Source organism: Halomonas sp. I5-271120, from assembly GCF_030553075.1.
GTDB lineage: Bacteria > Pseudomonadota > Gammaproteobacteria > Pseudomonadales > Halomonadaceae > Onishia > Onishia taeanensis_A.
Window position 1 is genome coordinate 112489 of the sequence record NZ_CP130701.1, and the last position, 115343, is coordinate 227831.

Annotated in this window: 95 protein-coding genes, 2 tRNA genes and 3 rRNA genes (2 of these 100 only partly in view); 54 read left to right on the plus strand and 46 right to left on the minus strand. The window is 61.7% G+C overall.

Annotated features, from left to right (window positions below):
- The 4 genes from Q2K57_RS00550 to Q2K57_RS00565 all read right to left on the minus strand — a co-directional run.
- A protein-coding gene (locus Q2K57_RS00550) for a cold shock and DUF1294 domain-containing protein (protein WP_304525885.1) crosses the window boundary here: on the minus strand, positions 1–555 show its 5' portion. Its footprint begins 54 nt before the window's first position; only the first 555 of its 609 coding nucleotides appear in the window; it begins with the start codon at positions 553–555; the stop codon falls past the left edge of the window.
- Between the two features lie 63 nt (positions 556–618).
- Complete coding sequence (locus Q2K57_RS00555; RefSeq protein ID WP_304525886.1) at positions 619–1044, minus strand: hypothetical protein; 426 nt, start codon at positions 1042–1044, stop codon at positions 619–621.
- Positions 1045–1470: 426 nt separating this feature from the next.
- Positions 1471–3957, minus strand: coding sequence for a YbcC family protein (locus Q2K57_RS00560; RefSeq protein WP_304525887.1), 2487 nt, complete (start codon positions 3955–3957; stop codon positions 1471–1473).
- Positions 3954–5534: an NADH-quinone oxidoreductase subunit L gene (locus Q2K57_RS00565; protein ID WP_304525888.1), complete on the minus strand. Its 1581-nt coding sequence runs from the start codon at positions 5532–5534 to the stop codon at positions 3954–3956. Before Q2K57_RS00565 ends, Q2K57_RS00560 begins: the two co-directional genes overlap by 4 nt.
- Positions 5535–5634: 100 nt before the next feature.
- On the opposite strand from Q2K57_RS00565, the gene Q2K57_RS00570 reads away from it, so the two are divergent.
- Complete coding sequence (locus Q2K57_RS00570; RefSeq protein WP_304525889.1) at positions 5635–6555, plus strand: LysR family transcriptional regulator; 921 nt, start codon at positions 5635–5637, stop codon at positions 6553–6555.
- Between the two features lie 114 nt (positions 6556–6669).
- Here the strand turns inward: Q2K57_RS00570 and Q2K57_RS00575 are convergent, their stop codons facing one another.
- From Q2K57_RS00575 to Q2K57_RS00595, 5 genes are all read right to left on the minus strand, one after another.
- Positions 6670–8859, minus strand: coding sequence for an OsmC domain/YcaO domain-containing protein (locus tag Q2K57_RS00575; protein WP_304525890.1), 2190 nt, complete (start codon positions 8857–8859; stop codon positions 6670–6672).
- Between the two features lie 135 nt (positions 8860–8994).
- Positions 8995–10311: a diguanylate cyclase gene (locus tag Q2K57_RS00580; RefSeq protein ID WP_304525891.1), complete on the minus strand. Its 1317-nt coding sequence runs from the start codon at positions 10309–10311 to the stop codon at positions 8995–8997.
- Between the two features lie 308 nt (positions 10312–10619).
- Positions 10620–11999 carry an IS1380 family transposase gene (locus tag Q2K57_RS00585; RefSeq protein WP_304525661.1) on the minus strand — a complete coding sequence of 460 codons (1380 nt, stop codon included), beginning with the start codon at positions 11997–11999 and terminating at the stop codon, positions 10620–10622.
- A gap of 349 nt (positions 12000–12348) precedes the next feature.
- A complete protein-coding gene (locus tag Q2K57_RS00590; protein ID WP_304525892.1) occupies positions 12349–12795 on the minus strand; it encodes a hypothetical protein in 447 nt (148 codons plus the stop codon).
- Positions 12796–12828: 33 nt separating this feature from the next.
- Positions 12829–13839: an IS30 family transposase gene (locus tag Q2K57_RS00595; protein WP_369700280.1), complete on the minus strand. Its 1011-nt coding sequence runs from the start codon at positions 13837–13839 to the stop codon at positions 12829–12831.
- Positions 13840–14144: 305 nt separating this feature from the next.
- Here Q2K57_RS00595 and Q2K57_RS00600 point away from each other — a divergent pair, with 305 nt between their 5' ends.
- From Q2K57_RS00600 to arcC, 4 genes are read left to right on the plus strand one after another with little or no spacing between them, the layout of a single operon-like run.
- Positions 14145–15596 (plus strand): YfcC family protein, encoded by a 1452-nt coding sequence (locus tag Q2K57_RS00600; protein ID WP_304525893.1) that lies wholly within the window; start codon positions 14145–14147, stop codon positions 15594–15596.
- An 11-nt stretch (positions 15597–15607) separates the two neighbouring features.
- Entirely contained in the window at positions 15608–16837 is a 1230-nt protein-coding gene (locus Q2K57_RS00605; protein WP_304525894.1) for an arginine deiminase, read from the plus strand.
- 18 nt (positions 16838–16855) lie between these two features.
- Positions 16856–17857, plus strand: a complete 1002-nt coding sequence (gene argF, locus Q2K57_RS00610) for an ornithine carbamoyltransferase (protein WP_304525895.1) — start codon at positions 16856–16858, stop codon at positions 17855–17857.
- Position 17858: 1 nt separating this feature from the next.
- Positions 17859–18764 carry a carbamate kinase gene (arcC, locus tag Q2K57_RS00615; protein WP_112054928.1) on the plus strand — a complete coding sequence of 302 codons (906 nt, stop codon included), beginning with the start codon at positions 17859–17861 and terminating at the stop codon, positions 18762–18764.
- Here the strand turns inward: arcC and Q2K57_RS00620 are convergent.
- From Q2K57_RS00620 to Q2K57_RS00630, 3 genes are all read right to left on the minus strand, one after another.
- Positions 18756–19958, minus strand: coding sequence for a glycosyltransferase (locus Q2K57_RS00620; RefSeq protein ID WP_304525896.1), 1203 nt, complete (start codon positions 19956–19958; stop codon positions 18756–18758). The two genes, arcC and Q2K57_RS00620, sit on opposite strands and share 9 nt — an antisense overlap.
- A 96-nt stretch (positions 19959–20054) precedes the next feature.
- Positions 20055–20930: a DMT family transporter gene (locus tag Q2K57_RS00625; protein ID WP_304525897.1), complete on the minus strand. Its 876-nt coding sequence runs from the start codon at positions 20928–20930 to the stop codon at positions 20055–20057.
- 273 nt (positions 20931–21203) lie between these two features.
- Positions 21204–21467 (minus strand): hypothetical protein, encoded by a 264-nt coding sequence (locus Q2K57_RS00630; RefSeq protein WP_304525898.1) that lies wholly within the window; start codon positions 21465–21467, stop codon positions 21204–21206.
- 425 nt (positions 21468–21892) lie between these two features.
- Between Q2K57_RS00630 and Q2K57_RS00635 the strand changes: the two genes are divergently transcribed.
- From Q2K57_RS00635 to Q2K57_RS00665, 7 genes are all read left to right on the plus strand, one after another.
- The gene (locus Q2K57_RS00635) at positions 21893–23005 is read left to right on the plus strand and encodes a mandelate racemase/muconate lactonizing enzyme family protein (RefSeq protein ID WP_304525899.1); all 1113 of its coding nucleotides are present in this window, start codon (positions 21893–21895) and stop codon (positions 23003–23005) included.
- A gap of 252 nt (positions 23006–23257) precedes the next feature.
- Entirely contained in the window at positions 23258–24598 is a 1341-nt protein-coding gene (locus tag Q2K57_RS00640) for a permease (protein WP_112054930.1), read from the plus strand.
- Positions 24599–24621: 23 nt separating this feature from the next.
- Entirely contained in the window at positions 24622–24855 is a 234-nt protein-coding gene (locus tag Q2K57_RS00645; protein WP_112054931.1) for a thioredoxin family protein, read from the plus strand.
- Positions 24856–24974: 119 nt separating this feature from the next.
- A complete protein-coding gene (locus tag Q2K57_RS00650) occupies positions 24975–25739 on the plus strand; it encodes a TSUP family transporter (RefSeq protein ID WP_112054932.1) in 765 nt (254 codons plus the stop codon).
- A gap of 86 nt (positions 25740–25825) precedes the next feature.
- Positions 25826–26824 (plus strand): nucleoid-associated protein YejK, encoded by a 999-nt coding sequence (gene yejK / locus Q2K57_RS00655; RefSeq protein ID WP_112054933.1) that lies wholly within the window; start codon positions 25826–25828, stop codon positions 26822–26824.
- Between the two features lie 189 nt (positions 26825–27013).
- Positions 27014–27598: an NAD(P)H-dependent oxidoreductase gene (locus tag Q2K57_RS00660; RefSeq protein WP_304525900.1), complete on the plus strand. Its 585-nt coding sequence runs from the start codon at positions 27014–27016 to the stop codon at positions 27596–27598.
- 170 nt (positions 27599–27768) lie between these two features.
- Positions 27769–28563, plus strand: coding sequence for an SDR family oxidoreductase (locus Q2K57_RS00665; protein ID WP_304525901.1), 795 nt, complete (start codon positions 27769–27771; stop codon positions 28561–28563).
- Between the two features lie 167 nt (positions 28564–28730).
- Here the strand turns inward: Q2K57_RS00665 and Q2K57_RS00670 are convergent, their stop codons facing one another.
- Both Q2K57_RS00670 and trxC read right to left on the minus strand, forming a co-directional pair.
- Positions 28731–30608: a DUF3413 domain-containing protein gene (locus Q2K57_RS00670; RefSeq protein WP_304525902.1), complete on the minus strand. Its 1878-nt coding sequence runs from the start codon at positions 30606–30608 to the stop codon at positions 28731–28733.
- A gap of 270 nt (positions 30609–30878) precedes the next feature.
- On the minus strand, positions 30879–31337 hold the full coding sequence (gene trxC / locus Q2K57_RS00675; RefSeq protein ID WP_304525903.1) for a thioredoxin TrxC: 459 nt from the start codon (positions 31335–31337) through the stop codon (positions 30879–30881).
- A 198-nt stretch (positions 31338–31535) separates the two neighbouring features.
- Between trxC and Q2K57_RS00680 the strand changes: the two genes are divergently transcribed.
- From Q2K57_RS00680 to Q2K57_RS00690, 3 genes are all read left to right on the plus strand, one after another.
- Positions 31536–33323: an ABC transporter transmembrane domain-containing protein gene (locus Q2K57_RS00680; protein WP_304525904.1), complete on the plus strand. Its 1788-nt coding sequence runs from the start codon at positions 31536–31538 to the stop codon at positions 33321–33323.
- 124 nt (positions 33324–33447) lie between these two features.
- The gene (locus Q2K57_RS00685) at positions 33448–34227 is read left to right on the plus strand and encodes a GGDEF domain-containing protein (protein WP_304525905.1); all 780 of its coding nucleotides are present in this window, start codon (positions 33448–33450) and stop codon (positions 34225–34227) included.
- 333 nt (positions 34228–34560) lie between these two features.
- Complete coding sequence (locus tag Q2K57_RS00690; RefSeq protein WP_112054939.1) at positions 34561–35415, plus strand: N-acetylmuramoyl-L-alanine amidase; 855 nt, start codon at positions 34561–34563, stop codon at positions 35413–35415.
- Between the two features lie 12 nt (positions 35416–35427).
- Here Q2K57_RS00690 and Q2K57_RS00695 read toward each other — a convergent pair whose 3' ends face one another.
- Complete coding sequence (locus tag Q2K57_RS00695) at positions 35428–36966, minus strand: acetyl-CoA hydrolase/transferase family protein (RefSeq protein WP_258396214.1); 1539 nt, start codon at positions 36964–36966, stop codon at positions 35428–35430.
- A gap of 254 nt (positions 36967–37220) precedes the next feature.
- Here Q2K57_RS00695 and Q2K57_RS00700 point away from each other — a divergent pair, with 254 nt between their 5' ends.
- The 6 genes from Q2K57_RS00700 (at position 37221) to Q2K57_RS00725 (ending at position 44154) form a co-directional block, all read left to right on the plus strand.
- Positions 37221–38939, plus strand: a complete 1719-nt coding sequence (locus tag Q2K57_RS00700; protein WP_304525906.1) for a proline--tRNA ligase — start codon at positions 37221–37223, stop codon at positions 38937–38939.
- A gap of 71 nt (positions 38940–39010) precedes the next feature.
- A complete protein-coding gene (locus Q2K57_RS00705) occupies positions 39011–39547 on the plus strand; it encodes a lytic transglycosylase domain-containing protein (RefSeq protein ID WP_304525907.1) in 537 nt (178 codons plus the stop codon).
- 144 nt (positions 39548–39691) lie between these two features.
- On the plus strand, positions 39692–40363 hold the full coding sequence (locus tag Q2K57_RS00710) for a Cupredoxin (RefSeq protein ID WP_304525908.1): 672 nt from the start codon (positions 39692–39694) through the stop codon (positions 40361–40363).
- Between the two features lie 7 nt (positions 40364–40370).
- Complete coding sequence (locus Q2K57_RS00715) at positions 40371–42701, plus strand: bifunctional diguanylate cyclase/phosphodiesterase (RefSeq protein WP_304525909.1); 2331 nt, start codon at positions 40371–40373, stop codon at positions 42699–42701.
- A 2-nt stretch (positions 42702–42703) separates the two neighbouring features.
- A complete protein-coding gene (locus tag Q2K57_RS00720) occupies positions 42704–43555 on the plus strand; it encodes a DUF3034 family protein (protein WP_304525910.1) in 852 nt (283 codons plus the stop codon).
- Between the two features lie 272 nt (positions 43556–43827).
- Positions 43828–44154 carry a group 1 truncated hemoglobin gene (locus tag Q2K57_RS00725; RefSeq protein WP_304525911.1) on the plus strand — a complete coding sequence of 109 codons (327 nt, stop codon included), beginning with the start codon at positions 43828–43830 and terminating at the stop codon, positions 44152–44154.
- A gap of 216 nt (positions 44155–44370) precedes the next feature.
- On the opposite strand, the gene ccoM is transcribed toward Q2K57_RS00725, so the two are convergent.
- From ccoM to rfaH, 3 genes are all read right to left on the minus strand, one after another.
- The gene (ccoM, locus tag Q2K57_RS18310; RefSeq protein WP_369700317.1) at positions 44371–44517 is read right to left on the minus strand and encodes a cytochrome c oxidase subunit CcoM; all 147 of its coding nucleotides are present in this window, start codon (positions 44515–44517) and stop codon (positions 44371–44373) included.
- A gap of 114 nt (positions 44518–44631) precedes the next feature.
- Positions 44632–45138 carry a peptidylprolyl isomerase gene (locus Q2K57_RS00730; protein ID WP_112054946.1) on the minus strand — a complete coding sequence of 169 codons (507 nt, stop codon included), beginning with the start codon at positions 45136–45138 and terminating at the stop codon, positions 44632–44634.
- Positions 45139–45175: 37 nt separating this feature from the next.
- Positions 45176–45733, minus strand: a complete 558-nt coding sequence (rfaH, locus tag Q2K57_RS00735) for a transcription/translation regulatory transformer protein RfaH (protein WP_112054947.1) — start codon at positions 45731–45733, stop codon at positions 45176–45178.
- A gap of 253 nt (positions 45734–45986) precedes the next feature.
- Between rfaH and Q2K57_RS00740 the strand changes: the two genes are divergently transcribed.
- Positions 45987–47351 (plus strand): MFS transporter, encoded by a 1365-nt coding sequence (locus tag Q2K57_RS00740; protein ID WP_304525912.1) that lies wholly within the window; start codon positions 45987–45989, stop codon positions 47349–47351.
- A 123-nt stretch (positions 47352–47474) separates the two neighbouring features.
- Here Q2K57_RS00740 and Q2K57_RS00745 read toward each other — a convergent pair whose 3' ends face one another.
- On the minus strand, positions 47475–49301 hold the full coding sequence (locus Q2K57_RS00745; protein WP_304525913.1) for an SEC-C metal-binding domain-containing protein: 1827 nt from the start codon (positions 49299–49301) through the stop codon (positions 47475–47477).
- A gap of 180 nt (positions 49302–49481) precedes the next feature.
- The gene (locus tag Q2K57_RS00750) at positions 49482–50378 is read right to left on the minus strand and encodes a homocysteine S-methyltransferase family protein (RefSeq protein WP_304525914.1); all 897 of its coding nucleotides are present in this window, start codon (positions 50376–50378) and stop codon (positions 49482–49484) included.
- Between the two features lie 256 nt (positions 50379–50634).
- On the opposite strand from Q2K57_RS00750, the gene Q2K57_RS00755 reads away from it, so the two are divergent.
- Positions 50635–52572, plus strand: a complete 1938-nt coding sequence (locus tag Q2K57_RS00755; RefSeq protein ID WP_304525915.1) for a hypothetical protein — start codon at positions 50635–50637, stop codon at positions 52570–52572.
- A gap of 27 nt (positions 52573–52599) precedes the next feature.
- Here Q2K57_RS00755 and Q2K57_RS00760 read toward each other — a convergent pair whose 3' ends face one another.
- Positions 52600–53847 (minus strand): AarF/ABC1/UbiB kinase family protein, encoded by a 1248-nt coding sequence (locus tag Q2K57_RS00760; RefSeq protein WP_304525916.1) that lies wholly within the window; start codon positions 53845–53847, stop codon positions 52600–52602.
- A gap of 135 nt (positions 53848–53982) precedes the next feature.
- On the opposite strand from Q2K57_RS00760, the gene Q2K57_RS00765 reads away from it, so the two are divergent.
- The 10 genes from Q2K57_RS00765 (at position 53983) to Q2K57_RS00810 (ending at position 64842) form a co-directional block, all read left to right on the plus strand.
- Complete coding sequence (locus tag Q2K57_RS00765; protein WP_304525917.1) at positions 53983–56031, plus strand: DNA topoisomerase III; 2049 nt, start codon at positions 53983–53985, stop codon at positions 56029–56031.
- Positions 56028–56972, plus strand: coding sequence for a ketopantoate reductase family protein (locus Q2K57_RS00770; RefSeq protein WP_369700281.1), 945 nt, complete (start codon positions 56028–56030; stop codon positions 56970–56972). The genes Q2K57_RS00765 and Q2K57_RS00770 overlap by 4 nt, the downstream gene beginning before the upstream one ends.
- An 851-nt stretch (positions 56973–57823) precedes the next feature.
- Positions 57824–58558, plus strand: coding sequence for a cytochrome c (locus Q2K57_RS00775; RefSeq protein ID WP_304525918.1), 735 nt, complete (start codon positions 57824–57826; stop codon positions 58556–58558).
- A gap of 223 nt (positions 58559–58781) precedes the next feature.
- A complete protein-coding gene (locus Q2K57_RS00780; RefSeq protein WP_304525919.1) occupies positions 58782–58925 on the plus strand; it encodes a hypothetical protein in 144 nt (47 codons plus the stop codon).
- Positions 58922–59362 carry a DUF411 domain-containing protein gene (locus Q2K57_RS00785; RefSeq protein ID WP_258396691.1) on the plus strand — a complete coding sequence of 147 codons (441 nt, stop codon included), beginning with the start codon at positions 58922–58924 and terminating at the stop codon, positions 59360–59362. Before Q2K57_RS00780 ends, Q2K57_RS00785 begins: the two co-directional genes overlap by 4 nt.
- 250 nt (positions 59363–59612) lie before the next feature.
- Positions 59613–60083, plus strand: a complete 471-nt coding sequence (locus tag Q2K57_RS00790; RefSeq protein WP_112056397.1) for a plastocyanin/azurin family copper-binding protein — start codon at positions 59613–59615, stop codon at positions 60081–60083.
- A 4-nt stretch (positions 60084–60087) separates the two neighbouring features.
- The gene (locus Q2K57_RS00795; RefSeq protein WP_304525591.1) at positions 60088–60753 is read left to right on the plus strand and encodes a response regulator transcription factor; all 666 of its coding nucleotides are present in this window, start codon (positions 60088–60090) and stop codon (positions 60751–60753) included.
- Complete coding sequence (locus tag Q2K57_RS00800) at positions 60734–62101, plus strand: sensor histidine kinase (protein ID WP_304525590.1); 1368 nt, start codon at positions 60734–60736, stop codon at positions 62099–62101. The genes Q2K57_RS00795 and Q2K57_RS00800 overlap by 20 nt, the downstream gene beginning before the upstream one ends.
- Positions 62102–62157: 56 nt before the next feature.
- Complete coding sequence (locus Q2K57_RS00805) at positions 62158–64062, plus strand: copper resistance system multicopper oxidase (RefSeq protein WP_304525920.1); 1905 nt, start codon at positions 62158–62160, stop codon at positions 64060–64062.
- 9 nt (positions 64063–64071) lie between these two features.
- Entirely contained in the window at positions 64072–64842 is a 771-nt protein-coding gene (locus Q2K57_RS00810; RefSeq protein ID WP_304525921.1) for a copper resistance protein B, read from the plus strand.
- Between the two features lie 670 nt (positions 64843–65512).
- Here Q2K57_RS00810 and Q2K57_RS18315 read toward each other — a convergent pair.
- From Q2K57_RS18315 to Q2K57_RS00820, 3 genes are all read right to left on the minus strand, one after another.
- Complete coding sequence (locus Q2K57_RS18315) at positions 65513–65923, minus strand: DDE-type integrase/transposase/recombinase (protein WP_369700282.1); 411 nt, start codon at positions 65921–65923, stop codon at positions 65513–65515.
- A gap of 302 nt (positions 65924–66225) precedes the next feature.
- A complete protein-coding gene (locus Q2K57_RS00815; RefSeq protein ID WP_304525922.1) occupies positions 66226–66405 on the minus strand; it encodes a hypothetical protein in 180 nt (59 codons plus the stop codon).
- Between the two features lie 70 nt (positions 66406–66475).
- A complete protein-coding gene (locus tag Q2K57_RS00820; RefSeq protein ID WP_304525923.1) occupies positions 66476–68479 on the minus strand; it encodes an acyltransferase family protein in 2004 nt (667 codons plus the stop codon).
- 634 nt (positions 68480–69113) lie between these two features.
- Between Q2K57_RS00820 and Q2K57_RS00825 the strand changes: the two genes are divergently transcribed.
- From Q2K57_RS00825 to slyA, 10 genes are all read left to right on the plus strand, one after another.
- On the plus strand, positions 69114–69860 hold the full coding sequence (locus Q2K57_RS00825) for a TVP38/TMEM64 family protein (RefSeq protein WP_304525924.1): 747 nt from the start codon (positions 69114–69116) through the stop codon (positions 69858–69860).
- Between the two features lie 364 nt (positions 69861–70224).
- Positions 70225–72558, plus strand: a complete 2334-nt coding sequence (locus Q2K57_RS00830) for a copper-translocating P-type ATPase (RefSeq protein ID WP_304525925.1) — start codon at positions 70225–70227, stop codon at positions 72556–72558.
- Between the two features lie 79 nt (positions 72559–72637).
- The gene (locus tag Q2K57_RS00835; protein ID WP_304525926.1) at positions 72638–73078 is read left to right on the plus strand and encodes a DUF411 domain-containing protein; all 441 of its coding nucleotides are present in this window, start codon (positions 72638–72640) and stop codon (positions 73076–73078) included.
- A 72-nt stretch (positions 73079–73150) separates the two neighbouring features.
- Positions 73151–73999, plus strand: a complete 849-nt coding sequence (locus Q2K57_RS00840) for a phosphatase PAP2 family protein (protein WP_112054955.1) — start codon at positions 73151–73153, stop codon at positions 73997–73999.
- A complete protein-coding gene (locus Q2K57_RS00845; RefSeq protein WP_112054956.1) occupies positions 73992–75641 on the plus strand; it encodes a phosphoethanolamine transferase in 1650 nt (549 codons plus the stop codon). The genes Q2K57_RS00840 and Q2K57_RS00845 overlap by 8 nt, the downstream gene beginning before the upstream one ends.
- 145 nt (positions 75642–75786) lie before the next feature.
- Complete coding sequence (locus tag Q2K57_RS00850) at positions 75787–76395, plus strand: CBS domain-containing protein (RefSeq protein ID WP_181463069.1); 609 nt, start codon at positions 75787–75789, stop codon at positions 76393–76395.
- Between the two features lie 91 nt (positions 76396–76486).
- The gene (locus tag Q2K57_RS00855; RefSeq protein ID WP_112054958.1) at positions 76487–77449 is read left to right on the plus strand and encodes a cation diffusion facilitator family transporter; all 963 of its coding nucleotides are present in this window, start codon (positions 76487–76489) and stop codon (positions 77447–77449) included.
- 95 nt (positions 77450–77544) lie between these two features.
- Positions 77545–77943 carry a fluoride efflux transporter CrcB gene (gene crcB, locus Q2K57_RS00860; RefSeq protein ID WP_112054959.1) on the plus strand — a complete coding sequence of 133 codons (399 nt, stop codon included), beginning with the start codon at positions 77545–77547 and terminating at the stop codon, positions 77941–77943.
- A gap of 344 nt (positions 77944–78287) precedes the next feature.
- The gene (locus Q2K57_RS00865) at positions 78288–79361 is read left to right on the plus strand and encodes a DUF5924 family protein (protein WP_369700283.1); all 1074 of its coding nucleotides are present in this window, start codon (positions 78288–78290) and stop codon (positions 79359–79361) included.
- 105 nt (positions 79362–79466) lie between these two features.
- Entirely contained in the window at positions 79467–79913 is a 447-nt protein-coding gene (gene slyA, locus Q2K57_RS00870; protein WP_112054961.1) for a transcriptional regulator SlyA, read from the plus strand.
- A gap of 40 nt (positions 79914–79953) precedes the next feature.
- Here the strand turns inward: slyA and Q2K57_RS00875 are convergent, their stop codons facing one another.
- Positions 79954–80496: a preprotein translocase subunit YajC gene (locus Q2K57_RS00875; protein ID WP_112054962.1), complete on the minus strand. Its 543-nt coding sequence runs from the start codon at positions 80494–80496 to the stop codon at positions 79954–79956.
- Positions 80497–80699: 203 nt separating this feature from the next.
- Between Q2K57_RS00875 and Q2K57_RS00880 the strand changes: the two genes are divergently transcribed.
- The gene (locus tag Q2K57_RS00880) at positions 80700–81152 is read left to right on the plus strand and encodes a universal stress protein (protein ID WP_112054963.1); all 453 of its coding nucleotides are present in this window, start codon (positions 80700–80702) and stop codon (positions 81150–81152) included.
- 183 nt (positions 81153–81335) lie between these two features.
- Here Q2K57_RS00880 and Q2K57_RS00885 read toward each other — a convergent pair whose 3' ends face one another.
- Positions 81336–83285 carry an ATP-binding cassette domain-containing protein gene (locus Q2K57_RS00885; protein ID WP_304525927.1) on the minus strand — a complete coding sequence of 650 codons (1950 nt, stop codon included), beginning with the start codon at positions 83283–83285 and terminating at the stop codon, positions 81336–81338.
- A gap of 196 nt (positions 83286–83481) precedes the next feature.
- On the opposite strand from Q2K57_RS00885, the gene Q2K57_RS00890 reads away from it, so the two are divergent.
- Complete coding sequence (locus Q2K57_RS00890) at positions 83482–84345, plus strand: TatD family hydrolase (protein WP_112054965.1); 864 nt, start codon at positions 83482–83484, stop codon at positions 84343–84345.
- A 53-nt stretch (positions 84346–84398) separates the two neighbouring features.
- The gene (locus tag Q2K57_RS00895; RefSeq protein WP_112054966.1) at positions 84399–84929 is read left to right on the plus strand and encodes a hypothetical protein; all 531 of its coding nucleotides are present in this window, start codon (positions 84399–84401) and stop codon (positions 84927–84929) included.
- A gap of 53 nt (positions 84930–84982) precedes the next feature.
- Here the strand turns inward: Q2K57_RS00895 and Q2K57_RS00900 are convergent, their stop codons facing one another.
- Positions 84983–85549, minus strand: coding sequence for an elongation factor P hydroxylase (locus tag Q2K57_RS00900; protein WP_112054967.1), 567 nt, complete (start codon positions 85547–85549; stop codon positions 84983–84985).
- A gap of 194 nt (positions 85550–85743) precedes the next feature.
- Between Q2K57_RS00900 and Q2K57_RS00905 the strand changes: the two genes are divergently transcribed.
- The 3 genes from Q2K57_RS00905 to Q2K57_RS00915 all read left to right on the plus strand — a co-directional run bounded on the left by Q2K57_RS00905 (position 85744) and on the right by Q2K57_RS00915 (position 88990).
- The gene (locus Q2K57_RS00905; RefSeq protein WP_112054989.1) at positions 85744–87135 is read left to right on the plus strand and encodes an MATE family efflux transporter; all 1392 of its coding nucleotides are present in this window, start codon (positions 85744–85746) and stop codon (positions 87133–87135) included.
- A 64-nt stretch (positions 87136–87199) separates the two neighbouring features.
- On the plus strand, positions 87200–88213 hold the full coding sequence (locus tag Q2K57_RS00910) for a DUF3080 domain-containing protein (RefSeq protein WP_258396231.1): 1014 nt from the start codon (positions 87200–87202) through the stop codon (positions 88211–88213).
- Between the two features lie 87 nt (positions 88214–88300).
- Positions 88301–88990: a hypothetical protein gene (locus Q2K57_RS00915; RefSeq protein WP_112054969.1), complete on the plus strand. Its 690-nt coding sequence runs from the start codon at positions 88301–88303 to the stop codon at positions 88988–88990.
- 21 nt (positions 88991–89011) lie between these two features.
- On the opposite strand, the gene tusA is transcribed toward Q2K57_RS00915, so the two are convergent.
- Complete coding sequence (tusA, locus tag Q2K57_RS00920) at positions 89012–89263, minus strand: sulfurtransferase TusA (protein WP_112054970.1); 252 nt, start codon at positions 89261–89263, stop codon at positions 89012–89014.
- A gap of 87 nt (positions 89264–89350) precedes the next feature.
- Between tusA and Q2K57_RS00925 the strand changes: the two genes are divergently transcribed.
- Positions 89351–89635 carry an antibiotic biosynthesis monooxygenase gene (locus tag Q2K57_RS00925; RefSeq protein ID WP_112054971.1) on the plus strand — a complete coding sequence of 95 codons (285 nt, stop codon included), beginning with the start codon at positions 89351–89353 and terminating at the stop codon, positions 89633–89635.
- Between the two features lie 145 nt (positions 89636–89780).
- Here Q2K57_RS00925 and rlmM read toward each other — a convergent pair whose 3' ends face one another.
- From rlmM to Q2K57_RS01000, 15 genes are all read right to left on the minus strand, one after another.
- The gene (gene rlmM / locus Q2K57_RS00930; protein WP_112054972.1) at positions 89781–90848 is read right to left on the minus strand and encodes a 23S rRNA (cytidine(2498)-2'-O)-methyltransferase RlmM; all 1068 of its coding nucleotides are present in this window, start codon (positions 90846–90848) and stop codon (positions 89781–89783) included.
- A 322-nt stretch (positions 90849–91170) separates the two neighbouring features.
- On the minus strand, positions 91171–92700 hold the full coding sequence (locus Q2K57_RS00935) for an IS66 family transposase (RefSeq protein ID WP_304525928.1): 1530 nt from the start codon (positions 92698–92700) through the stop codon (positions 91171–91173).
- Between the two features lie 92 nt (positions 92701–92792).
- Entirely contained in the window at positions 92793–93128 is a 336-nt protein-coding gene (tnpB, locus tag Q2K57_RS00940; RefSeq protein ID WP_304524918.1) for an IS66 family insertion sequence element accessory protein TnpB, read from the minus strand.
- A complete protein-coding gene (locus Q2K57_RS00945) occupies positions 93125–93493 on the minus strand; it encodes a transposase (RefSeq protein ID WP_304525929.1) in 369 nt (122 codons plus the stop codon). The genes tnpB and Q2K57_RS00945 overlap by 4 nt, the downstream gene beginning before the upstream one ends.
- Before the next feature lie 179 nt (positions 93494–93672).
- Positions 93673–93788, minus strand: a 5S ribosomal RNA gene (gene rrf / locus Q2K57_RS00950).
- A 126-nt stretch (positions 93789–93914) separates the two neighbouring features.
- Positions 93915–96800 (minus strand): 23S ribosomal RNA (locus Q2K57_RS00955).
- Between the two features lie 215 nt (positions 96801–97015).
- Positions 97016–97091, minus strand: a tRNA-Ala gene (locus tag Q2K57_RS00960).
- Between the two features lie 107 nt (positions 97092–97198).
- Positions 97199–97275: transfer RNA gene (locus Q2K57_RS00965), tRNA-Ile, on the minus strand.
- Between the two features lie 198 nt (positions 97276–97473).
- Positions 97474–99014, minus strand: a 16S ribosomal RNA gene (locus Q2K57_RS00970).
- Together the 16S, 23S and 5S rRNA genes with 2 tRNA genes alongside form the textbook arrangement of a ribosomal RNA operon.
- 890 nt (positions 99015–99904) lie before the next feature.
- Complete coding sequence (gene prpD / locus Q2K57_RS00975; RefSeq protein WP_112054407.1) at positions 99905–101389, minus strand: 2-methylcitrate dehydratase; 1485 nt, start codon at positions 101387–101389, stop codon at positions 99905–99907.
- A 191-nt stretch (positions 101390–101580) separates the two neighbouring features.
- Positions 101581–102762 (minus strand): 2-methylaconitate cis-trans isomerase PrpF, encoded by a 1182-nt coding sequence (prpF, locus tag Q2K57_RS00980; protein ID WP_112054409.1) that lies wholly within the window; start codon positions 102760–102762, stop codon positions 101581–101583.
- Positions 102759–105377 carry a Fe/S-dependent 2-methylisocitrate dehydratase AcnD gene (gene acnD / locus Q2K57_RS00985; RefSeq protein WP_112054741.1) on the minus strand — a complete coding sequence of 873 codons (2619 nt, stop codon included), beginning with the start codon at positions 105375–105377 and terminating at the stop codon, positions 102759–102761. The genes prpF and acnD overlap by 4 nt, the downstream gene beginning before the upstream one ends.
- A gap of 123 nt (positions 105378–105500) precedes the next feature.
- Positions 105501–106628, minus strand: coding sequence for a 2-methylcitrate synthase (prpC, locus tag Q2K57_RS00990; RefSeq protein ID WP_112054411.1), 1128 nt, complete (start codon positions 106626–106628; stop codon positions 105501–105503).
- 111 nt (positions 106629–106739) lie between these two features.
- The gene (prpB, locus tag Q2K57_RS00995) at positions 106740–107627 is read right to left on the minus strand and encodes a methylisocitrate lyase (protein ID WP_112054413.1); all 888 of its coding nucleotides are present in this window, start codon (positions 107625–107627) and stop codon (positions 106740–106742) included.
- A 40-nt stretch (positions 107628–107667) separates the two neighbouring features.
- Positions 107668–108378 (minus strand): GntR family transcriptional regulator, encoded by a 711-nt coding sequence (locus Q2K57_RS01000; protein ID WP_112054415.1) that lies wholly within the window; start codon positions 108376–108378, stop codon positions 107668–107670.
- A 258-nt stretch (positions 108379–108636) separates the two neighbouring features.
- On the opposite strand from Q2K57_RS01000, the gene pabB reads away from it, so the two are divergent.
- Together pabB and Q2K57_RS01010 are read left to right on the plus strand one after the other, a co-directional pair.
- Positions 108637–109989: an aminodeoxychorismate synthase component I gene (gene pabB / locus Q2K57_RS01005; protein WP_112054417.1), complete on the plus strand. Its 1353-nt coding sequence runs from the start codon at positions 108637–108639 to the stop codon at positions 109987–109989.
- Between the two features lie 218 nt (positions 109990–110207).
- Entirely contained in the window at positions 110208–110828 is a 621-nt protein-coding gene (locus Q2K57_RS01010) for a phosphoadenosine phosphosulfate reductase family protein (protein ID WP_112054418.1), read from the plus strand.
- Between the two features lie 225 nt (positions 110829–111053).
- On the opposite strand, the gene cysB is transcribed toward Q2K57_RS01010, so the two are convergent.
- A complete protein-coding gene (cysB, locus tag Q2K57_RS01015) occupies positions 111054–112025 on the minus strand; it encodes an HTH-type transcriptional regulator CysB (protein ID WP_112054420.1) in 972 nt (323 codons plus the stop codon).
- 311 nt (positions 112026–112336) lie between these two features.
- Between cysB and trxA the strand changes: the two genes are divergently transcribed.
- A complete protein-coding gene (trxA, locus tag Q2K57_RS01020) occupies positions 112337–112660 on the plus strand; it encodes a thioredoxin (RefSeq protein ID WP_112054421.1) in 324 nt (107 codons plus the stop codon).
- A 98-nt stretch (positions 112661–112758) separates the two neighbouring features.
- On the opposite strand, the gene Q2K57_RS01025 is transcribed toward trxA, so the two are convergent.
- The gene (locus tag Q2K57_RS01025; RefSeq protein WP_112054423.1) at positions 112759–113856 is read right to left on the minus strand and encodes an AI-2E family transporter; all 1098 of its coding nucleotides are present in this window, start codon (positions 113854–113856) and stop codon (positions 112759–112761) included.
- Positions 113857–114047: 191 nt separating this feature from the next.
- On the opposite strand from Q2K57_RS01025, the gene Q2K57_RS01030 reads away from it, so the two are divergent.
- Entirely contained in the window at positions 114048–114818 is a 771-nt protein-coding gene (locus Q2K57_RS01030; protein WP_112054425.1) for an SIMPL domain-containing protein, read from the plus strand.
- A 185-nt stretch (positions 114819–115003) separates the two neighbouring features.
- Here the strand turns inward: Q2K57_RS01030 and serS are convergent, their stop codons facing one another.
- Positions 115004–115343, minus strand: partial view of a serine--tRNA ligase gene (gene serS, locus Q2K57_RS01035; RefSeq protein WP_112054427.1) — the 3' end only. The gene runs 938 nt beyond the window's last position; only the last 340 of its 1278 coding nucleotides appear in the window; its start codon lies off the right edge, out of view — the gene reads right to left on this strand; its stop codon occupies positions 115004–115006.

A 115343-nucleotide genomic window follows, 5' to 3' on the forward strand; every position in this document is an offset into this window, starting at 1 on the left:
CACCCCAAGAACACCGCAGTTGAGCACCACCGTAAACCAGAAAATAATTTGGAAAGGCCGCTTGCTTGATTTATGCCGAAACACCTGTTGCGCCAATAGCGCACCAGGCCAGCCACCTAACAATGCACAGAAATGAAGTGTATTTTCCGACGTCCGCTGAGCCTCGCGTTGCGCCGCCCATTTATCAAGGCCATACAAGACGAAGGTTAAAGCGCTCATTCCAGCGAAACCCGACAACGAGGATGCCGGCAACTTCCCCGTATCGACGAGCCTCCACAATACCGGGAAAGGCAAGAGGGCTGCGGCTGAAAAGAGCATGCGCTTTGACATCAGCATCCCAGAGACAGCACCTAGACCAGCGGGGCGCACATTCACAGCGCGCGCCTTGCCATCCGAGGCCGTGCTCATCTCATAGGAGACGCTATCACCGACTGAGGGTCGGGATGCACCACGCGCCATGCCGCTTACATGAAAGAATAGCCTGTCACCACCCGAGTCGGGGCTGATGAAGCCAAACCCTCTATCATCTTTCCAATCCGCAATGCGTCCTCGCATCAATTCTTACCTCACTTGGACAACATGCCTCTGTTCGCCGATGATTCACCACCCCTGAAGCCCTTATGAACTGGTGCGGCATACCGCCCGCCCTTCTTCCCGTAGATAGCAGCAAAAGCTCGCTACATCCTCATTACTGAAACGGCCCGAGATGAACTCACCCGGGATCAGCCCTTCGTCCCACCGCTCCGATAGCAGAATGTACTCCGCCGCCTTTTCATCACCCGGGGATATCTCCACGACGGCGGTGGTTTGATGGATATAGAGATCACGTAGTTCTTTCGTACAGTTAATAATGGGGAAGGTTTCGTCAGCAGTGCACTGATATCCAGCCTGGGCAAAAAAATCACTTGCGGTGGAGAACAGGACACTAGGTTCCAAGTGCGGAAGTGGTGTTGGTTCAATGTTTCTGACGATATCACTGGCCACATTGGTGCAGCCAGAAACGAGCACTGACATCAAGCTCAAAAGGAGGTATTGCTTCTTCATAGCAGTCGTAACTCTTCACAAAGTAACTCTTCACAAGAGCGGGAGAAGCAATAAACGAACCGGGCACGCTACCGCCCCTACCTGGGCATGAGGTGATGGCGTCTTGCCATCCATGCGGTAGTCCCTGCGTACAGCTATGGTGTGATTCGGCCTGATCGTCTCGGCGACCTTGAGCAGCCAGCGTATTCAAGAATGGTGATGGAAGCAAAATGGCGGTGAGTCGCGGAGGTGGCGCAACTCGGCGCCTGTGTCTGTAAGCCACCGAGCGATTCCCCTGCCTCACCGAGAGAAAAGCCCTGTCGGCGAAGTAAGTGATACACAAAAAAGCCCCGAAGGCTGGATTGGGTGTCCAACTTTCGGGGTGCAGTTCAGATCTGGCTCGGGGCTTTTTCTTATGAGACGTGTCTTTTGAGGCGAGTATTGCCTCTAGCTGGTGACCCACTGCCCGCCGCGGTAGGCGACAATCTCGCCGTTCTGGTCATTGAGCGCGAAGAGGTTGATCCAGTCGTTATCCACCAGTGACGCGAGCATCTCGTGGCGGCTGATGATGTCCTCGATGGCGAGAGTCGGCGCCGCCAGGTAAACGCTCAGGCGCAGGGGTTCGTGGCGCCATTGCTCGCCGTCGTGCAGCGACTGCATCGGCAGGCCGATGCGCAGGTCCCCGCCGTTGCCCTCGAACACGCCGATATGCCCGCCGACCACGTTGTGCAGCACCTTGTTGCCGCTGCCCAGCTTGCGGTTGTCCAGCACGGAGCTGTTGTACTGCATGTTGATCCAGTGGGCGACAACCATGGGCGCGGTCATGATCTGCTCAAGCCTCGAGAAGTCTGGATCGGTGCGCCAATCATAATCATGCAGAAAGCTGCGGCCGGCCAGATCGATGGGCGCCGTAACGTGGCGTGGTGCGGCGATGAAGCTGGCGTTGTTGGCAAGCCCCCACTCCGGGCGGGTCTGCGACCAGTCGGCGCCGCGGCGATCGAGGGTCTTGGCAAGATCCGATTCCTCCGCCGAGAGGCCGAGCCGCGGGGCACGCTCGCGCCGGGCCTGGGCGCTTGCCTGCTCGAGCCATTGCCGCTCGGCCTGGCTCAGCGGGTCATTATGATCCCCCCCGGCCTCCGGCAACTCGATCCGGTCGGTGATGGTGTGGTGCAGCGCGGGCACGAAGCGGGTCTGCTCCGGAATGATAAGGCCCATATCAGCCAGCTTCTCACGCTGCGCTGGGTCGTTGAGCAACCGGGCCAGAGCCCGCACCGAGACCTCGCCCGACTGCCCGCCACAGGCGCCGCACTCGAGCCCCGCCGCATGCGGGTTGTTGCTGCTCTGGCTGGTGTGGCCGACCAGCAGCACCCGGGGGGCGAACTGCTCGGTGAGCCCCATGGCGTTCAGGATGGTGTGGGCGAGCCCTGCCTTGTCATGGAGGCTCAGCGCCTCGCCGCTGTCCCGCCAGTGCCAGCTGAGCTGATCCATGGCGATGGGGGCGCGCTTGGCTTTGGGGTCCAACGAGCGGCGCAGCAGCTTGCCGGCGTACATGAGGCCCCCGGCCTCCACGGCGGTGAAGGTGGCGCTGGCCGCCTTGCTCCATTCCTGAAGACGCGCCTGCCAGTTGAGCCGCTGGGCGGAGCGGCGGTCGCCTTCGGCCGAGCCGCTGCAAAGGGTTACCTTCGGGGCCAGCAGGCCCGGCAGATGGGGCTGAGCTAGCGCGGCGCCGGACGGCCGATGTTCCAGCGGCAGGCCGAAGAAGCCGGCAAACCCCAGGGTCTGGATCGCCGGGCTCTGCTGCTCCAGCGCCCGGCGCAGGGGCTCGGAGCGCACATCGATGCAGAACGCCGCCTGAAGCTCGGGTGGGGTGGTCGGCAAGGTGGCCCGGACCGACTCGCCCAGCGCCCGATGCAACGGCTGCTGGTAAGCGAGTTCGCTGGCGATCTGCCACACCCACAGCGGCTGCTGTGCGCGGTGATGTCGATCGATCTGCTCCGGCAGTTCCACCAGCTCGCGGTGCCACAGGGCCATCAGCCGTTCGGCCTGATCGGGTCGCTCCTGGCGGATATAGCGCCACAGCACGAGCTCCCAGGCCAGGCGAATCGCCAGCAGGCTGCGCATGTCGGACGGCCGCTGTTTGGCCTCGCTTGAGGCAAGCGCACGCTGCCAATCCTGATAGGCGACCCAGGCCGCCCAGCCATTGATGTCCAGCAGCAGCGCCTGGGCATAGCCGTCGAGGCGCTTGGCATCGACATCCAGCTCGGCGATCGCGGCCTGGAACAGGCCGTCCTCGGTGTGCGGCAGGGTCTCGAAATAACGCCGCAGCTTCGGCTCGCCCATCAGGATGGCGATGCCGCGATCCTTGAGGGTCATGTCGCGCCAGTGCTGATACAGGCGCTTGTCGGCAGGCGCGGTCAAGCGTTCGGCGTTGAGAGGCCCGTCCTCTTGGAAGTAGGCGGCGCAGAACTGGCTGATCTGGTGGGTGATCTCGTCACGCCAGGCCATCTTGTGCTGCCGGTCACGGCGCGCATCCACCAGATCGCTGATGTTGTGCCAGTGCGGTAGCCGGGCCAGGTCCTCGACCACCTGCAGCAGGTTCTTGTAGCTCCCCTGGTAGCCGATCCGCTTGGCCGCCTGGGTCAGATGATCATCGCTGATCTCGCCGCGCTGCCAGGCTCCCAGATAGTGGCTTGGCGGCATCAGGCAGCGAATGTTGGCAAGCGCCGACAGCCGGGCGAAGACGTTGGCCGCGCTGTCCCCGCGCATGGCCCAGTATGGGCTGACCGCAATCTGGCGATCCAGCGGCCAGGTCGGGGCGACGCTTCCGCAGGCCCGATCCAGTGCCTGCTCGTGCGCGGGCGTCAACGGCGGATGGTCGTCCACGTTCACGGACTGGGGAGTCAATGCGATCTTGGCGTTTTCTTGAATCGTCATAGCGAACCCTCACGAGAATCGGTATGCAGCTGCTTGGCCTGGATGCGACTCGGCAACGCATGCGGCCAGAGTTTCAAGGTGTTTCGAGTGACCCACTCATCCAGATAAAAACCGGCGTAGCAGTAGAGGTTCAGCTTCTGCACCCAGCCAAGGTGCAGGCCATAGCGCTGCAGGCAGTAGCCCGCAAACAGCACCACGAAAAGCAGGCTGACCCAGAGATCCGCCCAGAGGGATGTCGTGTGCTCGAAAGTAGGCAGGAGCACGGCGAACAGCGACTTGAGCGTGAAATAGGCGAGCATCACCAGCGCGGCCAGGCCAAGGAAGCGGGCTCCGGTATCTGGCGCGCCCTGGCGGCGCCGTTCGGCTAGCAAGACGGTCAGGGCCAGGGTCAGCAGCACCCAGGGGCTCAGCATATCGAAGGCCGTGGATTCGGTCGTCGAGCGAACCACGACGCCCAGCGCCACCACCATCGCCGTGCTGATACCGCCCGCCGAGAACCACTGGGCAAGCGTCGGGTGGCTTCCAGGTGCCTGGCGACGCTGCAGATCCTCTTTGACCGCCTCGCCGGAACTCAAGAAGGCGTAGGCCTTGTAGCAGGAGTGCGCGATCAGGTGCAGCAGCGCCAGCTCCACGAGCCCCAGGGCAATCTCGACCAGCATCAGGCCCATCTGCGCGCTGGTCGACCAGGCCAGCCGCACCTTGATGCTGATGCGCGTCATCATGACCAGGGCCGCCAGAACGCTGCTGACCCCGGCCACCACCAGGATCAATGCCTGTGCAGGAACCGACGCCTGCAGCAGCGGATAGAACAGCAGCAACAGGTAGCCGCCAAGATTGATCACGCCGCCATGCAGCGCCGCTGAAACCGGGGTGGGTGCTTCGACTACCTGGATCAGCCAGCCATGCAGGGGCAGTTGGGCGCACTTGATCAGCGCCGCCAGGGCAAGCAAACAGGCCGCCGCCTGTTCGCTGAAGGAAAGCACTACGTCGGGCGCTGCATAGGCGCCGGTAATCACGCTGATGCGTGCGCTGTCGTGGTGCAGGTACAGCAGCAGAAAGGCCCCCAGGGCGCAGAGTTCGGCGCCGCGGGCAAAGAGAAACTTCTTGTGGGCGGCCAGGGCCGCGCGTGGGCGATCGGGATAGAACATCAGGAGCTGGTGCATGGACAGACCGATGGTCAGCCAGGCAAGCAGGAATACCACCAGATGGTCGCTCAGCACCGCCACGCTGACGGCCGCGAATACAGTCTGGGCCAGGGCGACGAAGCGCCGCTGGCGGGGTTCGCCCTGCAGATAGGTGGCGCTATAGCGGATCACCACGAAGCCGATGAAGTTGGCCAGCAGCAGCATGACCAGATGCAAGGGCGTGGTCAGCCAAGCGCCGCTCACCGCCGGCAGCAGCTGGAACACACCCAGCCCCAGCAGGACCACCGCGAGCAGCAGGCCGCTCGAGGTAGCGACCTTCGCCATGTGCCAGGCGCGCTCACGCGGCTGACGAGCGCTCGCCAAGGCCCCCAGCGCTAGCACGGTGGGCACCAGGGAGAGCAGGATAGTGGGCAACAGCTCGTTCCAGTGCATGAAAAAACTCCGATAATCCGTGGAGCGAGCAGTATCCTGTGACTCGTTTTTGAATAAAAATAGATATAAATTGACGCATTGTTCTATAAAAGAGAACGGTATGAGCCGCTTGAACTATCACCACCTCTACTATTTCTGGCGCGTGGCCGCCGAGGGCAACCTCACCCGAGTTGCCGAATCGCTGCACCTGTCGCAGAGCGCCCTGTCGGCACAGATACGCAAACTGGAAGACAGGATGGGCAAGCCGCTGTTCGAGCGACGTAACCGCCGCTTGCTGCTGACCGAGGCGGGCCGGCAGGTGTTCAACTATGCCGAGGTGATCTTTACCAAGGGCGAGGAGCTGGAGTCGCTGATCAACCGGGGCATCGAGCCTGAGCATCAGCACATACGCATCGGCACGCTCTCCAGCATGTCGCGCAATTTCATCGAGGGCTTCATCGCCCCGCTGCTGCACCGGGATGGGCCAAAAGTGCAGTTCAGCCTCTACGCCCGGAGCATGGCCGACCTGCTTGATGGCCTCGCCCGCCACGAGTTCGACCTGGTGCTGACCAACACGCAATTGCAGCCCTCTGACTCGCCACAGGCGGCCTGGCAAAGCCAGTTGCTGGCCCGCCAACCGCTCTCCATCATCGGCCCACCCGACTCAGAGCCACCCCTGCCCTTTCCCCAGGGCTACGATGGCCTGCGCTGGGTGCTGCCGGGCGAACATCATGAGGTACGGCGCGCCTTCGATGGCTATTGCAGCCTGCATCAGTACCGGCCAGACATTCTCGCCGAGGCCGATGACATGGCCATGCTGCGCCTGCTGGCCCGGGACAGCGGCGCCGTGAGCGTGCTGCCCGAGGTGGTGGTCAAGGATGAGCTTGAGCAGGGGCGCTTAACACGCTTCAAACGGCTGCCCAACGTGTACGAGAACTTCTACGCCATCACCCTGCCTCGGGAGTTCATGCCGGCCGTGGTATCGGAGCTGCTGGCCCGCCCCCAGATAGAGCTGTCCTCGGCGCATGGCGAGGGCGGCTAATGGCCTCCACCTGTGGCATCGCGTCCAAACGAAACGCCCCCGCGCCAGATGACCGGCGCGGGGGCGTTTCAGGGGGGCCGCTAAAGGCAGGCGCTAAGACAAAGCGCTAACGGCTTACTGCTGGCCGGCCAGGGCCGCACGGTGCGCGTGCAGCTTCTTGTAGCTCTCGATCAGTCGCTGGTGCTTCTCGAGCCCTTCCAGCTGCATGTTGGTCGGGGTCAAGCCGTGGAAGCGCATGTCACCGTTGATGGAATCGACTACGGCGCTGATGGTGTCCTCGCCAAACATACGCGTGAAGTTATAGAGATAGTCTTCCAGCTCCAGCTCGTCATCTAGGGCGATCTGCAGCACCGCGTTCATCGCCTGGTAGAAGAGCCCGCGTTCAACGCTGTTGTCGTTGAACTGCAGGAACATCTCGACCCGCTCAAGCGCGTCTTCGAGCTGGCCAAGCGCCAGGTTGATCAGAAGCTTCAGCTCGAGGATTGTGAGCTGACCCCAGACGGTATTCTCATCGAACTCGATGCCGATCAGGGTGATGATGTCTTCGTGATCATCGATCTGGGTTTCTTCCAGGCGTTCGAGCAGGCCGGCCAGTTGATCGTCATCCAGGGAGTGGATGTTGAGAATGTCCTCACGGAACAACAGCGCCTTGTTGGTGTTGTCCCACACCAGATCCTCGACCGGATAGACCTCGGAATAGCCCGGCACCAGGATGCGGCACACTGGCGCGCCCAGGTCTTCAAAGACAGCCACATAGACCTCTTTGCCCATCTCTTCGAGCATGCCAAACAGGCAGGCAGCCTCTTCCGAGGTAGTGCCCGAGAAGTCCCACTCGCAGAAGTCCACGTCCGCCTTCGAGCTGAAGAAACGCCAGGAGACCAGGCCCGAGGAGTCGATGAAGTGCTCGACGAAGTTGTTCGGCTCGGTGACGGCCAGCGAGTTGAAGGTCGGCGGCATGAAGTCGTTCAGACCCTCGAAGCTGCGGCCCTGCATCAGCTCGGTCAGGCTGCGCTCAAGGGCGACTTCGAAGCTCGGATGCGCGCCGAAGGAGGCAAAGACGCCACCGGTCTTGGGGTTCATTAGGGTGACACAGGCCACCGGGAAGCGCCCGCCCAGGGAAGCATCCTTGACCAGCACCGGGAAGCCTTGAGCCTCCAGCGCTTCAACGCCCTCGAGGATATCGGGATACTTCTTCAGCACATCCATCGGCACGTCCGGTAGCGCGATCTCTTGCTCGATAATCTCGCGCTTCACCGCCCGCTCGAAGATCTCCGACAGGCACTGCACCTCGGCTTCCTGCAGAGTGTTGCCGGCACTCATGCCGTTGCTGAGAAAGAGGTTCTCGATCAGGTTCGAGGGGAAATAAACCGTTTCGCCATCCGACTGGCGCACGAAGGGCAGCGAAACGATGCCGCGCTCCACCTTGCCGGAGTTGGTATCGATCAGGTTCGAGCCGCACAGCTCGTCGTCCGGGTTGTAGATCGCAAGGCAGTGCGCGTCCAGGATGCCCTCGGGCAGCTCGTCATTCGGGCCCGGCTGGAACCACTTCTCGTTCGGGTAATGAACAAACTCGCGGTTGGCAACCTCCTCGCCGAAGAACTGATCGTTGTAGAAGAAGTTGCAGCTCAGGCGTTCGATGAACTCACCCAGCGCCGAGGCCAGCGCACTTTCCTTGCTGGAGCCCTTGCCGTTGGTGAAACACATGGGGGAGGCGGCATCACGAATGTGCAGCGACCAGACATGCGGCACGATGTTTCGCCAGGAGGCGATCTCGACCTTCATGCCGAGGTTCTCGAAGATGCCGGTCATGTTGGCGATGGTCTGCTCGAGCGGCAGGTCCTTGCCCTCGATCCAGGTGCTCTGCCCTTCCGCCGGCTCGGCCATCAGCAGCGCCTGGGCGTCCTCGTCCAAGTTCTCGACCGTCTCGATCTTGAACTCGGGACCGGTCTGCACCACCTTCTTGACCGTGCAGCGCTCGATGGAGCGCAGGATGCCCTCGCGATCCTTGGCGGACAGATCTTCCGGCAGCTCGACCTGAATCTTGAAGATCTGGTTGTAGCGGTCTTCCGGGTCGACGATGTTGTTCTGCGACAGCCGAATGTTCTCGGTGGGAATGTTGCGCGCATTGCAGTACAGCCGCACGAAATAGGCCGCGCAGAGCGCCGAGGATGCCAGGAAATAGTCGAACGGACTCGGCGCCGACCCATCGCCCTTGTAGCGGATGGGCTGATCGGTGATGACGGTAAAATCGTCAAACTTGGCTTCAAGTCTGAGATTTTCGAGGAAGTTGACCTTGATTTCCATGAACGAAGCACCGGATATGTGTATGGGGGGCCCTAAGGCGTAACCCGCCATTATCCAGTTTTTGCCGCCATTCGTCTTGGGCGCTTACTAAAAAACACCGCCAAATGCGAGACGGACGAGCGAGCCAGGCCTGGCTCACACCGCTGTCATCACACGATTACGACCATGCCCCTTAGCCTGATACAGGGCCATATCGGCTCTCTTCAACAAGGTTTCGGGCGTATTGCCATTGCCGGGAGAAGTGGCAACGCCAAAGCTCATGGTCACTATTGCCGTGAGCTTTCCGTCAAGTTGGAAGACCTTCGACGCTATGGCGTCCCTCGCGCGCTCCGCGGCCTGGCGCGCGGCCTCAGCGTTACAGTCCGGCAGAATCACCACGAACTCCTCGCCACCAAAGCGACACGCCTTATCAACCTCTCGCAGATTGTCTGCCAGTGCTTGGCCAACAGCACACAAGACTTCGTCCCCCGTTTGGTGGCCATAGCGGTCATTGAAGGTCTTGAAATGATCGATGTCACCGATGATCAAGCTGAACGAGCCGCCGCTTCGTTCAGATCGCTTGACTTCGTCTGCCAGCAAGCGATCAAACTCTCGTCGATTATATAGGCCGGTCAAGCCATCGGTTATCGCCATGCTTCGAAGGCTGTTTTCTTGCTCACGAATTCGCTGCGTCATCTGGTTGAAGGCATTGGCTACATTAACCAGCTCGCATGGAATTTGAACTTCAATCTGGTGCTCGCGATCACCACTAGAAAAACGCATGGAGCCGTCTACCAGTTGATTCATGCTGTTAACGAGAGAGCGGTTGATTAACACGACCCCCATGACCGCACCAATGATAGAAACAACCAATCCTCCCAACGCGAGGTACTCCAACAGTGCCAGCCGAGACAAAACTTGTTCATGAGCTCGGTCGCTTCTGATGCTTACAGCGTCACGAATGGTTTCAAGCTGATGGGCGAGGCGGTCAATAAGCGATTCGAATTCATGGACTTGAGCTGAAACAGTCGCATTGCCGTGCAGACCTTCACCCGCCAGTATTGTGCCCGAAAGAGACGATAGCTCCTGCCACTGATTTCGCGCTTCGTCGAGATTGGCCACATTGAAACCTTGCCCATCCATGGCGGTGGCAAGATTTTCAAGGCTCGCGTTGATCTGACTAGCCTCTTCTTGATAGGCGGTCCTGAGCCGGGGCTCGCCATCAGTGACGAAATCGACAACTGACTCCGAGACATCCCAAAGTGACAGCTGAACACTCTGCAATGGATGCAGAATATTGCGCTGCGCCGAGGCAACCTCGAGCAGGGGCTGAATGATCGTGCCACGATACAAGAGGTAACCAGTCACCGCAGACAGGTAAATTGGCGCAAGGCTCATCAGCATGCCTGTTGCTAGCCAGAACTTCAGCGATCGACGCCGCCAGAATGCCGGTATATCCTGTATTCTTTTCATCCAACCTCTTTGACACTGGGACAGCCTATCTTTTCGCTAGCTCGACCTCAGTAAGCATACAGGACATTCACGTCATCCCGCCTCATTCATGAGGGCGCTGATCGAGAATCGTGAAGATCGGTGCTGCCGGCACTACCCATCCGGAGCAGCATTGGCGGCGTGAGAACCTGCCGTCATATGCTCAGGAAGAGCATTTTCTTCGCGCTTATATAGTCTTCAGGAATTGATTTCGGCCATCAGGGCAGCCGTAATCGCCAGCCACCATGGTGGCCGCCTTGCTCGTGAGTCAGTCGTCGTGTCGCCGGGCGTCAGCTCAGTGCGGTCAGCTTCGGTAACCCTTTCAGCAAGGTGGGCCACCATTTGTCGGCAGCATCACCGAGGTGAACGGTGATGCGCCTTGCGTGCAGTGACAATGTCGCGGCGATCTTGAGCACCTGTTCGCGCATCCTGCTCAGGCTCCAGCCTTGGCGGGTTTGCCGCTCCAGGAGGCAGCGCAGGCCATGCAGGACCTGATAGGCGTAGAGGCTCAGCAGCAGACTCACCTCGTTGCGGGCCATCACGTCCTGAACGGTGGAGGCGCCGCGATCGGTCGACGAGAGGTGCACGTCGAGTGCCGACTTCACCTCGCCCATGTGCGCCTCAGCGCTGCCGCGCTTGCGGTAGAGCGCCAGGACCTTCTCCGGCGGCCAGTCGAACTTGCCGAGGTTGGTGACCAGGAAGAAGGCATGTAGCAACAGATCATCGGGGCGTTCCTGCACCACCAACACCACGCGCCGTGGCGCCGCCCAGGAACCGGCTTGGTACTCCAGGTCATGGCACCATTCACGAGGCTGTTCGGGTGGCCGGCCTCGTGGCCGCTTCAGATGTGGCGCCGCCAGCGCCTGCAGGCCCGTGTGGCTGCGCAGCCGGCCCAGGTACTCGATGTCGCGATCTTCCAGGGCCTTCAGTGTGGCGTTGTCGGTGAACCCCGCATCGATGCGCACTCGAATCTGGGCCCCGGTGCTCTCGTTGAGTCGCCTGACCAAGTGCGGGATCCAGGTGTCGGCGTTCTCGGCCGGGCCGGCGTTGCCTTCCCGCAGCAGGCCGCCCACCATGTCGCCGGTCTCGGCCAGCGAGGCCACCAGCGGCGAGTAGATTCGTGCGCCGTAAAGACCATGAAACGCCGAGCCGCCCTGGTGACCGTGGACCTCGATCGGCAGGCCGTCGATGTCCAGCGTCAGCTGCTCGGGGCGTTCGCCATTCTTCAGCGAGGTCAGACGCCAGACCACCAGCCGCAGCAGGCCTTCGTGCACGGCATCAATGTTGTCGTTGCGCCCGAGACACGTCAGCAGCCGCGACAGCGTGGCTTGAGATGGTCGATCTTGGGCCAGTGGCGTCATTCCGCGAGCATCGCTGCAGGCCAACTGCCAGAGCGGGTCACGACGCAGCGTGTCGGTATCACTGAGGTCGATCCAGCCCATCGCGCGCTGCAGCACCAGGGTGCGCAGCTGGCTGGCCAGAGAATGACGGATTCGCAGCGGGTGGCGCCGATCGACCAGATTGTCTTCGAGCGCCTCGATCACGCCGCTGTTATCGAGGGCTTCACGCAGCAGCAAGGCGCCGCTGTCGCTGGTGGAGCGCTGGCCGTCGAGCTCAACGCGGATGGACCCGTTGCAGGACGGAATCCAGGGAGATACGCTTTCACCCATAGCGGATGGTCCTCTGGAATCAGGTTCTTGCCGGAACGTTCTGATTTCTCAAGAGAATACCATCCGCTATCTTCGTTTTCAGGCCTGCCTCATGAATAAGCCGGGGTCATAACTTCATGTGAGCGATGCCGATCAAATCGCTTCCTCTGGAGTGGAGCCTTGCTCAATGACCTCCCCCACTAAGGCCACCATGCTCGACACTTGGAGGTTTGCAAGCGACATGGCCGTCCCAATGAACAGTCCATTCACCAGCCTGGCTAAGCATCTCGGCGAACCACCGCGACCGGGGTGGTAGTGGCCAGCCTCGTCGCCCGTGACATATCAGGCATCGCTGATAAATTTCAATAATTCATTTGGCAGTCAAGTGTAAGAAAAAGGCCAGCGCTGCCAGAAGCAAAGCCGTACTGGCAATTATAGCCACCGGATAATATAAATTACCTGCCAACTCCAGCTGACTATACTTAATCACCATAATCAACCCCTCAAGCGCCAGCGCAATGCAAACTAGCCCTATAAACCGAGGTATGGTCCGTCTTAAGCTTGCGACTGCGCCTTCTTCCTCATCACTGCCCGAATGTTCTCTATTGACAACCAGCGCCAACTCGAAGAGCGCCAAGGCAATAATTGCCGTATTAACGCTGCTCAAAAAAATCTGCATAAACTCCGCGCCTTCCATAAACCCTTTAGCAACGGACATCAGCAGTGAAACAATAATCGCGATAGCCAACCCTAAAAAGATCAGGGCAAATAATTTCGCAAATACCGCCCGAACAAAATAAACCGTTTTATCATTCATCACACCCGGCGGTCTCAAGTTCCAAGCGCAACGCTATTGAAGGGTGCTCGGACCGCCGACGGATTTCTTGAGCACCTCGGCGTAGACTTCCAGTGGGGTTCGCCAGTCCAGTGTCTGGCGAGGCCGTGTGTTCAGTGAGTCGGCGATCTCGTCGAGCTCTTCCTGGCTGTAGACGGAGAGATCCGTGCCCTTTGGCAGATACTGCCGCAACAGCCCGTTGGTGTTCTCGTTCGAACCTCGCTGCCAGGGGCTATGCGGGTCAGCGAAGTAGATCGCCGTGCCGGTCTTCTGGGTGATCTCGGCATGTTTCACCATCTCTCTGCCTTGATCGTAGGTCATGGACAAGCGCAGCGATCGCGGCACCTCGTTTAGCTTGTCGCTGAAGCCAACGGCCGCTGCGGTGGCGGTGGTGCCATCCACTTTCGCCAGAATCACCAATCGCGTGGTGCGTTCCACCAGCGTACCGACGGCAGAGCGATTGTTGGCACCGATGATGAGATCGCCTTCCCAGTGGCCAGGCATCAAACGATCTTCGACCTCAGGCGGTCGCGCGTGGATGCTGACCAGATCGGGAATCTGGTTGCGCCGATCCGTGCCACGACTTCGTGGCCGGCGTTTGCCGTTGCCTTGTCGCAGGCAGGCGATGAGTTCCTTTTTGAGGCTACCGCGGGGCATCACATAGAGCGCGTTGTAGATGGCCTCGTGCGAGACCTGTCGACGTGAATCGTTGGGAGACATGCGCTTCAGTGTGCGGGCTATCTGTTGCGGTGACCAGTACGTGCGCAGCAGATGGACCACGACTTCAAACAACTCCCCGCCGGGGTGCAGCTTGGGACGCCGACGGGGCCGATGGCGTGTCAGGCGAGCCCGGTAGCCTGCGAGGCTGGCATCGTAGCCATTGATGGAGTGGCGAGCGATTTCTCGCGACACGGTACTCGGTGCACGGCCCAGATGATGGGCAATAGCTCGGATCGAGTGAGTCGCCCTCATCATCATGATGGCGGCTCGGTCTTCAGCAGAAAGATGGCGATAGTAGTGGTTCATGGCAACACCGTACCTGATGGGTCACGTGTTGCACTTGGTCATTGAGACCGCCCCCCCCCCTTTGAAAGACACTTCAGATATTTTGATAAAATACCCAACCCCAGTAATGATAGAGGACATTGTTTTTCACAAGCAATGAACAGCCTAGACCATGTACTACCAATAACACCACAGACCAATGAATGAGCTATGCTACTCTCAGAGAAATGCGCAGCGCTAGGGTAAAAATGGCACATATACTCATAAAACCATGAAGTATTTATGGCGTATTACTGAAGCAATAAGCCATGCAAAGGAGATGCGTCATGAACAACGATGACAGCCAACCAGATGTCGAAGGACATGACCTCGCCTCGAGATTCCCAACCGCCTATACCATTCTTTTCGGTCTCATTATTGTTATCGCTGCGCTGACCTGGATTATTCCTGCCGGTCAATATGATCGTGTCATGAATGAAGAGATCGGGCGTGAGGTGGCGGTGCCCGGCACCTACCAGATAGTCGAGCCACATCCACAAGGATTTGTGGACGTGATGTTGGCCCCCACCGCCGGCTTCTACGACCCGGAGAGCTACGCCGCCAACGCCATCGATGTGGCACTTTTTGTGCTGTTCCTGGGGGGATTTCTAGGTGTCATGAATGCGACAGGGGCCATTGACACCGGCATTCGCAGTGCTATGCGACACCTCAAGGGCCATGAAATATGGATGATTCCTATCCTGATGGTACTTTTTTCTCTGGGCGGCACGACCTATGGCATGGCGGAAGAGACGCTTGCCTTCTACGCCATCCTGATACCGGTGATACTGGCAGCTGGGTACGATGTCGTCACAGGCGTTGCCATTATCTTGATTGGTGCCGGTATCGGTGTTCTCGGCTCTACCATCAACCCGTTTGCCACGGTCATTGCGGCCAACGCGGCCAATATTCCATTCACCGATGGCATCGTGCTGCGGTTGATTCTGCTGATTGGCGGTCTTTTGATCTGTATCGCCTATGTGATGCGCTATGCCTCACGCATCAAGACCGACCCGTCCCGCTCTGTGGTGGCGAAGCAGTGGGATGCACACCGTAAGCTGTTCCTGAAGCCTCAGGATAGCGAGCTGCAAAGCGCGAAGCTCAGCACCAGCCAGATGATTTCGCTGTCGATCTTTGCGCTGACCTTTGCGGTGATGATCTGGGGCGTCGCCTCACAGGGCTGGTGGATGGCGCGAATGGGCGCGCTGTTCTTCGGTTCAGCCATCGTGATCGGCATCATCGCCCGGCTGGGCGAGAAGAAGTTGACCAGCAGTTTCGTCGACGGTGCACGAGACCTGCTGGGTGTGGCCCTGGTGGTCGGCCTGGCTCGCGGCATCGTGGTGATCATGGAACAGGGCATGATTGCCGACACCATCCTGCATAGTGCCGAAACCTCACTGGGCGGCCTGCCGGAACTCGCTTTCATCAATCTGATGTTCTGGATCGAAGTGGGCATGAGCTTCTTTGTGCCCTCTTCTTCCGGCCTGGCCGTGCTTTCCATGCCGATTCTTGCGCCGCTGGCGGATTTCGCGGATGTCGGCAGGGATCTGGTGGTCACCGCCTATCAGTCCGCCAATGGCCTGGTGAACCTGATCAACCCCACCTTCGCGGTGGTGGTCGGGGGCCTTGCCATCGGTCGGGTGTCCTATGATCGCTGGCTCGCCTTTATCTGGCCGCTTTTGCTGATACTGACCCTGTTCATCAGCGTGGTCATCAGTCTTGGCGCCCTGCTTTCATAAGGAGTTACCCCATGTCTGAGGCCACCCTAGGCGTACATTCCGAAACCGGCATCCTGCGCCAAGTCATCGTCTGCCGACCCGGTCTGGCCCATCGGCGGCTGACGCCCTCCAACTGCGATGCCCTACTGTTTGACGATGTGTTCTGGGTCAAGCAGGCCCAGAAGGACCATGACGTCTTTGCAAGCATCATGAGAACCCGAGGCATCGAGGTACTGGACGTCAACGATCTGCTCGCCGACATCCTCGATATCAAGGCAGGCCGCGCCTGGGTGCTGGATCATCGCATCACCTGGAACCACATCGGCGTGGGCATGGTGTCGGATCTGCGCGCCTGGATGGATGAACTGCCGAGCAAGACGCTGGCAGAGTTTCTGGTCGGCGGGCTGGAAGTGACGGACCTGCCCTTCGATCCGTCGGGGCTATTCGGCAATCATCTCGGACCTTTCGGCTTTGTACTGCCACCGCTGCCCAATCTCCTGTTCACCCGGGATAACAGCGCCTGGATCTATGGCGGCGTCACCCTCAACCCAATGTACTGGGCCGCCCGACGGCCCGAAACCCTGCTGATGGCGGCCATCTATACCTTCCACCCAAGGTTTGCCGGCAAGGTGAAAGTACATTGGGGAGATCCCTTGGTCGACCATGGCCTTGCCACTCTGGAAGGCGGCGACATCATGCCGGTGGGCAACGGCACGGTGCTGGTGGGCATGGGCGAGCGTTCATCCCCCCAGGCCATCGGCCAGTTGGCCAAGGCGCTGTTCGACGGTGATCAGGTACATCGGGTGATTGCCTGCCAGCTGCCCAAGTCCCGCTCGGCCATGCACCTGGATACGGTGTTCACCTGCTGCGGCGGCAATGTGGTGACTACCTTCAAGGAAGTCGCGGATGCTGTGGTCTGTTATGACCTGCGTCCCGGTGAAGGCGGCAAGACGTTGGCGTTCCATCAGGACCCGCGTCATATCTTTGACCTGGTCGCGGAAATCCTCGGCTACCCGACGCTAGAGATAGTGCCCACCGGCGGGGATAGCCCGGAAGAGCGGGAGCGGGAGCAGTGGAACGACGGCAATAACGTACTGGCGTTGAGCCCCGGCGTCGTCGTGGGCTATGACCGCAACGACGACACCAATGCCGCTCTGGAGGCCGCAGGAATCGAAGTATTGGCGATTCCGGGTGCCGAGCTGGGGCGCGGTCGCGGCGGCGGGCACTGCATGAGCTGCCCCACGTCCCGCGACCCTGTCTGATCCTCAAGGAGTACCCTCATGGCATTCAACCTCAAGAACCGACATGTGCTGACGCTGCGCGATTTTACGCCGCGGGAAATCACCTTTCTGCTCAAGCTGTCGGCGGACCTGAAAGCCGCCAAATATGCCGGCACCGAGGTACCGACACTCAAGGGCAAGGACATTGCCCTGATATTTGAGAAGGACTCCACCCGCACTCGGGTTGGCTTCGAGGTAGCGGCCTACGATCAGGGCGCCCGCGTCACCTACCTGGGGCCCACCGGCAACCACCTGGGACACAAGGAGTCGGTGAAAGACACCGCGCGAGTGTTGGGCCGAGTCTACGATGCCATTGAATATCGCGGCTTTGGGCAGGCCATTGTCGAGGAGCTGGCGGCCTATGCGGGCGTGCCCGTCTACAACGGGTTGACCAACGAGTTCCACCCCACCCAGATACTCGCGGATTTCCTGACCATGCAGGAGCACGTGGACAAACCGCTTCGCGAGGTGGCCTACATGTTCATCGGTGATGCCGCCAACAACATGGGCGACAGCCTGCTGATCGGCGGTGCCAAGATGGGGATGGATGTACGCCTGTGCGCCCCGCAAGCCTGCTGGCCGACTCAGGCCGTACAGGACGAGGCACAGGCGCTCGCAGCACTGACTGGCGCCCGAATCATGATCTGCGACGATATCGATACCGCCGTTGCCGGGGTGGATTTTGTCTACACCGATGTCTGGGTCTCCATGGGTGAGCCCAAGGAGAAATGGGCTGAGCGCATCAAGCTGCTGATGCCCTATCAGGTAAACGCCACTCTGATGGCCAAGGCCGGGAATCCCAGGGTGCGCTTCATGCACTGCCTGCCGGCGTTTCACAACATCGAGACCACCATCGGCCAGGAGATGCAGGAAAGCTTTGGTATCTCCGCCATGGAAGTGACCGAGGAGGTCTTCGAGAGCCCCGCCTCTATTGTCTTCGATCAGGCCGAGAACCGCCTGCACACCATCAAGGCGATTCTCGTCGCCACGCTGGGAGGCTAAAATGCTGGTCGTAGCGGCCTTGGGCGGCAATGCCCTCTTGAAGCGCGGCGAGCCGCTGACGGCAGCAGCTCAGCGTACTAACGTCACCGTTGCCGCCCGGGCACTTGCCGACATCGTGCAAGCCGGTCACCGCCTGGTGATCACCCATGGCAACGGCCCCCAGGTGGGCCTATTGGCGTTGCAGGGGGCCGCCTACAAGCCGGACGAGGCCTATCCGCTGGATGTGCTGGGCGCCGAGACCGAGGGCATGATCGGCTACATGATCGAGCAGGAACTGGAGAACGCGCTCGAGCACGACCGGCCGGTCGCTACCCTGCTGACCCAGGTGGTGGTCGATGCCCATGACCCGGCCTTTGCCCAGCCCACCAAGTTCGTCGGGCCGGTCTATGAGCAGGCCGAAGCAGAGCGCCGGGCGGCGGCGGCCGGCTGGCAGATTGCCAAGGACGGTGACCAATGGCGTCGCGTCGTCGCCTCCCCCAGGCCGCTGGAGATTCCGGATTTACGGGTACTGGAGCTGTTGCTCGCCCAGGATGTGGTGGTGATCTGCACCGGCGGCGGGGGGATACCGGTCGTGCGCCGAGAGGATGGTAGCCTTCTCGGGGTAGAGGCGGTGATCGACAAGGACGCCGCCAGCGCCCTGCTGGCGCGCCAGCTTGGTGCGGACGCCCTGCTGCTGCTGACCGATGTAGCGGCCGTCTACCGGGATTTTGGTACTGACGCTGCCGCCCCGCTGCAGGTACTGACGCTTCGCGAAGCCCAGGCCCTGACCGTACCCGCCGGCTCCATGGGCCCGAAGCTTGCGGCCGCCTGTGACTTCGCCGCCAGCGGAGGCATCAGCGGCATTGGCCGACTTGCCGATGCCGTCGCCATCCTGAAGGGCACGGCGGGCACTCGGGTGTCAGGGTGACCCGATCGACGGCAGTGCCACCTCTTCCTTAGGTGCCAGCTGCGACTGATAGCATTCGAGCAGCGCAGTGGCCTGGGCATCCTCATGCCACCGCCCGGCATAGACCACGGCACGCTGCGCGAGCTCCGAGCTGAGCGCAGGATCTTCCAGCAGTCGATTCACCGTCGCCGCGAACGCCGACTCGTCGTCCTCGGCGACCAGACAGCCCTCACCGTCGCAAAGCACATCTCGGGTGCCCATCACAGCGGTCGAGACCACCGGTGTGGCCAACGCCATCGCCTCCAGCAACACCAGGCCCTGTGTTTCGGTGCGCGAGGCGAACACGAAGACGTCGGCCGCCCGATACAACGCCTGCAGCTCGCCGTCACGCGCGAGATAGCCAACGAAGCGCACCGACGCTTCCACACCCGCGGCTCGAGCCTGGCGCGCCAGCGCCTGGCGAGCCGGCCCTTCTCCCGCGACTACCAGCGTGGCATGAGGATGGCAGGCCAGGACCCGGGGCAGCATCTCGATCAGGAAAGCGATGTTCTTCTCATGGGCCGCCCGGCCGACGAACAGCAAAAGCGGCGCTTCGGCATCAATGTCGAAGCCTCGGCGGGTATCGGCGGCGCTCACTTGACCCTCGCCACCAGCCGCGAACGCCTCCAGCGGCAGCCCGGTCGCTACCACCGAAATCGGCCGCGAGACGCCGTAGCGCACAAGCGCCTCGCGCATTGGCGTCGAGGGCGAAATCAGCGCCGCCACGGTCTGGCACTGCCGCACCGCCACTCGCCGCGCCGCGAAGCGCAGAAGGCTCGCGGGCAGCCAGGTGAGGTAGTGATGCAGGTATTCCTCGAACAGGGTATGACAGGTCTCGAAGACCGGCAGCCCAAGCCGAGCACCCAGCGCTCGGCCCGCATAGTGGGCCACGAAAGGCGTGTGTACATGGATCAGATCGAAGCCTTGCGCGGCTAACTCCGGGGCCAGGGCAAGGATGCGCCTGTAGTGCATCATCCGATCTTCGGGATCAGTGAGCACGCCTCGGGAATGGATGCGACGAATGCCCGGATCGTCTTCATGCCCTACTGGGTAGGCCGGGCAGATCAGCGTCACCGAATGGCCGAGGCGGGTCAGCGCCCGCCGAAAGCTCTCGATCGAGGTGGATACACCATTGACCCGCGGGAAGTACACATCCGAGATCATCAGAATTTTCATTCGGCGCCAGGCTCTTGTGGAATGCAATGAGGCAATGCGTCCCAACAGGCTAGCCAAGCGCAGTGACCGGGATGTGACGGCCAGGCGCGAGCAGACTCAAGACGCCGGCCGGCGCTTAAGGCTGGTACGGCGCTCGTGATAGGCGATCGCCAGGCCGCTGGCAATGATGATAAAGGTGCCGATATACACCCACAGATCGGGCATTTCACCCCAGAACCACCAGCCCAGGAGTACCGCCCAGACCATGCCGGTGTAGTCGAAGGGAGCGGCCAATGCCGCTGGCGCATGGCGAAAAGCCAGCGTAATGCAGGCCATGGCGCCGATGCCGAAGACACCGGCCCCCAGAAACCCCAGCCAGTGCAGCGGCCACGGCGCCTGCCATACCCAGGGCAGCATGGCGCCGGTGACCACCAACGGCACCAGCGTCACATAGAAGACCATCGCCCACAGGTATTCGCGTACCCCGTAGCGCCGCGCAGTGATCATCACCAGTGCATAGAAGAGCGCGGCGCCGACCACGACCAGGGCGCCGAGCTGGAACCCCTCTGCGCCTGGGCGCACCACCACCAGCACGCCACAGAAACCGACCACGGCGGCAATCAGCGGCAGTCGCTCGACCCGCTCGCCCAGCAGAGGCACCGAGAGCAGCGTCACGAACATCGGCGCGGCGAAAGCGATCGCCGTGGTTTCCGCCAGCGGCAGCACCGTCAGGCCGAACACGAAGCAAAGCATGGTGCCGGTCGCCAGCAGGCCACGCACCAGATGCACGCCGGGACGCTTGGTCGATAGCTTACGCAGACCGCCGTTAAAGTGCGCGATAAGGGCGATCAGCGGCAGCGACACCAGCGTCCGAAAGAAGATGATCTGGATCGGCGAATGCACGTCACCCAGCCACTTGGAAATCGCATCGCCTACCGAGAGGCAGAACACCCCGGCACACATCCACAGAATGCCTTTCTGCGATGACGACATGCCCTCTTCCCCTCGATCATCCGGCTGCACCAAGAACGGGCAGCATTAAAGCCCCCTAACATACATAAGCCAAGGGAGAAGAGCGATACAGTCAGGTGCCGAAGACCCGCTTTCCAGAAACGTTCTTCCATGCAAGATGGCCGAGGCGATAGGCCCCGGCCATTGCTCTTTGACGTTGGTTGGAAGTCAGCGTCTCCCCACGCTGGCGGTGGCGACCCGCCATGGCTCCTGGTAACTTCAAATGGTCATGTCAGAGCCAAGGCTGCCTTCACATCAACGCCACCAGGGGTTGGTTTCCCTGACCTGGCGCCGCTGCGTGTGCTTGAAGGTTTTCTTGCCGTTTGCCCGCTGCAGACGCGCAGAACGCTGCTCCAGGTAGGTGGAATCCGCAGCCAGCAGCATCGGACGCGCGCCGACCTGCTGTGTGCCGACATTACCCATCGGCATGTGACCCGCCGCTGGCTTCTCCATGGCCAGCGCCGCAGCGGAGGCCAGCAGACAAAGCGCCAGCGAGGTCGCAAGAATCTTGAGTTCCATGGCACACCTCTACTACTTAGCGAGGCGACACATAATCCCACGAATAGTCCGCCTCTCCATGGCTATTCACGGGCACAACCCTTGCCAGCCGCCACGTCCAGCCAGATAGGAAAAGAATATTAAATCAATGAGTTGAGTCATCTAGGGGTGAATCGCCCGGGTTCTTTTCACGTAGCCTTCCGGCCCTCTGGTGGGCAAACCGTTGGCCTCAATAGTGTAGTCCATGGCGATGCCTGGACGCCTAAAAAGCGATAGACAGGAAAGTGGCAAGTTCATGCGAAATCGGTATGTCAAACCGTCGATTATCAGCGAGTGCTCCGCCACTGGAAATCACGATCGAAACGTCGCCAGGCCAATTCTGGCCTTGACCACCCCATCGATCGGCTAGGCTTGGAAGGCGTCCTTCCACGGCTTGAGGAAACAACATGCGGATTACCGGCTTGGCGGCCTACAGCAGCGACTTGCACTACGACGGCACGGCCTATGCCTTTGCCGGCGGGCGCTCCTACCAGCACTTCACCAGTACCGTGGTGGTGCTGACCACCGATGAGGGCCTGACCGGTTTCGGGGAAGTGTGCCCCTGCGGGCCAAGCTACATGCCCGCCTTCGCCGGCGGCCTGCCCGCATGCCTGGAGGAGCTCGCTCCTCACGTGATTGGTGAGGACCCGCGCCACACGTCGCGCCTTCACCGCAAGATGGACCGGGCCCTAAACGGCCATGCCTATGCCAAGGCCGCCATCGATATCGCCTGCTGGGATCTGCTGGGCAAGGCCGCGGGGCTACCCGTGCACGTGCTGCTGGGTGGGCTGCTCACCGAGACGATGCCCTTGCATCGCATCGTGCCGCTTTCAGACCCTGCGGCGATGGCGGCTAGCCTTGATGCCTATCGGAAGGCCGGCTTTCGCCACTTTCAGGTCAAGCTCGGCCATGATGTGGACGAGGACATCGCCATGATGCGCTGCCTGGCCGACGGCTGGCAGCATGGCGAAGTCTGGGTCGGCGACATCAACGGCGCCTGGCGTCGCGACCAGGTGGCGCGCTTTTCCCGCTCGCTTCAGGATCTCGACCTGATCCTCGAGCAGCCCTGTGCAAGCTATGAGGAATGCCTATCATTTCGCCAACGCGCGCATCATCCCATCAAGCTGGACGAATGCCTGACCAGCGTGGCGGATGTGCAGCGGGCGCTCAAGGACGATGCCATGGACGCCATGGCGCTGAAGGTCAGCAAGTTCGGCGGCCTGACGCCCTCGCGCCTCATCCGCGATCTGTGCGTGGCCGCCGGCATCCCGATGACGATCGAGGATGCCTGGGGCAGCGGCATCGCCACCGCCGCCTATGCCCATCTGGCGGCCAGCACCCCGACGCCCTATCTGCTCAACACCACCGACCTGCATCGCTACAACACCACCCAGCTGGCCCATGGCGCGCCAGAGGTCACATGCGGCACTATGCGACTCAGCAACCGGCCCGGTTTGGGGGCCGAGCCAGATTTCTCGCTGCTGTCAGTGCCGCTGGTCACGGCCGGCTCGCTCAATTAGCCGTTGCTCACGGCTCAATCACCATAATCTCCGGTAAAAAAAGACCATGCCTGACGGGTGGGCATGATCTCCATACTGTTGGTGTTGATATGTAGCGGAAGAGAGGTGAGATAATTCTCGAGGCGCCGCTGCACATCGCCAACGCCATCTGCAACCGCTTCCCGACGACGACGAAACCCTGAGGCACATCAAGGCTGTTCCACCAGTCGCCTGCTAGCCTTGGCAATAGCCTTCCCCACTGAGCGCCACGTCATGCTAGACGCCTCATCGCCGGTCTCCCGTCTGCGCAACCTGGTACGCGACAACCCCACCCAAGTCCGCTGGCTGGGTGCCGTGGTGGGCATCTTCCTGCTGATCTACTTCCTCCCTGCCGGGTCCGCGAGGTTCGACAACGCGGTGCTGGAGGGCATCCGGCTGACGCACTGGTACGCTCAGGAGCATGTGATTCTCTGCCTGTTGCCGGCCTTTGTGATCGCCGGCGCCATGGCCGCCTACCTGAGCCAAAGCGCAGTGATGCGCTACCTGGGACCCGATGCGCCCATGCCGGTGGCGTTCGGCATGGCATCCGTCTCCGGCACCCTGCTCGCCGTCTGCTCCTGCACCGTGCTGCCGCTGTTCGGCGGCATTTATCGTCGTGGCGCAGGGCTGGGGCCGGCGGTGGCATTTCTCTACTCGGGGCCTGCCATCAACGTTATGGCCATCGTGGTTACCGCCAAGGTATTGGGCCTGGAACTTGGCTTGGCCCGGGCCATCGGTGCCATCGTCTTCGCCGTGGTGATCGGGGTAATCATGCATCTCATCTACCGCCGCGAGGAGCGGTCCCGGAGCAAGGCCAATGCCCGCGGCTTCGGCGATGACGATAGCGGTCGCCCATTGGGCCAGGTGGCGGCCTTTTTTGGGCTGATGGTGGGCATCCTGGTGTTCGCCAACTGGGCGGCCGCCGACAGCCCGGCATGGATGGCTATCTACGCCTGGAAATGGCCGATCACCGCGGCGCTCGCGCTGCTATTCGGTTGGCTGCTGTGGGCACGCTGGAGCTGGCCGGCTCGCTGGTTACTGGCGCTGGGCGGCGCCGTGGCACTGGCGGCGCTGGTCGCACCCGGCGCCCCCGAACTGGCCTTTGCGGTGGGGATCATCGGCCTGATGCTGATCGCCATGCTGCGCGAGGGCGACCGGGAGTGGGCCGGACAAAGCTGGGACTTCACCAAGCAAATCCTGCCACTGCTGCTGGCCGGGGTCTTCGTGGCAGGGCTCCTGCTGGGCCGCCCCGGCGAGGAAGGGCTGATCCCCTCGGAGTGGGTGATGATGGCCGTGGGTGACAATAGCCTGGGCTCCACCTTCCTGGCCTCTCTGCTGGGTGGCTTCATGTACTTCTCGACCCTCACCGAGGTCCCCATCGTTCAAGGCCTGCTGGGCAATGGCATGGGCAAGGGACCCGCGCTGGCGCTGCTGCTGGGCGGTCCCGCCCTGTCACTGCCGAACATGCTGGTGATCCGCACCATCCTTGGCACCCAGAAGACGCTGGTCTACTGCAGCCTAGTGGTGGTGATGGCAACGATCACCGGTTACCTCTACGGTCAGCTATGGCCGTAGCGACTTACTCAAGGGGCATGTCCATGAAACTGAGCATCTACGGCAAGGGCTGCAGGAAGTGCGAACAGCTGACCGATAACGCCAGGGCCGCTGCGGAGGCACTGGGCTTCAGCGTGGAGGTCGAGAAGATCACCGACATGAACGCCATCATCGATAAGGGCGTGATGCGCACCCCGGCCCTAGGCGTGGACGGCGAGGTGGTACTAGAGGGCAAGGTGGCCAGCGCCGAGGAAATACAGCGCCTGCTGAAGGCCTGATCAACCAATGATCAACACTGCAAGGCAGGCTGGCCAGCATCGGCATCCGCCTTGTCCCTACCCAGGGCAAGCCCGGACATGGACAATGGAGCGACTTGTCCTCGTCCGGAAATCACGTCATGCATCTCTGGCAATATGCCGCCATTTTCTTAAGCCTGGCCCTGGCAAGCTATGTCCAGACCCTCACTGGCTTTGCCTTCGGGCTGATCGTGATGGGACTCCTGGCAGCGATGGACGTGCTGCCCATCGAAAGCGCGGCGCTGCTGTGCACCCTGCTGAGCCTGTTCAACAACTCAATGGCCCTTCGAGGCCGCTGGCAACAGGTCGACATGGCTCTGATGCGCCGCCTGCTACTGTTTAGCCTGGCGATGCTGCCGGTGGGCTACTATCTGTCGATATGGCTGGGGGAGTCCCGTGCGCCTTTTCTCGGCCTGCTGCTGGGGGTGGTGATCCTGATCGCCTGCATCATCCTGATGCGCTCCCCGGCGCCCCGCCAGACACCCTCACCTAACTGGCAGTTTCATGTGGCCGGACTCTTCTCCGGGCTGATGGGCGGCCTTTTTTCCACCAACGGTCCGCCGCTGGTGGTGATGCTCTACCGTCAGCCGATGACGCTGATCGCCATCCGCTGCACCCTGCTGGGCGCCTTCCTCATCATGGGGCTGGCGCGCATGGGGCTCTCGCTGCTTTCCCCCGGGCGCGCCGGCGACCATCTCTCCGAGCTGATGATCCTGGGTGCCGTCGGCGCTGTCGTGGTGGCTGGCACGACTGAACTGGCGAGACGGCGGCCACCACCGATTAGTGATCACAACCTGCGCCGCGCCGCCTATGCCATCCTGCTATTGGCCAGTCTCAACCTGATCGGCAAGGGGCTAATGGCCTGAGTGTCGCTCCCGGCCATCACTGACGGGCGAGCCAAGCGCGATCATGCGGTATCATCGGCGCCCCATGCACGAGCCAAGGGTCCTTAATGCCGATTCTTAACAGCATCGTTCACACCATCGACAAGGCCGGCAGCGACGCGCCGGCGACCCTCACACCCGCCGCCGCGGCCATAAACGACTCGGCCACCATGAGCGAGCTGGTGGCCGGCCTCAACAAGGCCTATCACGGCAAGGCCAAGGCGTGGGGGCGCTTCGCCGAAGGCGATGAGGCCGGTGACTTCACCCCACGCCTCTCGGCTTACCTGGCGGATGATCAGGACTTCGTCACGTTCAGCCGCGAGCTCGCTGAAAAAATCACCGCGCTGGTCGACGACCACCTGCCGCTGGGCGGGCATCTGCTCATCGCCCATGAACGCCAAGGCGACACCGACTATCTCTCGCTGGCGCTGCTGCATATGCGCCAGGGCTTCGGTCTGGATGCCGAGCAGAACGTGATAGCGACCAGCCAGCTCAACCTGACCCAGCCCTCGCTTGCCGCACGTATCAACCTGACCCAGTGGCAGGACGATGCCTCGCCGTCACGCCAGTACCTGTCGTTCCTGCGCGATCGTGGCGGCAAGAAGCTCGCCGACGACTTCGCGACGCTGCTGGGCGCCCAGGAGGGCGTAGACGCCTCGAGCGAAACCCGCACCCTGCTCAAGGCCTTCAGTGACTATGTCGAGCAGGAGGATCTGCCAGAGGAGCAGAGCCGCGAGAAGACCGATGCGGTGATCGACTATGCCAGCGACCAGGCCAGCCGCGGCGAGCCCATCACCCTCGACGAGCTCTCCGAGTTGGTCGACGAACAGCAGCCCAAGGCCTTCTATGACTACATTCGTCAGCAGGACTACGGCCTGTCACCGGAGATCCCGCCCGACAAGCGCGCCCTCAATCAGTTCCGCCGCTTCACGGGGCGTGCCGGCGGCGTGTCGATCAGCTTCGACTCGCATCTCCTGGGCTCCAGCGTGGAATATGACGCGGATCAGGACCGACTGATTATCAAAAAGGTGCCAACGGGACTGCGCGACCAGCTCCAAAGGAGCTAGACGCCAGGCAACGTCTCAGCACCCACAACGGACGCATATTGCCCAGCATCCGCCCTCCCCTGCGCGAGGTTGACTACGCTTCATGCATGGCCTGTGCATTCGCGCAGGCTCGGGTTATAGAAAAACAAACGAGAAAAAACCCGGCACCAGGGTAGTCAGCACAGGGATAGCCAGCCAGGAGGGCAAGCTATGAGCCGTATTTTGATCGTCCAGGGCCACCCAGACACTACCCGGCCGCACCTTTGCCATGCGCTGGCCGGCCATTATCGGGAAGGCGCGGAGTCGGCGGAGCACGAGGTCCACCAGATCAGCATCGCCGCGCTTGATTTCCCCATACTGAAAAGCCAGCAGGAATGGCAGTACGGCGATCTGCCCGCCACGCTCGAAAGCGCCCAACGGGAGATTCTGTGGGCTCAGCATCTGGTGTTGATCTTCCCGCTGTGGCTTGGCGGTATGCCGGCGCTGGTCAAGGGGTTTCTGGAGCAGGTGGCGCGCCCTGGGTTTGCCTTCGAGTATCAGGACAACAACCCGCTTGGCAAAAAAGGACTGACGGGCCGCTCGGCGAGAATCCTGGTGACCATGGGCATGCCGGCATTGGTCTATCGTCACTTTTTCCGTGCCCACAGCGTCAAGGCACTGGAGCGCAACATCCTCGGCTTCGTTGGATTCATGCCGATTCGTGAAACCCTGATCGGCAGCGTCGAGACAATGAGCGACAAGACCCGCCTGGCCTGGTTCCGCAAGCTGCGGCGGTTGGGCAAACGCGCCGAGTAGCACGAGCATCATTGATGAGCCGACACCGGCCGGATCCGTGATCACCTGCCAGCGGAGCCGTATAAGACAACCCCGTGCATGCGGTCCCGCTCCCCGAGCTTGGCCATACGCTTGCGTTGCCGGCAGGCAAACCGCAGGGTATTGCCATGTGCACTTGATGAGAGCGGACGATGAGCGACGGCAAGGTGGTATATATCACAGGTGGCGCCCAGGGCATCGGCCGAGGCATGGCGCTTGGGCTGCTGTCGCGGGGTTACCGGGTGGTGATCGCCGATCTCGACCGGGAGGCAGGTGAGGCCTGCCTGGCTGAGCTTGGCGAATGCGTGAAGGGGCAAGCGGCCCCCGGCGATCCCGAGGCCCTGAGCTTCCAGCAGGTCGATGTGACCGATGAAGATCAGGTCAAGACCAGCCTTGCAGAGACCCTGACCCGCCACGGGCGGATCGATGGAGTGATCAACAATGCCGCCCTCGCCGATCCCTTCCTGGGGCCTATCGAATCCTTGACGCTTGAGAGCTGGCACAAGGTACTCGACACCAGCCTGACCAGCACGTTTCTGACCACCAAGCATGCGGCGCAGACCTTGCGTAAAAGCCAGGGCGCTATCATCAACATCGCCTCGACCCGGGCCCTGCAATCCGAACCCGACACCGAGGCTTATGCCGCTAGCAAGGGCGGCATCGTGGCGCTGACGCATGCCTTGGCGATGAGCCTTGGCCCAGCGGTGCGCGTCAATGCCATCAGCCCAGGATGGATAGAGGTCGGCGAATGGCAAAAGCCGTCGCGTCGCCAGACAGCCAAACTGAGTGTCGAAGACCACGCACAGCACCCGGCCGGGCGGGTCGGCGAGCCACGCGACATCGCTTCCATGGCGGCCTTTCTGCTCTCCGATGAGGCGGGTTTCATCACCGGCCAGAACTTCGTGGTCGACGGCGGCATGACGCGAAAGATGATCTATGCCGAGTAGGCATGGCCTCGACTGCCGCCCCTGACTCCCGCTCTCGTCAGTTGGCGAATGACTCCGCACTAACGCATCCGACGCCCTGCATCATCCGCTACGGGTTTCATCCATAAAGGGCGCTACATCGCAGCGCCCTGCTCTTTTCAATGACAAGAAGTCTGCGATAAAAGCACTCAGCGATAAAAGCGTGACAGCGCCTTGAGGACTTCCTGAGACGTCGACGCGTCAGGACGGGCCGCATTGAGCGGCTGCATCTGGTAGTCGTACACCTGGAAGCGGCCAGTCGGCTCGACGTCCACCTGGCGATCCGGCAGCAGAATGCCGTAGCCCATGTAGCTGCCAGAGAGCATCCAGTCCTTCGAAGAAGCCCCCTTGATCAGGTTATGTCCCAGCGTATAGCGCTGTGGGGCAGCCTCACAGCCCAGCACCTCTTCGAGCAACGTCGGCGCAATATCGGCATGCTGAGTACGGTAGTCGATCTCGCCCCCCGAATGCCCTGGCAGATGCATGACCAGGGGCACCTCGACCTGTTCACGGGAGTAGTTGCTGCCGTGTCCCCAGTAGTTCTTGCCATGCTCGTTGAAGGACTCGCCGTGATCGGCGGTGATAACCACCGCCGTGTTTTCGAGAAGACCGAGCGCCTTCAGGTCATCCAGCACTCTGCCGAGCTGCTGGTCCACATAGTGAGCCGCAGTGCGATAGCGATTGAAATAAGGCTCGGCATCGAAATCAGGGCCCAGCGCCAAATGGTTGACGGTCTCCCAGTAAGGAGTGAAACGCGGAAAATCTGGCGGGCTGCTATAGCCGTGGACGGCATCGAAGAACAGGAAGCCGAAGAATGGCCGTTGACCATTGCCTGGCTCGTCACGTTGGCCACCGCTCTGGCCATCGACCTTGTCATTGCGTGCGTTCCACGCCAGCCAGTCCTCGGTGATCTGTTGATCGCGCTCCCAGGGCTCGCCCTCAGCGGGCTTCAGGGAGACATCATCGAGCCCCGAGAATACGTTGCGATCAAAGGCAGGACTGACCAGGGTGGCCGACGACAGCACCTTGAAGCGGTAATCCTGGGACTCGAGGGTGTCCAGCAGCACCGGCGGCTGTTGGCTCGCCGTGAAGGCATCCCAGTAGTTCACCGGCAGCCCATAGAAGAGGCTGAACACGCCGGCTTTGGTGGAATTGCCACCGCTGAAATGCTCTGAGGCACTGATCCAGCCGGGGCTATGGGCGTAGCGGTACAGATTCGGCATCACTGTCGGGTTGAGCATGTCGTGACGCAGGGTGTCGATCACCACCAACATGACGTTGTCCGGTGATTCGCTGGCACGACACGCTAGAGGGGCAAGAGGATAATTGAGGCCATGGCTGGCCTTGGACGACGCGCCCAGCTCAACGTTATCGCGAACTGCCTGCACATCGACCCAGCCCTGCTCGATAAAGAACCGCTTGGCGGTTGCCGGATAGAACAGCGGAAAATGGCGGGTCATGGCCGTGATTTTCTGGTCATAGAAGGCATCCGCGCAGGCATGCCAGCCATGTACGCCCACCAGTGCCAGAAAGGTCAGCACAAACGCGAATCGGCTGGCGCCACCGGTGCTGCGCTTCTTGAGCACGCGCCCAAGAACGCCCTGCAGCACCAGCATGCCCAGAATCCCCGCCAAGGTGATCGAGATGGCCACCCATGAGAAGCTGAAGACGTCTCCGCCAGCGTTGACCAACAGATCGAGGATGAAGCCGCTCAGGTGGAAACGGTATTGATCGTAGACCAGCGTATCGAGCAGCAGCAGCAACTGCAGCGAACTGGCCCAGAGCGTTCCGAATAGCCACATCACCCGCCCACGCACCAGCGGTGCGAGCACGAAAAGCGGCAGTGCACCCAGCCATACCAGCAGCGAGATATGGCCTGCAAAAACCAGCCCCAGGTAGCCCCACTGAGCAAGCCCGCTGGGTTCGATGTAGTCGACATAGCGACTGGCGATCGACCAGGCCAACAGCATATTGGCCAGGGTCCAGGCGCCTATCCAGCGCCAGCGAAGAAAGAGAGTAGAACGCATGATGGGAAACCGGAAATGACAGTAGAAGCACGCCCGACAGTGACAACACGATTTGCTTGAGAATCACTGCGAGAAAAAATGTTAGCATGCTAATATTAACCGGGTTCCACCGCCAAGCCAACTCATGACGCCATCACCACCTTCGTATTCTATACAGCTTGCCATTTTTAGGTGATCAGAATGGCATGCTCATCAAGCAATCGCGCTCCCCACGCTGCGCTCCGTTATCAGCGCCAACGTCCACCGCCGAGATTCGTTGCCAGGCATGCGTTAAAGCAGGTGCGGGGCCAGCCACTGCTTCAGTTGTGGCCCCTGCATGACACCAGCCTGGCGGGCGACTTCCTGGCCGTGACGGAACACCGCCAGGGTGGGAATACTGCGGATGTTGAAGCGCCCGGCCAGTGCCTGTTCAGCATCGGTATCCAGCTTGGCGAAGCGCATCCGCGGCTCCAACTCACCGGCCAGTTGCGAGAAGATCGGTGCCATCGCTTTGCAGGGCCCACACCAGGCCGCCCAAAAATCCACGACCACCGGCAGATCGCTGCGATTGACCAGGGCATTGAAGTTGGCGCCGTTAAGTTCGACGGGGGCGCCGGTGAATAGCGCCTGCTTACACTTGCCACAGCGGCCCTGAGCCAGCCGAGCCTGTGCCACCCGGTTCAAGGCGGCACAATGCGGGCAGGCCAGTGTCAGACTGTCGGCGGTCGCGTCGTTTGATGAGTCAGTCATGATGATGTCTCCAAGAATTGATTCAGTCGTAAATTGTCAGAAAGCGGTCAGTCGCTCGTAATATGGCCAAGCGCCCCGCTGCCTTCAAGGCAGAGCGCCCTATCAAGTTGCCGCCGCTCTTGAGGCTTCTTCTCACTGTTTTTTTCATCGCTCTTTAACCGCTTTTTTGCAGTTCCACCGAGGCCCTGACATATCCCCATGACATCACGACCGCATCCACGCATCCTGCTTCGCCTGCTTTCGTTGCTAAACCCCTACCGCATCCGCCTGATACTGGCGGCAGTCGCGTTGCTGGTGGCTTCGGGTAGCGTGCTGCTGGTTGGTCAGGGACTCAAGATGGTCATCGACCAAGGCTTCATCGCTGAAGATGCCGCGCGCCTCAATCAGGCCTTGCTTGGCTTACTGGTTATCGTTGCTCTGCTTGCCGGGGCCTCGGCGCTTCGCTACTACCTGGTCACCTGGATCGGCGAGCGGCTGGCCGGCGACCTTCGTCGCCAGGTGTTCGATCATCTGCTGACCCTCGAGCCGGCCTTCTTCGAGCAGGAATCGGCCACCGCCGGCGGAGCCGGTCATGGCGGTGCCGGAGAGATCCAGTCGCGGTTGACCGCCGACACCAGCGTGCTGCAGAGCCTGTTTGGCTCGTCACTGTCCGTGGCGTTGCGCAATCTGCTCATGCTGATCGGCGCGGTGATCATGATGGTGGCCACCCAGCCCTGGCTCTCGGCGGTTGTCCTACTGGGCATTCCTGCGACGCTGTTACCCATCCTGTGGTACGGGCGCCGGGTCCGACGCCTGTCGCGCTCGAGCCAGGACCAGGTCGCCGAGCTTGGCCGCTACGCCGGCGAGGCACTGACCGGCATCCGCACGCTCCAGGCTTTCGGCCATGAGGATATCGACCGACGCGACTACGGTGCCCGGGTCGAGACCGCCTTCACCACGGCCATCAACCGGACTCGTCAGCGAGCCTGGTTGACCGGTATCGCCATGCTGGTGGTCTTCACGGCCGTCGGCCTGATGCTCTGGCAAGGGGGGCATGCGGTGCTGGCTGGCGACATGAGTGCCGGCGAGCTATCGGCGTTTGTTTTCTATGCGGTGCTGGCCGCCGGTGGCGTAGCGGCGCTGGCCGAGGTTGCCGGTGATGTACAGCGTGCCGCCGGCGCTGCCGAGCGCCTGCTGGAACTGCTCGACGCCCGCCCGACGATCACAGCCCCTGCCGTGCCGCGAACGCTGCCCGACCGGGTCGAGGGAGCAATCGGCATCGAGGCAGTGCGCTTCGCCTATCCTAACCGTCCAGGCACTCCAGCGCTTGATGGCATCAACCTGCATATCCGCCCCGGTGAACGGGTGGCGCTGGTCGGGCCTTCTGGCGCCGGCAAGAGCACACTCCTTCACTTGCTGTTGCGCTTCTATGACCCCCAGGCCGGACGCCTTACCCTGGATGGCATCGATCTTCGCGAGTTCGACCCGCACACCTTGAGGGCCCAGCTGGGGCTGGTTTCGCAGGAGCCAGTGCTATTCTCGGGCTCCGCGGCCGACAACATCCGCTACGGCAAGCCCGAAGCGAGCCTTCAGGAAGTCCGTGAGGCAGCCCGAGACGCCAATGCTCTGAGCTTCATCGAGGCCCTGCCGGATGGCTTCGAGACTCCCTTGGGGCCCGGTGGGGTGCAGCTTTCGGGCGGCCAGAGACAGCGGCTGGCCATCGCCCGAGCCCTGCTGCGAGACCCGCGAGTGCTGCTGCTGGACGAGGCCACCAGCGCGCTGGACGCGGAAAGCGAACGCGTCGTCCAGGAGGCACTGGACCGCCTGATGCAAGGGCGCACCAGCCTGGTGATCGCCCACCGTTTGGCGACAGTGATCGCCGCCGACCGCCTGCTGGTGTTCGACCAGGGAAGACTGATCGCATCGGGAAGCCACGCCAGCCTTTTGGAGTCCAGCGCACTCTATAGGCAGCTCGCGAGCCTGCAATTTAGCGCGAACATGTCGTAGCGTGTCGTTAAGTAAGCAAATGTGATTAAAGGTATGGGCATCCCGGCCGATGGTCTGCATATTAGAAAGATGCGCTAATTAGCCGACCTCGTCGTCACTCACGGTCATGGACGAGCCGATATTCATGTCTACCTTGCTACTCCTCATCATGCCTGCCAGCGTCGTAGTAATCGCCTGGTGGTCGCTCGAGCACCGCTACCGACGCCCCTTGAGGCAGATGATCGCGCGCATCGACACTCTGGACGGAGGCTCAAACCCAGAGCGCTTGCCACCCAGTCAGACCATGCATGGATCGCTGGCGGACCGGTTAGCACAGCGAGTCGACCACCTATGCGCGGCCAACTGCGAGCTGCAGGAACAGGCGATCAAGGACCCGCTCACGGGACTTGGCAACCGCCGGCTGCTGGAACAGCGTCTCGATATCGCCCTGCCTCTTAGCCGTCGCTGGTTACATGCGGTGTCAGCGCTGGTGATCGACGTCGATCATTTCAAGGAATATAACGATCTCTATGGTCATCAGGCAGGCGATGAGTGCCTGGTCGAGATCGCCAACGTGCTGCGCGATACCTTCCGGCGCGAGACCGATATCGTGGTACGTCTGGGCGGCGAGGAGTTCCTGGTGGTGCTGCTCGATGCCGATGAAGAGGAAGCCGTGCGCCTGGCCGAGGCCATGCGTGGCATGCTGCAAGCAGTAGGTATCGAGCACGAAGCCTCCAGTGTCACCGACGTGGTCACCGTCAGCATCGGCGTTGCCGTCACCCGTTCCGGCGAACCGGTCAGCCTCGACGATATCATTGCCACCGCCGATGCCGGCCTCTACGAATGCAAGGAGACCGGCCGCAACCGGGTGATAAGCCGAACGGTCACCCGGACCGATCGGGAGGAAACCAGCGCGATGGCCTGATCACTGCATGCATGACCAGCCACGTCCTGCATGTCGCGCGAAGCGGCTTACGTCGTCAGGCCCGTCAGCGTATCGAGCCTGACCTCAAGGAATCGAAGCAGGTTCCTTGCCGCTATCGACCCATGTCCAGGGTCGTTCCCCAGGCGAGCAAACCGACCTGCCACACTGATCGCCTGGCATGATAAAGGCCCCACCGTCGTGGCCTCTTAGGGCTATCATGGTGACTCAAGATTGACAGGTAAGGGGATCGCATCTGATGCGCCCTGTCTTACTCAAGCCCAACAGGTGACGTTATTCACTCCCCTGACCGTCAATGATCAAGGCCAATAGTTCATGGGCAGACTCTTCGTCATTTTACTGCTGGGACTGGGACTTGGTGCCTGCGCAGCCCCGGCAGTAGAAACTCGCGACGGCTATAGCGTCGATCATCGCCATACCGCAACGTCTCACTCGAGCCGGGTGCGCTACCTGGTGATCCACTACACCGATGCCGATGAGGCCGACTCGCTCAGCGCTCTTACCGGTCCGCGGGTCAGCAGCCATTATCTGATCCCCCCGCCGCGTAGCGGCAAGCCGCCCCCTGTCTACCAGCTGGTCGACGAGTCACGGCGGGCCTGGCATGCCGGTGCCAGCGGCTGGGCGGGGCGTGAGAATCTCAACGATACCTCCATTGGCATCGAGATCGTCAATGCGGGGCCGGATCGGCCCTTTGCAGACCTCAAGGACGGTGCGGACGTGACCTGGGCGCCCTTCCCCGACGCCCAGGTCACCGCGCAGATCGCGCTCGCCCGGGACATCATCGCCCGCCACGACATCGCCCCCACCGCAGTGCTGAGTCATGCCGAGATCGCCCCGACCCGCAAGATCGATCCCGGCCCGGCCTTTCCCTGGAAGCGGCTTCACGCGGCGGGCATTGGCCCCTGGCCGGATCCGGCAAGGGTCGCCCGCTATCATCGATACTTCACCCAAGCCCCACCCTCGCTTGGCGACCTGCAGCTGGGGCTTACAGCTTGGGGTTTCGCGCTGGAACAAAGCGAGGTCCTGGATGAAGCGACCCGAGGTGCGCTGCGCGCCTTCCAGATGCGTTTTCGCCCGGAGGACTACCGCGGGCTCCCCGATGCCGAGACCGCGGCGATCCTCTGGGCGCTGCTGGAAGGCTACCGGCCCGAAGCAATGCCCCACCGCTGAGGCAAGCGGCCGTCAGGCGGTGACCTTCATCTCCTCATCGGCCCGGAAGCTGCGCATATGCCCGTCTCGCTCCACGGCCACGTGCCAGATGAGTGCCTGCTCCAGGCAGTGGGGCGTATGGCCGCCACGCTCCCTGGCCTGCTCGAAGTAGCGCCGCAACGCTGGACGGTAAAGCGGATCGGCACAGTGCTCGATCACCCGCTCTGCCCGCTCCCGGGGAGCCAGGCCGCGCAGGTCGGCCAGACCATGCTCGGTGACCAGGATGTCCACGTCGTGCTCGGTATGATCCACATGGCTGACGAAGGGCACCACGCTCGAGACGTCTCCCCCCTTGGCCAGTGACTTGGTGACGAAGATCGACAGCTGGGCGTTACGGGCGAAGTCACCTGAGCCCCCGATGCCGTTCATCATCCGAGTGCCACAGACATGGGTGGAGTTGACGTTGCCGTAGATGTCGAACTCCAGCGCGGTGTTGATGGCAATGATGCCCAGTCGACGCACGATGCCAGGATGGTTGGAGAGCTCCTGGGGCCTCAGGATCAGGCGGTCACGGTAGTCGTCCAGACGCGGCCATACCCGCTTGCCGCACGCCTCGGAAAGGGTGATCGAACAGCCCGAGGCAAACTCCAGCTTGCCGGCGTCCAGCAGATCGAAGGTGGAGTCCTGCAGCACCTCAGAGTACATGGTCAAGTGCTCGAAGGGGCCCTCGGCCAGCCCGCTCATCACCGCATTGGCCATGCTGCCGATCCCTGCCTGGAGCGGCAGCAGCGAGGCTGCCAGGCGCCCGGCCTCCACCTCGGCGGTGAAAAAGCCGATCAGCTGATCGGCGATACTCCGGGTATCCACATCCGGTGGCAATACCGTGGAGGGGCTGTCGTGGCCATGGGTGACGACGATGGCGGCGATCTTCGCGGGATCGATGGGGATGTAGGGGGTGCCGATGCGCGAGTCCGGCGCCACCACGGGGATCGGCGGGCGAGTAGGGCGCATCTGCGGGATATAGATATCGTGGAGCCCCTCCAGCTCGGCGGGAGAATCGAGGTTGAGCTCGATGATCACCTTGTCGGCCAGGATCGCATAGCTGGCCGAATTGCCCACCGAATTAGTGGGCACGATACCGCCCTCCTCGGTAATGGCACAGGCCTCAACCACCGCCACGTCGAGATCGGCGAGCTGACGGTTGCGCAGCAGCTCAACGGTCTCGGAGAGATGCTGGTCGATGAACATGACCTCGCCGGCATTGATGGCGCGACGCAGGGTGGTATCCACCTGGAAGGGCATGCGTCGCGACAGCACCTTGGCCTCGGTCAGCCGCTGATCCAGGTCGTTGCCCAACGAGGCGCCCGTCATCAGCGTGATGGAGAGAGGCGTGCGGGCCGCACGCTCGGCTAGCGCCAGCGGCACTGCCTTGGCCTCACCGGCGCGGGTAAAGCCGCTCATGCCCACCGTCATGCCGTCGGTGATCAGCGCGGCGGCCTCGTCGGCGCTGCACAGCCGATCACGCCAATGGGGCCAGCGGCAACGTTCCTGAATGGTGGTCTCGTCATGCACGCCCGGGGTCCTCCGTCGCTCAGGGTTGATAATTCGGAAGCTCAATGATTGCACGTAAATCATAACTCCACTATCGATATCCGGATTTTATCGGCAATTGTCTAATACATCGACATTTTTAACACGGACCACGCGGCACCCACCCAACAGGCTTTTGCCGCCACCCGGGCTTCACCGTACAATACGTGTAACTCTGCCCGCCGGCCATCAGGCCGGCCGGTGCCCGTTCAAGATTCGAAGGAAACGCCGGACCCATGCGCGCCAGCCAATTGTTGCTCTCCACCCTCAAGGAAACGCCCGCCGACGCCGAAGTGATCAGCCATCAGCTGATGCTGCGCGCGGGCATGATTCGCCGTCTGACCTCGGGGCTCTACACCTGGCTGCCGATGGGCCTGCGCACTCTGCGCAAGGTCGAGCGGGTGGTCCGCGAGGAAATGGATCGCGCTGGAGCCCAGGAAGTGCTGATGCCGGCCGTGCAGCCCGCCGAACTGTGGCAGGAATCCGGCCGCTGGGAGCAGTATGGCCCGGAACTGCTGCGCCTCAAGGATCGCCATGACCGCGACTATTGCGTGGGGCCGACCCACGAGGAAGTGATCACCGACCTGGTGCGCAAGGAGATCTCGAGCTACAAGCAGCTGCCGTCGAACTTCTACCAGATCCAGACCAAGTTCCGCGACGAGATCCGCCCGCGCTTCGGGGTGATGCGCTCGCGTGAGTTCATCATGAAGGACGCCTACTCCTTCCATATCGATGAAGACTCCCTGAAAGAGACCTATCAGGCGATGTATGACGCCTACGTGCGCATCTTCACCCGTCTGGGGCTGGATTTCCGGCCGGTGATTGCCGACAACGGCTCCATCGGCGGCACCGGCTCCCACGAGTTCCACGTGCTGGCCGACTCGGGTGAGGACGATATCGTCTTCTCCACCGCGTCCGACTATGCCGCCAACATCGAGAAGGCAGAAGCCCTGCCAGCACCGCTGGGCAGTCAGGTCACTGCTGCTGCCGCGAGCGAAGAACTGCGCCTGGTCGATACCCCCGAGACCAAGACCATCGCCGCGCTGGTCGACAAGCATGGCCTCGCCATCGAGAAGACCATCAAGACGCTGATGGTTCATGCCGACGCCGGTGGCCTGATCGCCCTGCTGGTGCGTGGCGATCATGAGCTCAACGAGATCAAGGCCGAGAACCTGCCCGAGGTCAAGGCGCCGCTGACCATGGCGACAGAGGACGAAATCCGTGCCGCCGTGGGCGCGGGCCCCGGCTCGCTGGGCCCGGTCAACCTGGACATGCCGGTGATCGTCGACCGCAGCGTGGCGCTGATGAGCGACTTTGGCGCCGGCGCCAACATCGATGACAAGCACTACTTCGGCATCAACTGGGAGCGTGACCTGGCACTGCCCAAGGTCGCCGACATCCGCAACGTGGTCGAAGGCGACCCCTCGCCGGACGGTCAGGGCGAACTGGCGATCAAGCGTGGCATCGAGGTCGGCCACGTCTTCCAGCTGGGCACCAAATACTCCCAGGCCATGAATGCCACCGTGCTTGGCGACGACGGCAAGGCGGTGCACCCGTGGATGGGCTGCTACGGCATCGGCGTGACCCGGGTGGTGGCCTCTGCCATCGAGCAGAACCATGACGACGCCGGCATCATCTGGCCGGATGCGCTGGCGCCTTTCGAAGTGGCCATGGTGCCCATGAACGCCCACAAGTCGGAACGGGTCCGCGAGACCGCCGAACGCCTGTACCACGAGCTGAAGGCTCAGGGCATCGATGTGCTGCTCGACGACCGGGATATCCGCCCCGGGGTCAAGTTCGCCGACCAGGAGCTGATCGGCATCCCCCATCGCCTAGTGATCGGCGACCGCAGCCTCGACAAGGGTGAACTCGAGTACAAGGGACGTCGCGATGAAGAGGCCACCATGGTGCCTGCCGACACCATCGTCGACTTCCTGCGCTCTCGCATCGGCTGATGCCTGTCGCCGGGCCCCGCCTGCCACGCACAGCGCTGCTGAGCCTGGCCATACTGGGCTCGGCTTTGCTGATGACCGACTCCCTGGCCCAGGCTGATACTGGCCCGGGCTATTCCGCGCCCCTTCACCAGACGCTGGAAAGCGTACTCGACACGCCAAGGCCCGCCATCGACCTCTGGGCGGACCTCCAGTGGCGCTCGACCATGGCGACACAACTTTCCCGTTACATCGAAGACCCCGCACGCCGCTCACGCCTGCTGGACAACATCCAACAGGAAGCGCGGCTGGCGGGGCTAGCCCCCGGCATTGTGATGGCATTGATTCAGGTCGAGAGCGCTTTTCGGTCCAATGCCGTCTCCAGTGCTGGCGCTCAGGGTCTGATGCAAGTGATGCCGTTCTGGGTCGAAGCTCTGGGGCGCCCCGAGGATGACCTCTTCGACCCTCTGCTCAACCTTCGCTATGGCTGTACCATCCTCGCCCACTACCTGGACGTGGAGGACGGTGATCTGACTCGCGCTCTGGCCCGCTACAACGGCAGCCGGGGCGAGACTTGGTACCCTGAGCGGGTGATGAGGGCCTGGCACCAGCACTGGTGGCAGCCCCCTTGATCTGCCCGGTTATCACCGGTATTGATGCACTCACGCTTTATCAGAAAAACAGTTTGTGCTGCTTATAGCACCGATGATGCAGGTGACACGATGCTCTGGCTGCCTCGAAATCCCTGTGAAACGCCTGTGAGAAAAGGAACCCATGTGACCAGAGCCCCTCACGTACTGCTGAGCTCCTTGCTGTTGGCCACAGGCCTCTTGAGCAGCCTGGCCGCACAGGCCGCCCGCATCACCGTAACCGATGCCGCAACCGGCAAACCGCTTCCAGAAGCGGTGGTCGAGGTAGATATTGAGGGCGCTTCCAAGGCGGCCCCTTCATCGGTGGACGTCTATCAACGCAATGCCGCCTTTCATCCCCATGTCAGTGCCGTAAGCGTAGGCAGCCGCGTCAGCTTTCCCAATCGCGACACCACTCGCCACCATGTCTATTCCTTTTCCCCCACCGGTGTCTTCGACCTGAACCTCTACCGACAGGAGACGCCGCCGCCCGTGCCATTCGATACTGCCGGGGTGGCGGTACTCGGCTGCAACATCCACGACCATATGCAGGCCTTCATCGTGGTCAGCGATGCCGCGAAATTCGCCATCACCGACGAGAATGGGCAAGTCAATCTGGAGGACCTGCCACCTGGCGAGCACCGACTGCGGGTATGGCACCCTCGCCTTGAAGAAACCCATCAGCAGTGGTGGGAGGCACCCAGACCGGTCAGCGCCAGCGACCTGCGCAGCGTCTCCCTATCGCTTTCGGTCGCAGCGAAACCAGCGGCTGAGCAGTCTTCGCTGCAACAGCGCTTCAATCGGGCCTTGAGCCAGTGAGGCCCGCATGACGTTCCGCTCCCGCCTGCTGATTACCATGCTCTCGGTGGTGATACTGGCTCAGGTCGTCACCGCGGCCGCCACCCTGAGCGCCATCCGCGCCGATATCATGGCATCCGGCCAGCGCGACCTGGACGTCGGCCTGAGCGTGCTGCGCGAGGTGCTCGATGCGCGCGGCCAGCGGCTGCGTGATACGGTCGACATCCTCACCGACGACTTCGGTTTCAAGAGTGCCGTGGCCACCAAGGACACCTCCACGCTCGAATCGGTGCTGATCAATCATGGCAGCCGCGCCGAGGCAGATATGGTGCTGCTCACCGACCCCAGCGGGCGCTTGCTGGCAAGCAGCCATCACGAGACCGGCAGCCAGCTGCCTTTCAAGGGGCTGTGGCGCGCGGCTCAGGAAGGCCAGGGCAGCGTCGAGGTGGTGCTGCAAGACGGGATTCCCTACCAGTTCGTCCTGTTACCCGTGCGTGCGCCCAACCTGATCGGCTGGGCAGGTATGGGCTTTCGGCTAGATGCCGAACTCGCCAAAGAGATCGATGCCCTCACCCAGCTGCCGGTCAGCTTCATTGGCCACCACCTCGGTCAGGACCAGGCAAGCTATACGGCGACGTCTCGCGCTGACCTGCCGCCCGAAGAGCTGACTCAACTGCTTAGCGCACTTGATGGCATGGGTTCCGTCGCGGAACTGGATGCAAACGCCGACTATCTGACCCGCGCCCGCTTGCTGCGCCGCGCCGGTGAGGATGAAGCCTTCGCCCTGATCCAGGCCTCACGCACGAGCCTGCTGGCGCCCTATCGTAATATTCAATGGCAGTTGCTGGCGCTGTTCGCCGCCACCCTGACGCTGACCGCCTTGGTCGCGGCGTTCAGCGCCAAAGGCATCAGCCGCCCGCTGCGCCGACTCGCCGATGCCGCCAGGCGTATCGGCCAGGGCGAGCGTATAGCCGACCTCAAGTCTGGTCAGCATGGCGAAATGCGTGTGCTCGCGGACACACTCATGACCATGCAGGAAGACATCGCACAGCGGGAGGCAAGCCTCCTGCACCAGTCTCGGCATGATATTCTGACTGATCTTCCCAACCGCACGTCTGCGCAGCACGACGTTCAGGACGATATCGAAAAAGGCAGTGGTTTCACCCTTCTGCGTATGGCGATCGGTGACTTTCGCCGCATCAACGACACCTTCGGCTACGCCCTCGGCGACCGAGTACTGATCACGCTGTCACGCCGGCTCGATCGGTTGCCGGCACCAACCGTGCAGGCCTACCGCATCGGCGGGGACGAGTTCCTGCTGCGCCTGGATGCCCCGTCCTGCCCGCCCGGGTGGTTCGAGGCGCTCCAGGATGAGCTCGCCGAGCCAATCGATCTGGAGGGATCACCCATCCGTCCACGACTGTCGTTCGGCGAGGTGCGATTTCCCGAGGATGGCGACACTCCGCACCTGTTGATGCGACGCGCCGACGTGGCTTTGGACATCGCCCGCCATCATCACCATGCCCACCAGCGCTACATTGCCGGCCAGGACGAACGGCACCTGCGTCAGTTGACCCTGATCCGCGACCTGCATGACGCGGTAGAACAGCACCAGCTGACCATGGTCTACCAGCCCAAGGTACTGGCAACGAACGGCGATATCGTCCAGTTCGAGGCACTGATGCGCTGGGAGCACCCGACGCTCGGCTTCATTCCACCCGACGAGTTCATCACCCTGGCCGAGCGCTCCGGCAATATCCGCATGCTCAGTAGCTGGATGATCGAAACCGTCTGCGCCCAGCTTCATCAGTGGCAGACACAGGGCCACGGTCTGCGCGTGGCCATCAATCTGTCGGCCGAAGACATCATGGACGAGACCCTGACAGCGCGACTGAAAGAGGTGCTTGAGAGGAACGGCCTAGTGCCCGACCAGTTGGGGCTGGAAGTGACCGAGAGCGCCATCATCAAGGACCCTGCACTCGCCACGCGTCATCTGGAGGAGCTGCGCGGCGCCGGCATGACGCTGGCGATCGACGACTTCGGCACCGGTTATTCGTCCCTCGCCCAACTGAAGCGGCTGCCGGTGCAGGAGCTCAAGATCGACAAGTCGTTCATCCTGCGCCTGGATGACTCCCCCGACGATGAGGTGATCGTGCGCTCGACCATAGAGCTCGGCCAGAACCTCGGCCTCAAGGTCGTGGCAGAGGGCGTCGAGACCGAGGCAAGCCGCACCATCTTGAAAGGCTTCGGCTGCCACTACCTGCAGGGCTATCTGATTGCCCGGCCACTACCCGCAGACGAGGTCACTTTATGGGTCGAGCGTTATCAAGCCCAGCAACCCCCGACACAAGGAGCCTGAGGATGAGGCGATCCGGGTTCTCTTTTGCCCCCATCATGCTGGCCATTCTTGCCCTGCTGAGTTCCCCTGCCACCCAGGCGGGCAGCCGCCTGCTGGCCACCGGCGGCGTCACCCAGGTCGAGGGCGCGGCAGGGGGCGGGATATCGCCCTGGGGGGTGCTGGCCGGCACCGCGAGCGAAGGCGAGTTCGCCGCCACGGCCAGCGTCAGCCAGGCGCGAGTCGATGATTACACCCTGGGGGTAGCCGGTATCGCCGGCAACATCCAGGACCGCCTTGAGCTATCGCTGGCCCGACAACGTTTCGATCTGAACACCCTGGGCGGTCGCCTCGAGCAGGACATCCTCGGCGCCAAGCTGCGCCTCTACGGCGACCCTTTGTATGACACCTGGGGCACCTGGAGTCTGGGGGTGCAGCACAAGCGCATGGTCGATGGCGAACTGGCCAAGGCGCTTGGCGCCAAGGATACGGCAGGCACCGACATCTATCTCGCGACGAGCAAGCTCTGGTTCGCGGCGGTTGGCGGGCGGAACCTCTTGACCAACCTGACCCTGCGCTCGACCCGCGCCAACCAGGGCGGGCTGCTGGGATTCGGCGGCGATCAGAAGGCAAGTCGGTCACTGGTCGTGGAGGGCTCGCTGGGGCTGATGCTGGCGCCGGACTGGGTCGTCGGCGTCGAGTATCGCCAGAAACCCGACAACCTGGGGGTCGCCGCCGAAAACGACTGGCGCGACGTCTATGTGGCACATTTCTTCAACAAGCACGTCTCGCTGACCGGAGCCTGGCTCGATCTTGGCGATATCGCCGGCCTGGCCGATCAGCAAGGCGGCTATCTCTCGCTGCAGGTGGCGCTATGATCGGCTGTTTTCACACTCCAACGGGCGGCGCTTCTCGGAGCCGCGCTTATCGAGACGATGCCTCTGGCGGCGATGCTTTTCGAGTCAGTGCTTTCCAAGCAGCATGGAGGCCGGCCCTGCTGATCGTCGGCCTTGTGATGCTGGGCGGCTGCGCTCATTCCCCTCCCGCCCCCAGTGCAGAGGAGTATCAGGCGAGCACCGACGACGCCGGCTCACGCGCTGTGGCAAACGCCAGTGACGACAGCCTGTATGCCGCTCTTGGCGGAAAGCCTGTGATCGACGCCGTGGTCAATGACTTTCTCTATCGCATTGCCGGGGACGAGCGCATCGTCGACTTTTTCGCCAATACCAACATCGATCACTTCGCCGAGGCCTTCGCCACCCAGCTATGCGATATCAGCGACGGCCCCTGTGACTACGCGGGTCCCTCGATGGCTCGTGCCCACCAGCAGATGGGCATCACCAACGCGCACTTCAATGCCGTAGTCGATCACCTGCGTGCCGCACTAGTCGACCAGGACGTGCCCGCCGGCCCGCGCAACCGCTTACTGGGGCGCCTGGCTCGCCTTCACGATGCGGTGATGCTACGCCAGCCCTAAGCCCCTCACGTCATCCTTCACGTCAGCTCTCTTCAGCCCTCACGTCAACGCTCAGGCCAGGGAAGTGCCCACACTGCGCGAGGGAGAAAAGTGAACCGCCACAAAACGTATAGCCATAAAAAAGCCGACCCGAAGGCCGGCCACAGGAGGCAATGCCCCCTTCCCCTGACGACTCATGTCGCGCGACTTGGACTCCCCTGCGGGCGTCTTCGCCGTTCAGTGCCGATGTTTCCCCTTGCGCCGATGATCACGCCTCACGAAGCCTAACAAGCCGATCATGAAGGCGATCACCAAGCCCAGGGTGCCCAGTCCGAAAACCACGCTTTCATCCCAGTACAGGCACTGCTCCTGCCGCGACGTGATGGCGTCACTCTAACGGGCGGCGACAGGAAGGGGGGTGATCTGGATCAATTTTCTCAAGCCTCGGCCACATAGCACTCCAAGGGCTTGATGTGGATCAGTTTTTGCGCGCCGCCGTCACAGCACCTTGCGATCTTCGACCTTGGCATGATCGGTGCCTTCCGGCAGCGGATGGCCCTTGGCCAGCTCCGCCCGAGTCGCTTCACGCACCGACAAAACCTCAAGATCGTAGGTGAGGGTCTCGCCTGCCAACGGATGATTGGTGTCGACGGTGACCTGGGTGGCCCCGACCTCAAGCACCGTTACAACCTGAGGGCCATCCTCACCGGGGGTCTGAAAGCGCATGCCGGGGGTCAACTCGGCGACCGGAAACGAGCCTCGACCCACTTCCTGCACCTTGGCTTCGTCTCGCTGACCATAGGCGTCATCAGGGCCCAGGGTGGCACTCAGGGTAGCGCCGGGAGCCTGGCCCTCTAGGGCGCTCTCCAGGCCAGCCACAATATTGACGTGGCCGTGTAGATACTCGAGGGGAGTCTCACGGGCGCGGGAGTCATCGAGCAGGGTGCCGTCGGCATCCGTCAAGCGATAGTGCAGGTTGACGACCCGATGAGGGGCGATTTGCATGTAGAACACTCCTAATACTGGACGCGCAGCCCTACGTTCACTGGGTGCGGCGTAGCTGGGCGATGGGCATTTCCAAGCGCTGCTGCTTGTGCAGCATGTTGAGCAGCACGATGGCACGCTCCTCGCCTTTCTGGGATTCAAAGACCGCCTTGAGATCCTGGAAGGGACCCTCGATGATCTCGACGCTCTCGCCGGCGCGGAAATAGACGTTGGCCGTCTCGTTCTCCGGCGATGTACTGGCATTGCGCCTCAGGGTCTCGATCAGGCTATCGGCTACCGCCACCGGCTCGTCGCCGAAGGTCAGCAGTTTGAGCACTCCGCGAGTCGAGCGGATCGGCCGCCAGTTGCTGGCGATGCGATCCAGGCGAATGAACAGATAATAGGGAAACAGCGGCTCTGCAATCCAGGCAAGTTTGCCACGGCGCTTCTTCTGCACCTCAAGTACCGGATGAAAGACATCAAAGCCCTGATTGGCGAGATGCTCGGCGGCACGAAACGACTCACTTCCCTTGCACTGGATCACATACCAGCGCGCAATGGCATCGCTCTCGACGCCATCGGCATCATGCCCCTGGCCATCAATGGCATCACTCATAAGTCTCCCTTCTCCTCGCGCGCATCCTTGGCAGCGACTGCAGCGATTGTCACACTTAGCGTATTCGTCGCTCTTGGCGCACGTACATCGTGGACTTCATAAACGGCCATCTGGCGACTAACGGCCTGTCGCCGCCGTCCATGAACAGCGATAGGTATTTGATTTTCCATAGCGTCATGCGACGCGGTCAGACATCATTCTAGCATTGCCCCACCGACCACGTGTAAGCCCCACCCTTTTCCGGAGTGTTTTGATGCCCTCGTTATCCCCACGCCGAAGCTGGCGCGACGCCCTGGCGGTCTACCTGCGCGCACCGGTCATCACCATGCTGTTCCTGGGGTTTTCCGCCGGCCTGCCGTTTTTGCTGGTCTTCTCCACCCTCTCGGCCTGGTTGCGCAGCGACGGCGTCGAGGTGGCGGCCATCGGCTTCTTCTCCTGGATCGGCATCCTCTATTCGATCAAGTTCTTCTGGGCGCCGGTGGTCGACCGTCTGTCGCTGCCCTGGCTGACACCGCTGCTCGGCCAGCGACGCAGCTGGATGCTGCTCGCTCAGGCAATGATCGCCGCGGGGCTGGTAGGCCTTTCCAGCCTCGACCCTCAGGGCCACCTGCCCGTGGTAGCGGCATTCGCTCTGCTGGTGGCCTTCGGCTCGGCCACCCAGGACATCGCCATCGATGCCTTTCGTATCGAGTCCGCTGCCGAGGAAGTCCAGGCCGCCATGTCTTCGACCTACATCATCGGCTATCGGGGCGGTCTGATCGCCGCCGGCGCTGGCGCGCTATACATTGCCTCGCTGGTCTCGTGGCAGGCCGCCTACCTCGCCATGGCCGCGCTGGTGAGTGTCGGCATGCTGACGGTATTGCTGCGCCCGGAGCCCAAGCGGTCGCCGCTGTCGGTACAGTTGATCCACGAGCCCCGGGTGCGTGCCTTCCTGCGGGCGACCCGCGGTCGCCACCGGGGGCTGCGTCGTCTCGGTGCCTGGGCCATTGGCGCGGTGGTCTGCCCTTTCACGGATTTCTTCGCCCGTCATGGCGTCAAGGCCCTGTGGCTGCTGGTCTTCGTCGGGGTCTTTCGCATCAGCGATCTGGCGATGGCCTCGATGGCCAACCCGCTATATATCGACCTGGGCTTTTCGCTGGCCACCATTGCCAACGTCACCAACGTCTTCGGCATCGCCATGAGTATCGGGGGCGGGATTCTTGGCGGGCTGCTGGTGGTGCGCTACGGAATCGGACCGATCCTGGTGCTGGGTGCCATGGCGGCGGCGTTGACCAACCTGCTGTTCGCCTCGCTGGCCCTGGCCGGCGACAGCCTGCCGATGCTGGTGGCAACCATCACCGCCGATAACCTGGCCAATGGCTTGGCAAGTGCCGTCTTCATCGCCTTCCTGTCGAGCCTGACCTCGCGAGCCTACACCGCGACCCAATATGCGCTGTTCTCGTCGCTGATGACCTTACCCGGCAAGTTTCTAAGCGGTTTCGGCGGCATGGTGGTCGCCGCCCAGGGCTACCCCACCTTCTTCGTGGCAGCATCGGCCCTCGGCCTGCCGGCGATCCTGCTGGCCCTGTGGATCCACCGTCGTTCCGCGCTGCTGGCCCAGCCGACACCCAGCAACTGATGCAGATCGGGCCGCGATATGCATCGCGGCCCGATCTGTGATCGCCCGAAACCGGACGATGGGTAACGCTAGCCCAGGCCGACTAGGGCTTAGGCTTATTCGGCGTAGACGTGACCAACGCCATCAGGACTTGAGGCTATGGCGCTGCGCATCCAGCCAGCCAAGAGCACCCTGGGTATTGGACCACTGATCACGCATCAGGGTGCGATACTGCCAGGCTTCGGCGCGGCTGCCGGGCTCGGGGGCATCTGCCTGGCGGCCGCGCACCTCGCGACCACGTGGGTCGCAGAGCATCGCCATCACGTGAGGGTTGATCCGGCGAACCTCCTCGAGCGCCTCGCGGGCCTCATCGAGGCGCTCGAGACGATACAGCGCCAGCACCCGGCCCATCAGCACACCCAGCAGAGGCGGTGTCTCGCTGGCCTGCAGGCTGACCTCGAGGGCCCGGTGGTTGCGGCTCTCGCGCAGCAGTTGGTCGAGCACCAGCTCACGCAGCCCCAGCGAGTCCTGGGCGTCCAGCGTCAGCAGCCGCTCGGCGAGCTCCCGGGAGCGCTCACGGGCGCCACGTTCCATGCCCACCACCAGCGCCAGGCCGGTGCGCAGCAGAACGGCATTATCGGCGGCGTCCCATTCGAAGTCGCCTCCCCCTTCGCTCTCGAGCTGGGTCAACCAGCGCTCCAGACGGACTGCCAGTGGCTCGAAGAGACTCGGCGCCATCCACGGCAGACTACCAAAGCGGCTGGTCAGGGCCAGCGTCAGCGACTGCACGACCTGGGGCGAATCGAGCCACTCGGGATGCGCGCACAGCTCGCCAAGCCAGTCGCTGGCATGGGGCCAGGGGTCATCGACGAAGCCCAGTGCCGCCTCTTCATCGACCAGCACCTGGAAGTGCTTTTGCCAGGCGGCAAACAGCGTGTCCTGACGGGCGGTCGTATGGAATTCGAGGCTGCCCTCGGCGGTGCGCGTGAACTCGAGAAGTGGCGCGGTCGGCAGCGACTCGAGCAGCGCCTGCAGGGCCGCCAGGGGGTCGGCCAGATCTTCTTCGGAACTGACCATCTGCTCGGCTAGGGTGGCGCCTGGGTTCTCGGCCAGGTCGGCCAGGAACTCGAGCTGCTCTGGATCAAGATCGCCGCGGCGCGACAGCCGACGGAACCAGAACCGCGCCCGCTCGGCGGCCTCTTCGACGTTGCCTTCGTGAAGCAACAGCATGGCCTCGATATAGGCCAGGGTCGGCGAGTCAGGCAGCGCCTGCTGCGCGCGCACGAAGGCCTCACGGGCGCTTGCCAGGTCATCGTCGTCGAGATACATCAGGCACAGTCGCTCGAGCGCCACGCCGCGCAGGAAGAGCGGGCCTCGATCGAGCACATCATCAAGCAGTGCGGTGCGCTTTTTATGAAAGCCGCGTTCCTGATAGAGATCGATCAAGAGCTCGAAGGCCGGTTCGGCCTGCTCCGGAAGACGTTCCCAATCGGAGGTATTGAACAGCGCCTCGAGAATCTGCTGGGCCCGGCCTCGCTGGCCGCCCTCGGCGGCAATCAGCCCTGCCTCGAGCAGCGCCTGGGCCGGCGCCCGACCGCTATCCAGCGCCGCCTTGAGGGTGTCGCCCTTCCATTCGCGCAGCGACAGCATCCACATAAGGTGACCGGGTATAGGCCCCGGGAAGCGCTCGGCCCCGCAACATTGCTTGGTCTTGAGCCCGGAATCACACCAGCAGGGCTCGTTGCGCCCCGGACGCGCCAACGGCTCGCAGGCAAAATCCAGTCGCTCGAGCGGCGTCTGCGACCACAGCTCCGGGCCCAGCGCCTGTGCCAGCGAGAGCTTGCCACCGACCAGCGCCGGGCCGTCTTCGCGCACCCAGGCCATAAAGGACGGGTAATGCTCGTTGTTTCGAATCGCCGTCAGTGCGCCGGAGGCGAAGCCCAGCAACTGTTCTACCCATACCGCCAGCATGTCTTCTCCCTTCACCGAGGCTTTGCGCAGGCCGAACCTGCACCGAAGGGCAGCATGCTACCATGCCGCCCTTGGCCCCTCACTATTGTCGACCCGACTCGCTTGCCCTGTATCAGACTCGCCTTCGTTCCATTGGCCATTATCACCCGGTTCGGGTATCGCGGCCTGAAGAAGCTGGCCTCAGGGCCGCACCAGCGCATGCCCGCGCTCGCCAAGCGCCTTGGCCAGTCGCGCGATATGCGAAGGCCCCACCTCACAGCAGCCACCGATGATCTCGATGCCGTGATCGATCCAGCGCGTTGCCGTGCGCGTAAAGGCCTCGGGGTCAAGGTCATGGCGTGCCTCAAGCGCGCTGACGGTGCCGCCGGGGGCCAACGCCTCGACGGAGGTGAACCCATTGGGATAAGCGCCGGTCGCCCCGGAGAAACCGGTCAGCACGTCGAGACTGGCCTCGATGGTTTCAGGTTGACTGCAGTTGAGCAGCAGCGCCTGCACGCCGAGCGATTCCGCGAGCGCCACCGCGTCGGCCAGCGGCTCATGGCTGCGCAGCCGGTCGGGATGCGCATCATCGAGCGTTACTGCGACCCAGACCGGCAGGCCCGTCTCCGATGCCGCCGTTACCGCCGAGCGCATCTCGTCAAGGGAAGCCATCGCCTCGCACAGCCACAGATCAACGCCTTCGCCGGCAGCCACCATACGCCGATAGCTGGGCACGGCTACTTCGCCAGCGGGTGACTGATCGGGCCGGTAGCTGGCGACCAGCGGGGGCAGGCAGCCGGCAATCGCCACGTCCTCGCCGCAGGCGGCGACCGCTTTTTGCGCCCGCTCCAGCGCCCGTTGATGCAGCACCTCGAGAGTCTCGGCCTGTCCGGCAAGGGAGAGGCGCTCCGGCGTGGCGGTATAGGTCGCCAGGGTAATCACTCGAGCGCCGGCCCGAATGAAGTCTTCATGAAGGCCCTGCACCAGATCGGGGTGCTGCTTGAGGATATGGGTGGACCAGAGCGGGGTGGGCGGCTCGCCAGCACGACGGACGAGCTCCTGGCCCATGCCGCCGTCCAGCAGCACGATCGATGACATACACTGACTCCTGACTCGCATAACGATTCGAATAGCGTCTCGCATCACGACTTCACATTCGACAGACGGGCCGCACACTCGTGAGCAGCGACCTCCAGACTCAGGCGCATGAGCCCATCGACGCATGATTCGGATACCCGACAGGTGGAGAATTTTAGCATGCTCATGATAGGGCTGTTGCCCTCGAATGAGGGGTGCTAATGTGTCGCCCGCCGACGGCTGTCGGCTTCCCCGTTTGATGCTGATGAAGGCTACCGTGCTCGTACCCATTCCCTTTCGCCGCCGTGGCAAGGACACTTCACACGAGACATCTCAGGTCCGCCTCGAACGCGAAGGCCGCGACGAGATTGATCGCATCACCCGCGCCGTGGAGAAGGTCCCCTGGTCGGTCAGCCTGCTGCAGATCCTGTGGACCGCCGGTCCCGTCACCCTGCTGGGCGCCTGGGGCGGCTACCTGCTGGGCTACGGGCGCGCGCCCACCGCCGATAACTACATCTTCTTTATCAGCTACACAGTGATTACCGGCGCGACCGGCATCATCGCCAACCTGGTGCATCAGTTCACTGGGGCGCGACACGCTGAGAAGACCACCGCCAAGATAGAGCGCGTCATCAAGGCACTGCCGGATCTGCTGCTGACCACGCGCGACCTGATCGTCGAAAGCCTCGAGGGCGACGCCCGGCGTCGCGAGGCCGCCGCCATGCTGCTGCGCAAGCAGGACCTGTCACCCGAGGGTGTTGAGCTTGCCGCCCTTGAGCTGCTCGATGATCGCGACAGCGCCCGGATCATCAGCCAGATCGACATCTACCGTCGAGTCGGCCTGCATGCCCGTATCCGCGACATGATCGCGCTCTACGGCGAGACACTGGAACCGCAGTTCCAGGAACTCGCCGCGCTGGCCCCGGAGGCCACCGACCTGTTGCGGGCGCGCTTCACTGGCCAGGCGCCAGCGCTGCAGCACGGGGTCTCGCGAGATGACAACTTCATCGAGCGCGTGCTGGCGGCCATCGAGCAGGACGACGAGCTCCTGATGACGCTGCAGGACGTGGAAGAGATGCTGATCCTGGCCTTCGAGCTGATCAGCGGCCGACAGATCCCCATGCTGACCTTCGAGTACAAGGGCCGCTGGAAGCTGGCGCAGGCCTTCGATGCCCTGGAACAGGCCCGCGCCCGGCACCGTATCGCTCAGGCCACCGGCCTTTCGCGCCTCAAGGCCCTGATGGCCTATCTCGCCGAGCAGTCGGGCACCCTGGTCGAGGATTCCGCCTCGGGGCTGCGCGCCGAGGTACTGGTCGAGCGCTCGCGCAACGCTATGGATGCACTCGCCGAGCAGATCCAGCATCTGGCCAAGGCGGTGCGCAGCGGCCAGAGCCAGCATCGCCGTGCCCTGGATCACAAGGCCGAGCTCTTGGCCAACGCCGTGCGTCTGCACAAGCAGGTATCGGAAGCCTACGAGCAAGTGGGTCGCCATCATGCCCAGCTGCTCAAGATGGTCGAGCGCTGGGAGCGCATCAGCCATGCCCAGGACAGCGACGGGGCCCGCCTGCAGCTGAGCCCAGGCCGGCGCGGCCTGCGCATCCGCGAGCACGTCATCGAACTCGATGACGAAGCCAAGGCCAAGGTCTGCAAGCGGCTCGTCAAGCACCTGGGCAGCAGCGAATTCGATCAGCATCGCCGAACCACGCTGGGCATCGAACGCGAGCGGCGACTGTCGGTCGGCGGCGGGGTGTCCAAGCGCCTGGCGGTCGAGATCGCCCTGGCGCTTGAGCCGCATATCCATCTTTCTCGGCCGGCGGTGCAGCGCGCCATCAACAGCACCAACGCCGCGGATTTTGGCCAGCTCGAGCCTAACCTGTCGGCGGCTGCCAAGGCGGCGATGGGGGCCGCCATGGTCAAGGAGATCGAGGTCGACCTGTCGCGCCCCGCCGAGCAGCTCGCCCTGGCGCTGGTGCGCCACTATCACGTGGAGCTCGAACCCGAGGCCATCGACTTCCTGGTCCAGCACTATGGGGCTCGGGAAGCCACCCTGACCATGCTCTCCAACTACCATGCCAGTCATGCCGGCACTGACACGCCCAACATAAGCTATCTGAGCCAGCGTCCGCCGATGGTCGGCAAGCCCCACCGGGACTGGTACCGCGCTCTGGTCAAGGCGCGCCGGGCACTGGGCCTGAAAGGCGGCGAACGCCGCTGAGGCGGGCCCTGGGATGTCCAAGGCGCCTCAATCCTGCCGTGCCCACTCAAGCAGCGGCCGAGCCCGCCCGGCCATGTCCAGCCGGGCCTGCAGGCGCACCAGGTTCCAATAGTGGCCGTTGAGCGTACGTGACAGCAGCAACGTATCCGCCGGCGGCTGCAGGCGATCCATCGCCGCCCACACTCGCGGGCTCAGCTCGCGGAGGCGCCGGTGCACCCGCACATCGCCAAGATCCTGCTCGCCGGGCGCGAACAGCGGCGCGACGGCCGCGGCGCTGTCACGGTACAGACTCAGCGGCGCCCCTTCGCCCTGACGCCCGCCCATCTCCAGCAGAGCCGCATCCATGGCCATGGGGTCTTCCTCCAGGGTGGCCTCGAGCAGCCTGAGCATCTGCCGCAGCCGCGCCTCGGGCACCGCAATCACTGCGCCAAGATCATAGATGATCAAGCGCCCCTCGGCGTCGGCGGCAAAGTTGCCGGCATGCGGGTCGGCATGCAGCTCACCGAAGGTAAAGAGCTCATCGGTCATCCAGTCGGCGAGGCGAACCGCCACGGCCTGGCGCAGGGCATCATTCGCCTGATCCATCTCACGCAGCGGCATGCCCGGCACGTATGACATGGCCAGCACCCGAGAGGTGCACAGCGCCTCGATCGGCGCCGGGATGACGACATCATCGTTTTGCGCGTAGCGCTGCCGATAGCGCGACAGGGCTGCAGCCTCGGCCCGGTAGTCGAGCTCACCGCGCAGGCTCTCGGCGAGTTCCTCGAAGAGCGCATCCAGGCGCGCCTGGGGCACCTTGAACCAACGTCCCAGCCGCATCATCCGGCGCACCTGGGAAAGATCGCTCTCCAGGACATCGACAAGTCCCGGATACTGCACCTTGAGCACCAGGGTCTCGCCATCGAGAGTCGTGGCGAGATGTACCTGACCCATGGAGGCGCTGGCAAAGGGGCGCTCCTCGATCTGTGCGAAACGCGCGTCGAGATCGCCGTATTCGGCCTCGAGGGTGGTGCGGATCTTCGCCCAGGGCATCGGCTGTGCCTGGCGCTGCAGCCGGGCGAGCTCGTCGGCAAGCTCCTGCGGCAGCAGGTCATCCCACTGCGACATGACCTGGGCGAGCTTCATGGCCGGCCCCTTGAGTTCCGAGAGCCCTTCGAACAGCGCCTCGCCCAACGAGCGCCAGTCGGCTTCGCCCCCCAGGCGGATCTTGAGCATTGCGCCGCCGGTTCTTGCCCCCAGTCCCAGCAGCCGTCGCGTTCTGCCGCGTTCACGCATAGTGATACAAACCTTGTACGATTTTGGCTTCAGGTTACACCTGGCGAGCCGGGCAAGATACTGGAAGAATGTCCATTACTTTGACAAGGTGGCGAGCTCGCCCTGCATCCCGTTATTCACTCTCATGAGGCTCCCATGCGCCTGATTATCGCCGAGAAACCGAGCCTTGCCCGCGCCATCGCCGATGCCCTGCCCGGTCAGGCCAAGCGCAGTGACGGCGCCCTGACGGTCGGCGATACCACCGTGACCTGGTGCCTGGGTCACCTGCTCGAGCAGGCGCCGCCGGATGCCTATGACCCGGCCCTCAAGCAATGGCGCCTCGATCATCTGCCGATCCTTCCCGACCCCTGGCGCCTGATGCCAAGGCCCAAGGCGCGCGGCCAGCTGGCGGTGATTCGTCGGCTGCTCAAGGAGGCCAGCAGCGTGGTGCACGCCGGCGACCCGGATCGTGAAGGCCAACTATTGGTGCAGGAAGTACTCGACTACCTGAAGTGGCGCGGGCCGGTGGCGCGCCTCCTGGTCAACGATCTCAACCGCCCGGCGGTGGTCAAGGCACTCGGGCAGCTTGCCGACAACGCCGAGTTTCAGGCGCTGTATCGGGCCGCCGAGACCCGCTCCCGGGCCGACTGGCTGTATGGCATCAACCTGACCCGCGCCTGGACCCTGACCGGTCGCCAGGCGGGGCACGACGGCGTGCTCTCGGTGGGCCGGGTCCAGACGCCGGTGCTTGGGCTGGTGGTGCGCCGCGACGCCGAGATTGCCGCCTTCACGCCACGCCCCTTTCATGTGCTGTGGGTCGATCTGGCCGTCGAGCACGGCAACCTCAGGGCCTGGTGGCAGCCTGGCGAGCATCACCCGCTGGATGACCAGGGTCGCCTGCTCGAGCGCGCCCCCGCCGAGGCGCTGGCCGCACGCTTGCCGGGCAGCCAGGGTAAGCTCACCTCGCTCACTGCCAAGAAGAGCCGCCAGGCCGCTCCACTGCCCTACTCCCTGTCGGCGCTGCAGGTCGACGCGGCCCGTCGCTACAAGCTGTCGGCCAAGGCGGTGCTCGATACCTGCCAGAGCCTCTACGAGCGCCACAAGCTGATCACCTATCCGCGCTCGGACTGTCGCTATCTGCCCGCCGCTCACCATGGCCCATCGAGGCAGTCGCTGACCAACGCCTGTCAGGGCGATGCCACCCTGGGCCCCTGGCTTTCAGGCGCCGACTTCTCGTTGCGCTCCAAGGCCTTCAACGATGCCAAGGTCAGCGCCCACCACGCCCTTTCGCCCACCGGCACCCGACCGGACTTCTCGCGACTGTCGGCCACCGAGGCCAACGTCTTCCGGCTGATTGCCCGCAACGTGCTGGCGCAGTTCTATCCGCCGCTTGCGACCCGCGAGGTCAAGGCCGAGTTCACCATCCTCGAGGAGCGCTTTCGCGCCCAGGGCCGGGAGATTCTCGCCCCGGGCTGGAAACCGCTGTTCACCACCCGCGACGAGGCACCGCCGCTGCCGCCCTTGCGAGAGGGCGAGCCGGCAAGCGTCCAGGAGGTCGGCGTCGAGGATCGCGAGACCCGGCCGCCGGAACCCTTCAACGATGCCAGCCTGATCAAGGCGATGATGAACATCGCCCGCTATGTTCAGGATCCGGCGGTCAAGCGCACCCTGAAGGACTCCGATGGCCTGGGCACCGAGGCGACCCGCGCCGGCATCATCGAGACGCTGCTCGATCGCGGCTATCTGGTGCGCCAGCAGCAGGCCCTGCGCGCCACCCAGATCGGCCATGCGCTGATCAACGCCCTGCCCGAGGCGGTCGGCCGCGCCGAGCGCACCGCGCTCTGGGAGCAGCGCCTGACCGACATCGCCGAGACCGGCAGCGACCCGTCGCCCTTCCTCTCAGGCCTGGTCGAGGACCTGCGAAGCCTGCTGGGCGCTGCCGATGCCGGGCGCATGCGCAGCGCCCTGAGTGACGCACGCGGTGTCGCCCCGGCCGCGCCGAGTGCCGCCACGTCGCGGCGCAAGACGCGCCGGCAGGGCACGGGAAAAGGGGCGCGCGCCTCTTCCAAGCGCACCTCTGCCAAGGGCGCATCGACCAATAGCTCATCGACCAAGAGCACTGCCGGCAAGACGACCGGCAGCACAGGCACGCGACGCAAGGCCGGCGGTTCGGGCCGGCGCGGCAAGAAGACGGACGACGCATGAACACGACGACGGACAGCACCACGCACGCTCGCCCCGCTCACCAGGCGCAACCCGAGCGGCCCAGCCACTGGATCCTCGGCCCCGGGGCCGTGGGACGACTGCTTGCCATGCAGCTGGCGGCCCAGGTGCCGGTGACACTGATTGGGCGTCGCGAGCCGCCAAGCCGGCTGACCCTGACCACGCCCGAGGGCGAGCACCTCGCGCGCGCACTGCCCGGCGCCACGCTTGAGACCCTGCCGGCGACGCCCCCGGCGATGATCCACCTGACCACTAAGGCGCATGGTGCCGAGGCGGCCATCGAAGCCCTGACCGGTCGAGTGCCTGCCACCACACCGCTGGTGCTGTGGCAGAACGGCTTTAGCGTTCAGGAGGCCATGACCCGGTCCTGGCCCGGCCCGGTGCTCTGCGCCAGCACCACCGAGGGCGCCTTCGTGGACGACACGCCACAGCGTCAGGCCGTGGTGCACGCCGGCCATGGTCGCACCGTGATCGGCCACCTCGACGGCGCCTACCCTGAGCTTGCCGAGTCGCTGGCCAGCACCCTGAGTGCAGCGGGCCTGCCCTGTCAGGCAGTCGATAACATCCGCGTCAGGCTGTGGCACAAGCTCGCGGTCAATGCCGCCATTAATCCGCTGGTGGCGCGCTTTCGGATCCGCAACGGCCAGCTCAGGGATCGTCCCTTCCGGCCGATGGTCGAGGCGCTGGTGACAGAACTCGCCTTGATCATGGCCGTCGAAGGCATCCCCGCCCCGCCCGACGGCTGGTCGGCGCCGGTGTGGAGTGTGGTCGCGGGCACCGCCAACAATCGCGCCTCAATGCTCCAGGACGTGCTGGCGGGCCGACCCACCGAGATTGATGCCATCCTCGGGCCGCTCCTCCAAACGGCCCGCCGGCACGCGATGCCCTGCCCGCATCTCGAGGCCCTGCAGGCCGGAGGTTGAAGCACCGACGCTGCGCCCGCCCCCAACCAAGACGCGCCGACCCGCAAGGCCGAGCATGCCAAGCGGCAGCGCGATACCAACGCCACGCACGACAGGTTCCGGCTCGGGAAGTAGGGCCGCGAGGCAAGCAACTTCGGCGATATGACATCTTGGCCCTCTGGTGGCCAGGCGGTATGTTCAGCTGTGATTCAGCCCCCCCTTACCATGGGAACTCCCTTCGCCAGACGACGAGGCCTGATCAAGCGCAAGACAATCTGGCAATGCCTCTGAGCCTCGCCACTACCGCGGCCCTGGCCAGTGGCGAACCCGGCGGTAAGGATGATGATCGCGGGGGCCGCCAGATCGTATTGCCGACCGCCGCGGCGCGCACAAATTCCTCCAGCGGTTCAGACTGAATTCAGTTTACCCCGGCATGATCGACTCCTCTCCCTTCACTCATCGCGAAGGGAGCGACCATGGCCGCCGCGAAGCTCCCTCGCTTCTCCTATCACGTCGCCAGCGACTCACGTCGGGTGCCGCCCTGGGCCTGCTCCCGGCCCAGACCAATCCTTGCGGCCCGGTCGCTATGGCAGCGGCGACATGGCGTGACGGGTCGAATCAAGATCGAGAGAAGCCGCTGACATGGTAGCCTTGGCCGTATCGCCACGCGTTGCAGCAAGCGCTTCCCCTCCAGCCACCTATAGCTACGATGGCAGACTGGCAGGAAAAAAGGCCCAAGCGACTTGAAAGCCGGGAAGACAACCATTCGAGACCCTATCCCCATACAAAAAAGGACTACGTCAAAGATGTTCAAACTTGCTCTAGGTGGGCTCATTACCCTCCTCTTCCTTGCCATCGGAGGAATGGCCTTTATGCATAGCGGTATGTATAACGTCGCCGCGACTGATCCCCACCTGCCGTTTGTCGAATCAATGATGCACTCGACCCTGCATGCTTCGGTCGAGGCCGGTGCCGAGGAGCTCGAGGTTCCCGACCTGAACAGGGACCGCATGATTCGAGAAGGCGCCTCTGCCTACGATCAGCTCTGCGCCGCATGTCACCTCAAGCCTGGGCTCGAGAGCACGGTTTTGCGCGCCGGTCTCAACCCCATGCCACCGACCTTGTCGAGACCGACTCACCAGAGTCCGGCTCAGCAATTCTGGATCATCAAGAACGGCATCAAGATGACCGGTATGCCAGCCTGGGGCGTGACTCACGAGGATCAGGAACTCTGGGAGATCGTGGCCTTCCTGCGGCAGCTGCCGGAGCTGTCTCAACCCGAGTACCTGGCCATGGTCACGCCGAGCGGGCCTGAAGCCGGTCACTCGGCGCATGAGGGTCACGACCATGAGCACGGCGACACCAGTGCAATGGCTACACCGGAGCCGGCACCTTCTCAGCCACAAGATGATGGCCACGATCATGATCATGGCGACATGAGTGCCTTGAGCGAGCAGGAGACAACGCCTGATCCCGCCGCGGCAAAGGTAACTGCGACCACAGAGCTCCAGTTGGCCACCTCGAGCAAAGACGGCACTCCGGAGCAGGATACTTCGCCTTCCTCGCCGTCCGGTGACGATCACTATGCGGATGGGCATAGCCACTGAGCCCCCTGCTGTTTTCCGTAATCTTGCCGTCACGCAAGCATGCTCCGTTCGGGGTAAGGCGTGCATCACGGCCCCGAACGGTAAGGCACCAATCAAGGTATTGATGGCCTGAGCATTGGAGTGACTCTATGTTTCCTGCCCTGGCCATTCGTCACGCTCTCCGGTCTGCTGCCGACTTCTTCCCGTTAGCCGCTCACCAAATCAACTCTTCGGGAGTCGCATCATGTTCACCGATTGTTTCACCACCATGGGGCACATGGGCTGGCTGGGTTGGATGATGCCGCTCGCCGTCCTGCTGCTTCTCAGTCTCGGCATTGCCGCCCTCATCAAGTATCTGTGCACCTCCAACAAGGGAGATCGCTCATGAAACTCACCATGCCTCACCTACTGCTGGCGACCGGCCTGCTGCTGGGCGCCACCACCGCCCATGCCGCCCTGCCGGACGAGGCCACTCTGTACAAGAATCCCCAGTGCGGCTGCTGCGATGGTTATGCCCGCCACCTGGAACGAACGGGTATCGACGTCACCATCGTCGATGACAAGGACTTAAGCGCGGTCAAGAAGGCGGCGGGCGTCCCCTTCGGAATGGGTGCCTGCCACACCATCATCATGGGCGACTATGTGATCGAGGGGCATGTCCCCCTGGCAGCAGTAGAAGCGCTCTTCGAACAACAGCCCGATGCCAATGGCATCGGACTGGCCGGCATGCCGAGTGGCACGCCAGGCATGCCGGGGCCACAGACGGAGCCTTATGAGGTCTACCAGTTCCAAGATCACCAGGACGCACCCTTCATGACGCTTTAGCGAGACCCGCCTGATGCCCCGCCGGACTCCTATCGAGCGACAGCCGGCGGGCGTCCGGCATCCTCCGTCCAGGGACCGGAGTGACCTCGCTCTAGTCCCTGACGACCCTGTGATGAGAAGGTGCCTCGCCGCTTGGAAGATGAGGTCGGATGCTCACTGTTTCCTTGCTAAGCCCCTTTCGGCATTCAGCCCAAATTCAGCTTGATGACTTATAAACGGACCTGCCGATTGACCCAATGGAGCTATCCATATGCGCAAGACAATCCTAGCAATGACCCTGGGCCTCGCCTCTACCGCGGTCCTGGCCAGCGGCGAACATGGCAGTGAGAATCACGCTCAGGTGGACCGCACCATCAGCTTCGAGGCCGGTGACATGTGGTTCACCCCTGGCAAGCTCGATATCGAGCCAGGCAAGACGGTAAAGTTCGAGATCACCAACACCGGCAACCTCAAGCACGAGTTCGTGATCGGCAACGCCGCCGCTCAGGAGCAACACCGCGAAATGATGCGCGAGATGGCATCGAGCGGCGGCCACAACATGTCCGGTGGACATGGTGACGGCGGGCACGGCGGCGGCATGCCCTCCGTGACCATCGCCCCGGGTGAGACCGCGACCCTGGTATGGACCGCCCCGCAGGACACCGATACGCTAGAATTCGCCTGCAACATTCCCGGCCACTACGAGTCAGGCATGAACGGAGAGATCCACTTCCAGGGATGAACGCATGAAGCTGTTGCTAGTCGAGGACGATGACCTACTGGCCGAGAGCCTGGCGGAGACCTTGCAGGACGAGGGCTACAGCGTCGATACGGCCACACGCATGCGTGTGGCCGACGCGTTGATGGCCACGGAAGCCTATTCCCTCGCCATCCTCGATATCGGCCTTCCCGACGGTTCTGGCCTGGAGCTGCTGCAACGCTGGCGGGAGCAGGGCCATCGTTTGCCCATCCTGGCACTGACCGCACGAGACACCTGGGAAGACAAGGTCGTGGGGTTGCGGCGAGGAGCCGACGATTACATGACCAAGCCCTTTCACGAGGCCGAGCTGCTGGCCCGCTTGCATGCCCTGTTACGACGACAGTCCGGCGGCTTGGCCCAGCGATTGACCGTCAACGGGGTGCAACTGGACGAGCAGACTCAAGAAGTCAGCACCGACGGGGCGACCTGGCACTCCCTTACGGCCACCGAATTTCGGCTACTGCGCTACCTGATGCATCATCCGGATCACGTGCACTCCAAGGTGCGCCTGCTCGACCAGCTCTACACCCTGGACCAGGATGCCCCCGCCCCGAACCTGGTCGAGGTCTATATCGGGCGGCTGCGCCGCCGCCTGGGCAAGCACATCATCCAGACGCGTCGCGGCCAGGGGTATGTCTTTGCTTCGCGCTGATCGTCGTAGCCTGCGCTTTCGCCTGTTCCTCTGGCTGGGTGGCGTGGCTCTGATTGCCGTCGCTATCACCTGGCTACTGCATGGCATCCTGCTGCGTGAGCTGGCCCGCGACTTCCTGGGCGATCGACTGCGCCAGGAGGCGCACTACACGCTGCAACGGCTGCATCAGGAACAGTCCCAGGTGAAACCCTGGCTGGACTCCGCCAGCTTGACCTCGCAGATGTTTCATCACCTCTACGTGTTGCGGCTGGATGACACGGTCAGCACCTCCCACCCCGACTGGCTGAGCACTCTCACCCCCTACCTGGAAGGCGTTGACGATACCCTGCTCGAGGTGCGGGGGCAGGATGAGCGGCACCTGCTGGTCTATCGTGAGATCTTTACCCTGGAAGACGGCACCTCCGGCACCCTGTTGATTGGCGAGGACTTCGCCGAGGTGGAAGCCGGCCTGGCCACCCTGCACTGGTGGGTCGGTGGCATCGCGGGCCTGGTACTGCTCCTGCTAATTACGCTCAACCTGGTCGCCGTGAATGCAGGACTGTCACCCCTGGTTCGGCTTCAGCGGCAACTCGATGAACTGCGTGCGGGGTATCGCGAGCGCCTGCAGTTGGACACGCCATCAGAACTGGATGGCCTGGTCGGTCAGCTCAACCGCTTCATGGACGAGCAGGACAAGCGACTCAAGCGTTCGCGGGACGCCGTCGCCAACCTCTCTCATGCGCTGAAGACGCCCCTAGCGGCCGTCACGCAGGTGCTTCGCGGCTCCCGCCCCATCGACGGCGATCGCCGCCTAAAGCTATTGACCCGCCTGGAGGACATGCAGGCTCAGCTTGACGCGGAGCTGCGTCGTTCACGCATCGCTGGCCCCTATGCCGGCCAGTTCACCCGCGTCCGGCAGGAGGCCGAGCGACTGATCGAGATGTTCGCCACCCTGCACCCCGACAAGCGCTTTCACCTTGATGGACCGCAGGATGGTCGGGCCACGGTCAGCGTCGAGCGCCAGGACTTCACCGAGATGCTGGGGATCGTCCTCGACAATGCCGGGAAATGGGCGCAGCGCGACGTTCACTGTCGCCTGAGCGTGACGACGACGCTGACGCTGACGCTGGTCATCGAGGATGACGGTCCCGGCGTGGCAAAGGCGGATCTCGCCCAACTGGGCCGACGCGGGCTCCGCCTCGACGAAGGGCGCCCGGGTCATGGCCTGGGGCTGTCGATCCTTCGGCAGCTGGTCGAGCAGTATGAGGGGCGCGTGACCTTCGCCGCGACGGTCGCGGGGGGCCTGGCCGTCACCATCGTGCTGCCAACCGCCACAGCACGCGTAAATTCCTCCAGCGACTCAGGCTAGATTCAGTTTACCCCGGCATGATCGATTCCTCTCACCTCATCGCGAAGGAATCGTCCATGGTCGCCGCGAAGCAATCCAGGCTTCCCCTATCACGCCGCCAGCTGCTCAAGCGTGGTGCCGCCCTGGGTCTCGGTACCGCCGCCCTGAGCCTGCGCCCAGCCTGGGCCAATCCCTGGGGTCAAGCCGCTGGCTATCCGCAAGGCGTCGAAACTGGGCCCGACCTGGCCCTAGCGATACGCCGAGATACTCTGCCCATCGCCGGCAAGACAGCTCGCCTGATCAGCATCAACGGCACCAGCCCCGGCCCGCTGATCCGCCTCAAGGAGGGCCAGGATGCCGTGCTTCGAGTCACTAACCTGCTCGAGGAACCGACCTCCATTCATTGGCATGGGCTGATCCTGCCACCCGGCATGGATGGCGTACCTGGCCTCAGCTTCGCCGGTATCGCGCCCGGTGAAACCTTCACCTACCGTTTCCCGGTTCGCCAGAGCGGCACCTACTGGTATCACAGCCACTCGGGGCTGCAGGAACAGCTCGGCCATGCCGGTCCCCTGGTCATCGATGCCGCCGAGCGGGAGCCCTTTCGGTATGACCGCGAGCACGTGCTGCTGCTGACCGACTGGACCTTCGAGGATCCGGCCAGTGTCTTTCGCAACCTGAAGCTCGGTGAAGGCTACTACAACTTCCAGGAGCGCACCGTCGCCGACTTCTTCGCCGACGTGGAGAAAAACGGCTTCGCCGATACCGCGGCCCAACGAGCCATGTGGGCCCAGATGCGCATGAGCTCGCGGGATATCGCCGACGTTACCGGCAGCACCTATACCTACCTGCTCAACGGCCACGCCCCGAGCGATAACTGGACCGCCCTGTTCAAGCCCGGCGAGACGCTACGACTGCGCATTATCAATGGCTCGGCAATGAGCTACTTCGACATGCGTATCCCGGGCCTCAAGATGACGGTGGTGGCCGCCGATGGCCAACCGGTACAGCCCGTCCCAGTAGACGAGTTCCGCATCGGCGTGGCGGAAACCTATGATGTTCTCGTCACGCCCAAGGATGACGGCGCCTACTCGCTGTTCGCCGAATCCATGGATCGCAGCGGCTTCGCCCTGGGCACCCTGGCGCCGCGCCTGGGCATGACCGCCGCCGTGCCGGCGCGGCGCCAGATCGCCGACCGTGGCATGGAGGCCATGGGCGCTCATGGCGACATGGACATGTCTGGCATGGATCACACCCAGATGGCTGGCATAGATCACCCCGGCATGCAGGGCATGGACCATTCCAAGATGCAGGGCTCGGACCACTCCGGCATGCAGGGCATGGATCATTCCAAGACGCAGGGCTCGGGCCACTCCGGCATGCAGAGCATGGATCATTCCAAGACCCAGGGCTCGGACCACTCCGACATGCAAAGCATGGATCATGCCCAGATGGCCGGCATGGATGGCATGGCCTCCCCCGAGGCCGGAACGATGCTCCCCGTGGGGGTGGCCCAGCCCGGCTCCCGCTACGATCAGGCCGGTGTCGGCATCGACCCGAGCGAACGCCGCGTGCTGGTCTATCGCGACCTCAAGGCCTTCACACCCTGGCCGGACCGGCGCCCTCCCGGTCGTGAACTGGAGCTGCACTTGACCGGCAACATGGAACGCTACATGTGGTCCTTCGACGGCAAGAAATTCAGCGAGGTCAATGGCCCCATCCACTTTGAGAAGGATGAGCGGCTGCGCCTGATCCTGGTCAACGACACCATGATGGAGCATCCCATTCACCTGCATGGCATGTGGATGGAGTTGGAGAATGGCGCCGGTGAACTTATTCCGCGCAAGCACACCCTGAACGTCAAGCCCGGTGAGCGGGTATCTGCCCTGATCACCGCCGATGCCGAGGGGAGCTGGGGTTTTCACTGTCACCTGCTCTATCACATGGATGCCGGCATGTTCCGGGTCGTCAAGGTCACATAAGGAATGTTCATGAAGTCCAAGTCTGTCGTTATCGGTACCGGTTCGACCCTCGCCATGCTGGTGGCCGCCGGCGCTCAAGCCAGCGATGGCTACGATGCCCCGGCGAACTGGCCATCGCCGATGGCTGAACACTCACGGGGCTCGATACTCGTCGATCGCTTGGAATATGCTTCCCCCGACAAGGGCGAGGATGCCCTGGTGTGGGATTTCCAGGCCTGGTACGGCGGCGACGTCAATCGGGTCTACCTGAAGGGGGAAGGCGAGAATACTCAGGGTGACGGCGAGGATGCGGAATTCGAAAACCTCGATCTGCTCTACAGCCGTCTGATCGCCGATTTCTGGGAGCTCCAGGGCGGTATCGGCTATCAGGGTGGCATCGCTTCGAACGATCATCCCGAACGCTACTTCGGCGTCATCAATCTCCAGGGGCTCGTGCCTTATCGCGTCGAGACCGATCTCGACCTGAGGGTCAGCGAGGACGGCGATGTCTCGGCCAGCCTGGAAAGCGAATACGACCTGCGGATCACCCAGCGGACCTACCTGCAACCGCGCCTAGAAGTCGCCGCGGCGGCCGATGAGGTGCCGGAATTTGGCGTCGGTGAGGGCCTCAACTCGGTTCGCACCGGGCTTCGGTTGCGATATGAAATCACCCGAAAGTTCGCCCCCTATATCGGCGGCTACTGGGAAAAGTCCTATGGTGACACGGCTGACTTGGCCCGCGCCTCGGGGGATGCCACCGAAGATACCGGCGTCGTCGCCGGCGTGAGGATATGGTATTAACCTCATTTTGCATATCTCGATATTTCTTCTGCGCCACATATTAATGTGGCGTTTTTTTATCTATTTTTAGCACATTTCAGTTTTTATTTTCATAATTACAACGTCAACCAATCAAGGAGGTGGTCCATGAAACGTCAACTCATTTCCACGGTGCCGCGATGTTGCGCCTGGTCTCTGCCTCATCCTTCGCCATCACTGGCGATAAGCCAAGTGGTTCTGTGATCATTGAAAAAGGGGGTGACCAACTCCCAGATCCTGAGCCCCGCCAAGCTCTATCAGGTCAATGTGGAGCAGGCCCAGATGATCCAGATCAGAAACGAACACCTTGCTAGCGACTCCTGCGCTTTTATCGTAATAGCAGGGGGGCTGTACGATAGCTCTGGCAAGCTCGTATACAAGGATTCCAACCCACGTATTCACTTCCAGAACTCCGAGCATGTTCAGCCTAGGACCCACAACTACTGCATTCCTGGCAGCGGAACTTGTGTACTGAGCCGTAGGGCTGCAAGGACCTCGTAGAGAATGGTTGAGCCCGCCCGCCAGGATGTTATGAGCCTCTGTTAAGCCCTTTCGAGCCGAATCCGGTAGCTCAGGTCTCCTGTCACTATGGTGAGCCACTGATCCGGATATGGCGGACTGCCAAGAATGATCTCTTTTGCTTAGGTCTAAGTTATGCTGACATCTGCAGGGATTTTTTTGTCCATGATGCCACTTTAACCTTAGGTGGCCCGTAGTCGGAGCGCAGTGTCAGTGGTGGCTGAACACGACCCAGAGCCCCTAGTCGATAAATCAGCGCTTCCTCCAAGGCAGCCTCCGCTATTTTGCTGCTGCCTTTGTCCGACAATCGCCAGCCATGGAACTCACGCGTAAAGCAGTCGATGATTACCGCCAGTCTGGCCCGCCGATCTTTACAACACCACACATGGGTGAGATCCGTGGCCCAGCGCTCATCTTGTCGTGAGGCCACGGACGAAAGACTCCTGACGCGAGGGCAGAAGCCCTGTGGTCGCTTGCGCGCCAGCCAGCCCTTCAACTGCAGGATGCGCTGTATCAGCTTGTGGTTCTCTCCCAGGACACACACCAGGCGGCGATAGCTGTAGGTGGGGACCGCTCCAGGGCCAGCTTTACCCGGGCTGCCAGATCAGTATTGATGACACGCCGCCGCGCCTTGGACTGGTAATACAGGCTTCGCAGTAGCAGCTCCAACCAGCGACAGAGCTTGGTTAGGGATACTACATAGCCCTCCAGGGCCAGTTCCGCCTGCAGCGACCTTACAAGTTCCCGTCCTCTTCGAGCAGGCGGCGAAACTTTTTTAATGCATAGATCTGCAGATGGGCCTCGCCCAGCGCTTCCTTGGTTTCCCGGAGCTCGGACTCGAACTGCTCACGGATATCCTTGGCACGGGCCTTGAGCCCGTTTCCATGCTGCGCTGGGCTTCTTCGATCCAGCCGAAATCGTGCTGGAGGCCACTTCAGCGACCGTGGTCTTGCCCTTTAAGGTGTCCATGACCACCGCGGCCTTGCGCTTGGCGGTCCAGCGTTTGACGGTAGGTTCGTTGCTCATCGCATCCTCCTCATCGCTGCACTATAGCCTATGCAGCCATGGAGGGGATCACTTCACACACCTAACAATCTTACCAATCGGAGAGTCTAAAAATTTCATCAACAACGATATCGGCCCCCTTCTTGGATAAATGATCGTCATCATAATAAAACGGGACGCTATTCCGCTGAACTACACACCTGCCTTGCACATAGTTGTTACAAAACAGGTCACTAACGACTACCCGCTTAATACCGGGAGCCGGCATACTATCAAAAGCATCTATGACGAATTTATTTCTTGAATAAAAGTCTTCATAAGGGAATGTCACCTGCTCAAGAACTTGATTATTTTCCGAGTAATAAAACCGATTCATCTTTTCAATATCAATGCCAGTCTCAGGAACTGGATAAACGAGATAAAGAGACCTAGCGACTTTCGCCATTTCTTCAATATACTTTATCAAGTATTCTCTCTTGGTTTTCGCGTCGCGATAAAACTCACCAGAAACCAGCACGTCATATTCTCTGTAGTTGGCATCCCTCTCGGAAAATCCTTCGCTGTTTCGATACGGCATTTTATCAATCACGCCCTCAATAGGAAAAAGCTTGAAGCTCCAACGACTAGCAAGTATCACCTCTGCATCTTGTCGCTTTATGATACTCGTAAATTCTTCGAATCTTTCCTCACAGTCTTCAACCGATCTATTCTTGTTTCTTCTTATAAAGGGCACGGTCTCACAGCCGTCCAAATTGAAAACTCTTCCCTTGATGTTCTGTCTTTTAAACACCTGGTCAAGTGAGTAACTGATCGCTTGAGCATGTGAATCACCGATCAAGATTACGACTTCACTGGAATCCTTGTCCCCAAAGGTACACTCAGATACCCAATGTGAACCCTCGGTCCTTTGTGGCACACAAACATCGCCGATGGTTTCTACTTTTTCACCAAAAGATCGAAACTCAACGTTTGGAGACATTATAAAATCACCGTTAATATATCCATTTTCTTCGTGTCCGTATAAACCTATAGATACAAACATTACCAACCCGGCCGAAGAGAAGAAAAACAATCTCCTGCTGTCAATTTTCTCCTTCCTTCGAAACGGCTGCTCAATAATTTTCCAACTGACGACAGCTAGTGCTACTGAAAAACAGCTCAAAAATAGCATTAGCATGGGGCTTGGCTCCGATAGACTTTGTATCCGCGCAAAGGCAAATAGTGGCTGATGCCACAAGTAGGCGCTATAGCTAATAAAGCCTATACCTACGAGCAGGCGAGTGTTGAGAAGTCTTGCGGCGAATGTTTCCTTGTCCGCAAAAATCACCAAGAGTACGGCGCCTAAAACTGGTGCAAGCGCATATGCACTTGGAAAAGGGGTGGCTTCATCGTAAACGAACACAGATACTAAAATTGCGGCCAAACCGACTAATGCAAGCGAATCATTCTTGACCACTCCACGCCGCTGCACGACAAAAGCCGCCATAGTTCCTGCAAGCAACTCCCACGCTCGTGTTGGTGCTAAATAGAAGTTAGGAGTTGATTTATTTCGCCATCCCCATTCGCTCAGTAAAAAGCTGATTGCGGAAAACAATACGATCATCCAAAAGACGCGATTTTTTCCATATCGCCAAGCTAGAAAGAGAAAAATTGGGAATAAAACGTAGTATTGTTCTTCGACAGCTAAGCTCCATGTGTGTAACAGAGGTTTTTCTTCGGCAGCCGCGTCAAAATAACCACTTTCCTGCCAGAATAGCACATTGGACGAAAACAAGCTGACTGCGACAAGGCTGTGAGAAAAATCATCCAATTGGCTTGGCAGCATCCACATCCATGAAAACAAGGTGCTGCAAAGCATTACAAAGAAGAGTGCTGGCAAGATTCGCCGTGCACGACGCTCATAGAAACCTAAGAAGCTGAATCGCTTATTATCAATATCTTCAATTAAGATGGTCGTAATGAGGTAGCCGCTGATGACAAAGAAAACATCTACGCCGACAAATCCTCCGCTAAAAATCGCAAATCCGGCGTGGAACAATATCACTGAAACAACAGCAAGTGCTCTCAAGCCATCAATTTCGGAACGATATTTCAAGGCAACTACCCTTAGTTAAAAAAGCGGCCTCGATAACAATTCTAACAACTGCCCCGTCATGCACCTTGTTGCCATAACTCATTGTTATCGCCATTCTTCCTGCTCGCTCGTCTTACTGCTGACTTAGAACGCCGCGAGCGTGGCATCTGTGCGCCCCATCAGCGGCGTAGCGCGCCGTAAGGAGCTAGGCCCCAATGCACAGAGCCAAGTTCATACGGCATGCCCTTCCATATAGCCAGCATAGCCAACATGTGTGACTCCAACACCCAAGAAGGCGACCATTTTATCCTGTACCTTGATGACCTAATTGCTCGACATGTGTATGGAACTGGAGAACGGCGCCAGAGAGGGCCTCAATCCGGTTCGCACAGGGCTGCGGTTGCGATATGAAGCCACCCGATAGTTCGCCCCCTATGTCGGCGATTACTGGGAAATCTTATGCCGACATGGCTGACTTGGCTCGCGCCTCGTGGGATGCCACCGGGGATACTGGCGTCGTCACCGGCGTGAAGATGTGGCTCTTATCCAGCCCTAACGTCATAATGGTTCGCGCTGAGCCCTCATAAAATATGCGAAAAATCAGGATCTCTCGGTCCTGACCCTGCGATGCGCTCTAGGTCAGAGAAAGGGAGACATGGTTAGCCCGCACAAGATCGATACTGGCGCCCCGAAACGCCTTTCCCGTGCTTCATGGCGACGCATCATGTTGGGCATGGCGGTACTTACCGTTTTTCTCGCCACCGCTCTGGTGCTGTGGCGAACCGGCATGCTGGATGCCTTGCTGGCCGGCGACACCCTCGAACAGGCAGTGATACGGCTTGGCCCATTCGGTCCAGCACTGGTCGTTGGCCTAATGATGATCGCCATCGTCATGAGCCCGATCCCCAGTGCCCCGATCGCGCTCGCTGCCGGCGCGGCCTTTGGTCATGTCTGGGGCACGCTTTACGTGGCCATCGGCTCCGAGGCCGGTGCGCTTATCGCCTTCGCCATTTCCCGCCTGCTAGGGCATGACGCGCTGAGGGCCTGGTTGGGCATGCGGCCCTCCAGCGGTCTACTCTATCGTTTCATCGCCTCCCAGAACGCCCTGATGGCCGTCGTTTTCGTGACCCGGCTGATGCCGTTCCTGTCTTTCGACGTCGTCAGCTACGCGGCCGGCCTCTCGCCTCTCAAGGCCTGGCGCTTTGCCATCGCCACACTGCTAGGCGTCATGCCAGCGAGCTTCCTGCTGGCGCATTTCGGCGACGAGCTCGCCTCCAACGATCTGCGCCTCGCGGGCCTCACCGTGCTCGCACTCGGCACCATCACCCTACTTCCTCTCGCTTGGAAAGCGACTCCAGCGCGCTATCGCGCAGCCCTGCGCCGTAAGCTAAACCTGAAGTAGCGAGCCAGTGCCTCACCAAGCGCCGCCGGAGTCGGCTATGACTTGTAACCGGTAAATGCCGCACTGACGTGTCTGTGACGCCACTAAACGACTCTCCCCCATCCGGCCCTGATTCAGCCGTGTCGCCCGGGCTGTGGCGGGTGCCCTGGAGAAATGAACTGCATGACGTCGATCACAATTGGGGGATGCCCCGAACCTTGTGTCACCCCTCGGCTTGACCATTGGGTTACACAAGGGTCTTAAGCTGTCGATATATGCATGATCAACGTACAGCCTTTGTCTTCCAGGCGGCTTTATTCCTGAAGTCCGGCGCGGCACGACCAGCAGGTCCACGCCTCGGCAGGGAAATGATGGAGAGGATGTGATGAAGCAACATCAGCACGATCATGGTCACGAACACACTTCGCCAGATGCTGCGCCGACTCAGGAGCGCAAAACGACAAACACAAGGACGAACGGCCAGCAGACCGGCGCCCAATACACTTGCCCCATGCACCCGGAAATCATCAGAAACGCCCCCGGTGACTGCCCCAAGTGCGGCATGGCACTCGAGCCGATGGCGCCGGCGGCTGCGTCGCAGAAAACCGAGTGGATCTGCCCCATGCACCCGGAGATCGTCCGTGACGAATCCGGCGAGTGTCCCAAGTGCGGCATGGCACTCGAGCCGCGGCAAGTGAGCGCCGATGCCGAGGAGAACCCCGAGCTCATCGACATGACCCGCCGCTTCTGGGTTGGCGTCGCGCTCACCGTGCCGCTGTTCCTGCTGGCCATGGGCGGGATGGTGCCCGGCGTCGACATGGGGGCTCTGGTGCCTCACGGCATCCGGGTGTGGCTGGAGCTGACACTGGCCACGCCGGTGGTGCTGTGGAGCGGCTGGCCCTTCTTCGTGCGCGGCTATCGCTCGGTGATCAACACAAGCCCCAACATGTTCACCCTGATCGCGCTGGGCACGGGCGTCGCCTACCTGTATAGCCTGATCGCCGCGGTGTTTCCGCACATCTTCCCGCTTTCCTTCCGCGACGAGGCCGGCCAGGTCAGCGTCTACTTCGAAGCCGCCGCGATGATCGTCACCCTGGTGTTGCTCGGCCAGGTCATGGAGCTGCGGGCGCGAAGCCAGACCAACTCCGCGATCAAGGCGCTGCTGGGGATGGCGCCCAAGACCGCCCGCCGGATCAGCGACGACGGCAGCGAAGAGGATGTAGCGCTGGAGCAGGTGCAAATCGGCGACCGTCTGCGGGTCCATCCCGGTGAGAAGGTACCGGTGGACGGCGTCGTCATCGAGGGCAACTCTTCGCTGGACGAATCAATGATCACCGGGGAACCGATTCCCGTCGAGAAGAAGACCCACGATAAGGTCATCGGCGCCACCATCAACGGCACCGGCGCGCTGATCATCGAGGCGCAGCGGGTGGGCAGCGACACCCTTCTCGCCCAGATCGTGCAGATGGTCGCCGAAGCCAGCCGAAGCCGCGCCCCGATCCAGAACCTGGTGGACGTGGTGGCCGCCTACTTCGTGCCGGCAGTGGTGCTTGCATCCGTCACTACCTTCATCATCTGGAGCCTGTTCGGGCCCGAGCCGGCGATGGCCTACGCGCTGATCAACGCCGTGGCGGTGCTGATCATCGCCTGCCCCTGTGCGCTGGGCCTGGCCACCCCGATGTCGATCATGGTCGCCAGTGGCAAGGGCGCGTCGATGGGCGTGCTGTTCAAGAACGCCGAGGCGATCCAAACGCTGCGCGATGTCGACACCTTGGTTGTCGACAAGACCGGCACCCTCACCGAGGGGCACCCCAGGTTGCAGGACGTGGTGGCCGCCGAAGGCTTCTCGGAAGCGCAGGTGCTGGGCCTGGCGGCAACGCTGGAGCGTGGCAGCGAGCATCCGCTCGCCGCTGCCATCGTCCAGGGCGCCGAGACGCGCGAGGTAACCCTAGAGCGCTATACCGACTTCGCGTCCGTCACCGGTAAAGGCGTCACCGGCCGGGTCGGCAAACAGCAGGTGGCGCTGGGCAATCGCGTCCTGATGGAAAGCCTGGATATCGAAGCCTCGGCGCTCGCGGAGCGTGCCGAATCCCTACGGGCCGAGGGCAAGACGGCGATGTTCGTGGCGGTGGATGGTAAAGCTGCGGGGCTCGTCACTGTCGCCGATCCGATCAAGGACACTACGGCTGAAGCTATCCGCGCCCTGCATGAGGAAGGCATCCGCATCGTCATGCTCACCGGTGACAGCCAGACCACGGCGGAGGCCGTAGCGAAGGAATTAGGGATCGACGAGATCATCGCCGGGGTATTGCCGGAGCAGAAGGCCGAGAAGGTCAAGGCACTACAGGCCGAGGGGCGCTTCGTCGCCATGGCCGGCGACGGCATCAACGACGCCCCGGCGCTCGCCCAGGCCCAGGTGGGCATCGCCATGGGCACCGGCACCGATGTCGCCATGGAAAGTGCCGGCGTCACCCTGATCAAGGGCGATCTGATGGGCATCGTGCGCGCACGCAAGCTGAGTCGCGCCACCATGCGCAATATCAAGCAGAACCTGTTCTTTGCCTTCGCCTACAATAGCCTCGGTGTGCCTATTGCCGCCGGGGTGCTGTACCCCGCCTTTGGCCTGTTGCTGTCGCCGATCTTCGCCGCCGCGGCCATGTCATTGAGCTCGGTGTCGGTGGTGGGCAATGCCCTGCGACTGCGCCGAACAAACATCTGATCCTACATCTTGTGATCGAAGCGCACGCTGGCGCTCAAGCCAGCGTTGCCCAACAGCACTCTCGAGAGGTCATCTCACCATGCAAAATCAAGTCACGGCACTGTGTCTGGCCGGCGGCCTGTTGCTCGGCGCCAGCACAGCCCACGCCGCGCTGCCGGACAGCGCCCGCCTCTACAAGAACCCGTCCTGCGGTTGCTGCGAGACCTATGCCCGTCATCTCGAGTCCAGCGGCATCGACGTCGAAGTGATCGACAGCCAGCCCATGGGACAGATAAAGGAGGCGGCCGGCATCCCCTACGGCCAGGGGTCCTGCCATACCGTCATGATGGATGGCTATGTCATCGAGGGGCATGTGCCCGTCGCCGCCCTGGAGATGCTCTTTGAGCAGCGCCCTGAGATCGACGGCATCGGACTGGCCGGCATGCCCCAGGGCACTCCGGGTATGCCCGGACAGCAGCTCGCACCCTATGAGGTCTATCAATTCACTGACGGGCAGGCTACGCCGTTCATGACCCTTTGACTGGCTTGACTTAAGCAACGCTTAAGCCAACGGCACCACACTGGTGAGACATTCTTCCAGACCCGTCTCGCCATGCCGCCTTCACGACTCTCCTCTCGCCGGCAAGCCTCGTCTTCCGGCGCCACTACCGGCACCCGCTCTTCGGTTGCCGACGCTTGCCCACAAGCGGCCCTGCGGCGGGAGAGCGGACGCCCGGCCTCAGGCTGGCTCAGCTGGCTGCTGGTCGGCTGGGTCCTGTTTCTGACCATGATGCTCGTCGGGCGGGCCGCCGGCCTGGACTTCAAGCTCGCCGATACGCTTTATCATCTTCAGGGCGACGCTTGGTCACTGCACCATGCCTTTCTTACCGAGCAGGTACTGCATGGCGGTGGACGCATGCTCAGCCAGAGCATGGGCGTAGCAGCCATCCTTGCGCTGATCGCCAGCTGGCTGCGCCCCGCCTGGCGGGACTGGCGCCGCCCATTGGGCTATCTGGTGCTGGCCGTGGCAGCGTCGACCCTCGGCGTCTCGATACTCAAGCAGCTGATCAGCATGGACTGCCCCTGGGACCTTAGCCGCTATGGGGGCGCTCGTGCCTATATCGGCCTGCTGGCGACACGGCCCGCCGACTACCCGGACACGGCCTGCTTCCCCGCCGGGCATGCCAGTGCCGGCTATGCCTGGATCGCGCTTTACTTCTTCTGCAACGCCATCCGCCCCCGTTGGCGCTGGGCCGGCCTCTGCCTGGCGCTGGCCCTGGGCCTTGCATTCGGCATCGCCCAACAGCTTCGCGGTGCGCATTTCCTCTCACACGATCTGTGGACGCTAATGCTTTGCGCGACGCTGAGCCTGTTACTGGCCCGTTGGCTACTCCCCTCGTCCGTCAGCCTGGCCGCTTCCCCATCATCCTCAATCTCTCTCGAGGAAGACTCGCATGCATGAACGCTTTCGCATGGCCACCACCTGGCTGGCCAGCCTGGCGCGCCCGTCGCTGACCCTGTCACCAGAGCGCCTGACGCTGTTGGTCTGCCTGGTTTTCACGCTCTTCTACCAGCAGGCCTTCTGGCAGCAGGTCATGGCCGCTGAACCGGCCCTCACCGCCTGGCAGTTGCTCGCTTACGGGCTAGTGCTGACGGGGCTGCAGTTCATCGTCTTCGTGCTGTTCGTCACCCGCCATACGGCCAAACCCCTACTTTCGGCCTTGATCCTGCTGGCGGCCACGGTGAGCTACTACACCGGTCATTACGGCACCTACTTCGATACCCATATGATCGATAACGTGTTGCAGACCGACACCAAGGAAGCGGGTGAACTGCTTACCCCGGGCTTCGCGGGCTACCTGCTGCTGTACGCGGGGCTGCCGATGGCGCTGCTGTGGCGAGTCAGGCTCTCGGCAAGCACCTGGCCACGGGCGCTGGGGCGCCGCTTCGCCTACCTGGCCGGGGGGGTGGCGATGCTGGCAGTGGCGCTGATGGTGTCCTATCAGAGCCTGTCATCACTGATGCGCAACCATACCGAGCTGCGTTACCTGGTCACTCCGGGCAATGCCCTGATTTCCTCCGGCCGGGTGCTGGCGGCAAGTGACCCGCTGCCCGAGCAACGCCTGCCGATCGGCGAAGACGCCACTCGCCTGCCGCGTGCCGGCGACAAGCCGCTGCTGATGGTGTTGGTGGTGGGGGAAACCGTCCGTGCCGCCAACTGGGGGCTGAATGGCTATGCGCGCCAGACCACGCCTCAGTTGACGAAGCGTGGTGTGATCAACTTCACCGATGTGAGTACCTGCGGCACCAGCACCGCCGTTTCGCTGCCCTGCATGTTCGCGCCTATCGGCAAGGACGACTACGACGAGCGCTATATCAAGAGTCATGAGTCGCTGCTGGATGTGCTCGATCATGCGGGCTTTAACGTGCTATGGCTGGATAATCAGGCCGGGTGCAAGGGCGTCTGTGATGGCGTGAGTCAGCAGTCGATCCAACCCGATGATCACCCCAAGCAGTGCCAGGATGGCCGCTGCCTGGACGAGGCGCTGGATGAGGAACTGCGCGCCCGTCTCGACAACCTCGAAGGCGATACCGTCATCGTTCTCCATCAGCTCGGCAACCACGGCCCCAGCTACTATCAGCGCTATCCGGAAACGTTTCGTCGCTTCACGCCGACCTGCGACAGCGCCGACCTGAACAGCTGCTCGCAGCAGGCCATCACCAACAGCTACGACAACGCCATCCTCTATACTGATAGCGTGCTGGATCATGTGATTGGCGCCCTGGCGGAACAGTCGCATCATGCCGCTTCGCTGCTGTATCTCTCGGATCATGGCGAATCGCTGGGTGAACACGGCCTATACCTGCATGGACTACCCTACGCAATCGCCCCGAAGGAGCAGACCCAGGTACCTATGGTGTGGTGGTCATCGGCGGCCTTTGACGCGGCAGTAGGGCTCGACAAGGATTGCCTGGCAACAACCCGCGACGCCCCTCTTGGCCATGCCAACCTCTTTCACAGTGTGTTGGGAGCACTCAGGGTCGAGAGTCGCATTCTGAACCCGCAGCAAGACATGACGCGGGTCTGTAGAAGTGACGCCTAGTCATTCAACTTTGATACTTTAGTCGACATTTTCAGTTGACAGCAGGACTTAATGAAGCAGTAAGATAGATATTCTGAGCTTGCTAACTTTCAAGCCCCCGATGCTCGGTCACTCGCGCACCGGAATCGACACGAGGAGTACCATCATGCCAGATATGTCGCATCCCACCCTGTCGCTCGAGTCGCTGGCCGGTGACCTGCCGATCGCCGACCCCGCCGCGTCGCTTTCGCATCTGACGGTGGATAGCCCGGCGAGCTCACTGCTCACCGATTTCACCAAGGTGAGAGCACGCACTATCGGCACGGAGACACCCGCCGAAGAAGCCCGTCTGATCATGCAGGCCAGCGGCGTGCGTCTTCTGCTGGTGGCCGATGCCGATGGACACTGCCAGGGCATCGTCACAGCCAAGGAACTGCTCGGTGGACGCCGGACGACCCAAGCCATGCAGACTCATCAGATTGCCCGCGCCGACGTAACCGTGGGCATGGTGCAGTCTTCATGCTCAACGCTGCATGCGCTGCCGCTATCGCGCCTGTCGCACCTGACTATCGGCACGCTAGTCAAGGCACTGCAGGCCCATGGCGACCAGCATTTGCTGATCGTCGACCATGACGAACAGCAGCAGCCCCGGCTGCGCGGCCTAGTCTCGGCCTCCGATGCCGGGCGCGCGCTGGGCGTCGAGCTGGGTCAACTGCTCCGGGAACCACATAGCTTCGCCGATATCTGTCGCGTCATGCTCGGCCACGAGCTATGAAACCCCGCCACTGACGGGGTTCGTGATAGCCTGATAGACATTGACCCGTGCCGGCCTCGTGCCGGCATACCAACATCACACAAGGCGCTTCATGGCACACGATCACGCGCATCACAGTGACAGCGAAGCCAGGCTCCTGTGGGCCTTGGTACTCACCGGCGCCTTCATGATCGCCGAGGTGGTCGGTGGGCTACTTTCCGGCTCGCTGGCGCTGCTGGCCGATGCCGCTCACATGCTCACCGACAGCGCCGCCCTGGCGCTGGCCTGGTTCGCCGCCCGCTTGAGCAGACGCCCCTCCGACCGACGTCGCACCTTTGGCTATCACCGCGTGCAGATACTGGCCGCCTTCGTCAACGGCCTGACGCTGATCGGCCTGGTCGTGTGGATTTGCGTCGAGGCCATCGGACGACTGCTGAACCCGGTCGATATCCAGGCCAATACCATGATGGTGATCGCGACCCTGGGGCTGGCGGTAAATATCGTAGTATTCGCCATCCTGCACCTGGGTGATCGCGATAACCTCAATATCCGCGGCGCGGCTCTGCATGTGCTGGGAGACCTGCTTGGCTCGGTGGCGGCCATCGTCGCCGGCGCGGTCATCTTCGCCACTGGCTGGATGCCGATCGACCCTCTGCTATCGCTGCTGATTGCCGCGCTTATTCTGCACAGCGCTTGGAAACTGACCCGCGAATCTGCACACATCCTGCTCGAAGGCGCCCCGGATGGCCTCGACGTGGATCAGATCGAACACAGTATCCCGCAGCAGATTGCCGCCGTCTCGGAGGTGCACCACGTGCATGCCTGGTCGCTGACGCCGGCCCGGCCGATGGTGTCACTGCATGCCACCCTGGTCGACGGCATGGATCGCCACGAGGCGCTGGTGGCTATCAAGGCGTTGCTGGATGAACGTTTTGGTATCAGCCATGCCACCATCCAGCTCGAGGCGCGCGACTACTGCCTGGATTCGCCGGAATCGGATAGCTGCAGGGAGACTGAAGCGTCGGCGCCACACGCGCATGCTCACTCTCACGAACACTCTCATTCGCACGGATAGCGCAAGCTGGCGCTATTCGAACGGCATTATTCAAAGAGCACTACTCAAAGAGTGCTATTCAAACAACGTCATGAAAACAAAGCACTAGGATCACCATGTGGCTTTCAATTCTCGCCGTCAGCGGCGGTGCAGCCATCGGCGCCAACGCCCGCTGGTTGCTGGGACTATGGCTTAATCACTATTACCCGGCCATTCCGCTCGGCACACTGTTCGCCAATACGCTCGGCGGCTATCTGATCGGCCTCTTCGTGGCCCTGTTCAGCGAACACCCCCATATTTCACCGGAATGGCGACTGTTTCTCGTCACCGGCCTGTTCGGTGCTTTGACGACATTTTCTTCCTTCACCGCTGAAATTCTCGCTAACCTTCAGGCCGGTCGCCCGGGTCTGGCGCTGACCGGCATCGGCCTGCATCTTGGCGGCTCGCTGCTGTTCGCCTGGCTGGGTATGCTCAGCGTGAGCCTGGTACGCGACTTGATCGGGACCATGCCCTGATGAGGCGCCGATGAAATACAGCGCGTGAACTATCCCCTAACCCCTTATATCCCCCTTAACGACGGTGCCGGCAGCATCCAGCCGGGCCTGTCGCTTGATCGCGACTCCCTGACACCGGTCACGACTGATAGGATTGCATTCCTTGTCCCGACTGAATCGACCCCCTTATGAGCTCCGACCGGTCTTCAATAGATAGCCCTTCTACTGAGCCCTCATCCGAGCCGCTCTCTTCACAAGAGCCTTCGCAAGCGCCGCCTCCGAACGCTGGCGAAGCTGAAAGATCGCACATCAACAGCTCACGGCTGGTAGGCCTGCAGGCAAGTATCGCGAGCCTCAGCCAACGCTTGAAACCTTATGCCTGGCTATGGCCCCCGGTCGCTTTCAGTGCCGGGGTCGCGAGTTTCTTCCTGGTCGATCGCCAGCAGTGGCTGGGAGGCGCTCTTGCTCTGGCGATGCTGCTGGCATGGCTGCTGCTGCTCTCGGAAAGCCTGATTCAACGATGGCTTTCCAACCGCGGCTATCCCCACCTGTCACGGGGCGTGACCACCTTCATCGCCCAGATGATCCACCAGGAGACCCTGTTCTTCAGCCTGCCCTTTCTGCTTGCGACCACCGTGTGGTCGAGCGGTCAGGCGGTCTTCACGGTGCTCTTCGTGGGGCTTGCTCTGCTGTCGATTCTCGATCCGCTGTATTTCCGCCTGGCCGAACGCCATCGCTGGGTGTATTTCGCTTTCCACGCCCTGTGTGTGTTCGTGGTGGTATTGGTCACGCTGCCAATCATGCTGTACCTGACCACCGGCGAGAGCCTGGCCATCGCGCTGGCCGTGATGGTGGTATTTACGGTGCCCAGTCTGGTCAACCTGCTGCGCCCCAAACGCGCAAGCAGCTGGCTAGCGATGATCGGCCTGGCCTTGCTATTGGCAGGTGCTGGTTGGGCCAGTCGCGGCTGGGTGCCGCCCGCCAATCTTTGGCTCAGCGGTTATGCCCTGTCGCCAGGGTTAGAAGTCTCGAGCCGCAGCCCAAGCGGCCAAATGGCCTTGACCAGCGAGGCGGTCGCCTCCCGCGGCCTCTTCGTCTTCACGGCAATCCGTGCGCCGCGTGGCCTGAGCGAGACGGTTTATCATGAGTGGCGCCACAATGGCATTCTGATCGACCGCATTCCATTGGAGATTCGCGGTGGACGCGCTCAGGGATACAGAGCCTGGACCCACAAGCAGAATTTCCCGGAGAACCCCGACGGCGCCTGGCGGGTGGATGTGATGACGCCGTCAGGCCAGCGGATCGGCGTGGTGCGCTTCACCGTGCAGGAGGATGCTAAGGATGCGCAGGTTGTCAATGGCGACATCCAGACACCGTGGGGCCTGCCCGGGCTCAACTGGCGCCAACTGATTCCCGCCAAGGAAAACGACGCGACATGATCGCTGCTCGACCGGCCAGTGATCATTTCTTCGCCAAATGTGGGGTTGCATTGCCCAGGGCGAGTTCGCACAATGCAACTATTAGCTGGCGAACATAGGGCTACCATGCAAAAGAATATCGGCTTCAAGCTGGCCCGCCTGCCAAGACTCTGGCGAGCCATCATCGATCAGCGCCTAGCACCGCTGGGACTAACACAGACCCGCTGGGTCACCCTCTACCACCTGTGGCGGCTCGGCGATGGTCAGCCGCAGTGCGATCTGGCGAGGGCGATTGGCGTCGAGGCTCCATCGCTGGTGCGCACCTTGGATCAGCTTGCTCAGCAAGGCCTGATCGAACGCTGCCCCTGCGACCATGACCGCCGCGCCAAGCGTATCTTCCTGACGGAAGAAGCCGCGCCTCTGCTCGAGCAGATCGATAGCGTGGTGGAGCATGCCCGGGAAGAAATGCTCGACGGGCTGAGCGATGAGGACATCGAACGACTCGATGTCCTGCTCTCTCGCATCGAGGATAACGGCCTCAAGATCCAGACCCGGGACGACGTCAAGGCCTAGGCTTGAACTGCAAACGTGTCCTGCAGAGCGGCGGCGGGAGTCACCGCCGCGCCTGATCTCGCATTTCTCGAAATCCCAGCTTGCGGGGCGCCGGTTCATCCGGTCGCCCCGCAAGCTGCTGATGAAGGTCCAGGATATTGCTCCGATGCCGTTCAAAAGCATCGACCCCGAGCGACTCCTCCCACCATAGCGTCAGCGCCTCACGGCTTGATTCCACTACCTTCGCATCCATCGGCAGCTCTGCCAGCACTGTCTCGAGCCTTGCTCTGGCCTCGCCGGGCAGTGGGCGCAGCGGTTCGACGCGCCAACGCCAGCCGTCCATGAACGGCTTGAGCGCATCGCTTGCCACCGCCTCGCGAACCAGCACGAAACGTGGCCCCGGATACTCGCCGGGATACGCCCATCGGTAGCTTGCCATCTGCCCGCCCTCATGCAACGGCGAATCGCCCAGTTTGACCCTAATCCCTGACTTTCTCGCCGCCTCACGCAGCTGCCCCATGCGCTGCTGCTGGAGGCTGGGCCGGAGCCACATCATTGGCGAGAGCATCAGCCCCATCACCAGCACAATGATCAACCAAACCATGTTCACCTCTACCTGCAGAAGATCGACCGAGCCCGCACGACGGAGCGCCGGAGAACGGGGCGAAAGATCGCCAACCTGGCACACCTCGGTCGACCAAAAAGGATTACTAAAATATGCTAAAAGATTGATATAAATCGTTGTCGCGAGCTAGTGGCAAGCCTAAAGTTGAGTCAGGCCCATTCACTTTCTACCGGGAGACTCTCATGAGCAACGAGTATGGTCACATCCTGGTCGCCGTCGACCTGACCAAGGATTCCCACAAGGTGCTGGAACGCGCGCTGCCGATTGCTGACCGCAACCACGCCAAGCTATCCATCATGCATACCCTGGAACCGCTGGGCTTCGCCTACGGCGGTGACATTCCGATGGATCTGACCAGCATTCAGGACCAGTTGGACGAGCACGCCAAGCAGCGTCTGGCCGAAATTGCCGATCCACATCAGGTCGCCAAGGAAGATCAGCACGTGGTGGTCGGCATGCCTGACACCGAGATTCATCGCTTCGCCGAGGAGCATGACGTCGACCTGATCGTAGTCGGCTCGCACGGCCGTCATGGCTTTGCGCTGCTGCTGGGTTCCACGTCCACAGGCGTGCTGCACGGAGCCAAGTGCGATGTGCTGGCGGTGCGGGTTGGTGATGAAGACAGCAAGGAATAGAGCAACCTTGAGCACTACCGCCAAGCCAATACCATCGCTTGGTTAATGCCTCACCCGCACGATGGCATCACTGGTGTCATGGCATCATTTGCCTCATGACAGCATGTGCCTCATGACAATAGCGCGTGTCACAGCAACGGCGGCGCCCATCTGGGCGCCGCCGTTGTGTCGTTACGAGCGCGCTCAGGCCTCGCCGGCGGCCATCGCCTCGAGCTCCATCCAGCGCTCCATGGCCTCATCGAGCTCGCCCTGCTTGGCGGAGAGCGCCTCCAGAGTGGCGGTGACGTCCGCTGCTTCCTGCTGATAGAAACTCGGGTCCCCGGTCTTGGCCTCGAAGTCGGCAACCTCACTTTCCAGGCGCTCGATCAGCGCCGGCAGTTGATCCAGCTCCCGCTGCAGCTTGTAGGAAAGCTTGACCCGTTTCTTTTCCGCCGCCGCGTCCATGGCGGCCGGCTCTGGCTCGCCACGAGACGCCTTGGCTTCGCTGGGCGACTCCGTCTTGGCCTGCCCTGCCGCCTGGGCGGCGTTGAAGTCCCAGGGGGCCGGCGGCAGCTTGCCGCCCTGGCGTATCCAGTCGCTGTAGCCGCCGACATACTCGCGCACGATGCCGTCGCCTTCGAAGGCCAGCACCCCGGTCACCACGTTGTCCATGAAGGACCGGTCGTGAGACACCAGCAACAGGGTGCCGTCGAAGTCGAGCAGCAGCTCTTCAAGGAGCTCCAGGGTTTCGACGTCAAGGTCGTTGGTCGGCTCATCGAGTACCAGTACGTTGGCGGGCTGGGTGAACAGCTTGGCCAGCAGTAGGCGGTTCGACTCGCCGCCGGAGAGCGCCTTGACCGGCTGGCGGGCGCGCTCCGGAGTGAACAGGAAGTCCTGCAGATAGCTGATCACGTGGCGGTCCTTGCCCCCCACGGTCACCCGGTCGCTGCCCTGGGCCACGTTGTCGTAGACGGTCTTCTCCGGTTCGAGACCGGCCCTCAACTGGTCGAAGTAAGCCACCTGCATCTTGGTGCCCAGCTTGACCTTGCCTTCCTGGGGCTCGAGCTCGCCGAGCAGGATCTTCAGCAGGGTGGTTTTGCCGGCGCCGTTGCGGCCGATCAGGCCGATTCGGTCACCACGCTGAATATCGAGGCTCAGGTCGCGGATCACATAATCGCTGCCGAAGGACTGGCTGACATGCTTGAGCTCCACCACCTGCTTGCCGCTGCGCTCGCCGGTGTCAACCGACAGGTTGGCATTGCCCTGGCGTTCGCGGCGCTGGCCGCGTTCGCGACGCATCTGCTCCAAGGCACGCACGCGGCCTTCGTTACGGGTCCGGCGAGCCTTGATGCCCTGCCGGATCCAGGACTCCTCCTGGGCGAGCTTCTTGTCGAATTCGGCGTTCTCGCGCGCCTCGATTTCCAGCTCGTGAGTCTTCTGTTCCTGATACTTGGCGTAGTCGCCGGGATAGCGGCCCAGGCGACCGCGATCCAGTTCCAGAATGGCGGTGGCAAGGCGCGACAGAAAGGTACGGTCGTGGGTGATGAACAACACGGCGCCATTGAAGGCGGCGAGCTGGTCTTCGAGCCAGCCGATGGTATCCAGGTCCAGATGGTTGGTGGGCTCGTCGAGCAGCAGCAGGTCAGGCTCGGCGACCAGCGCCCTGGCCAGGGCCACACGCCGCCGCCAACCGCCGGACAGTGCATCCATGGCGTCGTCGGCGGGCAGGCCGAGTCGTGTCAGCACCGTGTCGATACGCTGATGGAAGGACCAGCCGTCGATGGCCTCGAGCTGGGTCTGCAGGCGCTCCATGCGCGCCATGTCAGGGTCCGGGTCCTGAATCAGATGATGATACTCGGCGAGCAGCGAACCGGCTTCGGGCAGCCCCTGGGCGACGACATCGAAGATGGTCTCGCCGGAGGCCTCGGGCAAGTCCTGCTCGAGCACGCCGATCTTGAGCCCGGGGGCTCTCCACAGGCTACCGCCATCGGCCTGGATCTCCCCCGACACCAGCTTGAGCAGGGTCGACTTGCCGGTACCATTGCGGCCCACCAGCGCCAGGCGCTCGCCGCGCTCCAGCACCAGGTCGGCCCCATTGAGCAGCACCTGAGGGCCATAGGCCAGTTGCAGCTGTTCCAGACGTAGCAGGGTCACGCGTTTACCTCTTGGTGTTCAGCATTAGGCGCGCCACGCAGGCACGCGCAAGTGCGCCTAGTGTAACGCGGACGATGCCTCGCCGTCGGCCCTTGTCGAGCCTTAGCGGCCACCGTCGTGGCCACAACGGTCGCGCGTGACCCTGCTGCTGCCGGGCGGGTACAATACTTGGCCATTTTTCGAAAGGAAATGCACCTTGGCCGAACCAACCGCCACCTTCGACGATGTACTGCCCGAGGCGCTGCGCTTTCGCTCCCCGGCCCCGCTGGTGGACATCGGCGCCAACCTCACCCACGAGAGCTTCGGTCGCGACCTCGAGGCGGTGATTCATCGCGCACGTGCCGCCCATGTCGACACCCTGATTCTTACCGGCACCGACCGCGAGCATGCCGAACAGGCAGTAGCGATGGCCCGTCAACATCCGGGGCTTTACGCCACCGCCGGCGTGCACCCCCATGATGCCAGCGGCTGGAACCCGGAGCTTGCTCGCGCCATGGCAGCGCTTCACCGAGAGCCTGAGGTGGTCGCCGTCGGCGAGTGTGGGCTCGACTTCAACCGCAATTTCTCCACGCCCACCGAGCAGGAGCGCGCCTTCGAGGCACAGCTGGGGCTTGCCGCCGAGTCCGGCCTGCCCGTCTTTATCCACGAGCGCGATGCGGGTCGGCGCATGCTGGAGATACTGCACGCCTGGCGCGATGACGTGAGCCAGGCAGTGGTGCACTGCTTCACCGGCGAGCGCGAAACGCTGTATGGCTATCGCGACCTGGACCTGCACATCGGCCTCACCGGCTGGCTTTGCGACGAGCGCCGCGGCCATCATCTGCGCGATCTGGTCAGCGAGATCCCCCTCGACCGGCTAATGGTCGAGACCGACTGCCCCTATCTCTTGCCGCGCAACCTGCCGGCCAAGCTCAAGGGGCGTCGACACGAACCGGCCCTCTTGCCATGGATCGTGCGCGAGATCGCCCACTGGCGCGACCTCGACGAACAGGCACTGGCCGAGGCGACAACCGCCACGGCGCGCGCTTTCTTCCGCTTGCCTGACGGCACGGCCGACTGACGCCAACGACACATACTGACTGCAGACACCACCTTCAGAAGAGGATTCCTGACATGGCCGATGTTCCCGGCTTCATTGCCGTTGAGACCGGTGAAGAAGGCGGCTTGCCGCTGGCGATCGCCTGGTCGCTGAACGATGGGCGCATCAAGCACACCCTGATCCAGCCCGATACTGACTGGCTGGACGATGACATGGTCGCGCTGGGCGACTACAGCCAGGAAGAGCTGGAAAGCCTGGGCATCAGCCCGCTGGACGTGATCCGGGAGCTCGAGACCGATCACTTCAACGCCACCCTGTATACGGCTGGCGTCAGCGATGACGAGGCGGCGCTATCGCGGCTGTTCGAGACGTTCGGCCTCGACCCCTTCGTCGAGATGGCCCCCGCCGAGTCGCTCTATCCGGACCTGGACGCTGGCGAATGGTCACGGGAGCGCGGCATGCTGTTTGCCGAACAGGGCCTGGAGCCCATGCGCCCGGAACAGGAAGTCGAAGTCATGCTGATGCTGCATCGCCGGCTTGTACTCGGTGAGGACACCGAATTCGGCCATGACGGCAGTCACGACATCGACCTAGAAGAAGATTAAGGCAAGCGTAAGTCGGCAAAGCACACGCCGACCGCAATGTTAGGCCAACACTGCTAGGCCGGGACGGGCGCACAGGGCGCCGCGAGCCTACGCCGCCCAAGACTGACCGCCGCCGAGAGCGGCTGCCCTTCCCGGTAGAAAGCCTGCAGGGCGTCACGAAAAGCCTGGGCGCGCTCGGGCAGGCCATCGGCCTCGACCCGAGCCGCACGGGCTTCTACCCGAGCGCGAAACCCTTCCCGATCGACCTCCACCTCGCCCAGATTATCGACGCTGACATTGAAGGGCAGCCCACAGGCTCTGGAGAACAATAGCTCCAAGGACTGGGGGGCGACCTCCACGGCCTCGAAGGATGCCTGCTGTTCAGCATCCCGACCGTCGGGCAGGTACCAGTAACCGTAATCCTCGAGCGTGCGACGTCGCGCCCCGGCGATGCACCAGTGACTGACTTCGTGCAGCACGCTTGCAAAGAACCCGCGCGCGAAGATCACGCGATGATGATCGCAGTCGGCATCCGCAGGCAGGTAGAGCGGCTCGTCACCGCCCCGCACCAGGCGGGTCTGATAGGTGGAGTGAAACAGGCCATCGAACAGGGCGATGACGTCCTCGAGACGATGGGTCACGGCATCTCCGGGTAGCGAAATGACGGGACGGAGTATAAGGGCATCGCAGCCAAGCGAAAACCATCTCCGCTTGCTAGACTACGGCTCCGGTCTGCCCCTGGAAGGGCCAGCCTTGCCGCGTTCGAAAGGAGTCTTCGTTGTCGTCGTCATCCCTCTCCCCGCTGTCCCAGTGGTACAAGCAGACTCGCCTGTTGATGGGCCTGGCCTTGCCGATCTGTGGCGCCCAGCTCGCTCAGGCCGGCATGAGCACCGTCGATGTGATCATGACCGGTCGGCTCAGTGCGACCGACCTGGCCGCCGTGTCGGTGGGCTCGAGTCTGTGGCTGCCGCTGATGCTGTTCATGGCCGGCACGCTGATGGGACTGACGCCGATCGTCGCCCAGCTGCTCGGCGCCGAACGCACGGTGACGATCCGCTCCCGCGTCCATCAGGCGCTGTGGGTCGCCCTGGTAATGGGGGTGATTGTCGCTGTGCTGCTGCATCAGGCGGTGATGCCTATCTTCACTTGGATGAGTGTTCCTCCTGCTGTCGCCGAGCGCTCGTCGGCCTACCTGGCCGCCGTGGCCTTCGGCATGCCCGGCTCGGCGCTTTTCATGGCACTGCGGGCCTTTTCCGATGGCATGAACCATACTCGCCCGGCGCTCTGGATCAGCCTCTTAGGCCTCGCCGTGAACATCCCCTTCAACTATCTGCTGATCCATGGCGGCCCAGGCCTGGTCGGGCTGTTCGGTGAGCAACTGCCAGCGACCATCAAGGCACTGCCGGCGCTGGGTGCCCTCGGGTGCGGCATCGCCACGGCGATCTCGATGTGGGCCATGGCGCTGGCCATGCTGCTTTATACCCGCCAGAGCCGCGCCTATGGCTCGGTCGCCCTGTGGCAGTCGCTCACCAGACCGCACATCGAGCAAATCCGTGAACTGCTGGTCGTCGGCGTACCGATCGGCGTATCGATTTTCGTCGAGGTCACGCTCTTCACCCTGATCGCGCTGTTCATCGCCAGTCTTGGCGAGGTGGTCGTCTCGGCTCACCAGGTAGCCCTCAACGTCACCTCGCTGCTGTTCATGCTGCCGCTGTCGCTGGGCATGGCATTGACGGTGCGGGTCGGTAACACCCTGGGGACCGGCAACCTGGCCACGGCCCGCTTCGTGGCCTGGCACGGCATCGCCCTGAGCCTTGTGATCGCGCTGTTTAACAATCTGATTCTGTGGTTCGCCGCAGAACCCGTGCTGGCCCTGTACACTCATAACACCGAGGTGCAGCAGGTCGCCCTGTCGCTGATCGGCCTGGCGATGCTCTATCAGATTTCCGACTCTCTGCAGGTCAACATGGCCGGCGCGCTGCGCGGCTACAAGGACACCCGGATCATCATGATCATCACGCTGATCGCCTATTGGCTGGTCGGATTGGGCGGGGGCCATATGCTCGGTATTGGTGCCCTGCCCGGCCTTGCGGCCCCGCTCGGCGTTCATGGCTACTGGATTGGCCTGGTGGCCGGCCTGACGGTCGCGGCGGTGCTACTGGGCATCAGACTCCATACCATCAGCAAGGCGGTGAGCAATGGAGAACGCACGATTCAGACCAGCTAGTAGCCGTGAGCCCAACCGAGGATCATGGCTCGCTACCAGGCGCCTGATGCGGCTCGGACTGATCATGGCTGTCACCCTGACGCTCACCGGCTGCGAACGCGGCACTGAGGTCAATGCGCTGTTCACGGACTATCAGCAGCGCCTGGCAGCCGCCCTGGAGGTCGATCCACCGGCCTCGGCCTCGCCCGCCAATATCGCGGCCTTTCCCGAAGACGACGCCCGACTGTTCGATATCCCCGACATCCGCGAGGGTATGCTCGATATCTACGCCCTTCGCGAGTGCCAGATCGCCGCACTGGTCGCCAATCGCAACAACCAGCTCGGCAAGGTGGCGGCACCCAGCCAGCACTGGCTGTATGAGCTCAAGCTTTGGCGGCGACTTGAGGCCTGTCGTCATTCGGCGGTGGCCAAGCGGCTGGACGAAGAGGACAGGCAGCGCCTGGAACGCCTGGCGCGCACCAAGGCCGAACAGATGCCGATGGCCAGTTGGAACGCCCTATTCGGGTCTGAAGAGTGGACCGGTAGCTTCTCTCGGGCCAGTGGTCCACTCCCGCCCGATGCGCTGACGCGTCCTGATGATGCACTGGCGGCCCTGGCCTACCTGCGTACCATGACCGCCCGGCAGTTGGACCCTGACTGGCAACCGGACTCCTCTACCCTCGAGCAGCACCTCAAGGCACTGCGTGAAGAGCCCCTGAGCGCCCAGGTATTGCGTAGCCTCCAGCTGGCCACCCTGCGTCTGGAGGAAGCCAACCGATTATTCGACGCCGCTGACACCGAGTCCTCTTGCCCCCTGGCAGACGCCGGACGCTTGCCTGCGCTGCGCACCCAAGTGGATGACGAACTGCGCCCCTATCTCGAGGGCCTGACGCGGCTGGCCGGCAGTTGGCTCGGCGCCGTGGAGACTCTGCTCAACGTTCAGCAGGTCTCCCGCGAGGCAATCGATGACTACCGCCACAACTGGCTGTCACTGGACAATCCTGAGGCCCCCTGGCAACGCTTTCTCAACGCCCGGGAGGCCCATCGCCAGCACTGGCAACGACTCATGCGGCGCTGCAGCACCGACGAAGAGCCTTAAGGAAGGCTTAACTTTCATACACTGACTGTGCTAATAGTGAATCTAGGCTAGTCAAATGCCGTGATGACGCGCTTAAGGAGGGTTGTGATGGGAATTCCGATGTCCCGCCCCGCTCAGGTCATCGACCTGGACACCATGCGAAAGCGGCAACGCGCCAAGAAACGGCTAGTCCGGTTGTCCCCGGAACTGGATGGGCTGGAAATGCTCTATCATCTGGCCTCTGACCCGGAAACGCTCTATGGCATGCCATTGCTTGCCTGGGGCATGCGTGAGGATGGAGAAGTCGTCGGCCTGGTGCCCTGGATGGAGGCACTGACGCCTTGTCATCAGCTGGATGACCCACAGTTTGGTCACTTCGTCGGCTACCGAGACCCGGAAACCGATGAGGTCTTCCACAGTGCTCCCGACCACAAGGTCTTCGAGCTAGAGCATGCCGCCGCCTACTTCGACTACGAGGAAACCTTCGAGTCGACCTTGATCCAGCAGCTGCCAGACATTCTCGGCACCCATGCCCTGTGCATGGATAGTGAGGATGAGCCCTGGCAGCTCAAACAGGTCTTCGGCTGGCGGCTCTACAACAATGGCGAAATCGAGGCCCTGCTGGTCGACGAAGACCTCATTGAGTCAACGCCGGTGGTGTCCGGTGACGCCTGCCTGTACCCCGGCCACAGCCGACATCAGGTGGTGTACTTCTTTCAGCGAGTGATAGCCAACCGGATCAAGCAGGAGGACCCGGCGACTCTCGAGGCCCTGGCCCTGATGATCAGCAACGAATAAGGCGGCACCTGCTCGAGGACGTCAGCCGAGGCGAATCAGATACAGGTAGGTCTCTTCGCCCTCATGCTGGTAGATCAGCTCGTGGCCCAGAAAGCTGCAGAACTTCGGGATATCGCGGGTCGTCGCTGGATCGGTAGCGACCACCTTGAGAATCTCGCCCTGCGTCATGTCCCGCACCTTGTTGTGCATCAACATGATCGGCTCGGGACAGTAAAGGCCACAGGTATCCAGTTCGGCATCGTGATCTGGCAGGTCATCAGCGTAATCGGCCATCGGCTTCTCGATTGGGTTGCGGGTAAAGGACTATTTGCGGTTCAGGAGTAAGTCACGTGTGACGATTGCGGGCGATGGAGCAGCACCATGATAAAAGTACTCATCAGGCGGCGCATCATGCCCGGGCTCGAGGAAGAGTACGACCAAGCGGCGCGCAGCGCCATGAGAGCCTCAATCAATGCCAGCGGCTTCATTGCCGGTGAGAGCCTGTGCGAGCGCCACCACCCTGACCGACGCCTGCTGATTACCCAGTGGCGAGATCTGGCCGCCTGGAAGACATGGCAACAGGGGCCAGAGCGGGAGCGCGTCATGCAGCACGTCCTGCCGCTGCTGGTCGAGGATGAAGAAATCAATCTTTACGAGCACTGCTGATAACGTCCGGACCACAGTGCCCTTTCGGGCCATGGCCTGAATGAAGCCACCTGCTATCCCGAGTCTTGAGGTTAGCCGCTCACCGTCACCTTGATGCTAAACGTACTGGCCTGATCAGTGCCGAGACTGGCCGTGGTTGAGCTGACTAGTGCTCCAACCGCACATGGACCGTGACTTCTTCACGGTCATGGTACAGGTGGTGACAGCGAATCTCGGCGGCGACGCCCGCTCGCTTGAGCTGATCATCCAAGCGAGCCAGACACCGCGCGACCTCAGCCCACCGCTGCTTCATCGGCAGCTTGAGATTGAAGACTGCCTCGCGACACCAGCGCTTGACCAACCACCGCTCCACCATTTCCACGACGCGAATCGGCTTGTCGACGATGTCGCAGACCAACCAGTCGAGGCGATTGGGCGGCGTCCAGGTAAAGCCGTCTTCGCGCAGGTGATCGACCTGGCCGGTGGCCATCAGCCCCTTGTCCATGGGACCGTTATCGATCGCATAAACATACATGCCCTGATGCACCAGCTGCCAGGTCCAGCCACCGGGCGCCGCGCCCAGATCGGCGGCCTGCATGCCCTCGCCCAGGCGCATCTCCCACTCATCACGCGGGACGAAGACGTGCCAGGCTTCTTCGAGCTTGAGGGTCGAGCGACTCGGTGCATTTCTGGGGAAGCGTAGACGCAGGATCCCGCCCAGCCGCTCACTGCGATTACCCGGAAAGCTCATGCCGAGCTGCACAGAGTCACCGGCCGTCCAGTAGAGATGCAGCCGCCGACCGCCGGCCTTGCGCCGCAGGGCTCCGCGTTTCTTCAGGATGGACTCGAGGGGACGTGTCAGCGCCTTGATCAATCCACTCAAGGCCTTGCCGTCATTGGTGTCAGGCGTTTCCTGCCAAAGGCTCTCGAAGCTCCAGCCACTGGCCACCACCTGCTCAATGATCGGTGTCAGGCGGTCATCCCGAGAAAGACCTTCAAGCGCAGGAAGAGCCACCAGGCTCTGACGGGCAAACACCAGGGACGCCAGCGGCAAGTCACGGTGCAGGGCATTGGCCGGCTCGTCACCGGTAAGCATGAAGCTCACGAAGCCGCTGTTCGGCGTCGCCTGGGGGTAACCTGACCACCCGAGCTGAGCGGCCTTGTCGGTAACTTCGGCGCTGAGATCGTTCTCAAAGCCCGGGCGGCAATAGAGCAGCAACTGCTGGGGAATCATGTGACCTCTCCTGTGAAGGGGCGCTAGTCTAGCCGTCGTCAGACCCGCTCACAAGTCGGGTCCCGCCATGCTACCCCAGCTAATGGCAGGATGACTGGCCGCTTAGCACGCCGCCATGTCTTACCGCCCATGCCCTTTTCAACCTTCCCGCTCCATATCCTGAGCCAAGCCCTGCTAGACAGTACCGATTTACTGCGAACGAGGGCTTCGATGTCCTCCAACGGCAGGCTTGAACCAGAGACACTCTTGGACCGGAGACACGAATAGGCTGACTGCCCTTTCATCTCAGCGTAAGCGTTCGCCAAACACCGCTTGTCAGTGATCAGACGTTGTGCTGCCAGTGATGGGGCAGAAGCTCGTGGATCTGGCTGGCCTTGTGTGTCGGTAGCCGTTCCAGCACGTCCTTCAGGTAGGCATAGGGCTCGTGGCCGTTGAGCTTGGCGCACTGGATCAAGCTCATGATGGTAGCGGCGCGCTGGCCACTGCGCAGTGACCCGGCGAATAGCCAGTTGCTGCGGCCCAGCGCCCAAGGGCGGATCAGGTTCTCGACCCGGTTGTTATCGATAGGTAGTCGGCCGTCATCCAGATAGCGCGTCAACGCCGCCCAACGCTTCAGGCTGTAGTCCAGCGCTTTCGCCGTCGCCGAACCATTCGGCACCTTTTCTCGGTGGGCCAGCATCCAGCGGTGCAGCGTGTCGGCGAGAGGTCTGGCTCGAGTGTCGCGTAACCGCTGGCGTTCTTCCTCGGTCAATGGCTGGGCCTCGCGCTCTAGTTGGTAGAGCTGGCCGATCAGCTCGATGGCCTGCTCGGCGATCTGGCTCTTGCCGGCTACATGCAGATCAACGAACTTGCGCCGCGCATGAGCCATGCAGCCGATCTCGGTGACGCCGTTGGCGAAGCTTTGCTTGTAGCCGCTGTAGTCGTCGCAGACCAGCTTGCCCCGCCACTCGCCGAGGAAGTCGCGGGCATGCTGACCACTGCGTCCCTCGCTGAAGTCGTAGACGACGGCCTTCAGGCCGGCGTAGGGCGTGGTGGCGTAAGCCCAAAGGTAGGCGCGATGTGTCTTCTTCTTGCCCGGGGCCAGCATCGGCACCGGCGTCTCGTCGGCATGCAGCACCGGCTCACTGAGCAGCAGCTTACGTAGGGCATCGATCAGCGGCTGAAGCCGCACGCCGCAGATGCCGACCCACTCGGCCAGAGTGGAGCGCGGAATCGCCACGCCGGCACGGGAGAAGATCTGCTCCTGGCGATACAGTGGGAGGTGATCGGCGTACTTGGCGATCAGCACCTGGGCCAGCAGACCGGCGGTGGGGATGCCCTTGTCGATGATCTGCGCCGGCATCGGCGCCTGGGTCAGTGTCTCGCAGTGATCACAGACCCACTTGCCACGGATATGGCGCTCGACATGGAATACGCCCGGCGTGTAGTCGAGCTTCTCGCTGACCTCCTCGCCGATCCGCCGCAGCTGACAACCACACGGGCAGTGATCATTCTCTGGGTCATGGTGAATCTCGGTGCGCGGCAGTTCGGGAGGCAAAGAGGCGCGCTTGGGCGTCTTCTTGGGCGCCGATGACGCATCGGTCGTGACCAGGTCTTCCAACTCAGTCTCGATGGCGGCGATGTCGGCATCCACCCCATCCTCCAGCAGACTGATCTGCAGAACGTTGAGCTGCTCGCTGCGCTTGCCGAAGGCGTGGCGCTTGAGCAGCGCCAGTTCATAGGTCAGCTTCTGATTGACCTGCTCGCTGTGGCGGAGCGCTTTATCCTTTTCCTCGACCTGCGTCATCAGCGTTGCCGCCAGGTGGCGGAGCTGATCGGGAGAGAGCTGAGACAGGTCGGGAGGCATGTTCATTCGCTGAGTATGCCAACCTGCCGTGGGGAGTGGGATTGGCACTTCAGCGAATAGCGAGCCGGGAGATTCTGTGCCTTATCTGGCTCGGTATGTCAGACCACCGAGATCACGCCACCGGCGCCGAGACGTTGCCAGGGTAGGCCCTGAACCAGCGCCGTGACCTGCTCTGGGCAGAGCTCGACGCGATCGCCGTGCCGGTGGCTGGCCCAGTGGAACTTGCCCTGGTTCAGACGCCGGGCGCACAGCCAGATGCCCAGGCCATCGTGAACCAGCACCTTCATACGGTTGCCGCGCCGGTTGGCGAACAGATAGGCACAGTGCGGTCGGGCGGCACCGAAGACCTTCACCACCCGGGCCAGTGCCGTATCCGGTCCGGCGCGCATATCCAACGGCTCCGTCGCCAACCAGATCTCGTCGATGCGGATCATGCGAGCAGCTCTCGGATCAGAGATCGACACGCGTCGGCCTCCGAGGCAGGCCACTCGATGACCATCGGGCCGTTGGGGTGCGGGATCGTGAGGCGAATACGGTCCGTCACCTGATTTTGGCGAGCGACCGGTAATGAGGCACTGGCCATGGGCACCGGCACAAACGCCGGTGCTTCTGGCGCGGCAGTCCGCTGGCGGGCGGCGCGGATCCACTTGTGGACCAAGTTGGCATTCAGGCTGTGCTCCAGGGCAACCCCGGCCACGGAGGCACCCGATTGCTGGCAGGCCTCAACGATTCTTGCCTTGAACGCGGTGGTGAAGCGACGACGCTTCCGAGGGGCTTCCGGCACGCTTAAGTCAGTCATGGTAGGTGTCCACTTATTAATAGGTGGGCACCTACTGTGATGGAATTCAGGTACTTTCGGCAGATGGGTTCACCGGGCGGTTACATCTCAGCCCCGGAGTCGGCGATCCATACAAGACCCACCGCCCAGACATGAAAAAACCCCGGCCTGTTAAGGACCGGGGTTTTCTCTAAATAAGTGCCTGACGATGACCTACTCTCGCATGGAGAAACTCCACACTACCATCGGCGCTAAGCGGTTTCACTTCCGAGTTCGGCATGGGATCGGGTGGTTCACGCTCGCTATGGTCGTCAGGCGAAACGGGTTGATGAGACACCTTGGCGGCTCATCGCAATATGAAATCATGCTGACGTGATCGTCTCTTGTTACTGCTCGCGTATCCGTCAATTGTGCGCGTCATGCGCAGACCCCTTGGGGTTATATGGTCAAGCCTCACGGGCCATTAGTACACGTTAGCTCAACGCCTTGCAGCGCTTCCACACCGTGCCTATCAACCAGCTCGTCTTGCTGGGCCCTTCAGGAGGCTTATGCCTCAGGGAAGTCTCATCTTGAAGGGGGCTTCCCGCTTAGATGCTTTCAGCGGTTATCCCGTCCGCACTTAGCTACCCGGCAATGCCACTGGCGTGACAACCGGAACACCAGAGGTGCGTCCACTCCGGTCCTCTCGTACTAGGAGCAGCACTTCTCAAACTTCCAACGCCCACGGCAGATAGGGACCGAACTGTCTCACGACGTTCTAAACCCAGCTCGCGTACCACTTTAAATGGCGAACAGCCATACCCTTGGGACCGACTTCAGCCCCAGGATGTGATGAGCCGACATCGAGGTGCCAAACACCGCCGTCGATGTGAACTCTTGGGCGGTATCAGCCTGTTATCCCCGGAGTACCTTTTATCCGTTGAGCGATGGCCCTTCCATACAGAACCACCGGATCACTAGAACCTACTTTCGTACCTGCTCGACGTGTCTGTCTCGCAGTTAAGCACCCTTATGCTCTTGCACTCAATGCACGATTTCCAACCGTGCTGAGGGTACCTTCGTGCTCCTCCGTTACTCTTTGGGAGGAGACCGCCCCAGTCAAACTACCCACCACACACTGTCCTCGATCCGGATAACGGACCGGAGTTAGAACGCCAATGATGCCAGGCTGGTATTTCAAGGTTGGCTCCACGATAGCTAGCGCCACCGTTTCCAAGCCTCCCAGCTATCCTACACAAGCAACATCAGCGTCCAGTGTGAAGCTATAGTAAAGGTTCACGGGGTCTTTCCGTCTAGCCGCGGGTACACAGCATCTTCACTGCGATTTCAATTTCACTGAGTCTCGGGTGGAGACAGCGTGGCCATCATTACGCCATTCGTGCAGGTCGGAACTTACCCGACAAGGAATTTCGCTACCTTAGGACCGTTATAGTTACGGCCGCCGTTTACCGGGGCTTCGATCAGGAGCTTCGCCGAAGCTAACACCATCAATTAACCTTCCGGCACCGGGCAGGCGTCACACCCTATACGTCCGCTTACGCGTTGGCAGAGTGCTGTGTTTTTAATAAACAGTTGCAGCCACCTGGTATCTTCGACCGCGTCAGGCTCGGGGAGCAAGTCCCTTCACCCTAATGCGGCGTGCCTTCTCCCGAAGTTACGGCACCATTTTGCCTAGTTCCTTCACCCGAGTTCTCTCAAGCGCCTTGGTATTCTCTACCTGACCACCTGTGTCGGTTTGGGGTACGGTTCCACAGTATCTGAAGCTTAGAGGCTTTTCCTGGAAGCGTGGCATCGATGACTTCCAGACCGTAGTCTGTTCGTCTCGTCTCTCGGCCTTGGGGTACCGGATTTACCTGATTCCCCAGCCTACTGACTTTCACCAGGACAACCAACGCCTGGCTCACCTAGCCTTCTTCGTCCCCCCATCGCAATACTGTGAAGTACGGGAATATTGACCCGTTTCCCATCGACTACGCCTTTCGGCCTCGCCTTAGGGGCCGACTCACTCTGCTCCGATTAGCGTCGAACAGAAACCCTTGGTCTTCCGGCGGGGGAGTTTTTCACTCCCCTTGTCGTTACTCATGTCAGCATTCGCACTCGTGATACCTCCAGCATGCTTCTCAACACACCTTCATCGGCTTACACGACGCTCCTCTACCGCTCGCCATTCGGCGAACCCGTAGCTTCGGTACCTGATTTAGCCCCGTTACATCTTCCGCGCAGGCCGACTCGACTAGTGAGCTATTACGCTTTCTTTAAAGGATGGCTGCTTCTAAGCCAACCTCCTAGCTGTCTGAGCCTTCCCACATCGTTTCCCACTTAATCAGGATTTTGGGACCTTAGCTGACGGTCTGGGTTGTTTCCCTTTTCACAACGGACGTTAGCACCCGCTGTGTGTCTCCCACGCTGCACTCACCGGTATTCGGAGTTTGCCTCGGGTTGGTAAGTCGGGATGACCCCCTAGCCGAAACAGTGCTCTACCCCCGGCGGTGATACGTGAGGCGCTACCTAAATAGCTTTCGAGGAGAACCAGCTATCTCCGGGCTTGATTAGCCTTTCACTCCGATCCACAAGTCATCCAAATCTTTTTCAACAGATCCTGGTTCGGTCCTCCAATTGATGTTACTCAATCTTCAACCTGCTCATGGATAGATCGCCCGGTTTCGGGTCTATTTCCAGCGACTGGTCGCCCAGTTAAGACTCGATTTCTCTACGCCTCCCCTATACGGTTAAGCTCGCCACTGAAAATAAGTCGCTGACCCATTATACAAAAGGTACGCGGTCACCGAACAAGTCGGCTCCCACTGCTTGTACGCATACGGTTTCAGGATCTATTTCACTCCCCTCTCCGGGGTTCTTTTCGCCTTTCCCTCACGGTACTGGTTCACTATCGGTCAGTCAGGAGTATTTAGCCTTGGAGGATGGTCCCCCCGTCTTCAGTCAAGGTTTCTCGTGCCCCGACCTACTCGATTTCACACCAATCAGATTTCGACTACGGGGCTATCACCCTGTATCGCGTGGTTTCCCAACCACTTCGTCTATCAGTCATGGTGCTTAAGGGCTGGTCCCCGTTCGCTCGCCGCTACTTGGGGAATCTCGGTTGATTTCTTTTCCTCAGGGTACTTAGATGTTTCAGTTCCCCTGGTTCGCCTCCCAACACCTATGTATTCAGTGTGGGATACCCAACTTACGTTGGGTGGGTTTCCCCATTCAGAAATGTCCGGGTCGCAGGTTGTTTGCCACCTCGCCGAACCTTATCGCAGGCTTCCACGTCTTTCATCGCCTCTGACTGCCTAGGCATCCACCGTATGCGCTTCATCGCTTGACCATATAACCCGAAAGGGTCTGATCCGCGATGACGCACGACAATTGCCGGATACGCTTGAGACGTATCACATGCCCTTTCCTGGGTAGGAAAGGGACTTTTGTCAGCATGATTCATATTGTTAAAGAGCGACTGTCGAACCGACAGTCACAAGCCCGACATCATCGTTTGTGATGATAGGCTTGTGACTGTGGACTCACAGATGACTGTTGGGATGATGGTGGAGCCTAGCGGGATCGAACCGCTGACCTCCTGCGTGCAAGGCAGGCGCTCTCCCAGCTGAGCTAAGGCCCCTCTGATTGCTCGACGCGACATGGAGAATTTTATTCGGATCAAGGCGCTTTGGTGCGACGTGTAGCTCGCTACACGAGTGCCGAAGCAACGCAGGACCGGATAAAATTTGGTGGGTCTGGGCAGACTCGAACTGCCGACCTCACCCTTATCAGGGGTGCGCTCTAACCAACTGAGCTACAGACCCAACACCTACTCTCTCACTGAGAAGAACGTGGCCGGCTTGCCGACCTCACCCTCCTTTCCATTTAAGGTCAGGGGGTGCGCTCTAACCAACTGAGCGAATACTCTAAGGTCACGCTGGGTCTTTACCCAAACAGTCTTATGCTCTGGCCGATCAGATAATTCATTGTGGACACTTGCCGCGAAGAGGCGAGTCGTCGATTAAGGAGGTGATCCAGCCGCAGGTTCCCCTACGGCTACCTTGTTACGACTTCACCCCAGTCATGAACCACACCGTGGTGATCGCTCCCCCGAAGGTTAAGCTAACCACTTCTGGTGCAGTCCACTCCCATGGTGTGACGGGCGGTGTGTACAAGGCCCGGGAACGTATTCACCGTGACATTCTGATTCACGATTACTAGCGATTCCGACTTCACGGAGTCGAGTTGCAGACTCCGATCCGAACTGAGGCCGGCTTTATGGGATTAGCTCCACGTCGCCGTCTTGCAACCCTTTGTACCGGCCATTGTAGCACGTGTGTAGCCCTACTCGTAAGGGCCATGATGACTTGACGTCATCCCCACCTTCCTCCGGTTTGTCACCGGCAGTCTCCTTAGAGTTCCCGACATTACTCGCTGGCAAATAAGGATAGGGGTTGCGCTCGTTACGGGACTTAACCCAACATTTCACAACACGAGCTGACGACAGCCATGCAGCACCTGTCTGTGCGTTCCCGAAGGCACCAATCCATCTCTGGAAAGTTCGCACGATGTCAAGAGTAGGTAAGGTTCTTCGCGTTGCATCGAATTAAACCACATGCTCCACCGCTTGTGCGGGCCCCCGTCAATTCATTTGAGTTTTAACCTTGCGGCCGTACTCCCCAGGCGGTCGACTTATTGCGTTAACTGCGCCACTAAGAACTCGAGGCTCCCAACGGCTAGTCGACATCGTTTACGGCGTGGACTACCAGGGTATCTAATCCTGTTTGCTACCCACGCTTTCGCACCTCAGTGTCAGTGTCAGTCCAGAAGGCCGCCTTCGCCACTGGTATTCCTCCCGATCTCTACGCATTTCACCGCTACACCGGGAATTCTACCTTCCTCTCCTGCACTCTAGCCTAACAGTTCCGGATGCAGTTCCCAGGTTGAGCCCGGGGCTTTCACAACCGGCTTATCAAGCCACCTACGCGCGCTTTACGCCCAGTAATTCCGATTAACGCTTGCACCCTCCGTATTACCGCGGCTGCTGGCACGGAGTTAGCCGGTGCTTCTTCTGCGAGTGATGTCCTTCCTGACAAGTATTAATCATCAGGCCTTCTTCCTCGCTGAAAGTGCTTTACAACCCGAAAGCCTTCTTCACACACGCGGCATGGCTGGATCAGGCTTTCGCCCATTGTCCAATATTCCCCACTGCTGCCTCCCGTAGGAGTCTGGGCCGTGTCTCAGTCCCAGTGTGGCTGATCATCCTCTCAGACCAGCTACGGATCGTCGCCTTGGTGAGCCATTACCTCACCAACAAGCTAATCCGACATAGGCTCATCCGATAGCGCAAGGTCCGAAGATCCCCTGCTTTCCCCCGTAGGGCGTATGCGGTATTAGCGTGAGTTTCCCCACGTTATCCCCCACTACCGGGCAGATTCCTATGCATTACTCACCCGTCCGCCGCTCGACGCCTCCTAGCAAGCTAGGATCGTTTCCGCTCGACTTGCATGTGTTAGGCCTGCCGCCAGCGTTCAATCTGAGCCATGATCAAACTCTTCAGTTTAAAATCATACGGTCTTACCTTTCCGAAGAAAGAAGCAGACCAAACTTGGCTCAAGGTTCAAACGTCTCAAAAAACGAAGCCGATATGGCTTGCTTTGACGAGTCGCTTGCCTTGAAGTATCGGTGACTGATCACCCCTTCATCGACAAGCGCCCACATGAATTATCTGATCGATTGTTAAAGAGCAGCTCCGAACTCTTAAGAGAGGAGCATCTCGCATTTGCCTGGCCGTTCGGCCGGCGCCCTGCGAGGAAGGCGTATTCTACTGAATCGGCAGTGAATGTCAACCCTTGCTGTTATTGCTCACTCTAGATGACCGAGTGAACCAGCGGCGAGTTGAGCGCCGATCGAGCGGAGGAGCATTCTACCGTTTCCGGCTGTTTTGTCAATGCCTTTCGATCAAACCTGATCGAAAAACCTTAACGAAAACAAGTGCTTCCAACACCCTACACCGCTTCCGACGTTTGCTCGTCGGCGGCAGCGGATGCGTACTTTACGGATTATCGCGGACCCACGCAAGGGCTTTTCGACCACTAACTTCAAAAACAGCCTGACACCCCTTAAAAGACCGCGTAACTGCCGCAAAAGCGTTTCCAATCCCTAACAGTAGTCCAGGCCTAGCGTCCCCACCAGATGGAAGATCAGTGCCAACCTAACAATGAGCCCCCTGCTACTCAGCATCCAGATATTGGCGGGCTTCTTTCATAGTAAAAGACGACATGATTAAAGAGCGGCATGCTTTCAACTCATCCAATCCGCTCATCCAACCAGCTTCAACTTCACTCATGCCCTCTTCTCGGCGGTAGATAGCTATCGCATAACTGGCATCGCCACCTGACTCAGGCGCCCTCCTCCATTTTGATCCGTATAGCGTGTGTGCAATCTAAAGGCTCAGATCACGAAAAGGTCTACGAAGCGATGAACCGGCGTGGCCTCGAGCAGAGCCTGGTCCTTGCACAAGGCAAAGATGTCGTTGCAGCGTCGCGGCGCGAAGCGGGTTGCCAGGTTGGCCTTGAACTTTTCCTCGAGCAGCGGGATACCCTCCTCACGACGCCGACGGTGACCGATCGGGTATTCAACGGCGACCTGCTCGGTCTTGCTGCCATCCTTGAAGAACACTTGGATGGCGTTGGCGATGGAGCGCTTGTCGGCCTCGAGATACTCGCGGGTATAGCGAGCGTCCTCGATGATCTCCATCTTGTCGCGCAGTTGGTCGATGATTGGGTGGTCGCGATGGAAGGCATCCTCATAGTGCTCGGCGGTCAGCCAGCCGAAGGCCAGCGGCACGGCGGTCATGTACTGCAGGCAGTGATCGCGGTCGGCCGGATTGGCGAGAGCCCCCACCTTGGAGATGATGCGAATCGCCGACTCATGGGTGGTAATCACGATCCTGTCGATCTCGTCGAGCCGATCCTTGACCTGCGGATGCAGGGTCACGGCGGCTTCGCAGGCGGTTTGGGCGTGAAACTCCGCCGGGAAGGATATCTTGAACAGCACGTTCTCCATCACATAGCTGCCATAGTCCTGGCTCAAGGAGAACTGGCGCTGACCCTCCGGCTTGATTTGCTGGTCCTTGTTGGTCTTTGCGAACAGCACATCATAGAAGCCCCACTGCGGCGCGCTGAGGACCCCGGGAATCCCCATCTCGCCGCGCATGGCGATATCGGCCAAGCGCACGGCACGGGAAGTCGCATCACCTGCGGCCCAGGACTTGCGCGAGCCGGCGTTCGGCGCATGACGATAGGTGCGCAGGCTCTGACCGTCGACGAAGGCATGCGACAGCGCCGACAGCAGCTGCTCACGATCGGCCCCCATCAGCTTGGCGATCACCGCAGTGGAGGCCACCTTGACCAGTACCACGTGGTCGAGCCCCACACGGTTGAAAGAGTTCTCCAACGCAATCACGCCCTGGATTTCGTGGGCCATGATCATGGCCTCGAGCACCTCGCGCATGGTCAGCGGCGTGCGATCATCGGCAACACGCTGCTGCGACAGATGGTCGGCGATGGCGAGAATCCCACCCAGATTATCTGAAGGATGCCCCCATTCGGCGGCCAGCCAGGTGTCGTTATAGTCGAGCCAGCGGATGACGCAGCCGATATCCCAGGCGGCCTTGACCGGATCAAGGCGGAAGGATGTGCCAGGCACCCGCGCGCCATGGGGCACTATCGTGCCCTCGACCAACGGCCCCAAATGCTTGGTGCATTCCGGAAAGCGCAGCGCCAGCAGGCCACAGCCCAGTGTATCCATCAGACAGTTGCGTGCCGTATCCAGGGCCTCGGCGCTGTCGATGCGATAGTCCAGGACGTAGTCGGCGATCCGTTGAAGCTCGCTGTCATAGTCCGGACGAACATTGGCTTCTGCGGTGGCATCCATGGCAGCTCCTCCTCATCAATGGCGGGTCAGAGATTATTGCCGGCCACTTCACTATAGGAAACGACACGCTATAAGAAACGAGAGGCTAGCGAAAAGGCGATACGCCGGACCACTTACCTCAAGGCACTACAGCTCGAAACGCACTCACCAGCAACACGAATCAGCACAACGTGACGGTCGAGAAAGACAGCTCAGAAACTGTCGCCAGGCACTCGAACGAAGCCCTCCATCAACACCCGGGCGCTGCGGCTCATTACCGCCTGATCGATGACCCAACGGCCGTCCACAAGGCTTGCTTCCGCACCAACCCTCAGGGTGCCGGACGGGTGGCCGAAGGTCACAGCCGTATGCTTGCCGCCGCCGGCTGCCAGGTTGACCAGGGTCCCTTCGATGGCCGCTGCCGAAGCGATGGCCACCGCCGCGGTGCCCATCATGGCGTGATGGAGTTTGCCCATGGAGAGCGCTCGTACCCTCAGGTCGATGTCGTCGGCCTCAACCGATTTACCACTCGACGCGGTGTAGCTCGCCGGTGGCGCCACGAAGGCCACCTTGGGCGTGTGCTGTCGATTGGCAGCCTCGCCAAGTTCCTTGATCAGCCCCATACGCAGGGCCCCATGGGCGCGGATGGACTCGAACTTTTCGAGCGCCTCGGTATCGCCGTTGATCGCTTCCTGCAGCTCGCTGCCGGAGTAGCCAAGGTCAGAGGCGTTGATAAACACAGTCGGAATGCCGGCGTTGATCATCGTCGCCTTGAGGCGACCTCCCGGCACTACATCATCCGGTACCTCCAGTTCATCGATCAGATGGCCGGTGGGGAAGATGGCACCCTCACCGTCTGCGGGATCCTTGAAGGCCACCGGCACTTCGGCTGCCGGAAAAGTCACACCGTCGAGCTCGAAGTCACCGACCTCCTGCACCTGGCCATCGGTGATCGGCACCCGGGAGACAATGGTCTTGCCGATATTGACCTGCCAGATACGCACCTCGACCACCCCGTTCTCGGGGATACGCGCGGAATCGATGAGGCCGTTGCTGATAGCGAAGGGGCCCACGGCGGCAGACAGGTTGCCGCAGTTACCGCTCCAGTCGACGAACGGCTTGTCGATCGCCACCTGGCCGAACAGATAATCCACGTCATGCTCGGGGCTGTCGCTCTTCGACAAGATCACCGTCTTGCTGGTGCTGGAGGTCGCCCCGCCCATGCCGTCAATCTGCTTCTGATAGGGGTCGGGGCTGCCGATTACCCGTAGCAACAGACGATCACGGACCTCGCCCGGCTGGCGAGCCGCCTCGGGCAGGTCCTGAAGGCGGAAGAAGACCCCCTTGCTGGTGCCGCCACGCATATAGGTCGCGGGAATCCGGATCTGGTTCATACGTTGTCTGCCTCCGCGGTTTCCAGGAAGTCCTGAGCGAAGCGCTGCAGCACGCCGCCAGCTGAGTAGATGGAGACCTCCTCGGCGGTATCCAGGCGACAGGTCACCGGCACCCTGTCGATCTCGCCGCTCTGGCGGTGGATCTTGAGCTCGAGCGTGGCTTGCGGTGACGGCGTGCCCTCGACGTCATAGGTCTCGGTGCCGTCGAGCTTGAGGGTGTGGCGTGTGGTGCCCTCCTCGAACTGCAGGGGCATCACGCCCATGCCGATCAGGTTAGTGCGGTGGATGCGCTCGAAGCCCTCGGCGACGATGGCCTCGACCCCGGCGAGCGCCACGCCCTTGGCCGCCCAGTCACGCGACGAGCCCTGGCCGTAGTCGGCGCCGGCGACGATGATCAACGGCTGCTTGCGCTCCATGTAGGTCTCGATGGCCTCCCACATGCGCGTGACCTTGCCCTCCGGCTCGATGCGCGCCAGCGAGCCCTGCCGCACCTTGCCGCTCTCGTCGCGCACCATCTCGTTGTAGAGCTTGGGATTGGCAAAGGTGGCCCGCTGTGCGGTCAAGTGATCGCCGCGGTGGGTGGCGTAGGAGTTGAAGTCCTCCTCCGGCAAACCCATCTTCGCCAGGTACTCGCCCGCCGCACTGTCCAGCATGATGGCGTTGGACGGTGACAGATGATCGGTGGTGATGTTGTCCGGCAACACCGCCAACGGCCGCATGCCCTTGAGGGTTTTCTCGCCAACCATGCCACCTTCCCAATAGGGCGGGCGACGGATATAGGTGCTCTGGGGACGCCATTCGTAGAGCGGATTGACCTGGGCACGAGCGCCCTTGTCCACATCGAACATCGGGATATAGGTCGCCCGAAACTGCTCCGGCTTGACGCTCTGCTTGACGATGGAATCGATCTCCTCGTCCGCGGGCCAGATATCCTTCAGGGTGACCGGGTTGCCGTTGTGATCGTAGCCCAGGACATCCTTCTCGATGTCGAAGCGGATGGTCCCCGCGATGGCGTAGGCCACCACCAGCGGCGGCGAGGCGAGGAAGGCCTGCTTGGCATAAGGGTGGATGCGGCCATCGAAGTTGCGGTTACCGGACAGCACCGCCGTGGAATAAAGGTCCCGCTCGACGATCTCCTGCTGGATCTTCGGGTCCAGGGCGCCGGACATGCCGTTGCAGGTGGTGCAGGCGAAGGCCACCACACCGAAGCCAAGATCTTCGAGCTCGGGCAGCAGGTTGGCCTCCTCCAGATACATCTTCACCGTCTTGGAGCCCGGCGCCAGGGAGCTCTTCACCCAGGGTTTGCGGGTCAGGCCCAGCTTGTTGGCATTGCGGGCGATCAGACCCGCGGCCACCATGTTGCGCGGATTACTGGTATTCGTGCAGCTGGTGATGGCGGCGATGATCACTGCGCCATCGGGTATCTTGCCCGCTTTCTCCTCCGCCTGCGCCTTGTCCAGGTCAACGGCGATACCGCGCTTGGCGAGTTCAGAGGTCGGCAGATGGGCATGGGGGTTGGACGGGCCCGCCAGGGTCCGAGTAACCGAAGACAGATCGAAGGTCAGCATGCGCTCATATTCGGCAGCCTTGAGGCTGTCGCCCCATAAGCCCGCTTCCTTCGCATACCGTTCGACCAGCGCCACCTGATCATCGTCGCGACCGGTGAGTTTCAGATAGTCGATAGTCTGATCGTCGATGTAGAACATCGCCGCCGTGGCCCCATACTCTGGCGTCATGTTGGAGATGGTGGCCCGATCGCCTACGGTCAGCGCCTCGGCCCCCTCACCGAAGAACTCCAGGTAGGCCCCCACCACGCGCTCCTGGCGCAGGAACTCGGTTAGCGCCAGCACCATGTCCGTACTGGTAATCCCGGGCTGCAGCTTGCCAGTAAGCTTCACGCCGACGATGTCCGGCAGGCGCATCATGGAGGCGCGACCCAGCATCACGCTCTCGGCCTCGAGGCCGCCCACGCCGACGGAGATCACCCCCAGCGCGTCGACCATCGGCGTGTGGCTGTCGGTGCCCACGCAGGTATCCGGGAACGCCACGCCATCGCGCTTCTGCACCACCGGAGACATCTTCTCCAGATTGATCTGGTGCATGATGCCGTTGCCGGGGGGGATGACATCGACGTTCTCGAACGCGGTCTTGGTCCAATTGATGAAGTGGAAGCGGTCGTCGTTGCGACGGTCCTCGATGGCGCGATTCTGCGCGAAGGCATCCTTCTCGAATCCGGCATGCTCGACGGCCAGCGAATGATCGACGATCAACTGGGTCGGCACTACCGGGTTGACCTTGGCCGGGTCCCCGCCCTTCTCGGCGATGGCATCGCGCAGGCCAGCCAGATCGACCAGGGCCGTCTGGCCGAGGATGTCGTGACACACCACGCGGGCCGGGTACCAGGGGAAGTCCAGATCACGCCGACGTTCGATCAGCTGCTTGAGCGAATCGGTCAACACGGCCGGCTCGCAGCGGCGCACCAACTGTTCGGCCAGCACGCGCGAGGTATAGGGAAGCGTGTCGTAGGCCCCGGGCTTAATGTCCTCGACGGCCGCACGGGTATCAAAATACTCAAGCGACGTGCCGGGTAAGGGTTTGCGGTAGTCAGTGTTCATGGCGTCGGGCATCTTTTTTCAGTGGGCTCAAAGGCAGGAAGAGCAAGGCAGGCGAGATCAGAGCACACGAGAGAGACGAGCGTGGCGACCCAGCGGCCGACACGCTCGATCTCAGGGGGTAGATCAGTCACGCTGCTCGACGGGCACCCATGCCTGAGGCTCAGGGCCACTGTAATCAGCACTGGGGCGGATGATGCGATTGTTGTCGCGCTGCTCGAAAACGTGGGCGCACCAGCCGGTAACCCGTGAGCAGACGAAGATCGGGGTGAATAGCTTGGTCGGGATGCCCATGAAATGATAAGCGCTGGCATGGAAGAAGTCGGCGTTGCAGAACAGCTTCTTCTCGCGCCACATCACCGACTCGACACGCTCGGACACCGGATAGAGGACGCTGTCACCGACATCCTCGGCGAGCTTCTTGGACCACTGCTTGATCAGGGCATTGCGCGGGTCGGAGTCACGGTAGATGGCATGGCCAAAGCCCATGATCTTGTCCTTACGCGCCAGCATGCCCATGACCTCGCGCTCGGCCTCTTCCGGGCTCTGCCAGCCCTCGATCATCGCCATCGCCGCTTCGTTGGCACCGCCATGTAGCGGACCTCTCAGGGTGCCGATAGCGCCGGTCACGCAAGAGTGCATATCCGACAGCGTCGAGGCGCAGACCCGGGCATTGAAGGTCGAGGCATTGAATTCGTGCTCGGCATACAGGATCAATGACACGTTCATGACCCGGGCATGCAGCTCGGAGGCTGGTTCGTCGCGCAACAGATGCAGGAAGTGCCCGCCCACCGAAGCATCATCGGTCACGGTATCGATGCGCACTCCCTCATGAGTGAAGCGATACCAGTAGCAGATGATCGATGGCAGCGCCGCCAGCAGTCGATCCGCCACGTCCTGCTGCTCATCGAAGCTCTGCTCGGTTTCCAGGTTGCCAAGCATCGATGCCCCGGTGCGCATCACATCCATCGGATGGGCGTCGGCGGGAATCTGCTCGAGGACCTTTTTCAGCGCATCAGGCAGGGCGCGTAGCCCCTTGAGCTTGGTGATATAGGCATCGAGCTCAGCCTGATTCGGCAGCTTGCCCTTGAGCAGCAGGTAGGCGACTTCCTCGAAGCGTGCATGCTCCGCCAGATCGTGGATATCGTAACCGCGATAGGTCAGCCCGGAACCGCTCTTGCCGACAGTGCACAGAGCGGTACTGCCCGCGCTCTGGCCGCGCAGACCCGCGCCTGCCTTGGGTTGTTCTGCCATGACGTGTCTCCTACTGGCGTGTAATCGATGTTGTGGTTGTTGTCGTATTAAATGCAGTCGTGATGAATGCAGTCGTGACGGGGCTAGTCGTCCTGGTGACTGGTCACCGGGTCAGTCCTGACGCTTGTCTGTGAAGAGCGCATCCAACTTCTGCTCGAAGCTGTGATAGTCGAGAAAATCGTAGAGTTCGTCGCGGGTCTGCATGATGTCGACCACGTCACGCTGATGCCCGTTGTCGGCGATGCTCTGATAAACCTTGAGCGCCGCGGCATTCATGGCGCGGAATGCCGACAGCGGATACAGCACCATGCGGCAGCCGACCTCGGCGAGCTCCTGCTGGCTGAACAGTGGCGTGGCACCGAACTCGGTGATGTTGGCAAGGATCGGCGCCTTCACCCTGTCGCAGAAGGCCCGATAGTCATCGAGACTGTGCACCGCCTCGGCGAAGATCGCATCGGCGCCGGCCTCGACGCAGGCATTGGCCCGGTCGATGGCTGCCTCGAGTCCTTCCTTCTGGAAGGCATCGGTACGCGCAATCAGGTAGAAGTCTGGATCCAGGCGGGCGTCGGCGGCGGCCTTGATGCGGTCGACCATCTCTTCCCTGGACACGATGGCCTTGTTGGGCCGATGGCCGCAGCGCTTCTGTGCCACCTGATCTTCAAGATGCACGGCCGCCACCCCGGCGCGCTGCATCTCCTTGACGGTGCGCTCGATGTTGAAGGCGCCCCCCCAGCCGGTATCGATATCCACCAGCAGCGGCAGATCAGTGGCAGCGGTGATCCGCCGCGCGTCCTCGACCACGTCGTTCATGGTGGTCATGCCAAGATCGGGCAGACCGAAGGAGGCGTTAGCCACCCCACCACCGGACAGGTAGATGGCCTGATGGCCGACCCGCTGAGCCATCAGCGCAGTGTAGGCGTTGATGGTGCCCAGGATCGGCAGGGGCTGTTGGGCCTCGAGGGCGGCACGAAAGCGTGCACCGGGAGTGAGGGTGGTCATGATGTTCTCCTGTCTGGGAAAGCGCCCCGGGCAACGTTCGTCACTGGGACTGAGTGGATTCCTGGTCGAGAATGGCCGCATAGCGCTCGGCGACGTTGGCTCTCGAGGCGCTGACGTGGCGACGCATCAGCAGTTCGGATAGCTCTGCGTCACCGGCCTCGATGGCATCGACGATGCGATGGTGCTCGACGAAGGCACGCTGCGGGCGGCTGCCACTGGCGCTGAACTGGGTACGATAGAGCCGTACTAGGTAATAAAGGTCGTCGCAGAGAATCGTCATCAGCATGCGATTGTGACTGCCCTGCACGATCCGATAATGAAAATCGAGATCCCCTTCCCGCTGAAAGTAAGCCTCGCCGCGGCGAAGGTCGGCCTGACGCTCGTGCACGGCCAGCACCTCGCGCAGGCCGGCAATCTCATCGGCGGTCATGTGCTCGGCGGCAAGCCTCGCGGCCATGCTTTCCAACGCCTCGCGCACATCGAACAACTCGATCAGCTCTTTCATTGAGAGCTTGACCACCCGTGCGCCAACATGAGGCACTCGCTCGATCAGGCGATGCGTTTCAAGCCTGCGCATGGCTTCGCGCAGCGGACCACGGGAAATGCCGTAGGTCTTGGAAAGGCCCGGCTCGGTGATCTTGCTGCCCGGCGCCAGGTCACCGCGCACGATGGCGCTCTGCAACTGGTTGAAGACCCGCTCTGCCAGGGTGCGCACTTCCGGGGTCGCGAGATCGGGTGAAGAGGTTGTCATAGTAATTGTCGACAATTAAATGATGAAATGAACTTTAGCCAGCCGCCGGGATGGGGTCAATATGCATTCGGCCCGCATTGACTACACCTTTTGGCGTACGGCTAAAGGTGGGCGCCAAATTTGTTGTCGACAATATTACCAGAGATGCCGGCGTAACGCCGAGCTCCTGATGGCGCGGCTGAAGCGTGGATAACGCAGAAGGGACAAATGGCGTCACGGCCCCTAGAATGTGGCGCTCGTTGAGGAAAAGCACATCCCATGAGTTCACGACTGGAAATCACGCCGCTGCCCTACCGGACGGATCCGCTCGGCTATTTTGCGCCGCTACGCGAGCGTCGCGGCGCCGTATTACTGGACAGCGGGCGCCCTCATGGCCCCGGAGGGCGCTATGACATCATCAGTGCCGAGCCGATCGCGCTGATGAGCGTCAATCCCGCGGGCCAGGTCAGCGGCGACAGCGATACACCGCTTCCCGAGGAGCCCATCGCCGCCCAGAAGGCGCTGCTGTCACGGCTCGATGTCGAAGCACCTGAGAGCGACCTGCCCTTCCTCGGCGGCCTGATCGGGTATTGGAGCTACGACTTCGGCCGCTGCCTTGAGCCGATCAACGGCAAGGCCAAGGACGCCGTCGAGCTGCCCTGGAGCCGGATCGGTCTCTATGACTGGGCGATCATCCAGGATCATGCCCGGGGCGAGAGCTTCCTGGTGGCCGATCAGCGTCGGCGCGTCCAGGTGGAAACCTGGCTGGCCACCGAGGCACCGAGCACCACCCCCTTCGCAATCACCGCCCCTTTCGCGGGCGAGCAGGACCGGATGGGCTATGGCGAGCGCTTTCGTGCCGTCCAGCGCTACATTCATGCCGGCGACTGCTACCAGATCAATCTGACCCAGCGCTTTAGCGCCCCCTACCAGGGCGACCTCTGGCAGGCCTACTTGCGGCTGCGCAAGGCGACGCCCACGCCTTTCGCCGGCTACATGGCATGGGAAGACAAGGCCGTGCTGTCGCTGTCACCGGAGCGTTTCCTGCAATGTCATGCCGGCCGTGTCGAGGCACGCCCCATCAAGGGCACAAGACCGCGGGGCGACACGCCCGAGCAGGATGCGGCGCTGGCACAGGCGCTCAAGGCCAGCGCCAAGGACCGCGCAGAAAACGTGATGATTGTCGATCTGCTGCGCAACGACCTGGGGCGGGCCTGCGCACCGGGGAGCGTCAGGGTGCCACAGCTGTGCGGTCTTGAGAGCTATGCCAACGTCCACCACCTGGTCAGCGTGGTCGAGGGCCGGCTTGCCGATGATCAGGCGCCACTGGATATTCTGGCGGCCGCCTTCCCCGGCGGGTCAATCACCGGCGCACCGAAGATCCGCGCCATGCAGATCATCGACGAACTGGAACCCAGCCGTCGCAGCGTCTACTGCGGAAGCCTTGGCTATATCGACCAGCGTGGGCATATGGACACCTCGATCGCCATCCGTACCGTCGTTGCCAGTGGTGGGCAGCTGCATCTGTGGGGCGGCGGCGGTCTGGTCGCGGACTCGGAAGAAGATGCCGAATACCTCGAGACCCTGGACAAGATCCGACATCTCCTGACGGCGCTTAGCGATAGCGACTAAGAGCCGGATTGAGCATGCGCGTGTTCCAGCGCGATCCGTGCAAACCCGCTAAAAAGGTCCGCCCCGATAGCACCGGCCATTCTAACGGCACCCTGTCGTGCGATCATTTCGCTATATAAGAACCGAACCAATAAGTATTGGGGCCGGGGGCAGACGATTTGCTAGGGTGGCGCCATTATCGGAACGCATTCAGGTTCCTCATTATTTCAGGAGGCCCCATGGACTTTGACATCGACGCCATCAATCGCGACCTCGGCCAGGACCCCGAAGCCCTGACGCGCTGGGCGCTGACCCTTGGCAAGCATGCCATCTGCACCACCAACTTCCGCCCCTTTGAAGCGGTGATCCTGCACATGGTTACCCAGGTTCAGCCGGACATCCCGGTGGTGTGGATGGACTCGGGCTACAATACCGATGCCACCTATCGCTTCGCCGACGACGTCATCAAGCGGCTCAACCTGAACCTGGTGAGCTACCTGCCCAAGCGCACCCGGGCTCACCGCGAGGCGCTGGAAGGCGCCACGCCGACCATCGACGACCCGCGACATACCGCCTTCACCGAGGAGGTCAAGCTGGAACCCTTCACCCGTGCCCTGCGCGAAATGGCCCCCCAGGTCTGGCTGACCGCCCTGCGCGCCGAGGACACCCCAGAGCGGGCCAAGATGCAGCCGGTGTCGATCAACGACGACGGCCTGATCAAGGTCGCACCGGTACTGCACTGGAGCGCCAAGGACATGTACGAGTACCTGGTCAAGCACGACCTGCCCAACAACTTCGACTACTTCGACCCCACCAAGGTGGAAGACAAGCGCGAGTGCGGCCTGCATCTGCAGCATTGATCGCCTGACTGTCGCAGGCTAGGTACTGACAGAACACGAAAAGGCCCCGATAGCGAACGCTATCGGGGCCTTCTTCGTCACTGCATGGCTGTCTATCTATATGACGGGCTATATGACTGTCTATGTGACGAGCTATGTGCTGACCATTCGGTTGTCTAGGTGAATGGCGATGTGACCGTCCGTGTAACGAGTCATATGGCTGTCTTGTCTTGCCTGACAATCCATTCAGCGCACCGGTAGTTCTATCTGCGAGAACAGTTCCTGCTCATGGCGCGGGCCGGCCGCCAGAGCGGCCTCGACCAGATCACGTTGGAGATGCGGTGCGAAGCCCTGCACAAAATCGAACATGAAGCCGCGCATGAAGGTGCCCCGACGAATGCCGATCTTGGTGGTGGAACTCTCGAACAGGTGGCTGGCATCCAGTGCCACCAGGTCTCCGTCGGTCTCGGGATCGACCGCCATATGCGCGACGATGCCTACCCCCAGACCGAGGCGCACATAGGTCTTGATGACATCGGCATCCGCGGCGGTGAGCACCACATTGGGGGTGAGATCCTGGGCACGGAAAGCGTCATCGAGCTGCGAGCGGCCGGTGAAGCCGAATACATAGGTGACCAGCGGATACTCGGCCAGCCCCTCGAGGGTCAGCTTGCCGGCCTCGGCCAGCGGATGCCCCTTGGGCACCAACACGCAGCGATTCCAGCGATAGCAGGGTAACAGCACCAAATCATTAAAGAGTTCCAGCGACTCGGTACAGATAGCGAAATCGGCCTGCCCTTCGCTGACCATTTCGGCAATCTGCTTGGGCGTGCCCTGCTGCATATGCAGCGCCACCTCCGGATACTTGCGAGTGAACTCGCCGATCACCGGCGGCAGCGCATAGCGCGCCTGGGTATGGGTGGTGGCGATCGACAGGCTGCCGCGGCGCTCGTTGCTGTGCTCCTGGGCCACCTGCTTGATGTTGTCGGTGGTGCGCAGCACCTGCCCCGCCAGGTCGATGATCGCGCGACCGGCGGGCGTCACCCGGGTCAGGTGCTTGCCGCTGCGGGCAAAGATCTCGACGCCTAGCTCGTCCTCCAACAGACGGATCTGCTTGGAAATGCCCGGCTGCGAAGTAAAGAGGCTCTGCGCCGTGGCCGAGACATTGAGATTGTGGCGCGTGACCTCCCAGATATAACGCAGTTGCTGCAGCTTCATCCCCGAAACACTCCTTATTCCCATGCCGTTAGCCATGCCTTTTAATGGGCCGTCTGCCTGGTATTGCCGGGCCGCCGGCTCACGGTTTTAATACCGCAAGGCAATAACATAATGTAGCATGATTACTTTATGCTATAAGAATAGCATACAAAAAAGTTCCACGAGAGTGCAGCGCCGATGCCACCATCATTACGGCTGGCTATCGATCTTATTGGGGAACAGGCATTTGCCAGCGGCCCCGGCGGCCGCTACCATCAGCCGACTACGCTGAAAAAGCGCGCGTTAAACGCGTAATGCAACGGGAGAATTACATGGCCAACAACGTCGATGTCACCACTGCCAACTTCGAGCAGGAAGTCCTCAAGGCCGACAAGCCGGTCCTGCTGAAGTTCTGGGCGCCCTGGTGCGGCCCCTGCAAGATGATGGCGCCGGTGGTGGACGAAGTCGCCGACGAGCGTGCCGACAATGTGAAGGTCGTGAGCGTAAACGTCGACGACGCGCCGGACATTGCCGCCGAACACGGCGTACGCGGTGTGCCGACCGTGATGCTGTTCAAGTCTGGTGCCAAGGTGGCCTCACTGGTCGGTGCCCAGTCCAAGTCGCAGCTCGCGCAGTTCCTCGACCAGAACGCCTGATAGCGGGCCTCACCCCCCATCACGTTCGCTCCGACGCCTCGGCCCTGCCGGGGCGTCGTCGTTTCAGTATCCAGAGTTGCCGTGTCGCAGCGCCATGCTCAGGCGTCTGCCGACGGTGTCCGCTCTTTCCCAGGCACCGTTACCGGTCGCTCATGGGCCGGTCCTAGCAAACGGGCCATCCAGCGCGTCTGCGGATGACTGTCCAGGGCGATCTTCAGGGTCATCGTCAACAGCACGGACAATAGCAGCCCAGCGGTTCCTAATATCCAGCCCCATACCACCAGTGACAGGAAGGCCACGAAGGTCGATAGACCCAGTGCCCGCCCCATCACCCGGGGCTCGACCAGGTTGCCCAGCACGAAGTTGATGCCCAGATAGCTCCCCGCCAGCAGCATCGCCGGAAAGACCCCGCCCTGGGGCGAGACCAGCAGCAGCAGCACCGGCGGAATTGCCGCTAGCACCGACCCGATGTTGGGTATGTAGTTCAGCCCGAAGGCAAGTGTCGCCCACAGCAGCGGGAAATCGACGCCCAATATCTTGCAGGAAACCCACACCAGCACGCCGGTTACCAGGCTGATCAGCGTTTTCACCGCCAGGTAACGCTTGAGGGTCAGGCTGAACTCATTGAAGCGCTGAAGGCTCGGCACCGGATTCAAAAGAGCCTGGGAGATCTTCTCCCTGAAGTTGAGTGTTTCAAAGAGCAGAAAGACCACCAACAGCGCTACGATCAGGCTCTGCATCAGCACGTTGCCGACCTCACCCAGCAGTGCCGGAATCAGTTGGGTGGCCTGGGTCGGGTCCAGCCATTCCGAGAAGCGCTCCGGACGAATCGATACGCCCATGCCCGCTAGCCAGTTGAGAATGCTCAGGTAATGATCATATAGTTGCGACTCGAGCCCCGGTAGCTCCTCGGCAAAGGTATTAACGCTATTGACCAGCAGCAGGCCCAGCAGGCTTAGCAGCAGGCCAATCACCAGCAGCGTGATCCATACCGACATCCGCAGCCCCACGCCATGGCGATGCAGCCAATGCACCGGCGAAGTGCAGATCACGGCGATGAACAGCGACAGCAGCAGAGGCACCAGCAGGCTGGCCCCAAGCTTCATGCCACCGATGATGACCACCAGGGCGGCCAACGCCAGGGTCAGATTAAGCGGAATGGTCCTTGCCGCCTCGTCGATATCCTCTTCGTTCATGAGTCCTTCCCGGGAATCGCTTATGCTGGATGATGAAAGAAGTTTACCGACTCGCCACTGCCTGTACACAATCATCGGACGATATATCGACCAAACTGCACGGAGGTTGCATGCTTTCTCATACTGCCCAACGGGTCCTGACAGACCACCCACCGCTCACTCGTCGCCTACTTCAAGGCAGAGGCCCACGCATGGGCATTAGGCTCGGCCTCCTGCTGGCGGCCTGCATGACGATCAGTGCCGCCGCCGTGGCCCAGCAGCCGGCCACTCAAGAGCAAACGCCGGGGCGGCTCGAGGTGTCGGCCCAACACACGCTGGAGGTGGCGCCCGATATGGCGACGCTAACTGCCCGCCTATGGGAGCGCACTCCGGCACGAGCCGTCGACTCGGCGCGGGAGGCAAGCCCCGAGGCCCTGAGTGAGGCACGCACCCGGCTCGAGGGCCGCATGGGCGAGCTGATCCGCACCCTCGAAGGCAAAGGCTTGCCACGAGACGCCATTCAGGCCGGCTCGTTGTCGGTACAACCAAACTATGTACAGGGCCCCATCAACGCCGAGGGACAGCCAGAGCAGCGGGTGCGGACCCAGCTGACCCGGCCGATCACCCTGACCCTTGATGACCTCGAGGCTCTGCCCGGTCTCCTCGACGCCCTGACCGTCGCCGGTGTCGACTCTCTGGACGGTGTCAGCTACGACCTCAAGGATCGCAGCGCGGCAAGCGATGAGGCCCTGGGCCTTGCCATCGATCGGGCCAAGGCAAAAGCCACGCTGATGGCCGAGCGCCTCAATATCACCCTCGGCCGTGTGCTGCAGGTGCAGGAGACCCAGGTGCCAAGCTTCCAGCCACAGATGATGATGCGTGCAGGCGATGCATCGACCAAGGAGATGGCCTCAGAGTATCGCCCGGGCCAAATCGAGATCGATGCTGAAGTCGCGGTTCAATGGGCCATCGCCGACGAATAACGTGCTGATAGAGCAGCGTTCAAACCCCGGCGCCTGCTCGCCCAATGCACAAGGCCCCGACGGCGCTGCCGTCGGGGCCTTGCTATTTCCTGTTACGTCAGGCGGTCGCGGCTCGCGAGGATCCGACGCGACCAAGGAAACACCTGAGTATCGCAACAATTCCAACGAGAGCGATCTAAACGCCCTCAGCCGTTGATCACCTCAAGACCCCCCATATAGGGGCGCAGCGCCTCGGGTACGACAATCGAACCGTCAGCCTGCTGATGATTCTCGAGCACCGCCAGCAGGCAGCGGCCCACCGCGAGCCCCGACCCATTGAGGGTATGCAGGAGCTGCGGCTTCTTGTGATCCGGATGGCGGAAGCGGGCCTGCATGCGACGAGCCTGGAAGTCCTCGCAGTTGGAAATCGAAGAGATTTCCCGGTAGGTGTCCTGGCTCGGCAGCCAGACTTCCAGGTCATAGGTCTTGGTCGCCCCGAAGCCGATGTCTCCGGTGCACAGGGTGACGACGCGATACGGCAGACGC

Excerpts from the sequence above, each read along its gene's own strand:
- Q2K57_RS00555 (WP_304525886.1), bottom strand. The coding sequence starts at position 1,044 with ATGAAGAAGCAATACCTCCTTTTGAGCTTGATGTCAGTGCTCGTTTCT.
- Q2K57_RS00560 (WP_304525887.1), bottom strand. The coding sequence starts at position 3,957 with ATGACGATTCAAGAAAACGCCAAGATCGCATTGACTCCCCAGTCCGTG.
- Q2K57_RS00565 (WP_304525888.1), bottom strand. The coding sequence starts at position 5,534 with ATGCACTGGAACGAGCTGTTGCCCACTATCCTGCTCTCCCTGGTGCCC.
- Q2K57_RS00570 (WP_304525889.1), top strand. The coding sequence starts at position 5,635 with ATGAGCCGCTTGAACTATCACCACCTCTACTATTTCTGGCGCGTGGCC.
- Q2K57_RS00575 (WP_304525890.1), bottom strand. The coding sequence starts at position 8,859 with ATGGAAATCAAGGTCAACTTCCTCGAAAATCTCAGACTTGAAGCCAAG.
- Q2K57_RS00580 (WP_304525891.1), bottom strand. The coding sequence starts at position 10,311 with ATGAAAAGAATACAGGATATACCGGCATTCTGGCGGCGTCGATCGCTG.
- Q2K57_RS00585 (WP_304525661.1), bottom strand. The coding sequence starts at position 11,999 with ATGGGTGAAAGCGTATCTCCCTGGATTCCGTCCTGCAACGGGTCCATC.
- Q2K57_RS00590 (WP_304525892.1), bottom strand. The coding sequence starts at position 12,795 with ATGAATGATAAAACGGTTTATTTTGTTCGGGCGGTATTTGCGAAATTA.
- Q2K57_RS00595 (WP_369700280.1), bottom strand. The coding sequence starts at position 13,839 with ATGAACCACTACTATCGCCATCTTTCTGCTGAAGACCGAGCCGCCATC.
- Q2K57_RS00600 (WP_304525893.1), top strand. The coding sequence starts at position 14,145 with ATGAACAACGATGACAGCCAACCAGATGTCGAAGGACATGACCTCGCC.
- Q2K57_RS00605 (WP_304525894.1), top strand. The coding sequence starts at position 15,608 with ATGTCTGAGGCCACCCTAGGCGTACATTCCGAAACCGGCATCCTGCGC.
- argF (WP_304525895.1), top strand. The coding sequence starts at position 16,856 with ATGGCATTCAACCTCAAGAACCGACATGTGCTGACGCTGCGCGATTTT.
- arcC (WP_112054928.1), top strand. The coding sequence starts at position 17,859 with ATGCTGGTCGTAGCGGCCTTGGGCGGCAATGCCCTCTTGAAGCGCGGC.
- Q2K57_RS00620 (WP_304525896.1), bottom strand. The coding sequence starts at position 19,958 with ATGAAAATTCTGATGATCTCGGATGTGTACTTCCCGCGGGTCAATGGT.
- Q2K57_RS00625 (WP_304525897.1), bottom strand. The coding sequence starts at position 20,930 with ATGTCGTCATCGCAGAAAGGCATTCTGTGGATGTGTGCCGGGGTGTTC.
- Q2K57_RS00630 (WP_304525898.1), bottom strand. The coding sequence starts at position 21,467 with ATGGAACTCAAGATTCTTGCGACCTCGCTGGCGCTTTGTCTGCTGGCC.
- Q2K57_RS00635 (WP_304525899.1), top strand. The coding sequence starts at position 21,893 with ATGCGGATTACCGGCTTGGCGGCCTACAGCAGCGACTTGCACTACGAC.
- Q2K57_RS00640 (WP_112054930.1), top strand. The coding sequence starts at position 23,258 with ATGCTAGACGCCTCATCGCCGGTCTCCCGTCTGCGCAACCTGGTACGC.
- Q2K57_RS00645 (WP_112054931.1), top strand. The coding sequence starts at position 24,622 with ATGAAACTGAGCATCTACGGCAAGGGCTGCAGGAAGTGCGAACAGCTG.
- Q2K57_RS00650 (WP_112054932.1), top strand. The coding sequence starts at position 24,975 with ATGCATCTCTGGCAATATGCCGCCATTTTCTTAAGCCTGGCCCTGGCA.
- yejK (WP_112054933.1), top strand. The coding sequence starts at position 25,826 with ATGCCGATTCTTAACAGCATCGTTCACACCATCGACAAGGCCGGCAGC.
- Q2K57_RS00660 (WP_304525900.1), top strand. The coding sequence starts at position 27,014 with ATGAGCCGTATTTTGATCGTCCAGGGCCACCCAGACACTACCCGGCCG.
- Q2K57_RS00665 (WP_304525901.1), top strand. The coding sequence starts at position 27,769 with ATGAGCGACGGCAAGGTGGTATATATCACAGGTGGCGCCCAGGGCATC.
- Q2K57_RS00670 (WP_304525902.1), bottom strand. The coding sequence starts at position 30,608 with ATGCGTTCTACTCTCTTTCTTCGCTGGCGCTGGATAGGCGCCTGGACC.
- trxC (WP_304525903.1), bottom strand. The coding sequence starts at position 31,337 with ATGACTGACTCATCAAACGACGCGACCGCCGACAGTCTGACACTGGCC.
- Q2K57_RS00680 (WP_304525904.1), top strand. The coding sequence starts at position 31,536 with ATGACATCACGACCGCATCCACGCATCCTGCTTCGCCTGCTTTCGTTG.
- Q2K57_RS00685 (WP_304525905.1), top strand. The coding sequence starts at position 33,448 with ATGTCTACCTTGCTACTCCTCATCATGCCTGCCAGCGTCGTAGTAATC.
- Q2K57_RS00690 (WP_112054939.1), top strand. The coding sequence starts at position 34,561 with ATGGGCAGACTCTTCGTCATTTTACTGCTGGGACTGGGACTTGGTGCC.
- Q2K57_RS00700 (WP_304525906.1), top strand. The coding sequence starts at position 37,221 with ATGCGCGCCAGCCAATTGTTGCTCTCCACCCTCAAGGAAACGCCCGCC.
- Q2K57_RS00705 (WP_304525907.1), top strand. The coding sequence starts at position 39,011 with ATGACCGACTCCCTGGCCCAGGCTGATACTGGCCCGGGCTATTCCGCG.
- Q2K57_RS00715 (WP_304525909.1), top strand. The coding sequence starts at position 40,371 with ATGACGTTCCGCTCCCGCCTGCTGATTACCATGCTCTCGGTGGTGATA.
- Q2K57_RS00720 (WP_304525910.1), top strand. The coding sequence starts at position 42,704 with ATGAGGCGATCCGGGTTCTCTTTTGCCCCCATCATGCTGGCCATTCTT.
- Q2K57_RS00730 (WP_112054946.1), bottom strand. The coding sequence starts at position 45,138 with ATGCAAATCGCCCCTCATCGGGTCGTCAACCTGCACTATCGCTTGACG.
- rfaH (WP_112054947.1), bottom strand. The coding sequence starts at position 45,733 with ATGAGTGATGCCATTGATGGCCAGGGGCATGATGCCGATGGCGTCGAG.
- Q2K57_RS00740 (WP_304525912.1), top strand. The coding sequence starts at position 45,987 with ATGCCCTCGTTATCCCCACGCCGAAGCTGGCGCGACGCCCTGGCGGTC.
- Q2K57_RS00745 (WP_304525913.1), bottom strand. The coding sequence starts at position 49,301 with ATGCTGGCGGTATGGGTAGAACAGTTGCTGGGCTTCGCCTCCGGCGCA.
- Q2K57_RS00750 (WP_304525914.1), bottom strand. The coding sequence starts at position 50,378 with ATGTCATCGATCGTGCTGCTGGACGGCGGCATGGGCCAGGAGCTCGTC.
- Q2K57_RS00760 (WP_304525916.1), bottom strand. The coding sequence starts at position 53,847 with ATGCGTGAACGCGGCAGAACGCGACGGCTGCTGGGACTGGGGGCAAGA.
- Q2K57_RS00765 (WP_304525917.1), top strand. The coding sequence starts at position 53,983 with ATGCGCCTGATTATCGCCGAGAAACCGAGCCTTGCCCGCGCCATCGCC.
- Q2K57_RS00770 (WP_369700281.1), top strand. The coding sequence starts at position 56,028 with ATGAACACGACGACGGACAGCACCACGCACGCTCGCCCCGCTCACCAG.
- Q2K57_RS00775 (WP_304525918.1), top strand. The coding sequence starts at position 57,824 with ATGCATAGCGGTATGTATAACGTCGCCGCGACTGATCCCCACCTGCCG.
- Q2K57_RS00780 (WP_304525919.1), top strand. The coding sequence starts at position 58,782 with ATGTTCACCGATTGTTTCACCACCATGGGGCACATGGGCTGGCTGGGT.
- Q2K57_RS00785 (WP_258396691.1), top strand. The coding sequence starts at position 58,922 with ATGAAACTCACCATGCCTCACCTACTGCTGGCGACCGGCCTGCTGCTG.
- Q2K57_RS00790 (WP_112056397.1), top strand. The coding sequence starts at position 59,613 with ATGCGCAAGACAATCCTAGCAATGACCCTGGGCCTCGCCTCTACCGCG.
- Q2K57_RS00795 (WP_304525591.1), top strand. The coding sequence starts at position 60,088 with ATGAAGCTGTTGCTAGTCGAGGACGATGACCTACTGGCCGAGAGCCTG.
- Q2K57_RS00800 (WP_304525590.1), top strand. The coding sequence starts at position 60,734 with ATGTCTTTGCTTCGCGCTGATCGTCGTAGCCTGCGCTTTCGCCTGTTC.
- Q2K57_RS00805 (WP_304525920.1), top strand. The coding sequence starts at position 62,158 with ATGGTCGCCGCGAAGCAATCCAGGCTTCCCCTATCACGCCGCCAGCTG.
- Q2K57_RS00810 (WP_304525921.1), top strand. The coding sequence starts at position 64,072 with ATGAAGTCCAAGTCTGTCGTTATCGGTACCGGTTCGACCCTCGCCATG.
- Q2K57_RS00815 (WP_304525922.1), bottom strand. The coding sequence starts at position 66,405 with ATGAGCAACGAACCTACCGTCAAACGCTGGACCGCCAAGCGCAAGGCC.
- Q2K57_RS00825 (WP_304525924.1), top strand. The coding sequence starts at position 69,114 with ATGGTTAGCCCGCACAAGATCGATACTGGCGCCCCGAAACGCCTTTCC.
- Q2K57_RS00830 (WP_304525925.1), top strand. The coding sequence starts at position 70,225 with ATGAAGCAACATCAGCACGATCATGGTCACGAACACACTTCGCCAGAT.
- Q2K57_RS00835 (WP_304525926.1), top strand. The coding sequence starts at position 72,638 with ATGCAAAATCAAGTCACGGCACTGTGTCTGGCCGGCGGCCTGTTGCTC.
- Q2K57_RS00840 (WP_112054955.1), top strand. The coding sequence starts at position 73,151 with ATGCCGCCTTCACGACTCTCCTCTCGCCGGCAAGCCTCGTCTTCCGGC.
- Q2K57_RS00845 (WP_112054956.1), top strand. The coding sequence starts at position 73,992 with ATGCATGAACGCTTTCGCATGGCCACCACCTGGCTGGCCAGCCTGGCG.
- Q2K57_RS00850 (WP_181463069.1), top strand. The coding sequence starts at position 75,787 with ATGCCAGATATGTCGCATCCCACCCTGTCGCTCGAGTCGCTGGCCGGT.
- Q2K57_RS00855 (WP_112054958.1), top strand. The coding sequence starts at position 76,487 with ATGGCACACGATCACGCGCATCACAGTGACAGCGAAGCCAGGCTCCTG.
- crcB (WP_112054959.1), top strand. The coding sequence starts at position 77,545 with ATGTGGCTTTCAATTCTCGCCGTCAGCGGCGGTGCAGCCATCGGCGCC.
- slyA (WP_112054961.1), top strand. The coding sequence starts at position 79,467 with ATGCAAAAGAATATCGGCTTCAAGCTGGCCCGCCTGCCAAGACTCTGG.
- Q2K57_RS00875 (WP_112054962.1), bottom strand. The coding sequence starts at position 80,496 with ATGGTTTGGTTGATCATTGTGCTGGTGATGGGGCTGATGCTCTCGCCA.
- Q2K57_RS00880 (WP_112054963.1), top strand. The coding sequence starts at position 80,700 with ATGAGCAACGAGTATGGTCACATCCTGGTCGCCGTCGACCTGACCAAG.
- Q2K57_RS00895 (WP_112054966.1), top strand. The coding sequence starts at position 84,399 with ATGGCCGATGTTCCCGGCTTCATTGCCGTTGAGACCGGTGAAGAAGGC.
- Q2K57_RS00905 (WP_112054989.1), top strand. The coding sequence starts at position 85,744 with ATGGGCCTGGCCTTGCCGATCTGTGGCGCCCAGCTCGCTCAGGCCGGC.
- Q2K57_RS00910 (WP_258396231.1), top strand. The coding sequence starts at position 87,200 with ATGGCTGTCACCCTGACGCTCACCGGCTGCGAACGCGGCACTGAGGTC.
- Q2K57_RS00915 (WP_112054969.1), top strand. The coding sequence starts at position 88,301 with ATGGGAATTCCGATGTCCCGCCCCGCTCAGGTCATCGACCTGGACACC.
- tusA (WP_112054970.1), bottom strand. The coding sequence starts at position 89,263 with ATGGCCGATTACGCTGATGACCTGCCAGATCACGATGCCGAACTGGAT.
- Q2K57_RS00925 (WP_112054971.1), top strand. The coding sequence starts at position 89,351 with ATGATAAAAGTACTCATCAGGCGGCGCATCATGCCCGGGCTCGAGGAA.
- rlmM (WP_112054972.1), bottom strand. The coding sequence starts at position 90,848 with ATGATTCCCCAGCAGTTGCTGCTCTATTGCCGCCCGGGCTTTGAGAAC.
- Q2K57_RS00935 (WP_304525928.1), bottom strand. The coding sequence starts at position 92,700 with ATGAACATGCCTCCCGACCTGTCTCAGCTCTCTCCCGATCAGCTCCGC.
- tnpB (WP_304524918.1), bottom strand. The coding sequence starts at position 93,128 with ATGATCCGCATCGACGAGATCTGGTTGGCGACGGAGCCGTTGGATATG.
- Q2K57_RS00945 (WP_304525929.1), bottom strand. The coding sequence starts at position 93,493 with ATGACTGACTTAAGCGTGCCGGAAGCCCCTCGGAAGCGTCGTCGCTTC.
- prpD (WP_112054407.1), bottom strand. The coding sequence starts at position 101,389 with ATGGATGCCACCGCAGAAGCCAATGTTCGTCCGGACTATGACAGCGAG.
- prpF (WP_112054409.1), bottom strand. The coding sequence starts at position 102,762 with ATGAACCAGATCCGGATTCCCGCGACCTATATGCGTGGCGGCACCAGC.
- acnD (WP_112054741.1), bottom strand. The coding sequence starts at position 105,377 with ATGAACACTGACTACCGCAAACCCTTACCCGGCACGTCGCTTGAGTAT.
- prpC (WP_112054411.1), bottom strand. The coding sequence starts at position 106,628 with ATGGCAGAACAACCCAAGGCAGGCGCGGGTCTGCGCGGCCAGAGCGCG.
- prpB (WP_112054413.1), bottom strand. The coding sequence starts at position 107,627 with ATGACCACCCTCACTCCCGGTGCACGCTTTCGTGCCGCCCTCGAGGCC.
- Q2K57_RS01000 (WP_112054415.1), bottom strand. The coding sequence starts at position 108,378 with ATGACAACCTCTTCACCCGATCTCGCGACCCCGGAAGTGCGCACCCTG.
- pabB (WP_112054417.1), top strand. The coding sequence starts at position 108,637 with ATGAGTTCACGACTGGAAATCACGCCGCTGCCCTACCGGACGGATCCG.
- Q2K57_RS01010 (WP_112054418.1), top strand. The coding sequence starts at position 110,208 with ATGGACTTTGACATCGACGCCATCAATCGCGACCTCGGCCAGGACCCC.
- cysB (WP_112054420.1), bottom strand. The coding sequence starts at position 112,025 with ATGAAGCTGCAGCAACTGCGTTATATCTGGGAGGTCACGCGCCACAAT.
- trxA (WP_112054421.1), top strand. The coding sequence starts at position 112,337 with ATGGCCAACAACGTCGATGTCACCACTGCCAACTTCGAGCAGGAAGTC.
- Q2K57_RS01025 (WP_112054423.1), bottom strand. The coding sequence starts at position 113,856 with ATGAACGAAGAGGATATCGACGAGGCGGCAAGGACCATTCCGCTTAAT.
- Q2K57_RS01030 (WP_112054425.1), top strand. The coding sequence starts at position 114,048 with ATGGGCATTAGGCTCGGCCTCCTGCTGGCGGCCTGCATGACGATCAGT.